Raw genomic sequence first — 81,205 nt, forward strand, 5'->3', positions numbered from 1 at the left:
AGTGTTACACTTGCAATTCCCTTAGTAACCTCACCAGATACATATTCATAATGAGATGTAGCTCCCCTTATTACTGCTCCTAAACATATTACAGCATCATACTTACCAGACTTAGCCATTTTTTTTGCAACTAAAGGAATTTCAAAAGCACCAGGAACCCATGCAATTTCAACTTCTTCTTCCTCTACGCCATGACGTTTTAAGCCATCTAATGCACCTGATAATAATTTTCCACCTATGAATTCATTAAATCTTGCTACGATAATTCCGAATTTCAAACCTTGTGCTACTAATTTACCTTCATATACTTTCATCTTTATTCCTCCGATTAATTTATTATTTTATATATTATGTTTTAACTTATTTCTTATTTTAATATTATATTTATTTAACTCCTAATATAAATGACCCATTTTTTCTTTTTTAGTTCTTAAATAAAATTCATCTTTTTCATTATGATTCATAACAATAGGTACTCTTTCAACTATATCAATACCATAACCTGAAATACCAGTTATTTTCTTAGGATTATTAGTCATAAGTCTTATCTTTGTAGCACCTAAAAGTTCCAATATTTGTGTTCCAATTCCATAATCTCTCATATCAACTGGGAATCCTAAAGCTAAATTCGCTTCTGCAGTATCCATTCCTTTATCTTGAAGATTATATGCCCTTAACTTATTTATTAATCCTATTCCACGTCCTTCTTGCCTCATGTAAAGCATGATTCCATTATCCTCTTTTGATATAGCTTTCATTGCTGCATCATATTGTTCCCCGCAATCACATCTCATAGATCCTAATGCATCACCAGTAAGACATTCAGAATGTACCCTAACAAGTACTGATTCACTGCTTTTTACGTCGCCTTTAACTAATGCTACATGATGTTCTCCATTTATCTTATTTACAAATCCATAAATAGTGAATTGTCCATATCTAGTTGGCATTTCTGCCTGCGTAACCATTTCTACAAGGCATTCAGTTTTTCTTCTATAAGCAATTAAGTCAACTATAGTAATTATCTTTAAATCATGTATTTTCACATAATCCATAAGCTGTGGAACCCTAGCCATTGATCCATCTTCATTCATTATTTCGCAAATTACGCCTGCAGGATATAAGCCAGCCATTCTTGCTAAATCCACTGCCGCTTCTGTATGACCACCTCTCTCTAGTACTCCACCCTTTTTAGATGCTAATGGAAATACATGACCTGGGCTATTAAAATCTTTTGCTGTTGAATCGGGGTCTATTACCTTTAATATAGTAGTTGCTCTTTCTGCTGCAGATATACCAGTAGTCGCAGTTGTAATATCAATTGACACAGAAAAAGCTGTTCCATGTACATCAGTATTGTTTACTACCATAGGATTTATATTAAGTTTATCTAATCTTTCTTTAACTATAGGCATACATATAAGTCCACGTGCATATTTTGCCATAAAGTTTATATTTGCCTGAGTAGCTTTTTCGGCAGCTATTATTATATCTCCTTCATTTTCTCTGTCCTCATCATCTACAACAACAACCATTTTTCCATTTTTAATATCCTCTAAAGCTTCTTCAATAGTACTAAATTTATACATTTCTCCACCCCTTATTCATCATTTTCAATGCTGCTATCATTTTCAATGCTGCTATCATTTTCAATGCTGCTATCATTTTCAATGCTGCTATCATTTTCAATGCTGCTATCATTTTCAATGCTGCTATCATTTTCAATACTGTAATATTAACTATCTCTATCCTAATAAAATTTTAAACAAATCCATTTTTCTCAAGGAAATCCATACCAATAGATTTCTTTTCTTTTGGAGTTTCTCTATATTGTAATAATTTTTCAACATATTTTGCCATCATATCACTTTCTAAATTAACCACTTCCCCTATCTTCTTTGTTACTAAAGTAGTTTCACCCTTTGTATGAGGTATAATTGATACTTTAAAAATGTTTTCATCTACATATGCTACAGTTAAGCTAATACCATCAATTGCTATTGATCCTTTATGTACAATATACTTTAATATATCACTAGAAGTTTCCACAGACACCCATGTTGCATTTTCCTCAATTGATAAATCTACAACGGTTCCGAGTCCATCAATATGACCACTTACTATATGACCTCCCAGTCTATCGCTAGCCCTAAGTGCCCTTTCTAAATTAACGCCTGACCCTTGTTTTAGTCTTCCTAGATTACTGCATCTCATAGTCTCTGCCATTACATCTACGCTAAAGCTATTTTGATTAAATTCTGTTACGGTAAGGCACACTCCATTAGTGCAAACACTATCACCAATTTTCATGCCACTCATAATCTCTGTTGCATTTACAGTAATTCTTGCAGACTTAGTCCCCTTTGCTATAGATTTTATCTCACCAATTTCCTCGATTAAACCTGTAAACATCATTTCACCTCCCTTGTAACCATTAATTAATGATTTACTTTTTGACGTAAGCTTCTATCATAATGTCTTCGTCGAATCTAGTAACCTTCGTATCTTGCAGCAAAATAGAATCTTTTACAAAATTGATTCCCTTTCCACCTACTGTAGTTTTACCCGAAGTTCCTCCAAATATTTTAGGGGAAATAAAAGTAATAACTTTATCAACAATACCCTCATCTAATGCAGAATAATTTAATGTACTTCCACCCTCAAGTAGAATACTATCTATTCCCATCTCACCAAGTACTTTCATCAAATAGTTTAAATTAACCCATTTATTTTCACTAGGAGTTACGATAACTTCAGCTCCCTTTTGTTTAATAGCGCAGATTTTAGTATCACTTGCAAACTTTGTTGTAACAATAATAGTTTTCGTTTTTTCATCACATTTTAATACCTTCGAATCTAGAGGCACTTTTGCTGTGCTGTCTATAATTATTCTTATTGGGTTTGTGCTTATTTTACCTTCTCTTCTTGTGGTAAGCTCTGGATTGTCACTTAAAACAGTCCCAATTCCCACCATAATTCCACTTACTCTATTCCTTAATTCATGCACAGATGCTCTAGATTTTTCATTACTTATCCACTTTGAATCCCCAATTGTTGTTGCTATCTTACCATCTAATGTCATTGCAGTTTTCATAATACAAAATGGTTTTTTCGTTGTTATATATTTTATAAATATTTCATTTGTTTTTCTTATTTCATTCTCAATTATTCCTGTAATAACCTCTATACCCGCTTTTCTAAGGATTTCTACTCCTTTACCTGCAACTAGTGGATTAGGATCTATCATCCCGACTATAACTTTAGCTATTTTATTTTTAACAATAGCCTCTGCGCAAGGTGGTGTTTTACCATAGTGTGCACAAGGTTCTAGTGTTACATACATTGTTGCACCTTCCACATCCTCTTTTGCATTTGCAAAAGCATTTACTTCAGCATGTGGCCCACCAAAATGTTCATGGTATCCTTCACCAATTATTCTATTATCTTTTACAATAACTGCACCAACCAGTGGATTAGGGTTTACGAATCCTAATGCTTTCTTAGATAACTCAAGTGCTCTGCTCATATAATAACTATCCAAATTATCACCTTCCTAATTATATAATTATGACATCTCTCTTCATAAATATTTCTTTTCTTAGTATGTATAACTTTAGTCAAATAAAAACATATAAAATAATAAAAGCCCTGAAAACAATGTTTTCAGGGCTTAATAAGCTAATTATATATCTAATCAAACATCATAAAATGCTGCTTACTAAATATATTAGAATTAAAATACAAAAGTGTTTTTATAACTACCTTATATAGTTTATAAATAAAAATCTTTTATATCTATCATCGTTCTCCTTCTCTCATCCAGACTTTACTGTCGGCTCTGGAATTTTACCAGATCTACCTTTCGGCTCGCGGGCTATACCGCCGGTGGGGAAATTAACCCTACCCTGAAGGATCTATTCAATTTTCAATTTTAGAATAACACTTTGCTATTTTAGTGTCAAGTAAATATTTACACAACTATTTTCAATTTTCGCTTTACAATGTTAACGTGATAAAGTAAAATGATATTAATAGGAATCATAAAGGAGTGTTCAAAATGAAAATTAAATTTAAATTATTAACGATGGCAATACTTTCAACTGTTATTTTAACTGCATGTGGAAACACCCCTACAACTGATAATTCACTTACAGATATAAAAGCTAAAAAAGAACTAGTGGTTGGTCTTGATGATAATTTTCCACCAATGGGATTTAGAGATAAAAGTGGTCAAATAGTAGGTTTTGATATTGACATTGCAAAAGAAGTCGGCAAACGAATGGGTGTTAAAGTTACCTTTAAACCTGTAGAATGGGACGGCATTATATTGAGTTTAAACAATAAAGATATTGATCTTATATGGAATGGATTAACCATAACAGATAAAAGAAAAGAACAAATTGCTTTTTCTAACGTATATGTTCAAAACAAACAAATAATTATTGTAAATAGTAAATCAACGATATCCAAAAAAAGTACTTTGACTGATAAAACTGTAGGATTACAACTTGGAAGTAGCAGTGAAACTGCACTTGCTAAGGATACTACTCTTTCTAAATCAGTAAAAGAAATTAAAAAATATTCAAACAATACAGAGGCACTACTCGATTTAAAAGCTGGGCGTATCGATGCTGTTGTAGTAGATGAGGTAGTCGGAAGATACTATGTTAGCAAAAAACCTGGCATGTATAAAGTGCTTAATGAAAATCTAGGCGTGGAAGATTATGGAGTAGGTATCAGGAAAAATGATACAGCTCTTACTACAGAAATAAATAAACAACTAGAAGCAATAAAAAAAGATGGCACTTCCAATACTATTTCAAAAAAATGGTTTGGTAAAGACATTATTTACAAAAAATAAATTACTACTCAAGCATTCTTTCTTTAGGATGCTTGAGTTACTAACAATAATATTGATTATTTTAAAGGAGTGTTATATTTGGCTAATTATATAGACATTACATCTTATATTCTAAAAGGGGGTCTCCTTACAATTGAGGTATATGTTGCAACAATAATATTTTCTATACCTCTTGGAATACTAGGTGCATTAATTAAAGTTTCAAGTTTAAAATTACTTAACAAAGCTGTGGACATTTACACTTGGTTATTTAGGGGAACCCCATTACTTCTTCAACTTTTTTTCACATATTTTGGACTACCCATTATCGGAATAAAACTTTCCCCTTTCGTTGCCGCCGCTCTTACCTTTTCTTTGAATTACGGAGCTTATTTTACTGAAATATTTAGATCCGGCATTCAATCTATAGATAAAGGACAATATGAAGCCGCCAAAGTATTAGGCATGAGTTATAGACAAACTATGACAAAAATAATACTACCCCAAGCTTTTAAACGAATAATTCCACCTATGTGTAATGAGGGAATTACTCTAATAAAAGATACAGCTTTACTCGCTGCAATTGGACTTCAAGATATACTAAGAGCTGCTAGAGAAATTGTAACTCGAGATTTTACAATTACCCCTTTTATTATTGCCGCAATAATATATTTAATATTTACTTCTGTAGTTGTAATGGCTTTTAAAAAGCTTGAAAAGAAATACTCAGTTTACGAATAAAAGAAAAAAGTATATATTACTAGTAATACTTTCATTTCACTAAGAACTACTAATTATATTTTAATTAAGCTACTAAAAAACATAAACTCGCTATCGCTCAAACATATGTTTTTCTTAACGTAGCCTAATTAAAATATAATAAGAAGTTCTAAAGCTTATTCAAATGCATTATACGTAATATATACTTTTTTTGCGTTTAAAAATAATTGTCAGCAAAGAAGAATCTAAAACGGAATTGAAGGATGGTGCTAATATGGATTTTCTTAAGATATCTAATATAAATAAAAGTTACGGTGAGAACCAGGTTTTAAAAAATGTATCCCTAAATCTAAAAAAAGGCGAGGTAATATCAATTATCGGCCCCTCTGGTTCTGGAAAAAGTACACTACTTAGATGCATAAGCTCCCTTGAACATATGGATGGTGGACTTATAGAATTCAATGGTGTTACTATTGCCAAGGCTCAAGAGAAAATTAATAATGTCGAAGTTATTAATGCTTATAAAAAAATAGGTATGGTATTTCAAAACTTTAATTTATTCCCTCACAAAACTGTGCTAGATAATATAATTGAAGCTCCTATTATAGTAAATCATATAGACAAAAAATCTGCTATAGAAATTGCAAAAAAACTACTTGTAAAAGTTGATTTATTGGATAAAATTGATGCTTATCCTTGCACCCTCTCTGGTGGTCAAAAACAGAGAATTGCTATCGCTAGGTGCCTTGCTATGAATCCTGATTTAATTCTATTTGATGAGCCAACCTCTGCATTAGACCCTAAACTTGTAAGCGAAGTATTAAAGGTAATAAGGTCTCTTGCAGTGGATAAAATATCTTTAATAGTAGTTACTCACGAAATGCAATTTGCTAGAGAAATATCAGATAAAATTATATTTATGGAAAATGGAGAGATATTAGAAAACTCCACTCCGGAAGTTTTATTTACTAATCCTAACAACGAGAGAATAAAACATTTTTTGAGTTTGTCATAAAAAAGCATATAAAGAAAACAGTAAGTCTAATTAATAAGGCTTACTGTTTTTTTCGCTAAAAATATGTGGTTATAACTTTAAATTCCCGGGAAATATCCTTTTTTCATTATTATTTTACAAACTTAAAATAAAATGACATACCTATTTTTTAGCATCAATTGATTATAAAGTAAGAGGTTTTAAATTGTAAAAATTAACTAAAAATCATGTTGATTTTGTGAACAAGTGGTGATATAGTTATTTTATATAAATATAAAACGTTTTATATTTATATAGACTTATTAGTCTTGATACAATTATATAATAAAAGTAGGGGGGTTTTTAATGAAATGTAAACGATTTAAAAAAATGTTCTCATGTTTTATGACAATGAGCATGATGGCCGCCATGTTAACTTCACCAAGCGATGTGTTAGCATCTGAGACAAATAATATAGGGACATTAAAAGAAGCTAAAACCAGGGTGTCTGTCCATGATCCTTCTATTGTAAAAGATGGCAACAAATATTATGTTTTCGGTTCTCATATTGAGGCAGCAAAATCAACAGATTTAAAAAATTGGACTAAATTCACTAATGGCTACACTACTCCGAGTAATGTGTTATTTGGAGATTTATCAAAAAATTTAACTGGTTCTTTTGCTTGGGCTGGTGAAAACGATGGTGACTGTTTAGGCGGACATTCCGTATGGGCTCCATTTGTTTTCAAAAACGAGAACTATGTAAACAGCAATGGAACAAAAGGCGCGTATATGATGTATTATTGTACATCTTCTACGTATAAACGTTCAGCTATAGGATATGCTGTATCCCAAAAGATTGAAGGGCCATATACTTACGTGGATACCATTATGTATTCTGGTTTTACTAAAAAAACTGCCCATGATACTAATAGTGTAATTGATACAAAATATACTAATACAAATATTCAAAAACTTATAAATAATGGCAAATTAGTAGGTCCTAGTCCTAATTGGTTTACAAGTGATGGGTCCTACAATACTAGTAATTCTCCAAATGCAATAGATCCTGCTTTGTTTTATGATGCTAATGGAAAACTTCATATGGTATACGGTTCTTGGTCTGGTGGAATTTTTGAACTTGATATGGATGACACCACCGGTAAGGCAATTTATCCTGGTAAGGAAGGAACTTCGTCAGGCGGAAACACTATTGACAGATATTTTGGAACAAAAATAGCTGGTGGATATACAAATTCAGGTGAAGGGCCATTTGTTGTATATGATAATAGTACAGGATATTATTATTTATATGTAACTTATGCAGGGTTAAGTGCAACAGGTGGTTATAATATAAGAATGTTTAGATCAAAAAGTCCAGACGGTCCTTTTATAGATGCCGCAGGAAATAATGCTGCATTAAAGAGTCAAATGGATAATTCCTCAGTTGGAATTAAACTTATGGGCAATTACAAATTTAGTTGTTTAGATGTTGGATACAGATCTTGTGGTCATAATTCTTCATTCATTGATTCAGATAAGCAAATGTACCTTATTTATCACACAAGATTCGATAATGGTACAGAAGACCATGAAGTAAGAGTACATCAAATGTTCAAAAATGAAGATGGATGGCCTGTAGAAGCACCTTATGAATATAATGGTGATATTATTTCTAAAAATGGGTATTCAATGGATGAAATGTCTGGTACTTATGAATTTATTAATCATGGTACTTCTAATAGCGGGGCTTCAATGCTCAGTACATTATCAGTAAATTTAAAAAATAATAATACTATAGCTGGTGATGTAACAGGAACTTGGAGTAGTAATAATGGCTCATATTACATGAAGATGCTTATTGGTGGAGTAACTTATAAAGGGGTATTCTTTAAACAAAATGATGAATCTAAATCTAACTCAAAGATAATTACATTCAGCGCTATTGGTAGCAATAACCAATCTATTTGGGGTAGTAAGATGGAAACGGATAATCAAACAGTTAAGTATGAAGCTAGTCGTTTACAAGATAAGATTCCAAGTAGCACGAAATTAGATATAACATTACCTAAATCAGGTGTTTATGATACAAAAATTTCATGGACTTCAACTAATCCTAGTGTTCTTGATAATACAGGAACAGTAAATGTGCTTGATAATGATGTTGATGTTACACTAACAGCTCAAATATCTAAAGGAAAAGTCGTAACTACTAAAAAATTTAAGGTGAAGGTAAAGGGGAGAATTAATAAACTTAATGTGACACCGACTTATAAATATGACTTTAATATATCAAGTGGAGGCACTGAAGTTTTAAATAGTGGAAGTAAAACAGGAAATTCAACATTAGTTGGTTCTGCATCAATTTTCGAAGATAATCAGAGGGGTAAAGTACTTCAGATAAAAAATGTTGATAAAGCAGTAAAAACTAATTATTTAGCTTTGCCAAGTGATACTTTTAAGGGAATAACAACGGACGGTTATACAGTAGGTATGTGGGTAAATGTAGATACTACGGACCCTAATTACTTAGAGCATAGTGCCTTGTTTGAAGGAAACGCAGGAGGTCAAAATAAATTTCCTATTACAAGAATAAGTGCAAACTTATTTGGCAGAATTAATTCTAATGGAACATGGGCAGATGCCACAAATATTACAACAGGATTAACAGCAAATACATGGCAATATGTAACTTATACAGTTAACTCAGCAGGTATTCATGTATATTTAAATGGTAATGAAGTTGGCTCTTCATTAAAGGATTTAACAAAATGTTTTGAATCAGATTTCCTTTCAAATATTACAGATGTTAGAGTGGGTAGTGGTAATATTTGGGGCGATAGAGATATATCTTCTGCTAAATTTGACGATGTATCTATATATAATACTGCATTAACTGCTGATAACGTAGAAGCACTTTACTCTATGGAATCTGAAACAGCAACATCAGTAGCATCAGGAATAGTAAGTAGTCTGCTTTCACTATTAGGCATAGCCCTTAGCTGTCTTAGGCCTAGCTTGTAAATATAATTCAACATATCCAGGGGTTACTATTTGGGCCTCTGGATATGCTGTAACCTCCAAATTTTTTTATTATCTTGTAAATGCAGCTCTGCACAAACATAGTTGAATTATACTTAAAATCAAAAATTCAACCGTCGCCACATACCATTCCCCAAGAACTATCACTTGAGCAATAATGCTTATTAATAATAATCCACCCATTATAGCTGAGACAACCCAAAACTTACTATTACCTTTTTTAAAACTTAAGATAGCGGCTATAATATTACCCAGTCCAAATAATACAATTGTTATAATACCCGGAGCAATCCAATTTTCAAAAGGAACTCTAGATAACCACTCTTTAGGATACTCAGTAAAAATTCCACTGCTTGAACTTATCATCATTCCTCCAATATAAATAGCACCTAATGCTAAAACTAAGTCATAAAAACCCAGCAGATTTATTTTTATTTTTTCTTTCATTATACATTTCCTCCCCTAAAACAATCGCCTACATAACATCGAAATAATATAATCCTACAATGAAATTTATTAATAAAACAAAATATATTAATTTATACTCTTTCTAGCTTTAAATTTAGAATAATTAAATTCATACCAAGAGCGCTTCTGTGATAAATCCTTCTTAACATTTTTTAAATAATTATTAACTTCACTTCCAACTTTAATATTAGGATCATTTTTAAGTCTTACTATTTCTGGAATAGCGTCATAGGATAAAGTTTCCAAATAAAGAACATCAATCCTCTGAGTTTTATAATATATATCTATATTCTTTCCAGCAATGATTTTATCCACATTTACAAAGTTTAATAAGACATACATAATCAAAACAACTACTATTAAAACCTTATTTAGTTTCATTTTTCTATTCCAAATACCAATTAGCGCTACTATAAATAACATAAACAGCATAAGCATAAATATATGCACAAAAATCCTTAAATATGTGAATCCATAAATTTGTTCATATAAAGACATCTTAAAATGAGCTGAAAATAACATATTAACTGTAAAGCCCACAAGTAAAGTTAATAATACATTAGATATTATATTTGTAACCTTGTTATAAATTTTGATATATTTCATACTACAGAGTAATATTGTAAAATTAATTATCGTAACAATAAAAAGCTCAAAGAATCCTTTTCTTGCATACTGTGAATATGTGAATTTAAGTGGAAGAAAGTTACTAGCCCCACCGTAAAGATATGTAAACTGGACTATTGAAAATAAAAGGTACACTATATTTATCATAAATATAATTGTTAATACAGTGACTGGTTCCCATAAAACATTTTTTTTAATATCTGTATCCTCTTCGTCATTATATTTAAAACTCCATATATATGAAAATATAATAAAGAATACCATAATAATAACTAACAAATGACTTATAATTTTCCATACTTTTATATTCTCAAATACACTTGAAATATTTATTATATAATTCTTGAATACCATATCTGCTGACGTTAATAACATTAAAATAACAATTAATAATGGTATGGAAATAATCAGTCCTCTTAAAATATTTCTGTTCATAGATCTTTTTTCTGCATTTCTCATATTTATACTTCGTTTAACAAATATAAAAGGTTTTAAAGCATTTTCTGGAATAGCTTTAATTACTCTGCTTAGTGCTTTTAATATTATTATTTTAGAATTCCATTTTAAATTATCATATCTAATTAATACAGTACTTAAAGTCGTAAGTACCAATATTATAATTGTATTAAAATAGTTTAAAATGATATTTGAATGAATAGAATAATTTAATGTAAGCAGTAATGTAGGAACAATTATATTTAAACCAATATTTTTTTTAAATAAAACCTTCTCCCTAATACTCCATAAGAAAAAACACATAAACATAATATAAAAAATAGGAATAGAAATACCTTTTTGTTTACTAGTAAAAAAAACATCATAAATAATTGCTAAAATAATTGTTATACCTATAGTATTTTTTTTTTCATTTAAGCTAATTTTCGAATCTATAATTCTAATTTCTTGCATTTGTTTTTCCTTTGATACTTTCACATATTTACTCTCCATTTTCAATCTACCTCCATAATTTAGTACTATTGTTAATAACACATTAATATAATATATCTTGCATATATAATCTTTTTTACAATTTCAATCATACTACTATATTAATTATTTTTCAATATATTTTTATTGTTATTCAATAAAATTATATTGAATAACATTTTTTATTAAATTCATAATTATGAAATACAAATAATGTTTTATAATTATATTAACAACCAATATAAGTGTATCTTTTAATTGTTGATTTTGATATAATGTTAATTGATACTTATGAATGTTGATAATTTTGTATATTTTATATAATATATATTAATTAAATACTTCTAATAAAATAAATTTTTAGTGTAACATAGAGAGGATGATTAAATTAAATGCTTTATTATTTAGCGAATTCTATGAATTTGGGATTGAATCAATTTTTTATAATTATTTCAAAATCTTCAGACCCTACTTTCCAGGTTTTTATAAGCGCATTGGTTTTTATTGTATTATATCTTTACAATAATAAACTTGAAGCCATTTGTTGTGTATTTAATATTGGAGTTACTGGTTTTACCAACTTGGTGCTTAAAAATATAATAAAAAGGCCTAGACCCACTGGAATACAATTAATTGAAGCTCATGGATATAGTTTCCCTAGTGGCCATTCCTCTATTTCTACAGCTATAGGTATTGTTTTTATTTACTTTATAATTAAACGAATGAAAAATAAAAAAATTGCATATTTAATTAGTGGTTTTTTACTTATCTATTTAATTCTTGTTGGAATTAGCAGAGTTTATGTTGGTGATCATTACCCAACAGATGTTCTTGGCGGATGGGTTATTGCCATAATATGGTCATACATTTCTATTGCTGCTTATAATTTTTGTATAAAAAAAGGCGTAAATAAATATTTAGATAAACATTTTACTTTTAGACTTAAAATATTTAAAAATAAATCGAAGTTTATGTAAATATAATCAATATATAATATAAACTAAAATAAGCTAACAAAATGATAAATCATTTTGTTAGCTTATTTTTTGCAATCACATCTTTAATTTTTTATACCATTCGTCATTTAACTGTATTTCCCTTTTGATTCTTTTTCTGAGTTTTGTCTTTTGTATCTTTTGAACCTGATCTTTTTTCCGTACCTTTTTTAGCCATGTTAATCATCCTTTCAAAATGTATTACTTCTATTATTATTTACATAATATTTGATTTAATACATATGATCTATTGATTAACATAAATAAATTTATTTGTAAATTTCCATGTCAGCTATAGCCTTTTCAACAAGTTTATCAATATCTAAAACTGATTCTGACTTAATTATCTCAACTAATCTTGGTTTTGTTTTGGGATGTTTTGGAACAAAAATTGTGCAACAATCCTCATAAGGTAGAATTGAGGTTTCATAAGTATCTATTTTTCTTGATACCTCTATAATATCAATCTTGTCCATAGCTACTAGTGGTCTAAACACCGGTCTATCAGCCACATCATCACTTACTACAAGACCTTCCATAGTTTGACTAGCTACTTGCCCAATGCTTTCCCCTGTAGTTACTGAATTTATACCATATTTCTCAGCAAGTGCACATGCAAGCCTCATCATAAATCTTCTCATTATTATTGTTAATTCATCTTCTCTGCATTTATCTATAATTTCCATTTGAATTTCAGTAAATGGAACTACATACAATGTTAATTTTCCAGTATATCCTTTTAAAATATTAGTTAATTGCTTTACCTTATCCTTTGCTCTCTCACTAGTATACGGATGGCTATGATAATAAACTGCATGCACTTCTACTCCACGCCTTGCCATCATATAACCTGCTACAGGTGAATCTATACCTCCTGATAACATAAGCATAGTGCTCCCATTCATTCCATAAGGTAATCCACACACGCCCTTTATACGTTTTGAATAGATATATGCCATTTTTCTTATTTCAATATTTATAACACATTCCGGATTATGCACATCTACACTTACGTTTTCATTATTTTTTAATATGCAGCCCCCTACTTTTCTACTTACATCCATAGACCCTGGACTAAAGCTTTTGTTTGCTCTATTAGTTTCTACTTTAAATGTTTTAGCTGGGCTACCTACCATTTCTAAAACTGCTTGCTTTTCTATTTCTTCTAAGTTAGCTTCAACTTGCGTAACCTCACATACTTCCATTACTCCAAAAACATTTTTAACCTTGTTTATAATAGTATCTAGTTGCTCTGAGTATATAAACCATCTTCCTTGGTCCTCAACAAATTCGTATTCTAAGCCTTTAATTACATTTTTTATATTATCTTTAAGTTTTTTTTCAAATTTACCTCTATTGAGCCCCTTCAAAAATATCTCCGGCGCAAATTTTACAAGTATTAATTTTCTCATCTTTTGACACTCCTCGTTTCTTATAATTGTATTTTCATCTAATCCTTAGCTGGTTTATCTTTTATTCATTTTTCTTAAAAACTTTAGTGATTTATTTAATTCGATTATAACATAGTCTACTTCATCTTTATTATTGTATTCGGAAAAACTAAATCTTATAGTTCCTACTTGCTCGTCGCCCGTCCTGCCAATAGCTTTTAATATTTCACTGCTTTTATGGCTTTTCGCTGAACATGCAGAGCCTGTAGACACATATATGCCCTTTTGTTCTAATGCATGAAGAAGTACCTCTCCTTTTACACCTTTAAAGGTCACACTTAAAATATAAGGTGTAAAGTAAGGTTCTAGTGGACTATTGATTATAACACCATCTACCTCTTTAAGTTTTTCTATAAAATATTTCTTTACCTCTAAAACTTTATTAAAATTTTCATGTCGATTTTTAAATACTATCTTTGCAGCCTCATCAAAAGCCGCAATACCTGCAAGATTTTCTGTACCAGATCTTAAATTTTTTTCTTGACCCCCACCATTTATTAGGCTAGTAGGTATAAGTCCCTTTCTTATATATGCAAATCCAACCCCACGTGGTCCGTGTATTTTATGCGCACTAGTAGACAATAAATCAATATTAGACTTTTGTACATCAATAGGAATTTTCCCATAGCTTTGTACTGCATCTACATGAAATTTAGCCCTACTACTTTTCTCTTTAATTAGTTTTCCTATTAACTCAATATCCTGCACTACTCCTATTTCATTGTTAACATGCATTACACTAACAACTTGAGTATCCTTAGTTATATTTCCTATAAGAGCATCTATATCAAGCCTACCACTATCATCTACATCAATATAAGCAACCTTTATTCCTGAATCTTCAAGAGCTTTAAAAGTGTTAATTATACTTGGATGTTCAATTTTAGTAGTTATTATATCAGCATTTAATTTATTCGAAGATGGTTTAGCAAAGCCTTTTATAAGGAAGTTATTACTTTCGCTGCCTCCTGATGTGAATATTATCTCCTCACTACTAGCATTTATACTTTTAGAAATATCAGTCCTCATATCCCTAAGTTTTTGTTCTGCCTTAAACCCTAAACTATGTGCTGAAGATGGATTTCCATAATAATTTCTCATAGTACTCCCGAGTGTCTCAATAACCTCCTCATAAGGTTTAGTTGTTGCACTGTTATCTAAATATATTTCCATGTTTTTATCTCTCTCCTCTTAATATCTAGTGTATATCTTCATTAACGCTTTAATTGTCTTCATTGGTGTTCCTATATTAATTCTTAGTATTTTACTCTACTTTATTTAATTATAAATATGTTAATTATTAATGTCAATAACTAAAAAGGTAAGCATAAATTACTTTCATATGTAATATCTAAAGTATGTACATTAGTAAACGATAATATAAAATGTTTACTAATTACTAGTCTATGTTATAAAATAAGTTACTCTGTTGATATTTTACTAATTTTATACAACATATAAACTAACTAAAAAGGGGATAACTTTATGTCAGCAAATGTTAAAAGAATAAGTATTTATGATCTAAAACCCAATATGATTTTAGCAGAAAATTTAATGTTAAATGGTCTAACTTTAGTTGCAAAAAACATTTCATTAAATATTATGATGATTAAGAAAATAATTAAATTTTACCCATCTAACACTATATATATTTATGTAAATGAAAAGGAGACTTTAACTCCAAGTTTTCAAGACTCAAAAGGACATAATTTTACTGAAACTGAAAGTTTATTAAATGATTTTTCAAATAACATATACAAGTTTTTAAATAACATCGCTGGGAACTCCAAATTGGACTTAACAGAAATAAGAACTATGTCTAAAGAAATTTTAGATAAGAATAATGATTACAGTTCTATTTTAAAAAGTATAACAAATTCTAGAAATATAGATGAGTACCTAACTCGGCACTCTGTAAATGTCGCCTTTTTAAGTTCTATGTTAGGTAAATGGCTTAACTTACCTCAAAAAGATTTGACCCTTTTGACTTTTGCAGCCTTTCTTCACGATATCGGGAAGGTAAAAGTTAACCAAAAAATATTAAATAAGCCCTCAAAACTTACAAAATTAGAATTTGAGGAAATTAAAAAACATTCAGTTTACTCCTATGAACTTGTACGCACTATTCCTTATTTAGACGAATCTGTAAGTCTCGCTGTACTTATGCATCACGAGCGTTTAGATGGTTCAGGTTATCCTCTCCATTTAAAAGAAGATAAAATTAATACTTTCGCAAAAATAATAGGAATTGCTGATACATTTGATGCTATGACCTCTGACAAAGTCTATAATAAAAAACAAAACCCCTTTAAATCTCTAGAAATAATGCAATATGAATGCATGGCTACCTTAGATTATTATTATCTAACCACTTTTATAAAACAAATATTAAATTATTATACAGGCGAAATGGTTAAACTTAGCGACAACCGTATTGGTAAAATAGTGAAAACAGATATAAATAATATTTCTAATCCTCTTATATCAGTAGATTCTATTTTTATAGATTTAAAAAATGAAAAAGATTTATTTATCATAGATCTTGTATTTTAATAAATAAAACATTGTAAAAATCTTTGAATTAATAATTAACTATCTTTTAAAGGAGTGGTAACTATGAATGATCTTGTTAAAAAAAAGAGTATCCTCGCCGATATGTCTTTACTAATAGTAGCACTTATTTGGGGAGGTGGATTTATTGCTGTAAAAAGTGCCTTAGATGCTATTTCCCCTTTTTATATAATGGCAATACGTTTTAGTATTTCAGTGCTAATCATGTTATTAGTTTTCAGAAAAAAAATTAAATATATTACTAAAAACTATCTATTCATTGGAACTATAGTTGGGCTTCTTCTATTTTTAGGCTTTGCTGCTCAAACCATTGGCATGAAATATACAACAGCTGGTAAAAATGCTTTTTTAACTGGAACCAATGTAGTTATTGTCCCCTTTCTTTATTGGATAATTAGTAAGAAAAGACCAGATGCTTTTTCACTAATATCTGCTTTTCTATGTTTTATTGGTATAGGGATGCTTACCCTAGATTCCGGTATACATATTGGTCTAGGAGATGGTTTAACCTTATTATGTGCAGTATTCTACGCGGCTCATATTGTTTCCGTTGGTTTTTTCGCAAAGAAGGTTGATGTTATTTTGCTTGTAATAATACAGTTAGGTGCTTGCGCCCTATTCTCAATTATAGCTGCTTTAATTTTTGAACCAATGCCCCAATCATTAAATTCAGATACAATATTCGCACTTATCTATTTGGGTGTTTTTAGTACTATGCTTGCATTTATTGTACAAAATGTAGCGCAAAAATATACAACCTCTACCCATGCTGCTATTATTTTATGTTTAGAATCAGTTTTTGGTTGTATTTTATCTGTTGTAATGCTTCATGAAATATTTACATCAAAAATGATACTCGGATGTTTAACTATATTCCTTGCAATTATAACAACTGAGACTAAATGGAAGTTCTTAAAATTTAAAAAAATAAAAACAACTAATATGTAATATAATTAATAGCCACCTGCTTGTACAAGCAGGTGGCTATTAATTACAAACCCCTTAGACTTCTTATATTTCAATAATATGATATCTAAACGCATTTATAACCGTAGTATTATTATATATCCTTACCCTGTCTTTTTTCCCATAGTCCAAATGTTGATGACCATAGAAAAAATATTTTGGAGAATATTTGTCTATTATATTTATAAACGTTTCAAATCCTCTATGACAAGGATCTTCACCATCTCCCATGTCTTTCGCTGGTGAATGTGTTACTAATATATCAAATCCTTTTTTTCTCCATAAACACATTTTTAATTTTGAAATTCTTTTTTGCATTGCCCTTTCCGTATACTGAAAAGGACCTTTATTATAGGCAATTGATCCACCAAGTCCTAAAATTCTAATATTTTTATACACTATTACCTTATCATCAATAGGTATACATCCACCTGGTGGTTTTTCCAGGAAAGATCCATCATGATTACCATTAACATAAAATATAGGAGCTTTAATCATATCAGCTAAAAATTCTAAATAATCTGCTTTCAAATCTCCACAAGAAATTACAATTTCAATATCCTTAAATCTTTCATGATCAAAATGTTCCCAAATATAATCATCTTCAACATCTGAAACTAATAAAACCTTAATTTTAAACACCTACTTATCTTTCTAATATTTTGTTCAATTCTTTGGAATTTCTCCAACAACATTATCTACAAACCATTCCATATATAACATATCCTCATAATTTCCTATATCACCATCATCTATTCTAATTTGACCTGACCTATCAAATATCGGCCCAGCAAAAGTATGAAATTTATTTTCAATAATCATCTCTCGCATTACATCTACTAATTTTTGAGTTTGAATTGGAACATTATGTTTAGAATATATAATATCCACAAGTTCCGAGTCCATGCCCCACCAAAAGCTTACACGTTTAGACTCAGTACTAAAAATTCCCTTAAAACTACCATTTACAATATTTCTAAGTATTTTCTCATAAAACTGACCCCAATCCCATGTAATTAAAGCATAATTTACCTCTGGTATCCATTTTGTCTCATTCTCATTATATTTTAGTGAGTATAGTCCAAAATCTCTTGAGCCTTTACCTAAAGCTATTAGATCATTTTGCATTATGAGGTCCGCTCCACGACTTTGAAGTTCTTGCATTAATTCTTTTGAATGACTGATATCTCCAGTTTGATTAAGCCATGAAATTAAAACCTTTGCATTAGAATTTACAGTTTTAACACCAAGTGCAAAAGCATTGATTCCTGTTATAATCTCTGTTTCATTATAAGTATCTATATATCCTATTATGTTTGATTTAGTAATAGCGCCTGCTATAAGCCCGAGTAAAAATCTTGGTTCATGAGACCTTCCAAAATAAGTACTTACATTTCTATATGCTTTTACTGGAGAACAGTTAAAGAACTTAACATTGTCGTACTTAAGGGCCGCTCTAAGAGTTATATTAAGATAAGATGGACATGTAGTAAATATAATATCATAATCCTCTTCACACAATTTACTTAACCTTTCATAGCCATCCTCATCATCATCAGCATTAAAATTATCTATAACGAAAGTTTCTATTTCACTACCCAATTGTTGCAAAGCATATATTCTTCCTAAGTTATGGACATAACTCCAACCTGATGTATCAATAGTTTTTTCAAAAACAAAAGCCACCTTTAATTTTTTAGAGGTCGTCACTAGATTTGTAATTGATGTTATAACATTTTTCTTATGGACATCAAATGGCTCAGTTTGAATATCAACAGCATTATTTTTTGTAAGTATCCTAAGCTCAGCTAAAAACTTTTCAACTCTTACTTTTCTTTTTGTTTCTATGAATTCATTTGAAATGCCATAAATTTTCACATATTCTAGAAACGCGTCTCCAGTAGTAATGTCTAGTTTATCTCCCCCTAATTCATAAAATGTGTTCCTAAAAGGGAAATACACATTTTTTATAAAATGCTTATATTTATTTGAAAATAAATAAAGCTTTGGTTTATATTCATCTAAATACTTACCAAGTAGAGTAAAACTACCTTCCTTTGAAAACCAAATATCATTTATGCCTGTCTTATTATTAAATTCTAAAAATTCGTAATATATTATATTATTTAAGTCATTCTCATCTCTTTTAGGAACTAGCCGAGTAACCTCTCCATCTATTGAATAAGCATCTACATATTTAAGTATACTTACACGCTTATTTCCTTCCATGACATAAAATTCATTCATGTACTCATATATTTTTATAGGGTCATCTATTCCATCCTTAATATGATAAGCATACACAGCCTCCCATTTCGAAGCAAACTCACTAGAAATACTAGCTAGAGGAAGAAAGTTATTTGCAAAATCTCTACTTCTTGTATAGAAATAAGTTCCTACTATCTTTTTTAGTGGAATATTTTTTAAGCCCAAGGGTATTTCTGCTACTATGTCTATTTTCTTTAAAATACTATCTAATGATGATATATGTCCAGAGTTTCCTCTTAATATGTCTGCACTATATTTAGCTTTAGCTAATCTATTTGCTTTTTTATACTCATCAACAGATGAAAAATTCATCATACACTCACTCCCCTACTTTTTGACTCTTAATAACTATTACCACAATAATTCATTATTGTATCTATTATAGTATATTAAAAATTTTTTTACCATTAATAAAAATATAAAATAGCTATATATAAATATATTGGGTTATCTTAAGTTAACTATTTTATAAAAGTTCATTAATATATGAATTGAAAGAATTATAATGTTATAATATAGATGTACATATTTAATATAATTTGAAATACTGTGCTATAAAACATAGATTAAATTAACAAACTTAAAATTTGATAAGAAGGCGTTTACGTGAAATGGATACGAAAAGATGTATTTAATTTAGCAATACCAATAATAACGGAACAATTATTTGTTATATCGCTTGGTATGATAAATACTATGATGGCAGGGCACATAGGAGCAGAAGCAGTTTCTGCAATTGGAATGGTAGATTCAGTAAATAATATTTTTATAGCATTCTTTTCAGCTCTCGCAATTGGGGGCATGGTCGTTATAGCTCAATTTATTGGACAAGGAAATATAAAAAAGGCTAATGCTGCAATGCAGCAAGCTCTTTTTTCTGGACTTATAATTACTTTTGTTATAACTATTATAATGTTTATATTCCAAGGTCCTTTAATTGGAATGTTATTTGGCTCAGCCGACCCTAAAGTAATAAGTAATGCCCATACATATTTAGGCATAACTTTACTTACTTATCCACTAATAACAATTGATTTGATATCAAATGGACTTCTGCGTGGAGCCGGAGACACAAAAACTCCTATGAAGATCAGTATTTTTATGAATATTATAAACGTAATTTTAACGTACACTTTTATAAATATACTACACATGGGAATAATGGGAGCTGCCCTTGGCATCGCCATTGCTAGGGTTAGTGGAGGCATTATTATCTTATTTGTACTTTTACGTGGTTCAAAGATTTTAAAGCTTACAAATGTAAAAGGGTTCAAATTTGATAAATCATTATTAAAACTCATATTTGGCATTGGAATACCTGCGAGTATAGAGTCGCTACTTTTTAATGGTGGAAAGTTAATCACTCAAATTTATATAGTAGATATGGGAACTGTAGCAGTTGCCGCAAACGCTATTGCGGGATCAGTTGCAACGATGCTTAATGTTCCAGGAAATTCACTATGTATTGCAGCAACCGCTCTTGTTGGAAACCATATGGGAAGAGGCGAAAGTGAGGAGGCAGGAAGTGATCTCTCCTATATTACAAAACTATCGACTTTTGCTTTAATTGCTATAGCCTTAATATTCATACCATTTGCAGGAAAAGTAACATCACTATTTATTACTGATAAGGCAATAATTCATCTAGCCTCAACCGTACTTATAGTAAACTCAGCCTGTATCCCCTTATGGTCTATATCCTTTGTGCTTCCTGCAGGGCTAAAAGGTGCAGGCGATGTAAAATATACACTGGTAACTTCAATTATAGGCATGTGGTTATTTAGAATTACTTTAGGTTATTTACTAGGAGTTGTATTAAAATTTGGACTTGTAGGTGTATGGGTAGGCATGATTGTCGATTGGTTAGTTCGTGGCACACTATACCTTATCAGGTTTAAAAAAGGAAAATGGAAAAGTAAAACTGTAATAAAACTGCAGACAAACGCCTCACATTAAAGTTTAATGTTTTGTTAATATATAGGACTATAAAACATGTTATAATTAAATAACTAATAAACCAAAATAAAGAACTTTAAAGGATGGTTGAACTATGAACATAGCTTTTTTTCTTACACCTAAAAATGAAGTTATTTATGAAAAACCAAGTTCTACAATGAGACAAGCTTTAGAACGAATGGAGTACCATAGATATACTTCTGTGCCCTTAGTAAATGAATCCGGTCACTATGTAGGTACCTTAACTGAAGGTGACTTATTATGGAAATTAAAGAACACTCCAAATTTAAGTTTTAACGATACAAATAAAATTACAATTGGAGATATACCAAGACATGTTAAAAATAAATCAGTATTGATTAATGCAAATATAGAGAGTTTAATATCACTAGCAAAAGATCAAAACTTTGTCCCCGTTATAGATGATAATGGTGTTTTTATAGGAATAATTAAAAGAAGTGTTATAATAACTTATTGTTATGATTTATTATACGAAAACGATGAATTTAAAAATTTGATTTAATCCATAATAGAAAATAAAACACCTACTCTTGCACAAATGGCTAGAGTGGGTGTTTTAATTTTATAATAAGCTTGCTGCTTCTTTGTCTATAATAATAGTTACATCATTGTGAAGTTGAAGAATTGAAGCAGGAATACTCGGATTAATTTTCCCATTAACTGCTTTTTCTATAACTTCAGCTTTATTTAATCCATTGGCAAGTAAAATTATTTTTTTAGAGTTCATTATTGTCTTTATACCCATGCTTATCGCTTTTACTGGAACTTCCTCTATTGACTTAAAAAACCTAGAATTAGCTTCTATTGTTTGTTCGTCAAGATTTACTAAATGAGTCTGTGCTTCAAAATTTACATTTGGTTCATTAAACCCGATATGTCCATTTCCACCTATACCAAGCACTTGCATATCTATGCCACCAAGTGTCTTTATTTTACTTTCATAAAGCACACAACTAGCATTTACATCCTTTGCCATGCCATCTGGCATATTAATATTATTTTTACTTATATCTACCTTATCAAATAGGTTCCTAGTCATATAACTATAATAACTTTGTGAATTTTCACGATCAAGTCCATGATATTCATCTAAGTTAAAAGTTCTGACCTCTTTAAAGTCCACTTCTTTTTTATTATACAACTTAACTAATTCCTCATACATGCCTAAAGGAGTATCACCAGTCGCAAGACCTATTACACTATCCGGCTTTAACGTAACCTGACTTGCAACCATTAAAGCAGCTCTTTTACTCATTTCCTCATAATTATCTACAACTATTATTCTCATATTGGCACCACCTTATAATATTACTCAAAATATCACTTTTAAGCTTCGTACACTATTTTTCCATCGACTATTGTAAAATACACATCTATATCATCATTAAAAATAGCTATATTTGCATCATATCCTGGCTGTAAACTTCCAATTTTGTCATCCATATTAATTACCTTTGCTGGATTAATTGTTGCCATAGCCACAACATCATAAATTTCTAAATTACTGCTTCGCAGCATATTGAGTACTGCCTTGTTTATAGTCAAAACGCTGCCTGCTAGTGTTCCATCCTCAAGTCTTGCAGCTCCATTTTCAACTATTACCTTTTGTCCACCAAGCTCAGACACGCCACTCTTAATGCAACCAGCTCTCATAGAATCTGTTATAAGAACCATTCTTTCCTTATGCACAATATTTATTAGTATATTAAACATCGCAGGATGAACATGTATTAAATCTGCTATTAATTCGCAGGATATATCACTTGCAAAAATTGCACCTACAATGCCTGGCTTTCTGTGGTTAAGTGGAGTCATAGCATTAAAAATATGTGTCGCATGTGACATTCCATCATCAATTGCTTTCATAGTTTCCTCAAAACTTGCGTCAGAGTGACCTACTGATAATGTGATTTTAGAATTGTTTTTGACTTTTTTTATAAAACTATGATCTATATCCTTTTCAGGAGCAAGGGTTATAATTTTAATAATATCTAAATAATCCTTTATAATATCATAATCTGGCTTTATAATATTATCTGCCTTTTGAGCACCTTTATACTTTTCATTTATAAAAGGTCCCTCCATATGTACTCCTAGAATTTTTGCTCCCATAGTCTCTATTCCCATTTCTTGTCGAACAAGATCTAACGCTTTATATATGCTATCAGTATCCATAGTCATTGTAGTAGGCAAATAGCCAGTCACACCATTTACAGCTATGGTAGAACTTATAGTTTTCAAGGCTTTCTTTGTAGCATCCATAGTATCATATCCACCACTGCCATGAATATGAATATCAATAAAACCTGGTGATACGAATCTACCCTTAGCATCAATAATTTTCATTTCTTCCATGCACTCTTCTTTATACTGATGGAAGTTATCATTATCTATAATGCCAATAATTTTCTTATCAAAAACTATTACGCTATTATAAATAATTCTGTCTTTCATAATAAGTTTTCCATTAATTATAGCTTTAATATTAATCACCTCATCAAATATTTTACCTTATTTTAATGTTACTTGATATTTATACTTATCACTTCTATATATTGCTTTAGTATATTCAATTGGGGTTCCATTTTCTAAATATGTGGTTCTCCTAAATGTTAACGCCAAAGCATATTTATCTTGATTTAGAAGCTCGCTGTCATACTCGTTAAGCATTATAGGTTCAATTATTTGCTTAGCCTCATAAGGATAATATCCATATTTTTCACGAAATATACTAAATAGTGATTTCCCCTCTACCATATCCCTTGTCATTCCATCAAATAAGCAATACGGAAGCCATGCTGTTTCAATTGCTACCGGTTGCTGATCACCAAACCTCAATCTTTTAATTTCAATAATCTTATTTTCATCAATAGGCATTTTAAGTTCAAGCATGCATTGCTTTGTGGCATCTATTATCTCAAAAGATAATATTTTAGTTTTTGAGATCACCCCATTGTCCTGCATTTGCTCACTAAAACCTTTAAGAAGTGATATCTCACGATTGACCTTTGCAATAGACACAAACGTCCCTTTGCCCTGCTGTCTATATATAAGTCCCTCATTTACAAGTGACATAATAGCCTTATTAACTGTCATTCTACTAACACCTTGTACTTTGCATAATTCTCTTTCTGTTGGAATTGAATCTCCAGGCTTTAATACTTCATTTTCAATCATTTCTTGTAATATTTCTTTTATCTGGTAATGAAGTGGTATAGGATTATCCTTCGAAACTTTTTTCAAAATTTTTCTCCTCACTTACAATTAAATTTATTTTCATAACGATAGTTGACATGTTGTTATGTTGTATATACCAATTATATTTCAAATTCAACATTAATGCAAGCTATTTATATTAATAAACTAAAAAAAGATTAATATGAAAATGAAGTTTTTCATATTAATCCAATATATGTCACCTATCTAATTTATAATAACCCCGGTTGCAGGTTGCAGAACAGTTACACTGCATGTAGCTTTTTTAGTTGTATCATCCACTGAAGTTGCAGTTATTGTCGTAGTTCCTCCAGAAGTTGGTGTTACCCTCCCGTTTGAATCAACATTAGCGACAATTGGATTACTACTAGTCCACGTAACACGCTTTACCTTTTGGTTTTCTGGCATAACGATAGCTGACAGATTTACAGAAGAATCCCCTAATTTAAATTTTAAACTATTCTGATTTAGGATAATGTTATCTACCTGCTCTGGTACGTAAACTATGCAATAAACTAAATGATTTCCTTCCACTGATCTTCCGATAATCCCTGTTGTTCCGGCTGTTATTGCAGTTACTATTCCATCATCACTTACACTAGCTACATCTTCATTTCCACTACTCCAAATTATTGTCTTATTTGATGCATTTGTTGGAAGTATAACTGGCTTTAATGAAAGGGTGCTCTTAATCTTTAAAGTCGCACTATTTTTTATTAATGTCATTTCTGTTATATCTTGCTTAGTTACATTTACAAAACAAGCATCCATAATCCCTCTATCAACTGTAGTCACAATAATTAATGTCATGCCTTCAGCTATTGGCGTTACTACGCCTGTAGCACTTACTACCGCTACATTCTCATTACTACTACTCCAGGTTACTGCCTTATTAACTGCATTACTTGGGTTTATAACTGTAGTTAATGTAAATGGAGTTCCCACAATTGATGGATTTACAATTGGTTTTATAGAAATACTTGTTGCATGTACTTTAAGGTCACCCGATATAGGCCCGATTACATTTACACTACATGTGGCTTTTTTAGTCTTATCATAAACTGAAGTTGCAGTTATAACTGCACTACCTCCAGATATTGATACTACCCTACCATTTGAATCAACATTAGCTATGCCATAATTACTACTAGTCCACAAAATATCTTTTACTGAAAGATCATCTGGCATAATTTTAGCTGACAGTGTAACAGCGGCATCACCTAATTTAAGTTTTAAACTATTTTGACTTAATGTAATACTATCTATTACTTCAGGTACGTACACTAAGCAATAAACTAAATAATTACCATCCACCGTTTTACCAATAATCCCAGCAGATCCGGATGATATTGCAGTTACTATCCCTGTATCACTTACCTTTGCTACATCTTCATTTCCACTACTCCAAATTACTGTTTGGTTTGAAGCATTAACTGGAAATATGTCTGGCTTTAATGTTAATGTACTCTTAATTTTTAAAGTCGCATAATTGTTAGTTAAAGTCATTCCTGTTACATCTTGCTTGGTCACATTAACAACACAACTATCCATATTTCCTCTATCCACAGTTGTTACTACAATTAATGTAAACCCTTCAGCTATAGGAGTTACAACGCCTGTAGTACTCACTGTAGCAACATTTTCATTACTACTACTATAGGTTACTGCCTTATTCGCTGCATTACTTGGCGATATAACCTGAGTCAATGTAGATGGAGTTCCAGCTATTAAATTTAATTGCTTTGGTTTTAATGTTATTCCTGTTGCATGTATTTTAGTGTCTGTTATAGGTCCATTAACAGTTACACTACACGTAGCTTTTTTAGTTTTATCATAAACTGAAGTTGCAGTTATTACTGCCTTTCCACCAGCCTTTGGTGTTACCCTACCATTTGAATCTACATCAGCTATGTTGTAATTACTACTAGTCCACATAATATCCTTTAGCGAGAAATTATCTGGCATTATTTTAGCTGACAGAACTGTCGCAGCACCCCCTAAATCAAATTTCAAACTGTTTTGACTTAAGGTAATGTTGTCTATTACCTCTGGTACATAAACTAAGCAATAAACTGAATAGTCTCCATCCACAGTTCTACCTATTATTCCTGCAGATCCGGATGTTATTGCAGTTACTATTCCAGTATCACTTACTTTGGCTACATCTTCATTTCCACTACTCCAAATTATTGTTTGGTTTGTTGCTTTACTTGGAACTATCTCTGGCTTTAATGTCAATGTACTCTTTATTTTTAAAGTTGCATAATTGTTAGATAAAATCACTCCTGTTACATCCTTCTTAGTAACGTTAACGACGCAGCCATCGACATTTCCTCTATCCACTGTTGTCACCATAATTAATGTGGTTCCCGTAGATATTGGAGTTACAATACCCTTATCACTAACCGTAGCCACGGACTCATTACTACTACTCCAGATCACGGCCTTATTCACTGCATTAGTTGGAGTTATAACCTGAGTTAATGTATACGGGGTTCCATCCTTTAAATCTAATTGTTTTGGTTTTAATGTAATTCCTGTTGCATGTATTTTAGTATCAGTTATGGGCCCAGTTACAGTTACATTGCACGTAGATTTTTTAGTTTTATCATAAGTTGATGTCGCAGTTATTACTGCAGATCCACCAGACATCGGAGTTACCCTACCATTTGAATCTACATTAACTATGCCATAATTACTACTAGTCCACGTTATACTTTTAATTGAGAGATTATCCGGCATGATTTTTGCCGATATCGTAACAGGAGTATCACCTAAAGCAAATTTTACATTGTTTGGGCTTAAGGTAATACTGTTTACTTCTTCAGGCACGTATACCAAGCAATAAACTTGGTAATTGCCATCAACTGTTTTTCCAATAATACCTGCTGATCCTGGTGTTATTGCAGTTACTACTCCTTTATCGCTCACTTTAGCTACATCTTCATTTCCGCTATACCAGATTACTGTTTTGTTTGAAGCATCTAGCGGAAGTATTTTAGGATTTAGTGTAGTTGTTCCCTTAATTTTCAAAGTTACCATGTTTGGAGTTAATGTCATTCCTGATACATCACTCTTAGTTACATTAACAATGCAGGTATCGATATGTCCCCCATCCACTGTTCTAACTACAATCATCGCCGTACCTTCACCTATTGGGGTTACTATTCCAGCTGCACTTACAGTAGCCACATCCTCATTACTACTACTCCAAATTACTGCTTTATTCGCAGCATTAGCTGGTAATACAGTAGCTTTCAGACTTAATGTTGGCCCACCTACAATTAGAGTTTGGTTTCCTTGAGAAGTAGTTACAGTAGTGGCACTAATTGCTGATAAATTCACTGCAGCGCGTGTATTATAAACAGATACTTGGATTTGATATAATAGAGCTATTGTAAAAATTACTAATAAGTTCTTTACTGTAATTATTTTATGTTTTGTTATCAATTTTCCACTCCCTTTATTAAGATGAACGATCAATTTTCAATAAAATATATGTCTACCTATTTTAACATTATCTTCTATATATCGGTAATTTGTCAATATACTTTAACTATAAGACAATTTTACATTTTTTAAAAACAAAAGTACTCTATATCGCAGACTTTTCTTTGTCTACTTTATAGAGTACGTTTAACTTTTGTTCTTATTAATCTTTTTACTATTTTAAATTTAAGACTTCATAGCTCTCATAGAATTTAAAACTGCAATCAAAGCAACTCCTACATCTCCAAAAACTGCTTCCCACATATTTGCCATTCCAAACACTGCAAAGATCAATATAGCTGCTTTTACACCTAGTGCAAATACAATATTTTGCATAACAATCTTCTTTGTTTTTTTAGCAATTTTGATAGCCTCGGCAATCTTTGATGGTTCATCTGTCATTATTACTATATCAGCAGCTTCTATTGCAGCATCTGAACCCACACCGCCCATAGCAATTCCAATATCTGCTCTTGCAAGCACTGGCGCATCATTGATGCCATCTCCTACAAATACTATTTTTCCTTTAGGTGACTTTTCATTTTGAAGTTTTTCAAGCTTTTCTACCTTATCCTGCGGAAGAAGTTCTGAGTAAACTTCATCAACGCCAAGAACTTTTCCAATATTATTTGCTATATCTTTATTATCACCAGTAAGCATTACTATTTTTTTAACACCCATTGACTTTAATTTTTTTATAGCAGAAATAGAATCATCTTTTATCTCATCGGATATTATAATGCTACCAACATATATATTGTCTATAGCTACATATATTATAGAACCAACATTTTCACCTTTAGCGTAAGAAATTTTCTCACTATCCATGAGCTTTGAATTACCAGCTAGGACATATTTTCCTTTTACTTTAGCTCTAATACCCTTTCCAGCTATTTCTTCCACGTCTTCAATATCTTTTTTGTTTACTTCTTTACCATAAGCTTTTAATATAGATGTTGCAATAGGATGATTAGAATAACTTTCAACAAATGCTGCATACTCTAATAATTCCTCTTCACTTATTTCTCCTTCTACATGCATTTTTGTAACCTTAAATACTCCTTTAGTTAGTGTCCCTGTTTTATCGAAAACTACCATTTCCACACTATTAAGTGCCTCTAAGTAGTTTCCACCTTTAACTAAAATTCCACTTTTTGATGCTCCACCTATTCCTCCAAAGAATCCGAGTGGAATAGATATCACTAAAGCGCAAGGACAAGATACTACTAAGAATACAAGTGCTCTATATACCCACTGCGAGAAAGTAGCACCAGGTATTAAAATTGGCGGAATCACCGCAAGTACAACAGCACTTATAACTACAATAGGTGTGTAATATCTTGCAAATTTAGTTATAAAGTTTTCAGTTGGTGCTTTTTTACTACTAGCATTTTTAACTAAATCTAATATTTTTGCTAAAGCTGATTCGCCAAACTCTTTTTTCACCTCTATAGTTAATAACCCATTTTTATTTATGCAGCCTGCTAAAATTTCATCACCAGCACTTACTTCTCTTGGAACTGATTCACCAGTTAAGGCAGATGAATCAACTAACGAACTTCCTTCTATAACACTACCATCTAAAGGTACTTTTTCACCAGGTTTTACTATTATAATATCTCCAATGTGTACCTCATCCGGATCAACTTTTACTATTTCATCATTAATTTTCTTATTTGCATAATCTGGTCTTATATCCATTAGTGCAGATATTGACTTTGTGGATTTGTTTACAGCTACATCCTGGAAAAATTCTCCTACTTGATAAAAAAGCATAACCCCAACACCTTCTGGGAATTGTCCTATAGAAAATGCTCCCACTGTTGCAATTACCATCAAGAAATTTTCATCAAAAATTTCTCCTCTCAATATATTTTTTATGGCAACCACTAATACGTCTCCACCAATTAATAAATAACTTATAAGATATAATGAAAATTCAAACCAGTAATCTAATTTTAATATAACTGCTATAATGTAAATTACAAAACCTACCGAAAAACGTATAATTTTATTTTTATTATTTCCTTCTTCCCCATCATTATGTCCATGATCATGATTATGGGAATGTCCCTCATATTTAACTCCATGAATGTCACTTTGTATAAAATTAACGTCGGGTTCTATCCTCTTAACTATTTTTTTTGCTTCATCTATGACTTTTAATATTTTATCCTCGCTTTGAAATTGTATCACCAAATTTTTACTAATAAAGTTTATATTCGCATCGGATACTCCATCTAACTTTCTACATTGAGTTTCAATTTTATTGGCACAATTTACGCAACATAGACCCTCTAAAATGAATTCCCTTCTTATTATATCCTCCATTTTCTCGCCTCGCTTTCAAAGTTTTTACGTTCTTTTATATTATGAATTATTGTTTATGTAATAGAATATTATCTAAGTTCTTTTATGTGTGTAAGTCCTTGATCAAATATTTGTTTAACATGCTGATCGTCCAATGAATAATAGACAACCTTACCCTCACGTCTATACTTAACAAGTCTAGCATTCTTAAGTACACGCAATTGATGTGAAATAGCTGATTGAGTCATAATAAGAAGAGCTGCTATATCACAAACACACATTTCAGTTTCAAAAAGCACACAAAGGATTTTAATTCTTGTACTATCTCCAAAAACCTTAAAAAGTTCCGCTAGATCTGATAAAGTCTCTGCTGGTGGTATTAATCTTCTTACTTTTTCTATCTCATCTTCATGAACAGTTGCGCAATGACAAAACTCTATATCTTTCTCCATCTATATTCCCCTTTCATATGAACATATGAATTGTTGTTCATACGTTCATTATATGATACCCAACAATACTTGTCAACATTCCCTTAAAATATTTTTTCACTTGGTAATTCCATTGTTAATACATCATCCTACATTAGGGGATAGTTAATAACTTTAGTATTATTAATCCTTGATATAACTCGGGTTGACGTTAGGGGACACTTAATAACTATTGTATTATCAACCTAGTAAATATCACAAAAAATAAAAACTCGCATCATGCATTTGCATGATGCGAGTTTTTAATTCACTAAACAATTTAATCTAATAACTATCTATAGTACCTATATTCTTAATGATTTCAGAAATTATATCGATTCTTTTAAATGGTGTAATAAGATAATATCCATCTACATAATTATAAATTTCTCTTGCAATATCTGTAGATATCTTAATTGCAAGAATTGTAGCTTCCTCTTTTGAAATACCATTGTATAGCTCCGTGATTTCATCAGAAACAGTTATCCCTGAAATTTCATTATTCATAAAACAAGCGTTCCTATGACTTACAATTGGAATAATCCCACCTAGGATTTTAGCAGGCAACTCCTTGCGTGCTTGTTTTAAGTTCTCTACAGCTTGCTTTGATAAAATTGGTTGTGTTAAAAACATAGTTACACCATTTTCTATTTTCTTTTTTGCGTGGTCAAGTTGACTACTAAAATTAACAGCATTTACATTTAAGGCACCACAAACATTAAAAGGTGATGAGAATGTTGTCTCATTTAAATTAGTAATGTAATTGGCAAGTATTGCAGAATTAAAGCTAAACATTGCCTTAACCTCATCCCGCTCAGCCGATGGTATAGGGTCACCAGTTACCACTAAAACATTATTTACTCCCTCAATGCTTAAGCCTAAAAGCAATGCTTTAGTCGCATTAATATTTCTATCTCGACAAGTCATATGAGGAATAGTTGTAACGTCAAGTTCTCTCTTTAACTTACAAGCAAGTAAGCTGCTATCTACTCTAACTCTTGCAACTGGACAATCTGCAATAGTTATTGCATCAACTCCTTGCTCCTTAAGACTTTTAGCACTATTCATAAAAAAATCTATCCCCGTATCCATCGGTGGATCAAGTTCCACCGCAATAATCTTTTTCCCAAGCTTGATTTTTTCAAGAAGAGAATTTTTAACTATAAGTTTTTCAAACTTAATTTTTTCTATATTTATGCTTGGTACAATTTCATGTGGAGATAATCCTTCTATATTCGCTACAGTTTCTCTTATAAATTCTGGAGTTGTACCACAGCATCCACCTATTATCGCTACACCTTGTTTTGCTATTTCTAACATTTGCCTTGCAAAATATTCTTTAGTATTATTAAAAAACGTACGATTATTTATTACTGTTGGATACCCCGAATTTGGCATAACGGAGATTGTTTTATTTTCTATATTAAGAGTTTTAATATATTTTAATAAATGATTTGGCCCCGAAAAACAGTTAAAGCCACAAGCATCTATACTTGATATATTAAAAACTTTCTCTATAAATTTTTCACCTGATATACCATTTCTTGTGAACCCTTCTGGTGAAACTGCAAGTTCCATCAAAATATATGCCTTTGGATTTTTTTCCTTAATATATTTAGAAATTTGGGCTAGATATTCATCGCTACTAAAAGTTTCGAATATAAAGTGCGTTGCACCGAGTTCTAAAAACAAATCTACTATTTCTTTATATGCCTCCCATAAATCCAGCGTCTCTAAAAATGGGATTGGTCCAATATCCGCAAAAACCAAAACATCAGTGCCCTTTGTTGCCTCACTTGCTATTTCATAACCTTTTACAATCACATCTTTTACTCCATTAAAATCACTTTCAAGGCTAATTCTATTTGCAGCAAATGTATTTGTTTTAATAGCCTTGCAACCTGCATCTATATATTCCTTATGTATATTTAATATGGTATTTCTATCATAAATATTTGCAAGCTCACATTTAGATAATGGGTTTTCTTTGATACTTGCATAATATGTCCCCATAGCACCATCAAAAATCAGTGGTAATTCCTTAACATTCATATATTTCTCCTTTCTCTCAAACATACAATCTTATATTTAATAATCATCAAAAATTTCTTTAGGCTAATTATATCAAAAAATTCTGATTATAGTATACTTTAGAAAAAGTAATACTTAAAGCTTTAAAAATACATTTGATATAATTACTCTACATATCTAAATTATTTTCTTGCATATTACCATAAATGAAGCGTAAGATAACATTAGGATATTAAAGCAATAAGAATGTCTCATAATCAAGAAAAATATTTTCCTCGCATTGTACATAAGTAAAAAATAAATCTTAAATGAAATGGGTGATATCGATGGCTAAAAAAATTATAATAGTAGGTAGTGGCATTACAGCAATAACAGCTATTAAAGCAATTAGAGAAATAGATTTAGATTCAGATATATGTTTAATTGGAGAAGAAAAATTTTATCCATATACCAGAATAAAATTATCCAAAAGTTTATTCGATAACCTTGAAGAAAATAATATACTTATTCAAAAAAAAGAGTGGTATGAACAAAATAACGTGAAAATATTAATTAATACTAAAGTGGTAAGTATAGATTCAAATTCACATGAAGTATCCTTATCTAATGAAAGTAAACTTAGTTATGATAAATTGTTAATTGCAAACGGTGCAAGTAATAACGTACCTCCAGTTGATGGTATAGGTATGAACGGAGTATACACACTTCGGGGTCTTAATGACGCTTTAAATATTAAAGAGAAGCTTAATGAGAACACGAATGTAATAGTTCTTGGTGGAGGAATACTTGGCCTTGAAATGGCCTTCATATTACATCAGCATAACATCAAAGTTACAATTGTTGAATTATGTCCAAGGCTTATGCCTCGCCAATTAGACGATAAAGCATCAGAGATATTAAAAAGCAAAATACAAGCTTGTGGAATACAAATATTAACTAACACTTGTGTAAATAAAATAATAGGCACTGATAATAAAGTAGAAGGAATTCTTATAAACGAAAATGTAGAATTAAAGTGTGACATAGTTATTCACTCAATAGGTATTAAACCTAATATGGACCTAATTTTAAAGACTGATATTAAAAGAGAAAGAGGAATACTCGTAAACAATAAAATGGAAACTAATATAAAAGACATTTATGCAGCAGGTGATATTGCAGAATTTGATAATCAAGTTATTGGATTATGGAATATTGCTATATCACAAGGAAAAGTTGCAGGGTACAATATTTCAGGGCGTGATGCTGTATATGAAAAGATTACTCCAGTAACAATGCTAAATGCTTTTGGTATTTCTTTGTTTTCTATGGGATGTATAGAAGAATCCAGTTCTACGAAAGTATTATCATATGAAGATATTAATGGAACCGGCTATAAAAAGATATTTATAAAAAATAATAAGATTATTGGTGCAATTGTAATAGGTGATGCTAGAAGATCACCACTTCTTAAATCTGCCATTGAAAAAGAATTACCCTTAGATGGAATAAACTTATCTGATATATCCGTAGACGAGTTATTAGACAAATTAAAAAAGTAGATCAAAAATACAATACTTAATTTACACAAAATAAATGCCAGGATTTTTAATCATATAATGATAAAAACCTGGCTTTTTCTTAATTAGAACCATTTACCTACATCATTTAATATTTCAAAATTAGTTAGATCATAATGAAGTGGAGTTACAGTAACGTACCCATCTTTAAAATATATTGTATCGGAATCTTCCTCATGAATATCTTTTGCCGTGCCCTTAATCTGATACTGAGTTTCATTATTTTCTCCAATAGATTCTACATATTTATTATTATACAATCTGCTTCCAATTTTACACACTTTAATTCCTTTTATTTTATTCTCTGCAAGCATTGGAACATTTACATTTAATACAATGTCATTATTAATTTTATTTTGGATAGCCTTAAGAAGTATCACCCCAGCATATTTAGCCGCTATGTCATAATTTTCAGTATTGTCATCAAACTCTACTGAAACCGCCATTGCTGGTATTTTATATATAGTAGCTTCTATTGCTGCAGAAACAGTTCCGGAATATAAAACATCTGTACCTAAGTTAAAACCTCTATTAATTCCTGATACTACCATATCTATTTTAGCATCAGTAAGTTTATTTATTGCAATTTTTACACAATCCGCTGGCGTTCCATCTACACTATAAGCTTTTGCTTTTAATCCTTTGAGCTTAGTTTCTTTAACAATAAGTGGTCTTGTAAGAGTTATTGAATGCCCACATGCACTACGCTCTTTATCTGGTGCTACGATAATTACTTCATGATTTTTTTCAAGTTCTTTAGCTAAGGCATATATTCCTTTTGCGTTTATACCATCGTCGTTTGTCAGTAACAATCTCATTTTCATTCCTCCAATTATTTACTACAATACATATAATTTTATAACATATATATTTATATATTATAACAATAGATACATATGGGCAAATATAAATTTATATTCTAATATCCTTCAACTCATTAAATCATCTCTTAGGCCTCTGAAGTCTTAAAAGTAATCTCTTTCAAACTTTTGTTGACTATACCTAAGTTTGATATTAAAATTATATAGAAATAATATAATTTTAATTTTAGGATGTAATTATTCGCTAACTGTATACAAAATACTAAAGAAGAAAGGATGATTTATTTTGAAGGCATCAAATAATTTAAAAAGGGAAATCGGCTCGCTAGAAGCCATTACCATAGTTATAGGCATGGTTATAGGTTCAGGTATTTTCTTTAAACCTTCAATCGTATTTAAAAATGCGGGTTCTCCACTTATAGGGATACTTGCTTGGGTAGCAGGAGGTATTATAACTATAGCGTCGGGCCTTACTATCGCTGAAATAGCAGCTGCTATTCCAAAAACCGGAGGTATCTTTATATATCTTAAAGAACTTTACGGAGAGAAATGGGCATTCTTATTTGGTTGGGTGCAAACAGTTATTTACGTACCTGGCTCCATCGCAGCCCTCGCAATAGTTTTATCAACTCAAGCCACTAATTTTGTACCTATGAATGGCCTTCAGCAAAAACTATTTGCAATACTAATGCTTCTAATTATTACTACTGCAAATGTATTATCAACTAAACTTGCGAGCAAAATTCAGTTCATCGCAACTATTGCAAAACTTATTCCACTCATTATTATCATTGCTTTAGGAATTATAAAAGGAACAGCTCATAGTTTTTCCATGCCAGTAGGGACAACAGCCGCCGGTGCTGGATTTGGAGCTGCTGTGCTTGGAACACTTTGGGCATATGATGGATGGGTAAGTGTAAGTAATATGGCAGGGGAACTTAAAAACCCTAAAAAAGATATACCAAAATCCATAATTATAGGATTAAGCATTACTCTAATAGTCTATGTTTTATTTAATTTAGCAATTATAAATGTAATTCCTATAACCACTGTTATAAGTTCTAAGACAGTAGCATCAGATGTTGCATCCGTTTTACTTGGAAAATCTGGCTCATTATTTATTTCTGCCGGTATATTAATATCAATCTTCGGAGCATTAAACGGTTATCTAATGACCGGCGTTAGAATCCCTTTTGCTATGGCAGAGAGTAAACTTTTACCTTGTAGTAACTTTTTAGGAAAGGTTAACAAAAAATATCAAACTCCATTAAATTCTTATATTTTTGTGGCTGCACTTGCTTGTCTTTATATATTTAGTGGTTCTTTTAATGCCTTAACTGATCTTGTTGTTTTTGTTTTATGGATTTTCTTCACAATGGCAGTAGCAGGTATCTTCATATTAAGAACAAAACATAAAGATTTAGTGAGACCTTATAAAGTACCATTTTACCCAATAGTTCCATTAATCGGAATTATTGGAGGCCTATATATACTTATAAGTACTCTTTTAACCGATACTAGAAAAGCACTTATAGGAATTATTATCACTTTAATTGGATTGCCTGTATATTGGTATATTAAGAAACAAAAATAAAGTAAACGAGCATATGTTACTACAAATTCATCTCACTTGTTCAAATGTATTTTACGTAATATATGCTTTTTTTCCTTATTTTGTAGGCTCAAAAGTAATTACTGTCTCTGCACTAAAATTAATATCACTCTGACGTATTGCAATGATATGTTGATCAAAAGTACTCTGAGGTGATTCAGCACCAGCTATACGTATTATGGATTTATCTGGAATTATATTAAGCCAGCTACTGTTTGGAAATATTCTCAGGGTACTCCATTCACTATTTAAATCTTTTTTGTCAAAATCATCAAAGAATTTATTATCCTTTATTTTAATAACTCCCTTTACTTTTAATATACAAGGATCTGGATTAAATCCCTCAAGAATTGGATTATGAATAGATTTCATAACTATTAGTCCCTTTATTAAATATTTTTTTCTTTCAAATTCTAAATTATTTATAAGTATTATACCATTAGATACCATTTATTCCATCCTATAATTCGAATATAGTTTTAAATAGTTACTAAATAAATAACTCATTGTTTAAACGGTTCCTTTATTTTAAAAAAACCTAAAATAGTTATATAATATTCAATACATATATTATATAATATATGTATTGAATGAATTTATAAAGGAGACCTAAATAATGATACATATTAAAAACCTTGAAGATAGTTTGCCAATATTTAAAGCACTTAGTTCAGATGTAAGAATTCAGATTCTTAATCTTTTATCAGAATATAAGCAACTTAACATGAATGATATCGCAAAAAAATTAAAGCTTTCTAATGGAGCAATCACTATGCATATTAGAAAATTAGAAGAATGTGGAATCATTAAAATTAATATTTTAACCGCTAAACATGGGATTCAAAAAATATGTTATTTACATGAAGATAAATTTATTATAGATATTGGTAAACAAGATATGGATAACTCATATGAATTAGAAATTGGAATTGGACAATATTCTTTTTACGAAATACAACCAACTTGTGGAATAGCTACAAAAGATAAGTTGATTGGAGAAGTGGATAATCCAAGTTATTTTGCTGACCCTGATAGAATCAATGCTGATATTTTATGGTTTTCAAAAGGTGCAATAGAATATAGAATACCTAATTATCTAAAACCTTCACAAGTATTTTCGGAAATTCAAATCTCTATGGAAATAAGTTCCGAAGCACCGGGCAATTGTAGTTTATGGCCTTCTGATATTTACTTTAGCCTAAATGATATTTACCTCGGCAGTTGGACAAGTCCTGGCGACTATGCTGATACAAAAGGAATTTTAACACCTAACTGGTGGTTCTCAAATTGGAATCAATATGGTTTATTAAAGTTATTGTCCATTAATAAATTTGGAACTTTTATTGATGGGCTTAAAATCTCAGATACCGATTTAAATGATATTAATTTAAATTACAAAAGCGATTTATCATTTAAATTATCTATTCCAGAAGATGCTAAGCACAAGGGTGGTTTAACTTTATTTGGTAAGAACTTTGGCAATTATAATCAAGGAATAAATATAAGAGTCTTGTATGAACAAAACCTAATAGATGAAACCCTAACAAAATAATCATAAAATGAATGTTTAAATATTTAATTACTTTACAATTCTAATTAACAAGTTCATAATTATGTTAATCATTAAATAGTGAAAGGAATAATTATGAAAATAGATATAAACGAAAAATGGCTTCCTGTCTACGAAGCATTAGATAGTTCTGTACGAATTAAGATTATTAATCTTCTTTCCGAACTACCCTTAAATATAAAAGAAATTGCTAGTAAACTAGAACTTAGTAGTGCAATTATTACTATGCACATTAATAAATTAGAAAAAGCTGGAATCGTTAAAGGTGAACGTACCAAAAGTAAGGGTGGCGTCCAGAAAATATGCTCTTTAATTTTAGATGGTATAATAATAGATTTTCCGAGGAAAACCCAGGAACGAATAAACCATCATGAATATATCGTTCCGGTAGGTCAATATACTGATTTTGAGATCACACCAACATGTGGTCTTGCAACTACTGAAAAAATTATAGGTTATTTTGATGATACAAGATCTTTTTTAGATTCACAAAGAGTAGCTGCAAAGATTTTATGGTTTACTCAGGGTTTTGTTGAATATAAATTGCCTAATTATCTCTTAACAACGCAAAATCCTAGTGAACTTGAAATATCTATGGAAATTGGCTCAGAAGCACCCGGTGCAAACAAAAATTGGCCATCTGATATCTCTTTTATAATGAACGGAATTAAAATTGGAGAGTGGACTAGTCCTGGCGACTTCGCTGATGTAAAAGGAAAATATACTCCAAACTGGTGGATCAGTGATATAAATCAATACGGGATGCTAAAAATCATTAAAATAAATGAAAAAGGTTCTTTTATTGATGGAGAAAAAATTTCAGATGTTAAATTATCTGATATAAATATTAGGAGCAAACAATGGAAATTAAGATTAGAAGTGGCAGCAGATGCTAAGCATATAGGCGGTCTAACGGTTTTTGGAAGTGGTTTTGGAAACTACGATCAAGATTTAATCTTTAGACTATATTATACATAATAAAATGGGAATGAAGTGAAACTTCATTCCCATTTTGATTTTTGAGGATAAGGGCAACTAGATTCCATTAATTTCGCCTTTATTTGTACAATACAACCACACTGCAAGCAGGTTGTACCATATTCTAGATAATTGCAATTAAAGCAAATATGCAAACGTTTTTTATAAGTTTCCTGATCAATAAGCTTAAATTGATTGCCACTTACAATTATATTTAACATATCATCAATATCATTTTCAGAAACCATCACACTCGCAGAGCAAGCCTTACATTTTATCATCTTATTACTCTACATTAAGTACAATAACTGACATTTTAGGCATAACTATTGAAAGTTTATTATTTTGAATTGTAACCGCTTTAAATTCTTTTGGAACAACTTTATTTGGATCTGTAAAACTGTTGTATGCATTCATTTCATCAGATGCAAGTATGGTTCCCGATACTTTTGAGTAGACGGATCCTCTTAATTCACTAGTCACTTCAATTTCATCATTAGGGCTTAAATTGCATAAAGATATATGAGTGATTCCCTTGTCGTCAATTGAAGCTGACACATTTAGCTCAGGCAAAGATTTATTCCCATTAACATAATCTTCGCATTCAAATGATGTAGACAAAAGCTCAGCATCTTGATGTACCTTGTACATTTTAAATATATGGTATGTTGGTGTTAATACTATTTTATCTCCCTGCGTTAATATCATAGCTTGTAGAACATTTACCATTTGAGCAATATTTGCCATCTGCACTCTATCGCAATGGTTATTAAATATATTAAGACCAACCCCTGCAACTAGTGCATCTCTTAAGGTGTTTTGTTGATAAAGGAAGCCAGGATTTGTACCAGGTTCAACATTAAACCAAGTTCCCCATTCATCGACTATTAATCCTACACGCTTGTCTGGATCGTATTTATCCATAATAGTACTGTGTTTAATTATAAGTTCTTCCATATATAATATTTTTTCCATAGTTTTAAACCATAATGTCTCATCAAATACCGTTGCGAAACCTTTATCATCGAAACCAAAAGGCATTGTATAATAATGGAGACTTAATCCATCCATAAGACTAGAAGATTCTCTCATCAATACCTCTGTCCAATTATAATCACTAGCATTGGGACCCCCAGCTATTTTAAAAAGCTTATTTCCCTGATAATTTCTTGCGTAGGTGGAATATCTTCTGTATAGATCTGAATAATGTTCTGGTCTCATATTTCCACCGCAGCCCCAATTTTCATTACCAACACCGAAGTATTTTAGTTTCCAAGGTTTTTCGTGTCCATTAGCCGCTCTAAGTTCTGCCATTGGTGACACACCATCAAATGTCATATATTCCACCCATTCACTCATTTCTTGAACAGTGCCACTTCCAACATTTCCACAAACATAAGGCTCTGTTTCAAGTTGCTCACATAGCTCAAAAAATTCATGTGTTCCAAAATTGTTATTCTCAACTAGACCTCCCCAATGAGTATTAATCATTTTAGGACGACTCTCAGGATTACCTATGCCATTCTTCCAGTGATACTCATCAGCAAAACATCCACCTGGCCATCTTAATACTGGAATTTTAAGTTCTTTTAAAGCCTGGACTACATCATTACGAATCCCATTTGTATTTTGAATAGGCGAGTCTTTTCCAACCCAAAGGCCCTCATATATGCATCTGCCTAAGTGCTCGGAAAACTGACCATAAATGTTCTTGTTAATTTTACCCTTCTTAACATCAGCATTAATAATGATTTTAGCCTTTTTTAAATTAGCCATTATTACACCCTCCTTCAGTAATTAATAATATGATTAATATATTAACATTAGTATTAATTGTATTATAAGTTTTTTTCTATAGAAGGTCAATAATAAAATACATATAAGTAAAATTATATTTCTATGTACAAGTAATGAGGATTGGTTTATAGAAACATGAAACAATTAACTAAAGTTAAAAAAATTATTGACTTTTAAAGTAAATAATACCATACTGTAGTTATAAACCAATTAACACAAACATAAAACTATTAATATATAATATTCTTGATTTTAAAATGTATTAATAGTTTTACTCGCTTCGTGATAACGTTTCCTAATTACTTTTAATGAAATTGAAATGTTATGAAAATTTCTATTTCCATTACATTGCAATACAAAATTATTCTTTATTAAAGGAGGAAATAGAAGGATCAATTTAAATGCTCTATTTAATACATTTAGGAGGGGGATTTTATGAAAAAAAGAATTAGTCTTATGCTTATTTCACTGATGACAGCTACAATGGTTTTAGGTGGTTGTGGTAGTAACTCTTCAACTGGTACAAATGGTCAAAGTACTAAATCCGGAAAAGTAACAAAATTAAATTTATGGACATTTATTGGGTTACATTCTAATTTATACAATGATGCTGCTAAGAATTGGAATAAAGCCCATCCAGATCAACCTATTGAGTTAAAAGTAACTACTTACCCTTATACCGATATGCATAACAAATTATTGGTCGCAGTTAAAACAGGAGTTGGAGCTCCAGATATTGCTGATATTGAGGTTGGTCAGTTTCCAAATTTTACAAAAGGAACCCCACAATTAGCAGATTTGAGTGATATTGTAGCCCCTGAGAAGGCTAATTTTATACAATCACGTTTAGATTTATATAGCAAGGACGGAAAAGTGTACGGTTTACCTACACATGTAGGAACTACTGTTGCTTTCTACAATAAGGAGCTTTTTAAAAAAGCAGGTGTTGATTATACAAAAATCAAAACCTGGGATGACTATATAGCCGCTGGTAAAATTGTAAAAACAAAAACAGGAAAATATATGGGATATCTTTCTCAGACTGCAAATTGGGAATTTAGCTTAATGGTAGGACAACAAGGTTCAGATATCTTTGATAAAACCGGGAATGTGACTTTAGATAATCCGGTAGCAGTAAAGTCACTACAACTACTTCATGATATGGTATTTACAGATAAAATTGCTGCGATATCTCCTGGTGGACAACCTGATACAGAAGAAGGTTATGGAGCTTTTAACAAAGGTGGCGCTGCTTCAGTTATAATGCCATTCTGGTATACAAGTAGATTACTTGCTAATATGCCTGATTTAAAAGGCAAAATAGCAATACAAGCACCCCCAGTATTTGCGACCGGAAATAAAAACCTATCTGTTGGATTAGGTGGAACAGGAACAGCAGTACCAATTCAAGGTAAAAATGTTGAACTTGCAAAGAAGTTTTTGTTCTTTGCAAAAGGAACTGAAAAAGCTAGTGAGAACATTTGGAATCTAGAAGGTTTTGACCCACCTAGATGGGATTCATGGAAGAAAATAAGTGCAAATATTGGTGACACCAAGTTTACACAGTATTTCTCAAATGGTAAAGATGCCTTTAATGTTCTTATACCATTAAAAGATTCAATAGCTACTCCAGTAAGTATTGAAAAAAGCCCCAATGCTGGAACCCTATTAGATACTCAAGTTTTATTTAAAGTATTAAAAGAAAATTCAGCTACGCCTCAGGCCGCTTTAAAAGCAGCAGCAGATGAGCTACGTAAAAAATAAAAAAACAGCAGGCAAATAAAATTAGTCACCTATAAATTATTAGGGATGCAATTATTTATGTGATTTGCATCTCCTAATATTTAAATTGGAGGGGAATCTTCTTGGAAAAAAAGCAAAACATGATTGTTAATAAGTTTTTATATTCTTCAAAGTATGCTCCATATGTTTTTGTATTACCTTTCATTCTTTCATTTTTCATATTCTTTTTTTATCCAATAATAAGCACATGCATTATGAGTTTTCAAGATGTTGTTGGTGTTGGTCAAAATAAGTTTATTGGTTTAAAAAACTATAAAGATTTACTTAATGTTCATTTTTATACCGCTGTTTGGAATAGTGTACGATATTGTTTTTGGACTTTGTTACTTTTGATACCCATACCTATAGTTTTAGCCGTGTTTTTGAATTCAAAAGCATTAGTAGCTAAAAAATTTTTTAGAGCTACCATTTTCATGCCCGCTATCACCTCAGTTGTTGTTGCAGGTATTGTTTTTAGATTGATTTTTGGAGAAACTCCAGGTGCGCCACTAAATACAATTTTAGGTGTTTTTGGTATAAATCCAATAGAATGGCTACGTAATGAAAATACTGCAATGCCTTTATTAGTATTACTCGCAATGTGGCGTTGGACCGGGATAAATATTATATATTTCTTATCTGGTTTACAAAATATACCTACAGAACTATATGAATCAGCCGAAATTGATGGTGCAAGTGTTTTTAATAAATTTAGATATGTAACAGTACCTCTTTTAAAACCAATAATTATTTATGTTTTAACAATAAGTATCTATGGCGGATTATCAATGTTTACTGAAAGTTTTGTTTTTTGGCAGAATCATTCACAAAATGATTCTGGATTAACAATTGTCGGTTACTTGTATCAGCAAGGTTTTGAAAATGGCAATTTAGGCTTTGCTTCTGCTACTGGATTAGTATTACTTCTTATTGTAATAACTTTAAATTTATTCCAACTAAAATTTTTTGGAATATTTAAAAAGGAGGATGCATAATCATGTTAAAAACTGAAAATGTAATTATAACAAAACCTAAAAATGTAAAAGTAAAATCTAAAGTAAAATATTCTCATAAAGGATTGTTAATGGTTATTCTTTTTATTATCATAACCATTTTTGCATTACTTCCTTTCTATGCAATGTTGCTGGCTTCACTTAAACCTGCTACAGAGTTATTTCGTTATGGCTTAAATTTGAAATTAGACTTTAGTATTATGAGTATACAAAATTATATTCCTTTATTTACCGACAGCAGTATTTTATTTCTAACATGGTTTAAAAATAGTGTGCTAATTACTCTAATAAGTACAGTGTTTTCACTATTATTCTCTTCTATGGTAGGTTATGCAATAGCAGTATATGATTTTAAATTTAAGAATACAATATTTGTATTAATATTGTTTATGATGATGATCCCTGTTGAGATTTTAATACTTCCATTATATAAATTAACGGTTACACTTCATATTATAAATACATATAGTGGAATAATACTACCTTTCCTTGTCTCAGCTTCTTCGATATTCTTTTTCAGGCAGTTTGCTTCAGGAATACCAAAGGACTTTATGGATGCTGCTAGAATCGATGGGTGTACCGAATATGGGATATTTTTCAAAATTATGATACCTTTAATGAAACCAGCTTTTGGTGCCATGACAATCTTATCAGCCTTGTCAAGTTGGAATGGTTTTATATGGCCTTTAATTCAAATGAGAACAGATGAAATGTTTACACTCCCTGTAGGCTTAATGTCATTAATGACACCTTATGGAAATAATTACAGTGCTGTATTATCCGGATCTGTGTTATCGGTATTACCAATTATAATTATATTTTTACTCTTTCAGGATTCTTTCATTGAAGGATTAACTGCTGGTGGAGTAAAAGGTTAATTAGTTATCTATACATTTTATAATATAGCAAAATAAATATAGTTTAAATCGAGGAGAATATTATGTCAATAAGTCAAGAATATAAAAATCCAATAGTACGACAAGCAGCTGATCCATTTGTATATAAACACTCTGATGGATATTACTATTTCACTGCATCCGTTCCTGAATATGACAGAATCGAAATAAGAAGAGCTAAGACCATTGAGGAATTAGGCTCAATATTACCTACTGTAGTTTGGCGCAAACATATGGATGGGGAAATGAGCGCATATATATGGGCACCAGAAATACACTTTATAGATGATAAATGGTATATATACTTTGCAGCAGCAAAAGCTAATGACCCTAAAGGGAACATGTTTGATCATAGAATATATGTGCTTGAAAACTTGTCACCTAACCCACTAGAAGGACATTGGTTAGAAAAAGGGCAACTTAAGACTAATTATGAATCATTTGCTTTAGATGCTACAACCTTTCAACATAAGGGAGTAAGATATCTGGTTTGGCCTCAAAATGATCCTAATATAAAGGGAAACTCTAATTTATATATTGCAAAGTTAAGCAATCCATGGACTATTAGTGGTAAACAGGTAATGATTTCAAAACCTGAATATCCATGGGAGTGCATAGGTTTTTCTGTAAACGAAGGACCAGCAGTAATTAAGAAAAATGGGAAGATATTTATTAGCTATTCAGCAAGTGCTACAGACTATAATTATTGTATTGGCCTTTTAACTGCAGACGATACAAATGACTTGTTAAATCCATTATCTTGGAGCAAATCATCAGTTCCAGTATTTGCCACAAATTATGAAAATAATCAGTATGGACCAGGTCATAATAGTTTCACTGTTTCGGAGGATAATCAAACAGATATTATGATCTATCATGCTAGAAATTATAAGGAAATAAACGGGAATTCTCTTGATGATCCTAACCGACATGCTAGGGCGCAGAAACTAAACTGGAATGATGATGGAACTCCTGATTTTGGTAGACCAGTAGCTGATTTAAACTGATCCAATTAAGTTTATATTTATTTAAACGCAAGTAGTCTCTATGAACTATCTTATTTTCTAAATACAAAAGTGGATTCGCGAAATCCACTTTTGTTGTATAATTTATATTTACATAATAAACAAATAATACAAATCTATTACATTTTACAACATTTATATAATTGTTAAAATATCTATAAATCCTTATTTATAAATACTCTCATTTCACCTACAGATCGGTTAGCCCAACTGTAATATGGTACAAAAGTAATTTCACACTCTTCATATATAGGACTTTTTTTATCACTTCTATATAGTTGTCCCTCCCAACTATTATCTATAATTAGTTTTTTAGCCTTAGTTTTAATTTTACCAACACCTCCAAGGAGTTTAGAATCAAATTCATATTCATAACTAGCATATTTATCTAATCTAATTAAATGTAGATTTTTACCGTTGTCTACTTCTTCTAAGCAGTAGATAAAAGGTCCCTTTTGAATTGCAACTTTCCCCAAATCATCTTTAATATTTGGATTTGCAACTATTTCTTGAATTTCCATTTCAAAATTTATTTCTATTGTATCAGATGTATTCCAATCTCTTAGAATAGAAATATAGCCATTTATAATTTTATATTCCGCTTTTTCATCGTTAACTTTAACAAAATATGAATAACACCAATCAGGTATTCTAAATGCCATGATAAAATTACTTGATTTTTCAACTTTTAAGAACAACTTAATATCGCCAGACCAGGGGTAATTTGTTTCTTGTCTAATAGAAACTTTATTATTGTTTATTAAAATATCAACTTCATTAGACATATATAAATGCGTATATATTGTGCTATTAAAAATAGTATAAATATACTTACCTAAGGAGGTTAGTGTTCTTGCAAGGTTAGGAGGGCAACATGCACATCCAAACCACTCTGATCTAGTTACCTTTACATGACTTTTACCTGGATCATTTTTGCTAGCTACTGGATCAACTTCTAAGGGATTTACATAAAAGAAGTGTTTTCCATCGAGTGCCATTCCACTAATAGTAGAATTATATAAGCTTCTTTCCATAACATTTCCGTATAAACTTAGAGGTTCATTTTTAAGCATATTAAAAGCAAAGAATATTAATCCAACCGATGCACAAGTTTCACAATACATTGTGTCATTGGGTAGATCATAATCATAAGTAAAAGCTTCTCCTATTACAGTTGAACCAATGCCTCCAGTTATATACATTCTTTTACTAGTAATGTTCCCCCATAATTTTCTACATGCTTCTAGCATTTCTTTATCATTTGTTAGATAAGCTATATCTGCCATAGCTGTGCACATGTACATAAGTCTAACTGAATGTCCCTGCGCAGTTTCTTGCTTAAGAATTGGTTTATGAACTTGGAAATATTTCCGAGGGAATTTTTCCATTCCGGGAAGTATAAAAGTTTTATTATCATCATCTTTTAATTGATCTTTAAGAAAATTACTATCTTTACCCCTTTCATATAAAAAGTATTTGCTTAATTTTAAGTATTTTTTATTTTGGGTTACTGAATATAGTTTTGCTAAACCAATTTCTACTTCTTCATGACCGTCATATCCATGAATCTTACCTTCTTCTGGGCCAAAATATCTATTAATACAATCTGCTAAATTACAAGCGATATCTATTATCTTTCTTTTTCCTGTAACACTATAATAAGCAGCTGCTGCTTCCATAAAATGACCTGCGCAATATAATTCATGACTTTCTAGTAGACGCTTAAACTTTCTTTCCTTAGCATCAATAGTAAAGTAAGTATCCAAATATCCATCCTTTTGTTGAGCTAGTCCTATCAAATCTATAACACTATCAGCTATGTTTTCAAGTTCAACGTTACTATCATTAATCAAAGAATATGAAACAGCCTCTAGCCATTTATAAACATCACTATCTTGAAAAACATAACCATAATGATGACCACTTTTTAATCCCGCTGCAATTTTAAAATTTTCAATTGCATGACTTTTTTCAATTGGAATATTCTTATCATCCCGCTCAGCGTCAATTTTTATATTAGCTTCATCATTCAAAACATTCCATTGATATGGAATCATTTCATTTTTAACCAATTTTATATACTTAGACCAAAAATCATCTGTAATTGTAATATCCTTTATATTTATTTCGCTTTTCTTTTCATTTTTCATTTTCGTAATTCCTCCTATAGTAATATTTAAGGTATGGTAAATACGACAATTAGTGTTCTTTCTTAACACCAATTGACATAAGCTTTTTATGGAAGTATAATGTTGATTGTTCTTATATAATTGATTTATATGCTAATTATAAATCGATTACACTTATCTAACAACTAATAAAATCGTACTTTTGGTGGTGAAATCAGATATGCTCTATTTTAAGACAAATATAAGTGTACCTCTCTCTTATTGTAAATCTGGTCAATTTATATGTGAAAAAAATTGGCAGCATAAATCTTTTATTCTAGAAAATGACTATGAAATTATCATTGGAATTAAAGGAACCATTTATATTAAGCAAAATGAAGATAAGTATGAAATAAATCCAGGTGATGTTTTATTTTTACTCCCAGGTATGTTACATTCCGGATATGCACCCTCAGATGAGGGTAGTAGTTTTTACTGGCTACATTTTTTATGTACTGCAGAGGAGATAATATTAACTAAATCTGAGATCTATCAAGAAATCATTTCAATATTAAATACGGAAAGTTTACACGAAGATATTTTATTACCAACTTTTTTATCATTAATTGACACTGGAAAAGTATTCATTTACATAAAACAAATTTTACATATAGCTAATTCACTGTATTATACACATTTATCAACTGATTATTTAGTATCTGAACTTGCCATAGAGTTAACTCAACAATTTATAAACTCATTTAGTTTGTCAGTAACAAAAGAAAATTCAGTAAATAAAAGATTTTTTCAAATATTAGAATGGATAAGAGTAAATGTTACTAAAGACATATCTGTACAAATGGTAGCTAAGAAGTCTAATTTTAGTGCCGATCACCTAACGAGATTATTCAAAAAACATATTGGAATGAGTACTCTTCAATATATAAATAGTATTAAGATAAATAAAGCAAAAGAACTATTATTGAATTCTGAAAAAAGCATTAAAGAAATCTCTTATACTTTATGTTTTAAAGATGATAAATATTTCATGAAATTATTTAAGAAATATGAAGGAATAACTCCGACTCAATATAGAGATGCGTACCCTAGAACTTATATTAATACAGATTCATCTGACCCACTCATCCCCTTACCTAATTATTTATCACATAAGAAGTAAAACAAATGACTTAGGACACTACTATCAATCAAGTAACCGTCTATACTCAATCCTCTTCGCAAGTGCTTATAAATTAAAATAGCCTATAGAATAGACAATGTAAAGTCTACCTATAGGCTATTTTATGTTAAGTTGAATGCTAAACTTTGAATTTAAGTAGTTCCCCATAAGATTCTGCGAAAATAGTATTATTAAATTCATTATTTACAATACCTGCTCGCACTCCCTGCATAGTAGCAATAATATCTTTGGGTATAATATTATATCGTTTTTTAAATGGAGTACTAGCAATTAATGAGATGGCTTCTTCCCTACTCTCCCTTAATTCTTTTGAAATTTTTTCTAATTTTCTTGAATCAACAACTATATTATAGTCAATAGGACTTATATCTTTTATATTCTTTTTCAATTCCTCTATATAAGATATACCTTCTTCTTTTGTCATAACTCCACTCATAGTTATTATCAGTAAATTTGTTTTAAGTTCCATTGTATACATATTAAACCCTCCCATATCTTTGCTTATTTATTGAGTTCCTATGTTTTAAATTATAATCAATAACTGTATTACAAATATCTTATATTTATATAAAGTTTATGTTATTTATATCATAATTAAAACAAAAACATTTAAAATAAATAGTAAAATAGATTAACCTCTATCTTTATTCTCAACCTAACCAACTATAGCGTCCCTAAATCTATAATTCATTACAGAGTCATACATATCACCAAGTAAATATTCATACGCACAAGCGTCGATATAATTTTCTATAAATTTAGTATTCATACGTAACAATATTAAACATTGTTGTGAAAACGTTTAATATCTGCTATAATATTCTATAAAACAAGTCTGTTATATTTTAGGAGAAGAATATGAAATATAAATATGAAGAAGTAATAGAACAAATTATTAATTGGGCAATTACTGGAAAATATAAGCCCAATGAAAAAATTCCAACTGAATATGAACTAATGTCCCTATTTAAGGTCAGTAGACACACAGTAAGAAAGGCAATAAGTGATTTGGAATCTCAGCAATATATATATACAATACAAGGCAGTGGCACGTATCTATCTGATTGGAAACAAAATAATTTATATTTAAAGAAGACCAAAAATGTTGGTGTACTTACAACTCATATATCAAATTATATATTTCCAGATATAATCAAAGGCATTGAAAGTACCCTATATGATGAATCCTTTTCTCTTTTGTTGTCGTCTACTAACAATAACTTAATGCTTGAAAATAGCAATTTAAGAAATTTGTTAGCTCACAAAATAGATGGTCTTATTCTAGAACCAACTAAAAGTGCGTATCAAATTCACAACCTAGAATATTTGAATAGTATGATTTCTCAAAACGTTCCCATTATTATGATAAATGCTACTTATTCTGCAATTAAAACTCCAAGCCTATGTATTGATGATTTTACTGGTGGTAAAATAGCCACTGAATACTTACTATCTTTAGGACATAAAAATATAATGGGCATTTTTAAAGTTGATGACTCTCAAGGTATCCATAGAATGAATGGATTTATTACAAAATGTTTGGAAAAAGAAATTCCACCTTCCTCTGAAATTTTAACTTACCTTTCAGAAGAAGTGGAAACAATACTTCCCCAAAGAATAAAGTATGCGCTAAAATCAAAAAAACGTCCTACAGGTATCTTTTGTTACAATGATGAAATTGCATACATGGTGTTAAATATAGCACATGACTTAAAGTTAAAAATCCCTGAAGATCTTTCTATCATTGGCTTTGACGACTCTCCTATCTCAAAAATCATGGAACCAAAATTAACTTCTATGACACATCCAAAAGAAAAGATGGGTAGAGATGCTGCTAAACTAATTATTAAACTAATTAATAATGGTAATCATTTTGAAGAGAGTGATTCTATATTGTATGAGCCTGAACTTATTATTCGTAATTCTACAAAACCACATTAGAAGCATGTACAAATTTTTTATTTGTTATTTATATAATTTAAAAATCTTTTGCAGATTATTTGTTTTCTGATTTATTCACTCTATTAATAAATTTCATTACCACTAATATTGCCAAACATCTAGAAATCAAGAACTCTACCATCTTTTTTTAAAAATATAAATAAGTACCTATGTTATATTTAAATTACTTATTTGGATTATATATTTAAATTGTACTAATAAAATGCATTTAAGTGTTGACTTTTGTACGTATAAATACTACTATATTATTGTAATCGCTTTCAAAATTGTTATTTAAATTTTATAGGAGGTAATCTCAAATGTTAGTAACATAAGCGAATTTATTCTTAGTTGTTTATTATTCTAATATTATGTATTAGCAAAATTTTAATAAAGTGCTTGTCACGAAAATAGGGGGAGGAATTTAATATGTTAGAAATTAAAAGAAAATCATTAAGGAAATTATTTAAAAGATCACTAGCGGTTGTTACTGTATTAACAATGAGCTTAGGTGTAGTTGCCTGTGGTAATACAGATTCCGGCGCTAGTAAACAGAAAACAATAGCATTTATTCCACCATCTTTAGTAAGTCCATTCTATGCTTCATCAGTTGAAGGAGCAAAAGCTGAAGCTACTAAAGAAGGTTATACACTTAAAGTATTAGCACCACAAACAGAAGACGATTTCAATGGACTGTTAAAAATAGTTGAAGATGTTGTAACACAGAAGGTAGATGGTATTTCAATATGTACAACAGATAATAAAACTATGGCCGCTGTTGTAAAAACAGCAAATGCTGCGAAGATACCCGTAGTTGTTTTCAATTCTCTAAGTCCAATAGAAGGTGCAGATGTTTATTCCTATGTTGGATATGATCAAAAAAATGCAGGTGCTCAAGCAGCTGAGTATTTAGGTACCAAGTTAAAAGGAAAACAAGTTAATGTGGGAATACTAGAAGGTCTACCAGGAGTATTTACAGACAACAGAAAAGGTGGCTTTGTAGATGAAGCTAAGAAATATAGTAATATAAAAATTGTGGCTACACAACCTGCAAACTGGGAAAGAGAAAAGGGAATGAACGTTGCAACTAATATGTATCAAGCAAATAAAACTATAAACGTATTTTATGGTTTAAGTGATGAAATGGCTATAGGAGCGACTCAAGCTTTTAAATCCGTAGGTATTAAGGATGGAATTACTATTGGTATAGATGGTAATCCTGCTACAATGGATTCGATTTCTAAAGGAGAGACAACCGCTACTGTTTACACAAGTCCAAAGGAAATTGGAACACAAAGTATAGTTGACTGTGGTAAAGCAATTAAAGGATTAAAAGTTCAAAATAAAATGCATCAAATTAAAACTTTAGTTGTTGACAAAAGTCTTGTAAGTAAATATATAAAGTAATATGAAGTTTATAATAAACAAGTATATGATACTAAATATAACGTTAAGTTATATTTAGTATCTATAAAAAGGAGGAATAGTCTTGTCAGAGCAAGTTTTGAAAATGGAAAGAATTTCAAAGAGCTTTTCTGGAGTAAAAGTATTAAAAAATGCTGGAGTTGAAGTAAACAAGGGTGAAGTGCAAATTCTACTCGGTGAGAATGGAGCAGGCAAGTCTACATTAATGAAAATTCTTTCTGGAGCATACACAAAAGATGGCGGAGATATTATTATCAAGGGTAAAAAGGTTGAAATCAACTCACCAAAAGATGCAGAGAAATTGGGGATTAGTATAATATATCAAGAATTCAACCTAGTGCCATTTATGACAGTAGCCGAAAACATATATTTAGGACGAGAACCTATGTCAAATATTCCTGGTAAAATAGATTTTGAAAAAATGTATAGCGATGCACAAAATGCCCTCGACTATCTTAATGTGGATATAGATACAAGAAAATTGGTTAAAGATTTAGGAATTGCGAAGCAGCAAATGGTTGAAATAGCAAAGGCTTTATCCTTAAAATCAGAAATTATCATAATGGATGAACCAACTGCAGCACTTACAGATAAAGAAATTGATTATTTGTTCAAGATAATTAGAAAAATAAAATCTGAAGGGGTTTCTATTATATATATTTCCCATAGACTAGAAGAGTTTGTACAAATTGGTGATAGAGTCACTATTATGAGGGATGGAGCAACTATAACAACAGTTGCTATTAAGGATACATCAATAGATGAATTAATAAAATTAATGGTTGGTAGAGAAATTAAAAATAAATATCCTAAGGTAGACGTGAAACCAGGCAAGGAATTATTAAATGTTAAAAGTCTATCAAAAGAAGGCGTATTTAAAAACATTAGCTTTAATTTAAGAGAAGGTGAAATACTTGGTTTCTCCGGACTCATGGGCGCCGGAAGAACAGAAGTAATGAGAGCTCTGTTTGGAGTGGATGAATTTGATTCAGGAGAAATATATATAGCTGGCAAGAAAGTAACTATTAAATCACCAATACAAGCAATAAAAAATGGACTAGGTTTTGTAACTGAAAATCGTAGGGATGAAGGCTTAGTCTTACCAATGGACGTTGGCAACAATATCACATTAGCAACACTTAATAATTATTGTAAAAATCCAATAATGATTAATCATGAGAAAGAGGTTAAAGACATAAAAGAATATATGTCTTTATTAGATATTAGAGCATCAGGGCCGTTTCAAAAGGCTGGTACATTAAGTGGTGGAAATCAACAAAAGATCGTTATTGCAAAGTGGCTTTCATCTAATTCTAAAATTTTGATTGTAGATGAGCCTACTCGTGGAATTGATGTTGGTGCTAAAGTTGATATTTACAACATCATGAATGATTTAGTTAAAAAAGGAGTTGGAATCATAATGATTTCTTCAGAACTTCCAGAAATTCTGGGTATGAGTGATAGAGTATTAGTAATGTGCAGAGGTAGTATAACTGGTGAATTAAATATGGAAGAAGCATCTCAAGAAAATATAATGCATTATGCAACGATGGAGGTAAAATAAAATGATGAACACAAAAATTAATGGTAAAAAACAAAACAAAGGTATAATGAGCATTATTGAAAATAGTCTTTTTGGAGTATTTCTTGCATTTGTTTTTTTAGTTGTGATAATGTCAGTACTTTCTCCAAGTTTTTTATCTTCACAAAATATATTTAATATATTACAGCAAATTGCAGGAATAGGTATTATATCTGTAGGAATGACATTTGTCATCCTTTTAGGTGGTATTGATTTATCTGTAGGATCTATAGTTGCATTTACTGGTCTTGTAATGGCACTTGCCATGAAGGCAAATGTACCAGTTGGGTTAGCTATACTAATAGGACTAGTACTCGGTGGTCTAATTGGTTGTTTAAATGGAGTATTAATTGCTAAATTAAAAATACAACCATTTATTGCCACCCTTGGAACAATGACAATTGCAAGAGGTCTTGCTTATACCATTACGAATGGACAACCTGTTTACTCATTCTCGAAGAGTTTTAAAGGAATATCAGGTTTTATTGGTTTTGTACCAAAACCAGCAATTGTAATGTTGATAATATTTGCTTTAGGATATTATGTACTTACTTATACTAAGTTTGGAAGATATGTATATGCTACTGGTGGAAACAAAGTAGCTAGTAAACTTTCCGGTATAAATGTATTTAAATTAGAAATACTAGTTTACACAATATCAGGAATATGTTGCTCTATTGCTGCAATTTTGCTAACATCAAGACTTGATTCAGCAGTCCCTGTCGCAGGTAATGGGAATGAACTTGATGCAATAGCAGCTGTTGCTATTGGTGGAACCAGCATGACCGGTGGAGAAGGTCGTATTCAAGGTACGCTAATTGGAGCTTTGATTATGGGAGTTATAGCCAATGGAATGAACTTGCTAAATATACAACAAGGTCCTCAGTTATTTACTAAAGGTGCAATAATTATATTAGCTGTTACCATTGATTTAATTAGAAAAAACGGTAAAAAAAAGCTAACAGCATAAAAAATAATGTAAAATAACCTATAGAATAGACATTATAAACTCTACCTATAGGCTATTTTATATTATTGGATTTATATTCATATTTAATTAAAGGGGAACTCCAAATAAGAAACGTAGAAACTATTTAAATTTGTTTGGAATTACTTAGCGAAGTGAAACGCAATTGTAATAATATATACTGCCCCTTTGCTACAGTTCTTTCTCGAGCATCACTAATAATTCATCAAATCTTTTTATAGTATCTTCTAAAGGTTTTGGTGATGACATATCTACACCTGCTTTTTTAAGTATATTTATTGGATAATCACTTCCACCACTCTTTAAGAATCCTATATATCTTTCTACAGCACTTGCTCCCTCGTTAGTTATCATTTTACTGAAAGAATTAGCAGCTGCAAAACCTGTAGTATATTGGTATACATAAAAATCATTATAAAAATGAGGAATTCTTGACCATTCCATATCTATTCCTGCATCTACTACCATATCAGGTCCAAAATATTTCACATTTAAATCATGATAAATTTTACATAAGTCCTCTGGTGATAACGGATTACCCTGTTCAATTTTTTCATGCGTTACCTTTTCGAATTCTGCAAACATGCACTGTCTAAATACTGTAGTTCTTATTCCCTCTAATTGTTGATTTATTAGGAATAATTTCTTTTTCTTATCATTCTCATTTTTAATTTGATAATCTATTAATAAACATTCATTAGTTATAGATGCAACTTCTGCGCAAAATAACTCATACCCTGAATATATGTATGGTTGAGTTTTTCTTGAATAATATGAATGAATAGAGTGTCCCATTTCGTGAACAAGCGTAGATACATCATTTAATTGATAATTATAATTCAAAAGCACATATGGCATACTATCAAAACAGCCCCAAGAATATGCTCCAGATCGTTTACCTTTATTTTGGAATACATCTACCCATCCCTCATTAATACCTTCTTTGAAGATGCCTAAATACTCTTGTCCTAGTGGCTTAATACCCTCGAGTGCTATTTTAACTGCATCTTCATATTCAATATGATTTTCCTCTGCATCAATTATAGGCACATATAAATCGTACATATGCATTTCATCAAGCCCCAGAAGCTTCTTCTTAATGCTTACATACCTATGAAGTGATGATAAGTTTTTATTTATAGTATCAACTACATTATCATAAACCTTTACTGGAATATTATTAGGTTTTAAAGAACTTTCAAGTGCACAGGAATAATTTCTTGTTTTTGCATTAAATATAAAGTTCTTTATCGAAGATGTTAAAGATGCTGTTAAAGTATTACTAAATCCTTTATATGTTGAAAATAACGTTTCAAAAGCATCTTTTCTTACTCTTCTATCCTTTGATTTTATAAAATTGCTATAGTTTCCTTCAGTTAATTCGACCTCATTACCCTTTTCATCCTTTATACACGGAAATGTCATGTCTGCATTTGTAAGCATTCCAAATATGTTTCCTGGTGCACTTAAACAATCACTAACAGACGCCAAAAGTTTTTCTGCCTCTGCACTTAGTGTATGATCCTTTTGATTTATAATATCCGCTAAATAAAATTCATATAGTTTAAGCTTTGGAAACTTAACTATTGCCTCATCAACTGCTCTCTCAGGTAATGATAATAATTCAGGAATAAAAAATGCAGTTGCACTAGAAACTTCTGCGCCATAAGTATCGATCTTATTTTTTAGAACTTGAAATTCAGCCTTGCCTGTATCCTCATCTCCTCTTAAATGTGCATACACAAGCAATTTATCTAAGAGTCTTTCAATTTCTACGTTGCTTTCTAAAAATGATAGCAACTCCTCAGGGGTACCTAATTTACCTGAGAATTTTTTCATACTTGGCACTTTAGCCCTTAGTATTTCAAAATCTTTTTCCCACTCCGCTGAATTCTCATATATCTTTTCAACATTCCACTTATACTTGCTATCGACTTGATCTCTCGTTTTAAGTTTTTGTACTTCACTCACTAAAATTTCCCTCTTTCATTTTTTGAATTTAAAATCAACTTTGCTAGATTAATCTACATAGAATAGAAAACAACATAATATATTTATATTATCCTATATTTGAAAAAATAACCATACACTAATAAACTATACTCCCTTTTTTATAGATTATGCTAACAAAAGTATATATTGCGTAGAATGCATTTGAACTAGCTTTAGTAATTCCTAATTTATTTTATTTATAGGTGCGTTAATAAAAGTACATGTTTGAGCGCATGCGAGTTTGTACTTTTTAGCAACTGTACATAAAATAAATTATAGAATTACTTAGCGAAGTGAAAGCATTCCTAGTAATATATACTTTAGCTTATGGCATAATCTATGAAAAGGTACTTATATTATGGGATTGATATACATTAAACATGTGCATTAATCCATTTTATTATATCAGTAGTTACTTCATCTTTATTGATTTCATGAAGCATTTCATGGCGTCCATCTTTATAAAGTTTATAAGTCAGATCCTTAACTCCATGTTTCTCATAAGTCTTAACAAGTTTTAAATTACCTTTCCCATTTTTTCCTACAGGATCCTTATCTCCTCCAAAAATATAGATAGGTAAATTATTAGGAATGTTTTTTATTTCCTCTGCATCTTCTACACTCTTAAGTCCACTTAAAAAATCATAGAAAAAGCCCGCCGTAAAAACCGCCCCACAATATGGATTTTCTATATATTTATCCACTTCTTTATTATCTCGACTTAGCCAATCAAAGAGTGTTCTATTTGGTTTAAAAAAATTATTATTACTTCCAAAAATCAATTTATTTAAATTAATACTTTTAGCATTTCTTCCCTTTCTTATAATCTCTACTTTTGATGCTATTCTTCCTATATCAACAATAATTCCCCGCTTGCCGCAAGTCCCTGTAAGAATAACACCTTTTAATTCACTTCCATATAAACAAATATATCTTTGTGTTAAGAAGGATCCCATACTATGCCCAAATAAAAATATAGGTAACGTCATATTTTCTTCTTTAATAATATTATTTAGTCTATGCATGTCCTCAACCATTGAATTAAAGCCATCCTCACCTAATTCTCCTAAAGTCTCTATTTTCCCTGCAGTTTCCCCATGACCCCTATGATCATTAGCATAAACAACAAATCCATTTTTTGTTAGATTGTTTGCAAAATCTTCATACCTAGATGCTGTCTCCGCCATTCCATGTGCTAATTGAACCACACCCTTAACCTGCATATCCACATTCGGCATCCATTTGTATACAAATATTTCTAAACCATCCTTACCCTTAAACGTAAAACTTTCTGCTATCATACTCTCCCCCCTGTTATTTTATTCTTACATTTAATAATATTTTTATGTTGAGAAATAACTCAGCGAAGTTAAAGTTACTTTTTCTTAGATTATGCTAACAAAAGTATATATAACATAGAATGAATTTGAACTAAACTTAGTAATTCTTAATTTATTTTATTTACGGATACACGAAAGAAAATACATATTTAAGCAAGCTCAAGTTTGTATTTTTAATAGTTATACATAATGTCCTTTTTCTTAGATTATGCTAACAAAAGTATATGTTGTGTAGAATGCATTTGAACTAGCCTAGTAATTCTTAATTTATTTTATTTACAGATGCGTTAATAAAAGTACATGTTTGAGCGCATGCGAGTTTGTACTTTTTAGCAACTGTAAATAAAATAAATTTTAGAATTACTTAGCGAAGTGAAAGCATTGGAGCAATATATGCTTTTAGTTATAGCATAATCTATGAAAAACTACTTATCTCGTATTATACTTTTAAATACAAAAAAGCCACACTAATTAAATCTACTGCTTAATAGACTTGATAGTGTGGCTCTCATTTTTTTTAGCCATATTTCATGTTTCATATTTACTCTCAATAAAATTATATCACTAAAATACACATTTGAAAAGTAATATTACACAATTCTGAAAATTAATATTACATTAAACTATCTTTTTAAACATATTCATCCTTATTTCTCTAATACCTTATATTCAACCTCTATATATTTATCCTCATCATAAAATTCATCAGATTGTCCATAAATCTTAACGTTTGTATTTGTCGCATTTTCAGCAATATATTTTGCAGTATGCACCGTAACATCAATGGTCTTATCTATTAGAACAGCTGTTACTGCTCCTGCTATTTTTGAAGTTTTTGAAGCTACCCTACCAAGTATAACACTATACTTCTTCGTATTTTTAGCCAATTTATCCTTACCTGAAATTCCTGCAATAGACGATATGACATTCCCTGTTAGTTCAATACCCAATTCTGCAGTATTACCAACTAATTTTGAAGCATCATATACCGCTTTCCCAATAATTGTCATAATAATCACCACACCTATATTAATACTCTTATAATCATTATACCATATTATTATAAAATTATTACTAATGAATTTGGTAAAAATTATAAAGTCTTTTTAGCAAACATTCAAGACTGTATAAATCTTTTAAGATATTGTATAATATATAATGTTATATAAAAACAAGAGACATACCTTATAATGTATGTTAAAAATATAGAGGTGAAAATACATGATAAAAACCATATTTAAAGGTAGCGCAATGTTAAATCCCGTTCCTGTAGTATTAATTACATCAAAAAATAAAGAAGGTAAAATAAATGTTTTTACAGTAGCATGGATAGGAATGGCTTGTACAAAACCGCCAATGATAACTGTAGCTATAAGACCTGAGAGACTTTCCTATGATTACATAAAAGAAAGTGGTGACTTTGTAGTAAATCTACCTACATCAAAAATGACTCGTGAAGTTGATTATTGCGGAGTGCGTTCTGGTAAACAAGTAGATAAGATTCATGAGATGAACTTTAAAATGGACAACGCAAAAGATGTCATAGCACCAATAATATCTGACTGCCCTATATCTTTAGAGTGCAAAGTTAAAAGCATTACCCCTTTAGGTACACATGATTTGTTTTTAGCTGAAATAGTAAATACTCATGTTGATAATACTTTAATAGATGATCTTGGAAAAATACACTTTGAAATGGCAGATCTCATTACTTATTCTCATGGGGAATATTTTAGTGTTAATTCTAAACCTTTAGGTAAATTCGGTTACTCAGTTCAGAAAAAAACAAAACCAAAGAAAAGTAAACATAAAAATAAAGCCTGATTTCTCAGACTTTATTTTTATATCTATTTTTATTCATTATTTATTTGGTATTGATTTGTTTGGTATCGCTTTGTTTTGTATTTCTTTAGTAGGTATTGCTTTATTTTCAGATTTCTTATCCATTCTTAACATTTCGCCTATTGCTGATATACTACCAAAACTTGATAATATTTCATTTGGAAGTATAAGCTTATTAGCTGGATTTTTAGACATTTCTGTAAGAGCTTCTATCTGTTTTAATGCTATTACAGTTTCATTTGTACCTGACTCAATTATTGCTGTATTTACTTTTCTTATAGCACCTGCTTCTGCAATTGCAATGGTCTCTATAGCCCTTGCTTTACCTTCTGCTTCTAAAAGTTGTGATTCTTTAAGTCCTTCCGCACGTCTAATATTTGCTTGCTTTTCAGCTTCAGCATTTAATATTTGAGCTTGCTTATGTCCCTCTGCCCTTTCAATTTGGCTTTGTTTTTCGCCTTCTGCTGTAAGAATAAACGCTCTCTTATCTCTCTCTGCTCTCATTTGTTTTTCCATAGCTTGTTGAATCTCACTTGGTGGAACAATGTTTTTAATTTCTACAGATAAAATCTTTATTCCATAAGCATCTGTAATTTCATCAATTATTTCAAGAAGCTTAGAATTTATTCTATCTCTTCCTGATAATACATCATCTAATGTCATGTCTCCAACGATATTTCTCATATTAGTAATAGTTGAATACACAATACCTGATTTATAATCCTCAATATTATACACTGCATCTCTTGAATTAATAACTTTATAAAATATAACATTATCAATTGATATATTTACATTATCTTTAGTTATAACATTCTGTGGTTGTATGTCGAGTATTTGTTGCTTAGTAGAAATTTTTCTTCTAACGAAATCTGCAAATACAATTGTAAAATGCCAACCTGGCTCTAATATCCTATGAAACTGACCAAATCTTTCTATTAGAACTACATACCCAGTATTAACAATCTTAATAGATGTTAAAATCATAACGACAATTAGTAACAATAAAATCAAACCTATAATCATAATAAATTCCTCCTCAAATTTTAATATAACTTATACTTTAGATATTAATAATTTATTTCCTTCAATACCAGTAACTTGAACTAAGTCACCTTTTTTCAAAGGTTCTCCAACATTTTTAACGGTCCAATAAATTCCTTGAAACTTAACATTTCCTTTTTCATCAATATCTTTTGTTAGTGTAAATTCTTGTCCCACATACCCTTCTTCCATAGTCAAAGTTTTTTTCACAGTTTTTTTTATGGTTTTCTTAACTATAGGATAACCTATAGACATAACCACTCCACTAACTGCTACAAAAACAATTATTTGCACAATTATTGGTGCATCGAGTCCAATAGAAAGAATTGCTCCGAGTGCTCCTACAGCAAACCATACAAACATAAAACTACTAGTTGTAATATCAATGGCTAATGCCACCACTGCCACAACTATCCAAAATATCATCGGCGTCCAGCTCATATTGTACCCCCTTAAAATCTAAAATATTATTAACTTTAACAGCTTATGTCATTATTAATCTATATCACAATTATATAACTTTTATGAATTTTATAATACAACCTTATTATGTTTTTAAAGCAATATTATTACTATAGATTATTTATGAATAATATTCATCTTTTATAAACTAAATAAATGAATTTTTTATAATGCTATAATTACATTATATTGTATATACTAAACTTTATAAAGTTTTATTTTAATACATTGTACATTTCCATGTCCATTTCTGGTCTTTTATTGCCATCTACCCTATATTTACTCTTATTTGCTCGATAATACGTTTCATGGTAATTTTTATTATAATTGTAAATAGTTACTAACAATTTAATCATTGGTAAAATAATCATTGACCTTCCTACTAATGTATTCAAAATAATGATATAATTCTACTAAATATTTGTTATATAAAGCAATATTTGCATATACTATATTTGAAAACCAAAGAAAGGTCGTGAATTAGTTTGAAAACTTCTTTTATAAAGGTTTCTGCTGCTTGTCCAATAGTAAATGTGGCAGATATAGAATTCAACTTAACTAACATACAAAAATGCATTACACAGGCTTACGCAGAAGGATCAAAATTTATAGTTTTTCCAGAACTTTGCATAACAGCTTATACCTGTGCAGACTTATTTATGCAACATCAATTAATTAAAAAATCCGAAGATGCCATTAAATCTCTATGTGAGTTTTCTGAAAACAAAGATATATTAATTGCTGTGGGATCTCCTCTCTACTTTAATGATTGTCTATATAATTGCGCTTATATAATATTTAATGGAAAACTGTTGGGAATAGTACCAAAAAGCTATATTCCTAATTACTCTGAGTTTTACGAGAAAAGATGGTTTGCAGAGGGCCTTGGCATAATAAACAAAACCGTAAATCTTTCTTTTGCAAGTGATATTCCTTTTGGGACGAACTTATTATTTACTTGCGACAATATTAAATTTGGTTTTGAAATTTGTGAAGATCTTTGGGTAACCATTCCTCCAAGCAGCTACTTGTCTCTTCAGGGTGCAAATATAATTGCTAACCTATCTGCATCTAATGAATTAGTTAGTAAAGCTGATTATAGAAAATCCTTAGTAACATCTCAAAGTGCAAGATGTATGTGCTCTTATTTGTATGCATCATCTGGTGTTTTTGAATCTTCTACCGATTTAGTTTTCAGTGGTCATCTTTTAATTAGTGAAAATGGTTTATTATTAAAGGAAAATAATAGATTTCAAAGAGAAAACGAAGTTATCTCATCTATTATTGATATAAATAAGTTGAATAGTGAAAGAATGAAAAATACAAGTTTTAGAAATACTAATTCCATATGTTCTTTTGAAGTAAAAGAAATATCTTTTCAATTTAAGGATATGGATTTTGGCATATTTGATAGGAACATTGATAAATATCCTTTTGTACCTTCTAACCAATTTAAGCGTGAAGTACGCTGCGCAGAAATATTTAATATTCAATCTTCGGCTCTTGCTAAAAGATTTTCATACACTGGACTTAATAAAGCAATAGTTGGGATTTCTGGAGGACTTGATTCAACACTAGCACTACTTGTTATAGTTAAGACCTTTGATAAACTAAAAATACCATTAAAGAACATTATAACTATAACTATGCCTGGTTTTGGGACTACAGATAGGACTTATTTGAATGCAATAAATCTATGCAAAAACTTAGGTACTGACCTTAGAGAAATTAATATAGTTGACGCATGTCTTTTGCATTTTAAAGATATAGGTCATCCAGTAGAGAAACATGATGTAACGTATGAGAATGTTCAAGCAAGAGAAAGAACTCAAATCCTTATGGATCTTGCAAATAAGGAAGGTGGACTGCTAATAGGTACAGGCGATTTATCAGAACTTGCTTTAGGTTGGTGCACATATAATGGAGACCATATGTCTATGTACTCTGTAAATTGTTCAATCCCTAAGACATTGGTGAGATATTTAGTCAAATATGTAGCAGATAAAGAATCCTCAAAACAAGTTACAGACATTCTTTTAGATATTCTTGACACCCCAGTAAGTCCTGAACTTATGCCTAAAGATAAAAGCGGGAAAATAACGCAAAAGACTGAAGACATAGTAGGACCATATGTACTTCATGACTTCTTTCTTTATTATTTTATGAAGCAAGGAGCAACCCCTGAAAAAATATTATTTTTAGCAAAGCAAGCATTTATTGGTGACTTTGAAGAAGTCGTAATAATTAAATGGTTCGATAAATTTATAAAGAGATTTTTCACTCAACAATTTAAACGTTCCGCACTGCCTGATGGTCCAAAAGTAGGAACAATAAGTGTTTCTCCAAGAGGTGATCTTAGAATGCCATCAGATGCTAGTTATAATTCTTTCCTTTAATATCTATTCACACACAGAAAAAAATATATATTACGTGTATTGAATCAAGCTTTAGAACTCCAAATTTACTTTTAATTGATTTTTGTTTTTTATCAAATTAATTAAAAATAAAGTTACTACTCAGGCATCATAAATTATGTGAAGGTATAAGAAAGCTGAAAGAATACGGGTATGAATTCCTCCGGAAGTAGCACCAAATAAGAAGAGCAGAAACAATTGAAATCCCATTTAAAGTTCTTCTTTTGCAAGTAAAAATTCTCGTAAGACTGCCACAGGCAGTCTAGCGAACCGGCGCACGCCGAATGTGAGAGTTAGAGAATTTTTATTTACAAAAGATTAGAACTTCTTAATGGGATTTCACGTTTCAAACTCTTATTTGGTGCCACGCCGGAGAAATTCATGGATTGCAATACGCGTAATATATACTTTTTCACTTATATATATCAACGATTAACCCTGAAATTTCATCAATAGTATTTGCTACCTTAAGATTATCTTTTTCCTGACTAAGTAACATTTGAGTAAGTTCTTCAAGTTTAGCATCTACAGTATCTACTGTTATAAAATATTGTGTTTGCCAAAAACTAATATCTTTTTTAACCTCGTACATATGTTTCAAAACAGACTCCAAGTATTCTTTAATTAAATTTTTATATGCTTTAACATCAGCATAACATTTTGTAGTGCTTAACCTATTTCCTTTCTTTTTTATATCATCCATCATCTCCTTTAGTTGCTCTTCTGATTTATTATGCCTAGCAGAACTAAAGTTTTGAGAAAAATCCATTTTATTCTGAATAGGTTTTTTATCTGTTGAAATAGTCGAATTTCTTCTAGTTCTTGATATTTCCATGATTATTTCACCTCCTATTTATCTATATTTCTGTAATTAAACTTTTTATATCTTTTACATTCTTATGTATATTATAACGAACTTTCACAAAAAAAATAGCTACAATAAAAAATAAATTCTTGCCCTAAAAAAATATCTGAATTTGCTATTTATGTTTATATTAGTATAATTATATATAAATATTATGATTTTTACTATAACAAATTAAATTATAAGAGGTGTCGTAGTGCAAAGATTACTGATTATGTTTTGGACTTTCTTTAAAATAGGCTCTTTTACCTTTGGTGGAGGTTATGCCATGATCCCACTTATTGAAACCGAAGTTGTAAGTAAAAAAAAGTGGCTTTCAAAAGAAGACTTTTTAGATATAGTTGTTATTTCCCAGACTTTTCCTGGAGCATTAGCTGTCAATTGTAGCATATTTATTGGTTATAGAATTGGCGGTCTAATTGGAGCTATCATTGGACTTCTAGGTGTTGTTTTACCTTCATTTTTTATAATTCTATGCATATCTATCTTTTTTATGAGATTTCGTGAGTATTACTATGTGAATTTAATTTTCAAAGGTATTTCTGCTGCAGTGCCAGTGCTTGTGCTTATAGCTGTAGTAAGTTTATCAAAATCTCTAAAGAAAAGCTATGCAAATCTTATTGTGATTTTAGTGTCAATTGCAAGCATATTATTTTTCAAAGTAAGTCCTGTTATAGTTATACTTTTATCTGCTTTATATGGAGTTATATTTCTTGGAAAGAAGGTGAAGTAAATGGGTACTCTAATTAAAATTTTTCTAACCTTCTTAAAAATAGGTGCCTTTAGCTTTGGCGGAGGTTATGCTATGCTTCCACTTATCGAAAAAGAAATTGTAAAAATCAATAATTGGATTAGCTATAAAGATTTTGTTGATATTATTGGAATATCACAGATGACCCCAGGACCAATATCCATAAATTCAGCTACTTTTGTAGGGTTTAAAGTGGCTGGTATATCAGGTAGTATCGCCGCAACCTTAGGTGTAATTTCATTTTCTTTTGTTCTAGTTTCCATTGCTAACCATTATATTGTAAAATTTAAAAATTCATATATAATGAAAGCCGCCCTTGCTGGTATGCGTCCCGCTATGATTGGTCTTATAATTTCTGTATTCTTATCACTCGGACGGGAATCTTATAAAGACATTAAAAGCGTAATAATTGGATTTATAATACTCGGACTACTACTAACTGATAAATTTAATCCAATTATAACAATAATGATTTCTGGAGTACTTGGCATTATATTTTATGGCCTATTACCCATGTGATTTTTTAGAATATCCGCCTTTGTTTACCTAATATACTTATTGTTTCATTTCTATTAATATGATATGATGTATTTATTGTACCAAAGGGGAGTAGCGAGGGCAGTTTTTCTGCTTTTAATTATTCGTCATCACGGTGTACAAAAATTACACCCGGATAATTAACTCATTAGATGTTGCCAGACCTTTGTTCTATTCTTTAATAGAGCAAAGGTTTTTTTGTCTATAATAATTTACACTGTAATTGCAAATACTATAAAAAGAGGTGGTATTCATGTTCGCACGCAAAACTATAAAAGAAGTTCTAAAAGAATTTAACTCCAATTTAGAAACAGGGCTTTCTCAAAAAGAATCAGAAATTCAAAGAGAAAAATTTGGATTTAATCAGTTAGAGACTAAAAAGCCTAAAACATTACTTTCTATGTTTTTCGCCCAATTAAATGATATTCTAATTTACATTTTAATTGCAGCTGCTGTAATTTCTGCTCTCCTTGGTGAAACAAGCGATGCAGTTATAATTGCTATCGTAATTGTTATCAATGCTACAGTCGGAATTATTCAAGAATCAAAAGCTGAAAAAGCTCTTGATGCATTGAAAAAATTATCCACTCCAAAGGCCATAATTAGACGTGATGGAGCGGTAAAAGAAATTCCATCTAGAGAGGTTGTGCCTGGAGATATTATTATTATTGATGCTGGTCGATATGTACCTTGCGATATAAGGCTACTTGAAACTGCAAATTTAAAAATCGAGGAATCTACACTTACAGGCGAATCTGTACCAGTGGATAAAGATGCATCACTTGTATTAAATGGTGATGATATCCCACTAGGTGATCAAAAAAATATGCTCTTTATGTCAACCCTCGCAACCTATGGTAGAGGTGTTGGAATAGCCGTATCTACTGGAATGAACACTGAGATTGGTAAAATAGCTAAAATGTTAGACGAAAAAATAGATACTGAAACGCCGCTACAAAAAAAACTAGCCCAGCTTGGAAAGTTTCTTGGAATAGGTGCATTATTTATATGTGCTCTTATGTTTATTGTAGGTATTCTTCAAGGGAGAGATATTTTTGAAATGCTACTTACATCAATTAGTTTAGCTGTTGCCGCTATCCCTGAAGGTCTCCCTGCAATAGTCACTATAGTACTTGCTATGGGTGTTCAAAAAATGATTAAGGAACATGCAATTGTACGTAAACTACCTGCTGTTGAAACTTTAGGTTCAGTAAATATTATATGTTCAGACAAAACAGGAACCTTAACTCAAAATAAAATGACTGTAATGAAATTTTATGCAGGTGATTCTCTAAAAAATATTGACACTCTAAATCTTAATGATAATAATCAAAAGTTGCTACTTGAAAATCTCATTTTATGTAATGATGCTACATATTCGCAGAGTTCAAAAACAGGTGATCCAACTGAAATTGCACTACTCATTCCTGGTGCAGACAACAACATATTCAAAGATGAATTAGAGAAAAAACATCAGAGGATTGATGAGATTCCTTTTGAATCAGATAGAAAATTAATGACTACTGTAAATAAATATGATGATGAATATTATGTAATGACAAAAGGAGCAATTGATAATCTGTTAAATATATGTACTAAAGCCTATATCAAAGGTAGCATAGTAAACATTACTCCTGAAATAAAAAAAGACATAATAACAATATCTAATAACATGTCTGATGATGCATTAAGAGTTTTAGGTGCAGCTTATAAAGTTCTTAAAACAAATCATGTAGATATTGATTCTTTAGAAAGTGATTTAATACTTATTGGACTCGTTGGCATGATTGATCCACCAAGACTTGAAGTTAAAGATTCTATCGCATTATGTCACGAGTCAGGCATTAATACTGTAATGATAACTGGCGACCACCAAAATACAGCTTTTGCTATAGCAAAAGAACTTAATATTACAAATGATTCTAAAGCCGTTATGTCTGGTAGCGAACTTGATAAAATTTCAGACAAAGAATTAAATAATAGGATTGATAATATTAGGGTATTCGCAAGAGTATCTCCAGAGCATAAAGTGAAGATTATAAAAGCTTTTAAATCCAAAGGAAACATCGTATCAATGACTGGAGACGGAGTAAATGATGCACCATCCCTTAAAATGGCAAACATTGGTGTTGCAATGGGTATAACAGGTACTGATGTAGCTAAAGGTGCCGCTGATATGATATTAGTAGATGATAATTTTTCAACCATTGTTGCTGCTATAAAAGAAGGAAGAAACATCTTTCGCAATATCAAAAAGACTGTAATATTCCTTATCTCCTGTAATGTTGGAGAAATTATAGCATTGTTTTTTGCAATACTTTTAGGTTGGGCATCTCCTCTTCGCCCCATCCATATATTATGGGTTAACTTAATTACAGATACACTTCCAGCTCTAGCTCTAGGAGTCGATCCTGGTGACCCTGATGTAATGAAATATAAACCACGTAACCCAAAGGATAGTTTATTTAAGGGCACTACATTAAGTTTAGCTCTTAACGGATTATTAATTGGAATACTAACCCTAGCAGCATTTATAATAGGTGCAAAATACTATAGTGGCGATCTAAATCTATTTCCACTATTCCCAAGTGGTCTTAAACCAGACGCTTTAGAACATGCACAAACTATGGCTTTTGTAGTACTTAGTTGCTCTCAACTTGTTCATTCATTAAATATGAGGAATGAAAAGAAGTCCATATTCCAAATAGGTTTATTTTCAAACAAATATTTAATTGGATCTATTATCTTAGGCCTAATGCTACAAATCTTTATAATAACTATACCACCACTCGCAAGTGCATTTAGTGTTCACGCTTTGAGTATGCAAGATTGGGGTTTCGTTACTATATTATCCCTTATGCCCTTAATCTTAAATGAGATTATAAAAATATTTAAACGTATGTCATCTAAAACTTTAGAAAATTAAATAAATAGAGGTTGATGAATTAATTCATCAACCTCTATTTATTTGAATCATATATATGTGTTTTCTTACTTTACTAATACGATCTCTGTGCATAATATTATTTTCTTAATTCTTGTCTTCCAGTAACTTTGCTTTTAGCATCCATTTTACATGTGTTTTTAGCTTCAGGTGTAGTAAAATATATATTCCCGTCAACCTTAGTATCTATTAACTGAAAGTTATTTGCCGAAATATAAAGGTCACCTTTGAAAGTTCCATGTTCCATACTTGTTTGAGTACTTTTAACAGTTAATTTTGGTACAGTTAAAGTGAATCTATCTCCTATATTCTTAGCTTTATCTTGACTGTATAGATTTATCTTGCGTTCCAAAAGAGCTTTATCATTTCTAAACTCACCATCAACCACAAGGTCTTTATTTATAGTTAAACTTTTTTTCATATCAATAGTTTGTATACCATTTTTACTTATAGCCTTTTCAAAAGAAGCTGAAGTGTCTACTCCATTTGAAATTCTTACTAATTCCTTCTTTCCAGTAACTTTACTTTTAGTATCCATTTTACATGTTTTTTTAGCTTCAGTTGTAGTAAAATATAAATTCCCCTCAACTGTAGTATCTATTAATTGAAAGTTATTTGCTGAGACATAGAGGTCACCTTTGAAAGTTCCATGTTCTATACTTGTTTTAGGACTATTTACAGTTAATTTTGGCGCAGTTAAAATGAATTTATCAGTTATGTTCTTATTTTTGTCTTGACTATATAGGTCTATATTACGTCCTACAAAATTTTTATCCTTTTTGAACTCACCATTAACTACAAGATCTTCATTTATAGTTATATTCTTTTTCAAGGTAATAATCCATGTACCATTACTACTTATGGCCTTTTCAAATTCTTTTGGAGTACTTACCATTGAAGTTGCGGTTATTACCTTTGGAGTTGTTTTAGGCGTTTGAGTTGGAGCTTTCATGTTACATCCTACGAGTGATACGGCTAGTATAGCCGATGTTAATAATATGCTTTTTGATTTCATTAGAAATCCTCCTTATTAATAAAATGATTTTTTCTTCGAATATAGTATAACCAAAATAATAATAATTCATGTTTTATAAATTTTTATCTATCTTACATGTATTAAATAAAATTTAATATTTTTATCTCCCCAGCCTAAATCCCAAGGCACACGATATCTATCAATAGTATGAGTATTAACAAGAGGATAACCATGAGAATCAAAACCAGTAACTATAGCAAAATGATCTATATCGCTACCTTTTGCATAACAGATAAGATCACCTAAATCTAATTTTTGTATAACCCCACATGGATAATCAGGCATAGGAGAGATTAATTCCTTAAATGTCCCTTTTCCTATTATTTTTCCCCTACCACTATAAGTCAAATATTGTTTAAAAGCGTCAGCATTAACCCATGCAGATGTTCCGTCAGCTCCACCATATTTTTTGTAAGTACAATGCCAAACACCATCAAATTCTAGGCCACCACCTTCTTTATCTCCCATTGATTGAGATACATAATTGGTACAATTTCCACCAATGCCAGTATAATTTGTGTATTTTTTATTATATTTTTTTAAATTTCCACTTGCCCATGGTATTCCACAGTATTTATCCGCATATTTAACAGCATTTATTTTATCATATTTACCTTTGGTAACAGCTTTTGGTTCAGGTAGTATTTTAGGACAATTTTGAAGATTATATTTTTCTTTGGTATACTCATTAAGCTTAGGATCTTTTATTTCTCCTGAATAAGATTTTAAAGCATCTTCAAAGCAATCTAAATACCAATCAGAGTAAATTACCCATTTCCCATCTTTTTTTATTAAATCCATAGAATGTGTTAATCCCACTCCAAAAATATTTGTAGTCGGATTTGCATCATTTTTGTAAGTATATTGGAATTTGTAATATTCATCTACTAATAAGCGAAGACCTCTTTGCGTACTAGTTATTTTTCTAACTTTTGGAGTAGATTCAACTTTTACATAATTCATATCTCTTTGACATGACCACTCATTAAAATAACTAAGTCTTTTCACTTCATGCTCCAAGCTCCATTTTCCAAGCTTTTGAGAAATATCATAATGATTAGGTAGATTAGTAATATCTTTAGTAATAAACATTGAATTACGCTCTTTATAAATGTCTTCAATTACTTTTGTCATCTCAGCTGTATCAGAATTTACAGGATCTATTGTAGAAATTGCCATAGCTTTACTTGTAAAAAAATCATTTGATTTATAGCAAAATAAACCTACTAATAAAAGAAAAGAGGACAGAATAATAATAGAAGTATTAATTTTGCAAATATGTTCTTTCATTAATTTATACACCTCCAAGTTGCGTTAATTTAGTATTCCACAACTTAAAGATTTCTTGCAAAAAATCACAAAAAATATTAAACGGCTAAAGCCTTTTAATATTTAAGGCTTTAGCCGTTTAGTAATTTCTCTTATTTATTCTTTTTCTATTTCTTCAAATTTAGTCTCTTGTTCTTCTAATTTAATCTCTTGTTCTATTAATCTAGTACCATCCGTGTCTTGAACAATCCAGCCACTTTTCATAAGTCCACCCAATGCTCTTTTAAATGCATTTTTACTGGTTTTAAATGTTTTCTTTATATCATCTGGAGAACTTTTATCATTGTATACCATAGAACCACCAGATTTATCTAAGAATTCTATTATTTGACGTTCAACTAAATCTCTTTCTTCTAGTCTTGGTTTTCTTGCTGTTACATCCATTTTACCGTCTTCGTAATATTTCTGCACTCTCACTGTTAGTCTATCTCCAGGTATAACACTAGCATAATTCTCATTTTTTAGAATAACAGCTCTATAAATATCATCAATAGCTATCATTAATGTACCATTAGTCTGGATTCCGTATACTGTGCCTTCAACCTCATCATCAATTTCATATGAATCTGTATCATATAAATATTTATCAATAAAAGTAGTAGCTGCAAGTCTTCCAGTCTTATCAAGATATATGTAAAAAAGATATTTCTTTCCTGTTTCTAAGCTATAGTTTTCCTCTTTAAAAGGAACTAATATATCTCTTTCTAAACCAATTTCAACAAAACTTCCTATTGTAGTCATGTCAACTACCTTAAGATAAGCTAGGTCTCCGACTTTTGCCATTGGCTTTTTTAAAGTTGCAATTAATCTGTCACTCGAGTCCCTATATATAAACGCTTCAACTTCATCATCAATTTTAAGTGCTCTCCCAACTGTACTTTTCATTGGAAGTAATATATCATCATCCGTATTATCTGTCTCTGCTCCTAAATAGTAACCAAAATCTGCACGCCTAACTACCTTTAAACTATTAATATCTCCTATTTTTATCATTTAATATCCCCTACCTTTTTTAAACTTTTGACCAATCTATATATTTGTTAAGAATACCTACAAATTCTACTAAATATTTTTCTTCTAATTTGGTAAACCTTCCTATGTCCTGACTATCTAAATCTAAAACTCCATAAACTACATCATCTTTTATTATAGGTATAACAATTTCTGAATTTGTTGAAGAGTCGCAAGCGATGTGTCCAGAAAAGTCATGAACATTTTCTACAAGCTGAGGCTTTTTTTGCGTTACAGCTGCTCCGCATACTCCCTTGCCTACTTCTACTCTATTACAAGCCGGAAGTCCCTGAAACATACCAAGAATTAATGTATTCTCCCTTAGTATGTAAAATCCTGCCCAATTAACTCGATCCATAATTGCTTTTATTATTGCCGTTGCATTACATAAATTTGCCAAGTCATTTTTTTCTGAGCTAAGCTGGCCTTCTAAAAGAATAAGCATATATTTATATTTCTGCTCACTTGTCATCTTTTCTATTCCATTTAATTTTATCATTTTACTCGCTCCTTAAAAAAGCCTCACTCTTTTATTATATATTTCATTGAAAGTTCAGCATAATGATGCGCTGATTCTTTTAAGCCTTCTTTTTCCTGAACCGTTAACATTCTTACAACCCTTGCCGGCACTCCCATGCATAAAACACCAGACGGTATTTTTTTCCCCTGCGTAACTAAACTACCAGCTCCAATTATAGTATGCTCTCCTATTTCTGCACCATTAAGTATTGTACTTCCCATTCCGATTAAAGTATAATTTGCAATTGTACAACCATGTATTATAGCATTATGTCCTATAGTTACATAATCTCCAATATTAATAGCGAAGTCGTCATCATTATGTATCGTGCAGTTATCTTGAACATTTGTGTAATTACCTATATTCATAGAATTCATATCACCTCTTAATACAGCTCCAAACCAAATACTGCTGTACTCTCCTATAGTCACCTTTCCTATAACGTCTGCGCTGCTAGCAATAAAAGTATTTTTATGTATACTCGGGATTTGTCCATCGAATTGACGTATCATAATTTCATCCTCACCTCTTCCAAAATAATAAATGCACATCGAATATAGTGCTATACTAAGTATACATTTATTATACTACTATATTTAATAAATAAGCCCGTAATTAGTCATAATTTGATTTAATTTATTATTTGATTTTTTATAAAATATATTATATAATACCATATGTAGTGGCGATTATTTTAAAACTACTACATATGGTATTATATTTAATATTACATAAAATATACCTAAATAATTAATATAACTACTTAGGTATAATAATTTCAAACATACAGACTTATATTTTACATGATTTAAGATTAATATGCAACTAATAGGAGGTGTTTATACTAGTTTTTTTAAGCTAGTATTAATTATGGCGGAGATAAAAAATTTGATTAAACGGGTTTTCACAAAGGAATTAGAAAAGAATAAAGCTATTACTGTTTTTGATTTATTTAATTGGAAAAAGGTAAATGTTTTGTTAAAAGACCATAAAACTAATAAAGTACTTTTAGACATGAAGGATTTAGAATTTCCAGAACACTACTCACAAAATTCTTGCGATATAATCGCTTCAAAATATTTTAGAAAATCTGGCCTTAATAATAAAAAAGGTTATGAGGATAGTATGAAGCTTGTAGCTCATAGACTTGTAAATTTCTGGTGCGAAGCTTTAATAAACGAAACTATCATTAAATCTGATGAAGAAAAAAGTATAATTTATGATGAATTAATATATGCACTTTTAAATCAAATGTTTGCTCCAAATTCTCCTCAGTGGTTTAACACTGGCCTTAATCTATCCTATGGTATAAAAGGTGGATCATTAGATAATTTTTATTATGATGAAAAATCAAAAATGATAGTTAAAAGTAAAGATGCTTATACAAGGACTCAAGCCTCGGCTTGTTTTATTCTATCAATTGAAGACAAATTACTCGGCAGACATTCAATTTCAGAGCAATATGTAACAGAAACCAAATTATTTAAAGGCGGTTCTGGTACTGGAACTAATTTTTCTAGTATACGAGGCATTGGAGAGAAATTATCTAGTGGTGGTATTTCCTCAGGCCTTATGAGTTTCTTAAGAGGCCTAGATAGAAACGCAGGTGCGATAAAATCTGGTGGAACTACAAGACGTGCAGCTAAAATGTTATGCCTTGATATAAACCATCCTGAAATAATGGAATTTATGACCTGGAAAGCTAAAGAAGAAGATAAAGTAAGGGCTCTAACTAAAATGGGTTACGATGGTAGTTTTGAGGGAGAGGCTTATGAAACTGTTTCTGGCCAAAATGGAAATAATTCTATAAGATTTTCAGATGAATTTATGACTAAAGTTAATAAGTTGTCAATTGATACAGATCAAACTATTACCCTTAAGGGAAGATGCGATTCTTCAATTGACAAAGATATAAGTGTAAAAAAACTATGGGACACATTTAATGACGCTGCTTGGAAATGTGCAGACCCAGCTCCACAGTTTGATGACACCTTTAATGCATGGCACACTTGTCCTGCTGGAGAAGATGGAGAATTTGGTGCTAAGCATAATAGAATTAATTCGACTAATCCTTGCGGAGAATATGCCTTTTTAGATGATACTTCTTGTAACTTAGCATCTATTAATATTTATAAATTTTATGATACTAAAACTAAAAAATTTGATATAGATGGATATGTGCATTTAATAGGCCTTGCTCAATTAATTCTTGAAGCATCAATACATTGGGGACAATTTCCAACTGAAGATATAGCAAGAAAAAGCCATTTATTTAGAACCACTGGTCTTGGGCTATCAAATTTAGCTTCATTATTTATGGTAATGGGCTATCCCTATGACTCAGAAGACGCTAGAAATATAGCATCATCACTAACTGGAATAATGACTGCGCAGTCTTATTATGTTTCATCTTTGATTGCAAAAGAATTATCCCCTTTTGAAAAATATGATATTAATAAAGAATATATGCAGATAGTTATAAGAAATCATGCAAGGGCAGCTGGAGCAATAAAGAGTGACTTTGAAAATCTAAACTATGAACCTATAAAAGTGGATCACGCTATTTTAAATAAAGACTCTTTAGGTGCTATAAGTGAAACCTTAAAAAATTGCTGGACAAAAGCATTAAGTAGCGGCGAAAACTATGGTTTTAGAAACGCTCAGGTTACAGTTTTAGCTCCTACTGGCACTATTTCCTTTGCTATGGATTGTGGTGCAACATCTGTAGAGCCATACTTCAGTCATTTTATTTATAAGAAATTATCTGGTGGCGGTTTTATGACCATCGTAAATCCTGTAATTAAAGATTCTCTTGCTAACCTTGGATATTCAGAAAGTGAAACAAATGATATTTTTGATTACATTCTAAGAAAAGAAATGGTTGATGAAAACGGCTTTGAATATGAAAAAATTGTGGACGGTAAAATAGAGGGCGCTCCTCATTTGAAACCTGAACATTTATCTATATTTGATACAGCAAATAAATGTGGTAGCGGTAAAAGATATATTTCCTTTATGGGACACGTTCTTATGATGGCAGCAATAACGCCAATGATATCAGGTTCTATATCAAAGACTGTAAACTTACCTAAAAATGCCACTATTGAAGATTTTAAAGAAGTTATATTAACTTCTTGGAAATTAGGAGTAAAAGGTATAGCCTTATATAGAGATGGTTCAAAGGCAAGTCAACCACTAAACACTACTTTGTCCGAGGATAAGGAACTCTTACTTGAAGATTTATCATATGATGCTCTTTTAAAGAAAGCAAGATCATTACAAAAAACTTCAAATCAATCCCACTCAACACGTGAAAAACCAATTGGTATACGTTATGGAACTACTCATCCTGCTCAAATCGAGGATGTTAAAATCTATACTACGGTAAATAGGCGTTCGAATGGAGAGATTTCTGAAATATATATAACAACGGATAGAGAAGGTACTATTATTACTGGTTTACTTAATTCTTTATCAAAAGCAATCTCAGTTATGCTTCAACACCATGTACCTGCAGACGCTATCTCGAAGATGCTTCGAGGTCAAAAATTTGAACCTTATGGTTTTGTACAAAAACATCCCTATATTAAATCAGTTTCATCTATTTCTGATTTGATCAGTAAAATTATTGATATAGAACTAGGTGACTACAGTAGATGTCAGATTAAACCTGACAATTACGAAAACACTAATATACCTAATAATCCGTTAATCCCTGTTGAAAATGAAATTTCAACTACTTTAGAAGAATCCGCTAATGTGGTGTCTCCTGTAAGTAAAGAAACTGACAAAATTCAAGGTGAAAGATTGTACTCTGAAACCTGTTCACTTTGCTCAAGTACTAGGCTTGTTCGCAATGGTACTTGTAAGGTTTGCCTTGATTGTGGAACAACAACTGGATGTAGTTAACAGCTACATCACAATTGACATAATAAGTAAAAGTACAACTAAGTTGTGTTCTAACACAATTAAGTTATGTCCTAATACAATATAGTTATGTTCTGGAACAATTAAGTTGTGTTCTGTAAAATGAATATTTATTCATCATTACAAATTAAATATAAAAAATCACTATTTATTTAAAATTAATAAATAGTGATTTTTTTTGCAAATTAGTATGAATAGATAATTTTAAACTATCGATGAAAAATATAACTGGGTAGCTATATATCGAGTAGACTTACCACTAAATTTGTTAATGACTATATAAAAGATAAACTTTTTGGAAAACATAATTCTTCAATTGTATTCTTATAGAAATCTGCCTTTAAATGCAGTGTTTTAGACAACTGGCTTGATAGTCGAGTTGCCAAATCGTGCTGTTTCGTTGACATACAAAAATGGTAAGTATAGTATTATAAGTGAAAGAATACTAGGAGGGATTTCTATGGAAGATAAAAAGTCATTTGGTGAATTTATTACACAAAAAAGGAAAGAATCAAGATTGACTCAGAAGAGTTTCGCAGAGAAAATATTTGTAACAGAATCTGCAATTTCAAAATGGGAAAGAGGAATCTCTTATCATGACATCACCCTTATAAGTGATATTTGTGAGGTGCTTAAGATTAACGAACATGAACTGTTGACCGCGAGTGAAGACCTCCAAACAAGAACTACCGAAAAATCCGCCACAAAATATGTAAAATTAGTAAACAGATATAAATCTACGTTGTTTTTTGTGTATGGAATATCTTTATTAGTATGCTTTATATGTAATTTGGCTACTCAACATATGTTGTCGTGGTTTTTTATTGTACTGACTGCTGAATTGATTGCATTTACATTAACACTGCTGCCTGTTTTGGTGACTAATTATCGTGGATTGATTACGCTAGGAACTTTATGAATGGGAATATACATATGATTATACTCATTTTATTATTAGGGATGACTGTGTCGTTTGCAATAGCAGGAATTATGAAATCGGTAAATAAACGTTCTCAAAATTTGAACACTAATTAATATCTCTAGCAATTTTAAAGGAGTATCTTAGATGAAAAACAAAAAAATTGATGAAATTTTTTATATATACTGGATTAATTATTATAGTATTACCAATAATAGCACTTTTATATCCTACATGGACTTCGGATATAAAAGGTGAAAACAGTATAAGTGTATTAGAACAAGTAAAGATAAATGGAAGTAATCATGAAATTATGATACGTGGTAATGATAGGAATAATCCAGTTGTCATTTTTGTACATGGAGGACCTGGATGTCCTGAAATAGCATCTCTTATTTTAGACACATCATTAAATCTTGATATGATTTCTCCAACTTCTCTAGTTCCAAAAAAACTAATTGTTCTGATGCTTTAATTATTCCTAAAGCACTTGTCCCCTTTTTATCAGTACCGGACGCCTCCCTTATTTTAGATATTGGATACTTTAGACCATATGTCTTACATATTATTGCTAAGCAAGCGCAACCACACTCTTTATAATCATGTTACTTAATACAATAATATTTTTTAAATATATTTTTCATTATGCACCTCACAATTTTTTTATGATAAATTATGCTATAATTAAATTGTAAAATTAATTGTATAATTTATAAATTTATCTAAAAATGGTTGTATTGTGGAATTAACCCGTAATTTTAAAACTTTAGAAACAAATGAACTTAAAAATATTGATGGTGGCAGCTTTTTATTAGCATGTGGTATTATAACCACAGGTGCTGGAGTGTTTAAGCTAGGTGTTGAAGTTGGACATGCACTGAATAATTTAGTATTATGATATTATTTGATTAATGAGATTAAATACCAAGTTCGTGAGCAACAAAAACTTTTGCAAAATGAATATATCGAAGAATTTAAATCTTAAACATAATAAGGAAAAATATTTTTTAATATATTCCTTAATTGAAGATACCTGACACGAAATTGTTTATGATGGCAAATCAATTCTAAACAGAGATGTTTTAGTAGAAGAATGTGTCAATATAATAAAAAAAGTATTATTATAAGCTTAATTCATCACCTGGAGCTATATCCTTTGAAGAAAACTTCAAAGGGTTTCTTTTTCACTAAATTTTAAAGGCGGTTGTTTACGATGAAAAAAAATTCATTTAAAAAATTGGACTATATAATTCTTATCACTGCAATTCTTATTGTTGTTTTCGGCAGTCTTAATATTTACAGCGCTACATATGCAGATTATAAATATTCTTATTTAAAATCACAGTTAATATGGCTATTAATAGGATTGATTTTAGTATTTATCATTATATTGATTGATTATAAAAAAATACTTAGTTATTCATACTTAATTTATTGGATTGGAATTGTATTAGTGTTATATACTGATTTTATGACTAAATCTATAAATGGAGCTAATTCATGGATAAGGATTGGAGGCTTCAGTCTTCAGCCAGGTGAATTTATGAAAATCGGATTAATACTTATTCTCGCAAATCGAATAGAATATATGGAAGGCGATGTAAATAAGCCTAAAAACTTTCTCATTCTATCTTTATATGCCTTACTTCCTATAGCTCTAATTATAAAGCAACCTAATCTAGGTATGGCAATGATATTTTGTTTTATTGCTTTTTCTATATTGTATATATCAGGTTTGAATTTAAAGGTTATTTTTTTGGGAGCTATAGCTATAATTCCTATTAGCACTCTAATATGGTTTACTGGAATTCTAAAAAGTTATCAAAAAAATAGAATTATTGCCTTTTTAGATCCTTCATCTTATCAACAGGGTATTTCATATCAATTAACACAATCTATATCAGGAATTGGTTACGGTGGTCTATTAGGAAAGGGATTCTTTAAAGGGATTCAAATTGGAGTTATTCCTGAAATTCATACTGATTTCATATTTGCTGCGGTTGGAGAAGAGTGGGGGTTAATTGGAGCTATAGGTTTACTTTCATTATATGGAATAATGATGTGTAGAATAATTAAATTGGCTAAATCATCAGAAAATATTGCTGGTAGTTTAATATGTGTAGGTACAGTTGCTTCATTTTTATTCTCTATTTTTCAAAATATAGGTATGACAATTGGAATTATGCCAATTGCCGGAATAACATTACCATTTATGAGTTACGGAGGAAGTTCTATGCTTACCAATTTTATTTCCTTAGGATTAGTTTTAAATGTAGGGATAAGAAGACAAAAAATTGATTTTAGATAGTCAAGATGATAATTAATATAGCTTTTCAAGAAAAAAATTATAAACAATACCCCCAATTGTATTATTATACAATTGGGGGTATTGTTTTAACATTTTCTTTTTTAAATATTTTAAAGACTAATATATATCAACTATGCTACCATCTTCTCCTAGAATAACTTTAATGAAATTACCAGAATAATATTTTTCAAGTTTATTTTTATCAAAATATTTGCCAATCTCATAAGTAGTACCATTAATTTTTATACTAGTTGCATTTATTTTATTTGGTGTAAAAGCATCAATATCTCCAAATGCACTTTTTCTACTAGCATAAATATAACGG

General features: G+C 30.5%; 69 protein-coding genes, 1 pseudogene and 1 riboswitch (1 of these 71 running past the window's edge). Of the genes and pseudogenes, 32 read left to right on the forward strand and 38 right to left on the reverse strand.

The genetic code is table 11. The features are described from left to right. The 5 genes from ribH to ribD all read right to left on the reverse strand — a co-directional run. On the reverse strand, positions 1 to 314 hold the 5' portion of the coding sequence (gene ribH, locus KPL44_RS13035; RefSeq protein ID WP_216109154.1) for a 6,7-dimethyl-8-ribityllumazine synthase. It extends 148 nt beyond the left edge of the window; only the first 314 of its 462 coding nucleotides appear in the window; the start codon lies at positions 312 to 314; the stop codon falls past the left edge of the window. Between the two features lie 81 nt (positions 315 to 395). Continuing rightward, positions 396 to 1,589 (reverse strand): bifunctional 3,4-dihydroxy-2-butanone-4-phosphate synthase/GTP cyclohydrolase II, encoded by a 1,194-nt coding sequence (locus tag KPL44_RS13040; protein ID WP_216250924.1) that lies wholly within the window; start codon positions 1,587 to 1,589, stop codon positions 396 to 398. Further along, positions 1,582 to 1,725, reverse strand: a complete 144-nt coding sequence (locus KPL44_RS13045; protein ID WP_253201758.1) for a hypothetical protein — start codon at positions 1,723 to 1,725, stop codon at positions 1,582 to 1,584. Before KPL44_RS13045 ends, KPL44_RS13040 begins: the two co-directional genes overlap by 8 nt. Positions 1,726 to 1,761: 36 nt before the next feature. Continuing rightward, a complete protein-coding gene (locus KPL44_RS13050; protein ID WP_216250927.1) occupies positions 1,762 to 2,412 on the reverse strand; it encodes a riboflavin synthase in 651 nt (216 codons plus the stop codon). Between the two features lie 34 nt (positions 2,413 to 2,446). Next, positions 2,447 to 3,541: a bifunctional diaminohydroxyphosphoribosylaminopyrimidine deaminase/5-amino-6-(5-phosphoribosylamino)uracil reductase RibD gene (gene ribD / locus KPL44_RS13055; protein WP_216250930.1), complete on the reverse strand. Its 1,095-nt coding sequence runs from the start codon at positions 3,539 to 3,541 to the stop codon at positions 2,447 to 2,449. A 262-nt stretch (positions 3,542 to 3,803) separates the two neighbouring features. Continuing rightward, positions 3,804 to 3,917, reverse strand: a riboswitch (FMN riboswitch). A 131-nt stretch (positions 3,918 to 4,048) separates the two neighbouring features. On the opposite strand from ribD, the gene KPL44_RS13060 reads away from it, so the two are divergent. The 4 genes from KPL44_RS13060 to KPL44_RS13075 all read left to right on the forward strand — a co-directional run bounded on the left by KPL44_RS13060 (position 4,049) and on the right by KPL44_RS13075 (position 9,557). Further along, positions 4,049 to 4,861: an amino acid ABC transporter substrate-binding protein gene (locus KPL44_RS13060; protein ID WP_216250931.1), complete on the forward strand. Its 813-nt coding sequence runs from the start codon at positions 4,049 to 4,051 to the stop codon at positions 4,859 to 4,861. Positions 4,862 to 4,939: 78 nt separating this feature from the next. Then, entirely contained in the window at positions 4,940 to 5,581 is a 642-nt protein-coding gene (locus tag KPL44_RS13065; RefSeq protein ID WP_152753206.1) for an amino acid ABC transporter permease, read from the forward strand. A gap of 253 nt (positions 5,582 to 5,834) precedes the next feature. Further along, positions 5,835 to 6,575 carry an amino acid ABC transporter ATP-binding protein gene (locus KPL44_RS13070; protein ID WP_216251098.1) on the forward strand — a complete coding sequence of 247 codons (741 nt, stop codon included), beginning with the start codon at positions 5,835 to 5,837 and terminating at the stop codon, positions 6,573 to 6,575. A 324-nt stretch (positions 6,576 to 6,899) separates the two neighbouring features. Continuing rightward, positions 6,900 to 9,557 carry a family 43 glycosylhydrolase gene (locus KPL44_RS13075; protein ID WP_216250933.1) on the forward strand — a complete coding sequence of 886 codons (2,658 nt, stop codon included), beginning with the start codon at positions 6,900 to 6,902 and terminating at the stop codon, positions 9,555 to 9,557. A 69-nt stretch (positions 9,558 to 9,626) separates the two neighbouring features. Here the strand turns inward: KPL44_RS13075 and KPL44_RS13080 are convergent, their stop codons facing one another. Beyond that, positions 9,627 to 10,022, reverse strand: a complete 396-nt coding sequence (locus KPL44_RS13080) for a hypothetical protein (RefSeq protein WP_216250936.1) — start codon at positions 10,020 to 10,022, stop codon at positions 9,627 to 9,629. An 87-nt stretch (positions 10,023 to 10,109) separates the two neighbouring features. Then, on the reverse strand, positions 10,110 to 11,618 hold the full coding sequence (locus tag KPL44_RS13085) for a DUF4153 domain-containing protein (protein ID WP_216250938.1): 1,509 nt from the start codon (positions 11,616 to 11,618) through the stop codon (positions 10,110 to 10,112). Positions 11,619 to 11,989: 371 nt separating this feature from the next. Here KPL44_RS13085 and KPL44_RS13090 point away from each other — a divergent pair, with 371 nt between their 5' ends. Next, positions 11,990 to 12,574 carry a phosphatase PAP2 family protein gene (locus tag KPL44_RS13090; RefSeq protein ID WP_216250940.1) on the forward strand — a complete coding sequence of 195 codons (585 nt, stop codon included), beginning with the start codon at positions 11,990 to 11,992 and terminating at the stop codon, positions 12,572 to 12,574. Positions 12,575 to 12,861: 287 nt separating this feature from the next. Here the strand turns inward: KPL44_RS13090 and thiI are convergent, their stop codons facing one another. Together thiI and KPL44_RS13100 are read right to left on the reverse strand one after the other, a co-directional pair. Continuing rightward, complete coding sequence (thiI, locus tag KPL44_RS13095) at positions 12,862 to 14,004, reverse strand: tRNA uracil 4-sulfurtransferase ThiI (protein WP_216250943.1); 1,143 nt, start codon at positions 14,002 to 14,004, stop codon at positions 12,862 to 12,864. A gap of 54 nt (positions 14,005 to 14,058) precedes the next feature. Continuing rightward, on the reverse strand, positions 14,059 to 15,216 hold the full coding sequence (locus KPL44_RS13100; protein WP_216250947.1) for a cysteine desulfurase family protein: 1,158 nt from the start codon (positions 15,214 to 15,216) through the stop codon (positions 14,059 to 14,061). Between the two features lie 312 nt (positions 15,217 to 15,528). Between KPL44_RS13100 and KPL44_RS13105 the strand changes: the two genes are divergently transcribed. Continuing rightward, the gene (locus KPL44_RS13105; protein ID WP_216250950.1) at positions 15,529 to 16,596 is read left to right on the forward strand and encodes an HD-GYP domain-containing protein; all 1,068 of its coding nucleotides are present in this window, start codon (positions 15,529 to 15,531) and stop codon (positions 16,594 to 16,596) included. 63 nt (positions 16,597 to 16,659) lie between these two features. After that, positions 16,660 to 17,562: a DMT family transporter gene (locus KPL44_RS13110; protein ID WP_216250953.1), complete on the forward strand. Its 903-nt coding sequence runs from the start codon at positions 16,660 to 16,662 to the stop codon at positions 17,560 to 17,562. 63 nt (positions 17,563 to 17,625) lie between these two features. On the opposite strand, the gene KPL44_RS13115 is transcribed toward KPL44_RS13110, so the two are convergent. Both KPL44_RS13115 and KPL44_RS13120 read right to left on the reverse strand, forming a co-directional pair. After that, positions 17,626 to 18,222, reverse strand: a complete 597-nt coding sequence (locus KPL44_RS13115) for a metallophosphoesterase family protein (protein WP_331702193.1) — start codon at positions 18,220 to 18,222, stop codon at positions 17,626 to 17,628. A 24-nt stretch (positions 18,223 to 18,246) separates the two neighbouring features. Next, entirely contained in the window at positions 18,247 to 20,163 is a 1,917-nt protein-coding gene (locus tag KPL44_RS13120; protein ID WP_216250966.1) for a BMP family ABC transporter substrate-binding protein, read from the reverse strand. A 291-nt stretch (positions 20,164 to 20,454) separates the two neighbouring features. On the opposite strand from KPL44_RS13120, the gene KPL44_RS13125 reads away from it, so the two are divergent. Both KPL44_RS13125 and KPL44_RS13130 read left to right on the forward strand, forming a co-directional pair. Then, positions 20,455 to 21,804: an MATE family efflux transporter gene (locus KPL44_RS13125; RefSeq protein WP_216250970.1), complete on the forward strand. Its 1,350-nt coding sequence runs from the start codon at positions 20,455 to 20,457 to the stop codon at positions 21,802 to 21,804. Positions 21,805 to 21,898: 94 nt separating this feature from the next. Continuing rightward, complete coding sequence (locus KPL44_RS13130) at positions 21,899 to 22,327, forward strand: CBS domain-containing protein (RefSeq protein ID WP_216250973.1); 429 nt, start codon at positions 21,899 to 21,901, stop codon at positions 22,325 to 22,327. A gap of 60 nt (positions 22,328 to 22,387) precedes the next feature. On the opposite strand, the gene nagB is transcribed toward KPL44_RS13130, so the two are convergent. The 7 genes from nagB to KPL44_RS13165 form a co-directional block, all read right to left on the reverse strand. After that, positions 22,388 to 23,113, reverse strand: a complete 726-nt coding sequence (gene nagB / locus KPL44_RS13135) for a glucosamine-6-phosphate deaminase (RefSeq protein WP_216250975.1) — start codon at positions 23,111 to 23,113, stop codon at positions 22,388 to 22,390. Positions 23,114 to 23,151: 38 nt separating this feature from the next. Then, the gene (nagA, locus tag KPL44_RS13140; protein WP_216251105.1) at positions 23,152 to 24,309 is read right to left on the reverse strand and encodes an N-acetylglucosamine-6-phosphate deacetylase; all 1,158 of its coding nucleotides are present in this window, start codon (positions 24,307 to 24,309) and stop codon (positions 23,152 to 23,154) included. A gap of 27 nt (positions 24,310 to 24,336) precedes the next feature. Next, positions 24,337 to 25,071 carry a GntR family transcriptional regulator gene (locus tag KPL44_RS13145; RefSeq protein ID WP_216251108.1) on the reverse strand — a complete coding sequence of 245 codons (735 nt, stop codon included), beginning with the start codon at positions 25,069 to 25,071 and terminating at the stop codon, positions 24,337 to 24,339. 177 nt (positions 25,072 to 25,248) lie between these two features. Further along, positions 25,249 to 28,491 carry an Ig-like domain-containing protein gene (locus KPL44_RS13150; RefSeq protein WP_216250978.1) on the reverse strand — a complete coding sequence of 1,081 codons (3,243 nt, stop codon included), beginning with the start codon at positions 28,489 to 28,491 and terminating at the stop codon, positions 25,249 to 25,251. Positions 28,492 to 28,716: 225 nt separating this feature from the next. Further along, positions 28,717 to 30,861: a heavy metal translocating P-type ATPase gene (locus KPL44_RS13155; protein ID WP_216250981.1), complete on the reverse strand. Its 2,145-nt coding sequence runs from the start codon at positions 30,859 to 30,861 to the stop codon at positions 28,717 to 28,719. 68 nt (positions 30,862 to 30,929) lie between these two features. Then, positions 30,930 to 31,292: an ArsR/SmtB family transcription factor gene (locus tag KPL44_RS13160; protein ID WP_216107713.1), complete on the reverse strand. Its 363-nt coding sequence runs from the start codon at positions 31,290 to 31,292 to the stop codon at positions 30,930 to 30,932. Positions 31,293 to 31,595: 303 nt separating this feature from the next. After that, positions 31,596 to 33,362 carry a bifunctional homocysteine S-methyltransferase/methylenetetrahydrofolate reductase gene (locus KPL44_RS13165; RefSeq protein ID WP_216250984.1) on the reverse strand — a complete coding sequence of 589 codons (1,767 nt, stop codon included), beginning with the start codon at positions 33,360 to 33,362 and terminating at the stop codon, positions 31,596 to 31,598. A 305-nt stretch (positions 33,363 to 33,667) separates the two neighbouring features. Between KPL44_RS13165 and KPL44_RS13170 the strand changes: the two genes are divergently transcribed. Continuing rightward, the gene (locus tag KPL44_RS13170; protein ID WP_216250987.1) at positions 33,668 to 34,882 is read left to right on the forward strand and encodes an NAD(P)/FAD-dependent oxidoreductase; all 1,215 of its coding nucleotides are present in this window, start codon (positions 33,668 to 33,670) and stop codon (positions 34,880 to 34,882) included. Positions 34,883 to 34,965: 83 nt separating this feature from the next. Here the strand turns inward: KPL44_RS13170 and surE are convergent, their stop codons facing one another. After that, a complete protein-coding gene (surE, locus tag KPL44_RS13175; RefSeq protein WP_216250990.1) occupies positions 34,966 to 35,718 on the reverse strand; it encodes a 5'/3'-nucleotidase SurE in 753 nt (250 codons plus the stop codon). Positions 35,719 to 36,007: 289 nt separating this feature from the next. On the opposite strand from surE, the gene KPL44_RS13180 reads away from it, so the two are divergent. After that, positions 36,008 to 37,315, forward strand: coding sequence for an APC family permease (locus KPL44_RS13180; RefSeq protein ID WP_253201761.1), 1,308 nt, complete (start codon positions 36,008 to 36,010; stop codon positions 37,313 to 37,315). A 75-nt stretch (positions 37,316 to 37,390) separates the two neighbouring features. On the opposite strand, the gene KPL44_RS13185 is transcribed toward KPL44_RS13180, so the two are convergent. After that, on the reverse strand, positions 37,391 to 37,783 hold the full coding sequence (locus tag KPL44_RS13185; protein WP_216250993.1) for a hypothetical protein: 393 nt from the start codon (positions 37,781 to 37,783) through the stop codon (positions 37,391 to 37,393). 166 nt (positions 37,784 to 37,949) lie between these two features. Here KPL44_RS13185 and KPL44_RS13190 point away from each other — a divergent pair, with 166 nt between their 5' ends. Together KPL44_RS13190 and KPL44_RS13195 are read left to right on the forward strand one after the other, a co-directional pair. Beyond that, positions 37,950 to 38,885 (forward strand): ArsR/SmtB family transcription factor, encoded by a 936-nt coding sequence (locus tag KPL44_RS13190; RefSeq protein WP_216250996.1) that lies wholly within the window; start codon positions 37,950 to 37,952, stop codon positions 38,883 to 38,885. Between the two features lie 93 nt (positions 38,886 to 38,978). Beyond that, complete coding sequence (locus tag KPL44_RS13195) at positions 38,979 to 39,881, forward strand: ArsR/SmtB family transcription factor (protein WP_216250997.1); 903 nt, start codon at positions 38,979 to 38,981, stop codon at positions 39,879 to 39,881. A gap of 23 nt (positions 39,882 to 39,904) precedes the next feature. Here the strand turns inward: KPL44_RS13195 and KPL44_RS13200 are convergent, their stop codons facing one another. Further along, positions 39,905 to 40,162 (reverse strand): DUF6171 family protein, encoded by a 258-nt coding sequence (locus KPL44_RS13200; RefSeq protein ID WP_216251000.1) that lies wholly within the window; start codon positions 40,160 to 40,162, stop codon positions 39,905 to 39,907. Positions 40,163 to 40,166: 4 nt separating this feature from the next. After that, positions 40,167 to 41,657, reverse strand: a complete 1,491-nt coding sequence (locus KPL44_RS13205) for an alpha-N-arabinofuranosidase (RefSeq protein WP_216251002.1) — start codon at positions 41,655 to 41,657, stop codon at positions 40,167 to 40,169. 456 nt (positions 41,658 to 42,113) lie between these two features. On the opposite strand from KPL44_RS13205, the gene KPL44_RS13210 reads away from it, so the two are divergent. The 4 genes from KPL44_RS13210 to KPL44_RS13225 all read left to right on the forward strand — a co-directional run bounded on the left by KPL44_RS13210 (position 42,114) and on the right by KPL44_RS13225 (position 46,376). Further along, positions 42,114 to 43,442, forward strand: coding sequence for an ABC transporter substrate-binding protein (locus tag KPL44_RS13210; RefSeq protein WP_216251005.1), 1,329 nt, complete (start codon positions 42,114 to 42,116; stop codon positions 43,440 to 43,442). Positions 43,443 to 43,543: 101 nt separating this feature from the next. Continuing rightward, positions 43,544 to 44,455 carry a carbohydrate ABC transporter permease gene (locus KPL44_RS13215; protein ID WP_367302946.1) on the forward strand — a complete coding sequence of 304 codons (912 nt, stop codon included), beginning with the start codon at positions 43,544 to 43,546 and terminating at the stop codon, positions 44,453 to 44,455. A gap of 2 nt (positions 44,456 to 44,457) precedes the next feature. Continuing rightward, complete coding sequence (locus KPL44_RS13220; RefSeq protein WP_216251008.1) at positions 44,458 to 45,351, forward strand: carbohydrate ABC transporter permease; 894 nt, start codon at positions 44,458 to 44,460, stop codon at positions 45,349 to 45,351. A 62-nt stretch (positions 45,352 to 45,413) separates the two neighbouring features. Further along, positions 45,414 to 46,376 (forward strand): glycoside hydrolase family 43 protein, encoded by a 963-nt coding sequence (locus tag KPL44_RS13225; RefSeq protein WP_216251011.1) that lies wholly within the window; start codon positions 45,414 to 45,416, stop codon positions 46,374 to 46,376. A 173-nt stretch (positions 46,377 to 46,549) separates the two neighbouring features. On the opposite strand, the gene KPL44_RS13230 is transcribed toward KPL44_RS13225, so the two are convergent. After that, the gene (locus KPL44_RS13230; protein ID WP_216251014.1) at positions 46,550 to 48,544 is read right to left on the reverse strand and encodes a glycoside hydrolase family 127 protein; all 1,995 of its coding nucleotides are present in this window, start codon (positions 48,542 to 48,544) and stop codon (positions 46,550 to 46,552) included. 199 nt (positions 48,545 to 48,743) lie between these two features. On the opposite strand from KPL44_RS13230, the gene KPL44_RS13235 reads away from it, so the two are divergent. Further along, entirely contained in the window at positions 48,744 to 49,682 is a 939-nt protein-coding gene (locus tag KPL44_RS13235; protein WP_216251016.1) for an AraC family transcriptional regulator, read from the forward strand. A 139-nt stretch (positions 49,683 to 49,821) separates the two neighbouring features. Here KPL44_RS13235 and KPL44_RS13240 read toward each other — a convergent pair whose 3' ends face one another. Beyond that, positions 49,822 to 50,181 (reverse strand): hypothetical protein, encoded by a 360-nt coding sequence (locus KPL44_RS13240; protein WP_216251018.1) that lies wholly within the window; start codon positions 50,179 to 50,181, stop codon positions 49,822 to 49,824. A 380-nt stretch (positions 50,182 to 50,561) separates the two neighbouring features. Here KPL44_RS13240 and KPL44_RS13245 point away from each other — a divergent pair, with 380 nt between their 5' ends. The 4 genes from KPL44_RS13245 to KPL44_RS13260 all read left to right on the forward strand — a co-directional run bounded on the left by KPL44_RS13245 (position 50,562) and on the right by KPL44_RS13260 (position 55,621). Next, complete coding sequence (locus KPL44_RS13245) at positions 50,562 to 51,644, forward strand: GntR family transcriptional regulator (RefSeq protein WP_216251020.1); 1,083 nt, start codon at positions 50,562 to 50,564, stop codon at positions 51,642 to 51,644. A gap of 429 nt (positions 51,645 to 52,073) precedes the next feature. Then, a complete protein-coding gene (locus tag KPL44_RS13250) occupies positions 52,074 to 53,051 on the forward strand; it encodes a sugar ABC transporter substrate-binding protein (RefSeq protein ID WP_216251022.1) in 978 nt (325 codons plus the stop codon). A gap of 82 nt (positions 53,052 to 53,133) precedes the next feature. Beyond that, entirely contained in the window at positions 53,134 to 54,633 is a 1,500-nt protein-coding gene (locus tag KPL44_RS13255; RefSeq protein ID WP_301182964.1) for a sugar ABC transporter ATP-binding protein, read from the forward strand. 1 nt (position 54,634) lies between these two features. Next, entirely contained in the window at positions 54,635 to 55,621 is a 987-nt protein-coding gene (locus tag KPL44_RS13260; protein WP_216251024.1) for an ABC transporter permease, read from the forward strand. A gap of 189 nt (positions 55,622 to 55,810) precedes the next feature. Here KPL44_RS13260 and pepF read toward each other — a convergent pair whose 3' ends face one another. The 3 genes from pepF to KPL44_RS13275 form a co-directional block, all read right to left on the reverse strand. Then, positions 55,811 to 57,610, reverse strand: coding sequence for an oligoendopeptidase F (gene pepF / locus KPL44_RS13265; RefSeq protein ID WP_216251026.1), 1,800 nt, complete (start codon positions 57,608 to 57,610; stop codon positions 55,811 to 55,813). A gap of 395 nt (positions 57,611 to 58,005) precedes the next feature. Then, positions 58,006 to 58,932 (reverse strand): alpha/beta hydrolase, encoded by a 927-nt coding sequence (locus KPL44_RS13270; RefSeq protein WP_216251028.1) that lies wholly within the window; start codon positions 58,930 to 58,932, stop codon positions 58,006 to 58,008. Positions 58,933 to 59,618: 686 nt separating this feature from the next. Next, positions 59,619 to 59,981, reverse strand: a complete 363-nt coding sequence (locus KPL44_RS13275) for a hypothetical protein (protein ID WP_216251030.1) — start codon at positions 59,979 to 59,981, stop codon at positions 59,619 to 59,621. Between the two features lie 211 nt (positions 59,982 to 60,192). On the opposite strand from KPL44_RS13275, the gene KPL44_RS13280 reads away from it, so the two are divergent. Then, positions 60,193 to 60,795 carry a flavin reductase family protein gene (locus KPL44_RS13280; protein WP_216251032.1) on the forward strand — a complete coding sequence of 201 codons (603 nt, stop codon included), beginning with the start codon at positions 60,193 to 60,195 and terminating at the stop codon, positions 60,793 to 60,795. A gap of 36 nt (positions 60,796 to 60,831) precedes the next feature. Here the strand turns inward: KPL44_RS13280 and KPL44_RS13285 are convergent, their stop codons facing one another. The 3 genes from KPL44_RS13285 to KPL44_RS13295 all read right to left on the reverse strand — a co-directional run bounded on the left by KPL44_RS13285 (position 60,832) and on the right by KPL44_RS13295 (position 62,690). Beyond that, positions 60,832 to 61,839, reverse strand: a complete 1,008-nt coding sequence (locus KPL44_RS13285) for an SPFH domain-containing protein (RefSeq protein WP_216251035.1) — start codon at positions 61,837 to 61,839, stop codon at positions 60,832 to 60,834. Between the two features lie 30 nt (positions 61,840 to 61,869). Further along, positions 61,870 to 62,298, reverse strand: coding sequence for an NfeD family protein (locus KPL44_RS13290; RefSeq protein WP_253201762.1), 429 nt, complete (start codon positions 62,296 to 62,298; stop codon positions 61,870 to 61,872). A gap of 236 nt (positions 62,299 to 62,534) precedes the next feature. Beyond that, positions 62,535 to 62,690, reverse strand: a complete 156-nt coding sequence (locus KPL44_RS13295; protein WP_216251036.1) for a hypothetical protein — start codon at positions 62,688 to 62,690, stop codon at positions 62,535 to 62,537. Positions 62,691 to 62,804: 114 nt separating this feature from the next. On the opposite strand from KPL44_RS13295, the gene KPL44_RS13300 reads away from it, so the two are divergent. Then, positions 62,805 to 64,715 carry an NAD(+) synthase gene (locus KPL44_RS13300; protein ID WP_216251038.1) on the forward strand — a complete coding sequence of 637 codons (1,911 nt, stop codon included), beginning with the start codon at positions 62,805 to 62,807 and terminating at the stop codon, positions 64,713 to 64,715. Between the two features lie 430 nt (positions 64,716 to 65,145). Here KPL44_RS13300 and KPL44_RS13305 read toward each other — a convergent pair whose 3' ends face one another. Continuing rightward, the gene (locus KPL44_RS13305; RefSeq protein ID WP_216251041.1) at positions 65,146 to 65,568 is read right to left on the reverse strand and encodes a YaaR family protein; all 423 of its coding nucleotides are present in this window, start codon (positions 65,566 to 65,568) and stop codon (positions 65,146 to 65,148) included. A gap of 226 nt (positions 65,569 to 65,794) precedes the next feature. Between KPL44_RS13305 and KPL44_RS13310 the strand changes: the two genes are divergently transcribed. The 3 genes from KPL44_RS13310 to KPL44_RS13320 all read left to right on the forward strand — a co-directional run bounded on the left by KPL44_RS13310 (position 65,795) and on the right by KPL44_RS13320 (position 69,812). Beyond that, positions 65,795 to 66,331: a chromate transporter gene (locus KPL44_RS13310; RefSeq protein ID WP_216251044.1), complete on the forward strand. Its 537-nt coding sequence runs from the start codon at positions 65,795 to 65,797 to the stop codon at positions 66,329 to 66,331. Then, positions 66,332 to 66,868: a chromate transporter gene (locus tag KPL44_RS13315; protein ID WP_216251047.1), complete on the forward strand. Its 537-nt coding sequence runs from the start codon at positions 66,332 to 66,334 to the stop codon at positions 66,866 to 66,868. 271 nt (positions 66,869 to 67,139) lie between these two features. Next, complete coding sequence (locus KPL44_RS13320; RefSeq protein WP_216251050.1) at positions 67,140 to 69,812, forward strand: cation-translocating P-type ATPase; 2,673 nt, start codon at positions 67,140 to 67,142, stop codon at positions 69,810 to 69,812. A 97-nt stretch (positions 69,813 to 69,909) separates the two neighbouring features. On the opposite strand, the gene KPL44_RS13325 is transcribed toward KPL44_RS13320, so the two are convergent. The 5 genes from KPL44_RS13325 to KPL44_RS13345 all read right to left on the reverse strand — a co-directional run bounded on the left by KPL44_RS13325 (position 69,910) and on the right by KPL44_RS13345 (position 74,238). Then, positions 69,910 to 70,845 (reverse strand): hypothetical protein, encoded by a 936-nt coding sequence (locus KPL44_RS13325; RefSeq protein WP_216251053.1) that lies wholly within the window; start codon positions 70,843 to 70,845, stop codon positions 69,910 to 69,912. 87 nt (positions 70,846 to 70,932) lie between these two features. Continuing rightward, a complete protein-coding gene (locus KPL44_RS13330) occupies positions 70,933 to 72,156 on the reverse strand; it encodes an amidase domain-containing protein (RefSeq protein WP_216251056.1) in 1,224 nt (407 codons plus the stop codon). 135 nt (positions 72,157 to 72,291) lie between these two features. Beyond that, complete coding sequence (locus KPL44_RS13335) at positions 72,292 to 73,188, reverse strand: CvfB family protein (protein ID WP_216251058.1); 897 nt, start codon at positions 73,186 to 73,188, stop codon at positions 72,292 to 72,294. Between the two features lie 19 nt (positions 73,189 to 73,207). Then, a complete protein-coding gene (locus tag KPL44_RS13340) occupies positions 73,208 to 73,705 on the reverse strand; it encodes a GAF domain-containing protein (RefSeq protein ID WP_216251060.1) in 498 nt (165 codons plus the stop codon). Between the two features lie 23 nt (positions 73,706 to 73,728). Continuing rightward, positions 73,729 to 74,238 (reverse strand): gamma carbonic anhydrase family protein, encoded by a 510-nt coding sequence (locus KPL44_RS13345; RefSeq protein WP_216251063.1) that lies wholly within the window; start codon positions 74,236 to 74,238, stop codon positions 73,729 to 73,731. A gap of 358 nt (positions 74,239 to 74,596) precedes the next feature. On the opposite strand from KPL44_RS13345, the gene KPL44_RS13350 reads away from it, so the two are divergent. The 3 genes from KPL44_RS13350 to KPL44_RS13360 all read left to right on the forward strand — a co-directional run bounded on the left by KPL44_RS13350 (position 74,597) and on the right by KPL44_RS13360 (position 79,047). After that, the gene (locus KPL44_RS13350) at positions 74,597 to 77,635 is read left to right on the forward strand and encodes a vitamin B12-dependent ribonucleotide reductase (RefSeq protein ID WP_216251066.1); all 3,039 of its coding nucleotides are present in this window, start codon (positions 74,597 to 74,599) and stop codon (positions 77,633 to 77,635) included. A gap of 418 nt (positions 77,636 to 78,053) precedes the next feature. Beyond that, a complete protein-coding gene (locus tag KPL44_RS13355) occupies positions 78,054 to 78,572 on the forward strand; it encodes a helix-turn-helix domain-containing protein (protein WP_216251070.1) in 519 nt (172 codons plus the stop codon). Positions 78,573 to 78,738: 166 nt separating this feature from the next. Beyond that, a complete protein-coding gene (locus KPL44_RS13360) occupies positions 78,739 to 79,047 on the forward strand; it encodes a hypothetical protein (RefSeq protein WP_216251073.1) in 309 nt (102 codons plus the stop codon). Here the strand turns inward: KPL44_RS13360 and KPL44_RS13365 are convergent. Further along, positions 79,022 to 79,216 (reverse strand): annotated as a pseudogene (locus KPL44_RS13365) (cysteine peptidase family C39 domain-containing protein); the annotation flags it as partial. The gene KPL44_RS13360 and the pseudogene KPL44_RS13365 sit on opposite strands and share 26 nt — an antisense overlap. Before the next feature lie 95 nt (positions 79,217 to 79,311). On the opposite strand from KPL44_RS13365, the gene KPL44_RS13370 reads away from it, so the two are divergent. Next, positions 79,312 to 79,470: a bacteriocin gene (locus KPL44_RS13370; RefSeq protein ID WP_216251077.1), complete on the forward strand. Its 159-nt coding sequence runs from the start codon at positions 79,312 to 79,314 to the stop codon at positions 79,468 to 79,470. Positions 79,471 to 79,785: 315 nt separating this feature from the next. After that, complete coding sequence (gene rodA, locus KPL44_RS13375) at positions 79,786 to 80,880, forward strand: rod shape-determining protein RodA (RefSeq protein WP_216251080.1); 1,095 nt, start codon at positions 79,786 to 79,788, stop codon at positions 80,878 to 80,880. A gap of 117 nt (positions 80,881 to 80,997) precedes the next feature. Here rodA and KPL44_RS13380 read toward each other — a convergent pair. Next, positions 80,998 to 81,205 (reverse strand): hypothetical protein (locus tag KPL44_RS13380; protein ID WP_216251084.1); only part of this gene is annotated, 208 nt, incomplete at its 5' end.

The sequence above is a fragment of the Clostridium sp. DSM 17811 genome (genome assembly GCF_018861905.1).
In the GTDB taxonomy this organism is placed as follows: domain Bacteria; phylum Bacillota; class Clostridia; order Clostridiales; family Clostridiaceae; genus Clostridium_AD; species Clostridium_AD frigoriphilum.

Bases quoted from the DNA above. Each gene is read 5' to 3' on its own strand.
- KPL44_RS13040 (WP_216250924.1), bottom strand. From the start codon at position 1,589: ATGTATAAATTTAGTACTATTGAAGAAGCTTTAGAGGATATTAAAAAT.
- KPL44_RS13050 (WP_216250927.1), bottom strand. From the start codon at position 2,412: ATGTTTACAGGTTTAATCGAGGAAATTGGTGAGATAAAATCTATAGCA.
- KPL44_RS13070 (WP_216251098.1), top strand. From the start codon at position 5,835: ATGGATTTTCTTAAGATATCTAATATAAATAAAAGTTACGGTGAGAAC.
- KPL44_RS13075 (WP_216250933.1), top strand. From the start codon at position 6,900: ATGAAATGTAAACGATTTAAAAAAATGTTCTCATGTTTTATGACAATG.
- KPL44_RS13080 (WP_216250936.1), bottom strand. From the start codon at position 10,022: ATGAAAGAAAAAATAAAAATAAATCTGCTGGGTTTTTATGACTTAGTT.
- KPL44_RS13085 (WP_216250938.1), bottom strand. From the start codon at position 11,618: ATGGAGAGTAAATATGTGAAAGTATCAAAGGAAAAACAAATGCAAGAA.
- KPL44_RS13090 (WP_216250940.1), top strand. From the start codon at position 11,990: ATGCTTTATTATTTAGCGAATTCTATGAATTTGGGATTGAATCAATTT.
- thiI (WP_216250943.1), bottom strand. From the start codon at position 14,004: ATGAGAAAATTAATACTTGTAAAATTTGCGCCGGAGATATTTTTGAAG.
- KPL44_RS13100 (WP_216250947.1), bottom strand. From the start codon at position 15,216: ATGGAAATATATTTAGATAACAGTGCAACAACTAAACCTTATGAGGAG.
- KPL44_RS13105 (WP_216250950.1), top strand. From the start codon at position 15,529: ATGTCAGCAAATGTTAAAAGAATAAGTATTTATGATCTAAAACCCAAT.
- KPL44_RS13110 (WP_216250953.1), top strand. From the start codon at position 16,660: ATGAATGATCTTGTTAAAAAAAAGAGTATCCTCGCCGATATGTCTTTA.
- KPL44_RS13120 (WP_216250966.1), bottom strand. From the start codon at position 20,163: ATGATGAATTTTTCATCTGTTGATGAGTATAAAAAAGCAAATAGATTA.
- KPL44_RS13130 (WP_216250973.1), top strand. From the start codon at position 21,899: ATGAACATAGCTTTTTTTCTTACACCTAAAAATGAAGTTATTTATGAA.
- nagB (WP_216250975.1), bottom strand. From the start codon at position 23,113: ATGAGAATAATAGTTGTAGATAATTATGAGGAAATGAGTAAAAGAGCT.
- KPL44_RS13155 (WP_216250981.1), bottom strand. From the start codon at position 30,861: ATGGAGGATATAATAAGAAGGGAATTCATTTTAGAGGGTCTATGTTGC.
- KPL44_RS13160 (WP_216107713.1), bottom strand. From the start codon at position 31,292: ATGGAGAAAGATATAGAGTTTTGTCATTGCGCAACTGTTCATGAAGAT.
- KPL44_RS13165 (WP_216250984.1), bottom strand. From the start codon at position 33,362: ATGAATGTTAAGGAATTACCACTGATTTTTGATGGTGCTATGGGGACA.
- KPL44_RS13170 (WP_216250987.1), top strand. From the start codon at position 33,668: ATGGCTAAAAAAATTATAATAGTAGGTAGTGGCATTACAGCAATAACA.
- surE (WP_216250990.1), bottom strand. From the start codon at position 35,718: ATGAGATTGTTACTGACAAACGACGATGGTATAAACGCAAAAGGAATA.
- KPL44_RS13185 (WP_216250993.1), bottom strand. From the start codon at position 37,783: ATGGTATCTAATGGTATAATACTTATAAATAATTTAGAATTTGAAAGA.
- KPL44_RS13190 (WP_216250996.1), top strand. From the start codon at position 37,950: ATGATACATATTAAAAACCTTGAAGATAGTTTGCCAATATTTAAAGCA.
- KPL44_RS13195 (WP_216250997.1), top strand. From the start codon at position 38,979: ATGAAAATAGATATAAACGAAAAATGGCTTCCTGTCTACGAAGCATTA.
- KPL44_RS13200 (WP_216251000.1), bottom strand. From the start codon at position 40,162: ATGATAAAATGTAAGGCTTGCTCTGCGAGTGTGATGGTTTCTGAAAAT.
- KPL44_RS13205 (WP_216251002.1), bottom strand. From the start codon at position 41,657: ATGGCTAATTTAAAAAAGGCTAAAATCATTATTAATGCTGATGTTAAG.
- KPL44_RS13210 (WP_216251005.1), top strand. From the start codon at position 42,114: ATGAAAAAAAGAATTAGTCTTATGCTTATTTCACTGATGACAGCTACA.
- KPL44_RS13220 (WP_216251008.1), top strand. From the start codon at position 44,458: ATGTTAAAAACTGAAAATGTAATTATAACAAAACCTAAAAATGTAAAA.
- KPL44_RS13225 (WP_216251011.1), top strand. From the start codon at position 45,414: ATGTCAATAAGTCAAGAATATAAAAATCCAATAGTACGACAAGCAGCT.
- KPL44_RS13230 (WP_216251014.1), bottom strand. From the start codon at position 48,544: ATGAAAAATGAAAAGAAAAGCGAAATAAATATAAAGGATATTACAATT.
- KPL44_RS13235 (WP_216251016.1), top strand. From the start codon at position 48,744: ATGCTCTATTTTAAGACAAATATAAGTGTACCTCTCTCTTATTGTAAA.
- KPL44_RS13240 (WP_216251018.1), bottom strand. From the start codon at position 50,181: ATGTATACAATGGAACTTAAAACAAATTTACTGATAATAACTATGAGT.
- KPL44_RS13245 (WP_216251020.1), top strand. From the start codon at position 50,562: ATGAAATATAAATATGAAGAAGTAATAGAACAAATTATTAATTGGGCA.
- KPL44_RS13250 (WP_216251022.1), top strand. From the start codon at position 52,074: ATGTTAGAAATTAAAAGAAAATCATTAAGGAAATTATTTAAAAGATCA.
- KPL44_RS13260 (WP_216251024.1), top strand. From the start codon at position 54,635: ATGATGAACACAAAAATTAATGGTAAAAAACAAAACAAAGGTATAATG.
- KPL44_RS13270 (WP_216251028.1), bottom strand. From the start codon at position 58,932: ATGATAGCAGAAAGTTTTACGTTTAAGGGTAAGGATGGTTTAGAAATA.
- KPL44_RS13275 (WP_216251030.1), bottom strand. From the start codon at position 59,981: ATGACAATTATTGGGAAAGCGGTATATGATGCTTCAAAATTAGTTGGT.
- KPL44_RS13280 (WP_216251032.1), top strand. From the start codon at position 60,193: ATGATAAAAACCATATTTAAAGGTAGCGCAATGTTAAATCCCGTTCCT.
- KPL44_RS13285 (WP_216251035.1), bottom strand. From the start codon at position 61,839: ATGATTATAGGTTTGATTTTATTGTTACTAATTGTCGTTATGATTTTA.
- KPL44_RS13290 (WP_253201762.1), bottom strand. From the start codon at position 62,298: ATGAGCTGGACGCCGATGATATTTTGGATAGTTGTGGCAGTGGTGGCA.
- KPL44_RS13295 (WP_216251036.1), bottom strand. From the start codon at position 62,690: ATGATTATTTTACCAATGATTAAATTGTTAGTAACTATTTACAATTAT.
- KPL44_RS13305 (WP_216251041.1), bottom strand. From the start codon at position 65,568: ATGGAAATATCAAGAACTAGAAGAAATTCGACTATTTCAACAGATAAA.
- KPL44_RS13315 (WP_216251047.1), top strand. From the start codon at position 66,332: ATGGGTACTCTAATTAAAATTTTTCTAACCTTCTTAAAAATAGGTGCC.
- KPL44_RS13320 (WP_216251050.1), top strand. From the start codon at position 67,140: ATGTTCGCACGCAAAACTATAAAAGAAGTTCTAAAAGAATTTAACTCC.
- KPL44_RS13325 (WP_216251053.1), bottom strand. From the start codon at position 70,845: ATGAAATCAAAAAGCATATTATTAACATCGGCTATACTAGCCGTATCA.
- KPL44_RS13330 (WP_216251056.1), bottom strand. From the start codon at position 72,156: ATGAAAGAACATATTTGCAAAATTAATACTTCTATTATTATTCTGTCC.
- KPL44_RS13335 (WP_216251058.1), bottom strand. From the start codon at position 73,188: ATGATAAAAATAGGAGATATTAATAGTTTAAAGGTAGTTAGGCGTGCA.
- KPL44_RS13340 (WP_216251060.1), bottom strand. From the start codon at position 73,705: ATGATAAAATTAAATGGAATAGAAAAGATGACAAGTGAGCAGAAATAT.
- KPL44_RS13345 (WP_216251063.1), bottom strand. From the start codon at position 74,238: ATGATACGTCAATTCGATGGACAAATCCCGAGTATACATAAAAATACT.
- KPL44_RS13350 (WP_216251066.1), top strand. From the start codon at position 74,597: ATGGCGGAGATAAAAAATTTGATTAAACGGGTTTTCACAAAGGAATTA.
- KPL44_RS13360 (WP_216251073.1), top strand. From the start codon at position 78,739: ATGAAATTTTTTATATATACTGGATTAATTATTATAGTATTACCAATA.
- rodA (WP_216251080.1), top strand. From the start codon at position 79,786: ATGAAAAAAAATTCATTTAAAAAATTGGACTATATAATTCTTATCACT.